Source organism: Frondihabitans sp. PhB188 (assembly GCF_003752365.1).
In the GTDB taxonomy this organism is placed as follows: domain Bacteria; phylum Actinomycetota; class Actinomycetes; order Actinomycetales; family Microbacteriaceae; genus Frondihabitans.
Map to the genome: position 1 here is coordinate 456,293 of NZ_RJUO01000001.1, position 115,100 is coordinate 571,392.

Genomic DNA, 115,100 nt, shown 5'->3' on the forward strand with positions numbered 1-115,100 from the left:
GGCGATCCGACCCGACTCCTGCTCCTTGGCCGACGCGAAGCCACGAGCCGTCGGTCTCGACGTCGATCAGGCAGCCCTCGGCCGGCGATGTGTCGCAGGTGGAGAACGCGGAGTCCGCGCCCTCGACCGTGATCGGCGTCCCGGCGTCGCCCTTCCGAGCCAGGCCCTCGAGCTGGCTTGCGCCTCCGACGGAGAGATCGGCGTTCATGGACTCATTCTCATCGACACCCGGCGTGCTCGCCTGCCAAGAGCAGAGCAGGCTCACATGCGAGTTCGAGATGACGTCCCCGCCGTCGGTCCCGGTGGCGAAGGGCTCAGTCACCGAAGCCGTGCCCAGAATCTCGTCGATCGGCGTGGCAGTGGCCATCGCGTCGCAGGTCGTCACGTCGGTCCAGATCGAGGTCGGCGGAGTCCACGGCTCCACGGCTGTGAGCGGGGCGAGCGCGCTCGCCATGTCGCGGATCACCGACGTCAGGGCGGCGGGAACGACGGTCGGGTGGTCGGCGGCCGTGTAGCTGGCAACGACCCAGAAGTCGCCCGCGACGAAGTTGACCGAGCAGTCCTCGTATGGACCCCCGCAGTACTGAGCCGAGACGCTGCCGACATTGGCCGCCGTCTCGCTGCCGCCCGCGATCCAGCCCGCGATCTGCTTGCGGCCCTCGGCCGCGTCGGCGAATGCCGAGATCTGCAGCGACGTCCCCATCCCGGATGCATCGTCGGAGTAGGAGCAGGTCAGCACGCCCTCGCTCTTGATCGTCGCCGTCACTGGCGACGCGGACGTCGGCGCGATCCAGGCGAGCGCCGGAGCGAGCCGCTGGAGGTCGCCGGCCTCGCCGAGTGCGCTGCAGGTGATCGGCACCGTGCTGCGCGGGCCCGCGACCGGCGTGGCCGTCTTGCTGGGCTGGGGAGGCGGAGCTGTGGTGGCCGTCGGCGACGGGGCCGGCGGAGCCGAAGTGACGGGGGCGACGGGGGCCGAGGCCGTGAACGGCGAGGGGACCAGACCGAGGGCGACCCCGCCGGAGGCCGCGCCGAGGCCCAGGAACGCGATGACGCCGAGGGCGATGCCCCAGTTCCGGCGCCGGCGCTTCACCGGGTGCGCGACGGCGCCCTCGAGGACGTTCTGCTTCATGGAGACGAGCATGCGGTTCAGGTCGTCTCCGGTGGGTGGCTCAGTGTTCACGGTCGGTCACCGCCTTCTTCAGTCGTGCTCGGGAGCGGAAGACCCGCTGGGTGACGGCGGTCACGGTGATCCCGAGGGATTCCGCGACCTCGGCGTAGGGCCTGCCCTCGATGAGGCAGAGCTCGCACACGCGCTGGTCGAGCGGCGAGAGGGCGGCGATCTCGTCGCGCACCCAGCGCAGCCGCTCTCGGGCGTCGGCCTCGTCGGCCGGCGCCGCGACCTCGTCGGTCAGCTCGTCGCTCTCGTGGCGTGCCCTCTTGCGTGCCAGGTTGAGCGCGTGGTTGCGGCACACGACCAGGAGCCAGGGCAGCAGCGACGACTCCCCCGCCGTCGTCGCGCCCGATACGGACCCCGCCTTCTGCCAGAACGTCAGGAACGTGTCCTGCACGATCTCCTCGACGTCCATCCGGCTCGATGCCAGTGCCCACGCGTAGCGGGTCACCGTCGGCGCGAACCGGTCGAAGACCAGCGCGAGCGCGTCCCGGTCGCCGGCGATCGTGCGTCGGACCAGGTCTGCGTCTGCCTCATGTGTGAGTTCCACTTCCACCCCCTTCACTAGAGGAGTGTCGCGGGCGCGGCGAACCTTTCACAATTCGTGGAACCTCCTCCGAGGTCGGCCACGCGGGATGGCCTTGCGCGTCGGGTCGCAGGCCACGCGGCGACGCGGGGAGCCATCTCGCCTAAGCGTCCCGGCGCCATCACGCTGAACGCCGAGAAGGACGTCCCCTACTCGGAGCTCTGCGGCTGACACGGCGGACGGGCGGGGCGAGGGGTACCATCGTCGACCAGATGTTCACCCTCACCCTGCCCCCGCTCGTCGCCGACGCGGCGACCGGGCGCGCCCTCGCGGACGGCGTGCCGAGCGACGCCGCCGCGCACGTCGAGATCGATGCCAGCCTGGTGGAGCTCGGTGACCACGGCTTCGTCGGCGAGCTGCTCGACGGGCTTCTCGCCCGCGGCCTCGAGGTGCTGGTCGTGGGCGGCGCCTCGCATGATCTCCGCTCGTCGTTCGCCCGCGGCGCCGAGCATCGCGCCTTCGACGAGATCTGGTTCCAGACCGATACCGCGGCCTGACGACGAACGGCGGCCAGACGACGAACCGCGGCCAGACGACGAAGCGATGCGCCCCATAGCGATAGGTCGCTGACGTATCGTTGGCGTTGACCAGCGCGCTAGACTCGCCGGGTGCCTCCAGCCCGTGTCCTCGTCGCTGTGCTGGGTCCCGTCCGCGTCGCCGGCCGCGAGCCGGGCACGCTCGTCGAGCCGGCGGGCCCGCGCGCGAAGGCGTTCATCGTCGCTCTGTCGGTCGCAGGAGCTTCCGGCGTCACCTCCCCCCGCCTCATCGACGACCTCTGGGGCGACACGCCCCCGCGGCAGGCCAAGGCGGCCCTCCAGACCCTGGTCTCCCGGGTCCGTCACGCCGCTGCCGACGACCTCGTCGTGTCCACTCCGACCGGCTACCGCCTGGGCGACCCGAAGGCGACCGACCTCCACGCGGTGCGCACCCTGCTGGCGCAGGCGGCCGGCGCGGAGCCTGCAGAAGCCGACCACCTCGCGACCACGGCGCTCGCGACCTGGCGCGGCTCCCCCGCGGCCGACCTCGACGGCTTCGAGCTCGTCGACGACCTCGTCGCCGAGGCGGCCGGCCTCCGGGCCGACGCCCTGCGCACCGCCGCGACAGCGCGCTGCTCCGTCGGCGACGGCCAGGGCGCCCTCGCCGCTCTCGACGAGCTCGACTCGCTCCTCGCCGAGCGCGGTCGCCGCACCGACGACGGCGACGTGGCCCTGAGGATGCGGGCGCTGGCCGCGGACGGCCGGCGCACCGCGGCTCTCCGCGTGTTCGCGGCTCACCGCGAGGCTCTCGCCGACGAGCTGGGCTCGTCGCCGTCGGCCCTCCTGATCGCCGCCAACACGGCCCTACTGACCGAGGCCGACGACGGGGCTGAAGCGGCCGGGGCAGCTGCCGAGGCCGTTCCTCCGAGCTCCGCGACACCGACACCTCGCCGCACCCGCATCGCCGTCGGCCTCCGCACGGCGCCCAACGAGCTTCTCGGCCGTGCCGCCGACATCGCCGCCGTCGAGCACGGCCTGACGACGTCGCGCCTCGTGACCATCCTCGGGCCGGGCGGTCTCGGCAAGACGCGTCTCGCCCAGGAGGTGGCCCGCCGCGCCGGCGACAGCACGGCGCGGGTGGTCGTCGTCGAGCTCGCCGCCGTCCGCAGCGACGACGACGTGGTGCTCGCCGTGGCGAGTGCGCTCGGCGTGCGGGAGGTCGGCGCGCCGCGACTGCGCCTGGCCGACCCCGGCGTGCGCCGAGGCGTTCGCGAGCGTCTGGCGGACGCCCTGCTCGAGATGCCCACCCTGCTGGTCCTCGACAACTGCGAGCACGTGATCGGCTCGGCAGCCGAGCTGACCGCCGAGATGCTGGCCGAGACCGCTGACGTGCGCGTACTCGCGACGAGCCGATCGCCGCTGTCGATCGGCGCCGAGGTCGTGCACCCGCTCGAGACCCTGCCGAGCGCGGGCGCCGCCGTGGAGCTGTTCGAGCAGCGCGCCCGATCGGCGCGCCCCGGCGTGGCGCTTCCCCGCGAGGCCGTCCAGCGCCTGTGCGCACGTCTCGACGGCCTGCCGCTCGCCATCGAGCTCGCCGCCGCACGCGTGCGCTCGATGGCCGTCGACGAGATCGAGCGCCGCCTCGGCAACCGGTTCGCGCTGCTCACCTCCGGCGACCGCTCCGCGCCCGAGCGCCACCGCACGCTGACGGCCGTCATCGACTGGTCGTGGAACCTCCTCGCCGACGACGAGCGGGTCCTGCTCGCCCGCCTGTCGCGCTTCCCCGACGGCTTCTCGGCCGACGCCGCCCAGATCGTGGGCAGCCATAGCTCGGCCGACCAGCACGACGTCGCCGACGCCTTGGACGGCCTCGTCCGCCAGTCGCTGGTGGGAGTCTCCGAAGAGCACCGCACCGGCCGCGTCCGCTACCGGATGCTCGAGACGGTCCGCGAGTTCGGCGACGCTCAGCTGATCGCGTCGGGCGAGTCCGACGACGTGCGCGAGGCCATGTTCCGGTGGGCGGAGTGGTTCTCGTCCGACATCCGCTCGCACCTCGACGGCCCGGACCAGGTCCGCCGATTCGCCGTCATGGCGGCCGAGCAGGACGACCTCGTGCACGTGCTGCGCCTCGCCGTCGACGTCGAGCGCCGTGGCACCGTCGCCGACGCGTTCGCAGTGCTCGGCTACTTCTGGTCGCTGAACGGCAGCCACGCCGACGTCACGGCATTCGCGCCCGATGTCGTGCGCGTGCTCCGCACCGGGTGGCCGGCACCCGAGCACCGCGACGCCGAGCTGCTGGCGTGCGCCGTCGCAGGCAGCCAGCACCTGTTCGGCGGCGGGCGAGCGGGCACGTTGGCGCTGGGTCGCCTCCGCCGCCTCCGCCGCGACGGCCCGGCCGCCGACGCCCGCCTCGAGGCCCTGACCGGCCTCTTCCTGGCGACCCTCGTCGGCGTCGAGGCGTTCCAGGGCCACCTGGCGCGGATGGCCGCCTCGAGCGACTCGGTGATCGTCGAGCTCGGCTCCGTGATCACTGCCCAGATCGCCGAGAACGACGGCCGCATCGACGACGCGTTCGTCCACGCGCGGCGGGCCTACGACAGCACGGTTCAGAACGGCCACGCCTGGGCGACGGCGACGAGCGCGGGCTTCCTGTCTCAGCTCCACGCCCAGGAGGCCCAGCCCCGCGAGGCTCTCGAGTGGGCCGAGAAGGCCCGCACCGGCCTGGTCTCGCTCGGCGCCGTCGGCGACCTGGCCGAGGTGGAATGGCGCCAGGCGAGCGCCCGCATCGCTCTGGGCGACGTCGACGGCGCCCGGGCGGGCTTCGCCGCGCTCCTCGACGACGCCGGCCCCACGCCCGAGGGCGATCAGGACGTCCGGGTGTTCGCCCGCTGCGGCCTCGCGGAGATCGCCTTCCTGGAGGGTCGGCACGCCGACGCGCTCCGCATGTACGACGAGGCCGTCCTGGGCATCCGGGACGACCGCAGCCGGTTCCGCTCGCCGATCATCGCGCTCTCGGAGGCCGCCGCCCTGTCGGCCCACCTGCGAGCTCGCACGGGCGGCGCCGAGCACGACAGGCACGTCGGCCGCATGGCCACCCGCCTCCGCACCCGCCTCATCGCGCAGAGCCGCGTGCCTCAGGCGTTCCAGGACGTCCCGATCGCCGGAGCGGCCGTCTTCGCCCTCGCCTCGTGGATCCTCGCCTGCCTCCCGGCCGAGTTCGAGGCGAGAGGCATCCGGCTCGCGCAGCTCGGCATCGCGATGCACGGCCGGCAGGATATCTCGTCGCTCGAGCACGCCCGGCTGCTCGACACCGGCCGCATCCCCGACGTCACGGCCATGACGTCGGCGGACGCCCGCCGCGAGGCCATCGCGCTGCTGAGCGACCGCCGGCTGCGGCGCTGAGTCCGAGCCCCGGCAGGCAGGGCGAAGGGGCGCAGGAACGGGCAGCCCGGAGTCGAGCCGCCCGTTCCTGCGCCCCTCGGCCGTCAGGCCTTGCGCATGTACGACCGCACCGTGAGGGGCGCGAACACCGCGACGATCACGGCCGCCCCGAGGAGCGCGAGCCACAGGTCTCCGGTCACGGTGCCGGTGTTGGCGAGGTCGCGGACCGCGGTGACCAGGTGCGAGACCGGGTTCGCGTTCACGAACGCCTTGAGCCAGTTCGGCAGGGTGTCGGCCGGGACGAACGCGTTCGAGAGGAACGTGAGCGGGAAGAGCACCAGGAACGAGATGCCCTGGACGCTCGACGCGCTGCGGGCGACGACGCCGAAGAAGGCGAAGATCCAGCTGATCGCCCAGGCGCAGACGATCACGAGAACGGCTGCGAGCACGACGTGGCCCAGGCCGCCGCCCGGGCGCCAGCCGAGGATGACGCCCATCACCAGGGTGAGCGTCGTGGCGATCGCGTAGCGGACGGTGTCGGCGAGCAGCGCGCCGGCGAGCGGGGCGATGCGCGCGATCGGCAGCGACTTGAAGCGGTCGAACACGCCCTTGTCCATGTCTTCGCGGAGCTGCGTGCCGGTGACGACGGAGCCGGTGATGACCGTCTGGACGAGGATGCCGGGGATGATCATCGGCAGGTAGTCGGCGATCGAGCCCGCGATCGCGCCGCCGAAGATGTACGTGAACATCAGGGTGAAGATGATCGGCTGGACGGTGACGTCGATGAGCTGCTCGGGGGTGCGGCGGATCTTGAGGATGCCGCGGTAGGCCATGGTGAACGAGTTGCGCACCGACTGGCCGAGGCTGACGTGGTTCTTGAGCGGGCGCCCTTCGAGGGTCGCCGTGGTGATCGCGGTCATGCGTGCACCTCTTCTTTCTGGATCGTCTCGGCTGCCACGGAGTCGGAGTCGACCCCGTGGCCGGTGAGGGTGAGGAAGACCTCGTCGAGCGTGGGCTTCTGCACGCTCATCTCGCTGAGGCGGATGCCCGTCTCGCGGAATCGGATGAACAGGTCGGTCACGCGATCGGGGTCGGCCATGGGGGCCGTGATGCGACCGGCCTCGGGCGAGATGACGGCGTCGACGCCCAGGGTCTCGCGGATGACGCGGCGTGCTTCGTCCACGTCGCCGCCGTCGGCCAGTCGGAGCTGGAGCGACGACTCGCCGACGGAGGCCTTCAGCTCTTCAGCGGTGCCCTCGGCGACGACGCGGCCGGTGTCGATGACGGCGATGCGGTCGGCGAGCTGGTCGGCCTCCTCGAGGTACTGGGTCGTGAGGAGGACGGTGGAGCCCTCGTTCACGAGGCGGCGGATGGTGTCCCACATCTGCGAGCGGGTTCGCGGGTCGAGGCCCGTGGTCGGCTCGTCGAGGAAGATGAGCGGCGGCTGCGCGATGAGGCTGGCCGCGAGGTCGAGCCGGCGGCGCATGCCGCCCGAGAACTTCGCGAGCGGGCGGGTCGCAGCCTCGGTCAGGCCGAACTCGTCGAGCAGGGCGGCGCTCTTGCGACGGGCCTGGCTGCGCGAGAGGCCGAGCAGGCGCGAGAAGATGATGAGGTTCTCGGTGGCCGAGAGCTTCTCGTCGACCGACGCGAACTGCGCGGTGACGCCGATGAGCTGGCGGACGATCTGCGCCTCGCGCTGCACGTCGTGGCCGAAGATCGTGGCCGAGCCGGCGTCGGGGCGGAGCAGGGTGGCGAGCATGCTGATCGTAGTCGACTTCCCGGCGCCGTTCGGGCCGAGCACTCCGTAGACGGTTCCGGCGCGGACGCTGAGGTCGACGCCGTCGACCGCGCGGTTCTCGCCGAAGACCTTGACCAGGCCGTGGGCTTCGACGGCCCAGTCGCTGTTGGTGGCCATGGGGCTGTCCTCTCGTTCGTGGTTCGGTGGCGGCCCTGTGCGGGCCGGATGAGAAGAGCGTGCGCCGGGGCGCTTACACGGCGCTTGCACGCGCTTGCACTCGCTCGCGCCGACCGCTGACCCTAGGGCGGTCGGACTGTCGGGGATCCTGCTGCTGAAGGGCAGCAAGCGGTAGTCGTCCCGACCCGTGATCGCGACATCGCACCAGGCGAATTCCTGGTGCCATGTCGGGATCCCGGGCCGTGATGCCGCCATCCGCGACTAGCGTGGGCCTCGTGACCAACGACGCCCTCACCCGCAGCTCCCCGTCCGCCCACGACATCGACGCCGGAGGGATCGAGGCGCTCATCGACGCCCTCGAGAGCACCGCCGAGGTCGAGCCGCACAGCCTCATGGTGCTGCGCGGCGGCGAGGTCGTCGCCGAGGGCTGGTGGGCCCCGTACGCGCCCGACCGGCAGCACCTGCTCTACTCGCTGAGCAAGAGCTTCACCTCGACGGCCGTGGGCATCGCGACCGCGGAGGGCCTCCTCTCGCTCGACGACACGATCATCAGCCACTTCCCCGAGCTCGACGCCGAGATCACCGACGAGCGCACCCGCCGCATCACGGTCCGCCACCTTCTGGCCATGGCGAGCGGTCACCGCGAGGAGACGGTGGAGCGCGCGAGCACCCTCGACCCCGCCGACCTCGTCCGCGGCTTCCTGCTGATGCCTCCCGACGAAGAGCCCGGCACCCTGTTCTGCTACAACCAGCCCTGCACCTACACGCTCGGCGCGATCATCCAGCGCGCGACCGGCGGCACCCTCGTCGACTACCTGAGGCCCCGTCTCTTCGACCCGCTGGGCATCGGCGAGGTGGGCTGGCTGACGCACCCGAGCGGCGAGCAGCTCGGGTTCAGCGGCTTCCACGCGCCGACCTCGGCCGTGGCCAAGCTCGCCCAGCTCTACCTGAACGGCGGCGTCTGGAACGGCGTGCAGCTCGTCCCGACGGCCTACGTCGACGAGGCGACGCGCCTCCAGGTCGACAATGCGGCCGTCGGCGGCTCCCCCGACTGGTCGCAGGGCTACGGCTTCCAGTTCTGGATGGCCACGCACGGCTTCCGCGGCGACGGCGCCTACGGCCAGTTCGCGGTCGTGCTCCCCGAGCTCGACCTCGTCGTCGCGATGACGGGCCAGAGCATCGACATGCAGGCCGTCCTCGACGCCGTCTGGGCGCACCTCCTCCCTGCCGTGGGCGCAGGAACCGCGTCGCCCTCGTCCGACACGGCCCTCGCGGCGCGTCTGGCCTCGCTGGCCCTCCCCGTGCCGCCGGGCACCGGGGCGACGCTCGAACCGGCCTCCTTCGAGCCCGGCCCCGGCAACCGCCTGCCCACCCTCACGAGCGTCGTGCTCGGCGCCGGCCGTACGGCGACCCTCGTCGACAAGGGCCTCCCCCTCCGCCTCCCCCTCGGCGACGGCGAGTGGCTCGTGTCGGATGCCATCGCGGCGTCGGCGTCGCCCGGGGAGGCCGGCGGGGTCCGCCTCGACGTCGCCTTCATCGAGACGCCCCACCGCCTCGTTGTCGAGCTCGACCAGTCTGCGGGGACGTTCGCCGCCGCCTGGGTCACCGAGCCGCTGCACGGCCTGCCGCTCGCCCGGGTGCGGATGCCGCGGCCCTAGCGGCTCCGGTCGGGCCAGGTCTAAGAAACCGCCCAGGATGGGGGCCGCAGGCTGGTCGGCGGGGATCGCGCGGGTCGATACTCTGAGAACGACAGACGGGAGCGCGCCATGGACGACGGCACGGCGCCCGCGCGGGTGGAATCGGTGGCGGTTCCCGGCGGGGTCCGACCGGTCCGGGTGCCCGGCGCCCTCCGTCGCGCCCCTACCATCTACGACGTCGCGAAGCTCGCCCAGGTCTCGCACCAGACGGTCAGCCGGCTGCTCAAGGGCTACGAGGGGATCCGGCCCGAGACGCGCGAGCGCGTCGAGCGGGCGCTCGAGGAGCTCGACTACCGGCCGAACCTCACGGCCCGTTCCCTGGCCACCAGCCGCTCGCACCGGATCGGCGCGCTGACGCACGAGATCGAGCAGGTCGGCCCGGCCAAGATCCTGCAGGGCGCGAGCCGCGGCGCCCGCGACGCCGGCTACCTCCTCGACATCGTCAGCTTCGACCCCGGCAACGACGCCGACATCCAGCGGGCCCTGCGCATCGCCGACTCGCGCGACCTCGCCGGGATCATCGCGTTCGGCTCGACCGACAGGGTCCTCGACGCGTTCTCGACGGCGGGCTTCAGCGTGCCCTGGTTCATCGCCGGCGAGGACGACGACAGCGTCGGCGAGCACGAGCTCACCCGCAACGGCCAGGGCGTCGCGATGCTCATCGACCACCTCGCCGACCTCGGCCACACGCGCCTGCTGCAGATCGCCGGACCCGGCGCGTGGATCTCGGCCCGCAACCGCCTCTTCGCGTTCGAGTCGGCCACCCGGGCGCGGGGGCTCACCGAGGTCGGCCGCTCGCACGGCGACTGGTCGCCGGCGTCGGGCTACCGGGCGGCGCTCGAGCTCCCCCTCGACCGCGGCGCCACCGCCGTCGTCGTGGCGAACGACCAGATGGCTCTGGGGGCGATGCGCGCCCTCGCCGAGCGCGGGCTGTCCGTTCCGGCCGACATGAGCGTCGTCGGATTCGACGACATCCCCGAGGCGCCGTACTTCCCGGCGCCGCTCACGACCGTCAGCCTCGACTTCGATCTGCAGGGCCGGATCGCCTTCGGCCAGATCCTCACGCTGATCGACGGCTCGACGGCGGGCGGCCAGCGGGTCGACCCGCGGTTCGCGGCGGAGCTCGTGGTGCGGTCGTCGACGGCGGCGCCCCGCCTCTAGTCGCCTGCGGTACCCCGCCTCCAGTCGGCTGCGGTGCTGGGCAGCCGAATCGGTAACAGTTTCGACACGGGGCTTGTGACCGGTAACAAGAACGGGATATGGTCCTTCTCGACAACGATGTTACCGCTAACACCGGCTTGGACGATGGAGTTCCCGCACGATGACGATGCACCCTGCGACCGCGCACACCCCGCAGCCCCTCACTGCCGCTGCCACCCCCGACCGCATCCTCTTCGGGGCCGCCTACTACGCCGAGTACCAGCTCGGCGACCGCCTCGACACCGACCTCGACCTCATGGTCGAGGCGGGCTTCACCGTGATCCGCGTCGGCGAGTCGGTCTGGTCGACCTGGGAGCCGCGCGACGGCGAGTTCGACCTCGACTGGCTCCTGCCCGTGCTCGACGGCGCCCACGCCCGCGGCATCTCGGTGATCCTCGGCACCCCGACCTACGCCGTGCCGCCGTGGCTGCAGCAGAGCCACCCCGAGATCGCCGCGCAGACGAAGACCGGCGAGCCGATGCCCTGGGGCTCCCGCCAAGAGGTCGACTACAGCCACCCCGCGTTCCTCTTCCACGCCGAGCGCGTCATCCGCGCCATCGTCGAGCGCTACGCCGACCACCCCGCCGTGATCGGCTTCCAGGTCGACAACGAGCCCGGCATGCTGCTCTTCCACAACCCGTCCACCTTCCGCCGCTTCGTGCGGCAGCTGAAGGCGAAGTACGGCACGGTCGACGAGCTCAACAAGGCCTGGGGCCTCGTCTACTGGTCGCACCGGATCGCCGACTGGTCGGAGCTCTGGACGCCCGACGGCAACGCGCAGCCCCAGTACGACCTCGCCTGGCGGCAGTTCCAGGCGCAGGTGACCACGGAGTTCATCTCCTGGCAGGCCGACATCGTCCGCGAGTACTCCCGCCCGGAGCAGTTCGTCACCACCTGCATCGCCTACCCGCGCCCGGCGATCGACGACGAGAAGCTCGTCGCGGCCCTCGACATCACCGCCGGCAACCCGTACTACGGCGTGCAGGACCACCTCTCGCTCGACCACGTCAAGCCGGTGCCGACGTCGTGGACCTCAACGGGCGTCGCCGGCCTGTACCGTCAGGCCGATCGCCTCTTCTCATCGAACCAGCGGCGCTTCCTCGTCACCGAGACGAACGCCTGGTCGATCGGCGGCGCCTCGCAGAACTACCCGCCCTACCCCGGGCAGCTCAAGCAGTCGGCCTTCGCACTGATCGCCCGCGGCGCCACCCAGATCGAGTACTGGCACTGGCACACCCTCCACTTCGGCACCGAGACGTACTGGGGCGGCGTCCTGCCGCACAGCCAGAGGCCCGGCCGCGTGTACCGCGAGGTCGCCGAGATCGGGGCCGCGCTGAAGCAGATCGGCACCCGCCTCGACGGGTACGAGCCCGACGCCGACGTGGCGATCCTGTGGTCCACGGCGACGCGATTCGCCTTCGACTTCACGCCGCCCCTCAACGTCGACGGCACGACCGGGCGTCGCGACAGCTACCAGCACATCGTCGACGCCTTCCACGCCGGCGTCATCGGGGCGGGTGCTCAGGCGCGCATCCTGCACGTCGCCCAGGCGGTCGCGATCGGCGCCGCCGAGCTGGTGAGGCGCTTCCCCGTGCTCGTCGCACCGGCCGTGTACATCGCCGACGACGACGAGCTGCAGCTGCTGGCCGACTACGCCCAGGCCGGCGGCCACCTCATCGTCGGGCCGCGCACCGGCTACGCCGACGAGGAGGCCCGTGCCCGCCTGGCGGTCGCCCCCGACAAGCTGCACGACGCGGCCGGCGTCTGGTACGAGGAGTTCACGAACCTCGACGACGAGCTCGCCGTCACCGGCAGCGAGGCCCTCCCGCTCAGCCCCGAGGCTCGAGCGACCGACTGGGCCGACGGACTCGTCGTCGAGGGCGCCGACGTGCTCGCCACCTACGAGCACTCCTCGTTCGGCCGCTTCCCGGCCGTGACGACGAGGGGCGCAGGAACGGGCCGCATCACCTACGTCGGCACCGTCCCGAACGGCGCGCTCTCCGCCGACGTGGTGCGGTACGCCGTTCCGCAGCCCATCGCGGCGGGGTGGACGCGCGGCGACACGGTCACCGTCGCCTCCGGCACCCTCCCCGACGGCGCGCGCGTCTGGTTCGTCCACAACTGGTCGGCCTCAGGCGCGACCGTGACGGTCCCCCACGACGTCTCCGACCTCACCGAAGCAGACCCTGCCCGGCACCTCGCCGGCACCGAGATCTCCCTGGAACCGTGGTCTTCCCTGGCCCTGGTCGACGGGTGAGTTCGTCCATCGCAGCCGATCGACGAACCCGAGAATGAAGGAAGAACCAATGAGGAAGAACGCACCGAGAACAGCAGTGGCGCTGGGCACCGGCCTCCTTGCTGTGACCCTTGTCCTGTCGGGCTGCACCGCTTCCAGCGGCGGCGGCGGAGGCAGCGCGACCAAGACGGTCTCGCAGGCCGACATCGACAAGGCGATGAGCACGCCGACCACCCTGAACTTCTGGACCTGGGTTCCCGACATCAAGAACGAGGTCGCCCTCTTCGAGAAGAAGTACCCGGACATCAAGGTCAACGTCGAGAACGTCGGCCAGGGTGCTCCGCACTACCAGAAGATCCGCACGGCGGTGAAGGCCGGCAAGGGGGCTCCTGACGTCGTCCAGATGGAGTACCAGTACATCTCGTCCTTCAACGTGACCGGCAACCTGCTCGACCTCGCACCGTACGGCGCCTCCAAGCTGTCCGACGAGTACACGCCGTGGGTGTGGAACCAGGTCAAGCGCGGCGACGCCGTCTACGGCATCCCGCAGGACGCCGGCCCCATGGGCAACCTCTACCGCAAGGACATCCTCGCCAAGGCGGGCGTCACCAAGGCGCCCGAGACCTGGGACGAGTACGCCGCCGACGCCAAGCTCGTGAAGGAGAAGACGGGCTCGTACATGTCCGACCTCGCCTCGAGCCAGGCGGGCCAGATGCTGGGTCTGCTCTGGCAGGCCGGCGTCAAGCCGTTCGGCTACGACGGCGACAAGGGCGTCACGGTCGACGTGAACGGCGCGAAGGCCAAGGAGGTCGCCGCGTACTGGCAGAAGCTGATCCAGGCGGGCTACGTCTCGACCGACCCCGACTTCACCGACAGCTGGTACCAGGGCCTGGCGAGCGGCAAGTACGCCGGCTGGCTGACCGCCGCGTGGGGTCCCGTCTTCCTGCAGGGCACCGCGGCCAAGACGTCGGGCAAGTGGGAGGCGGCTCCGCTCCCTCAGTACGAGGCGGGTCAGAGCGTCTCGGGCAACTGGGGCGGGTCGTCCGACGCCGTGCTCAAGACGTCGAAGAACCCCATCGCCGCCTACGAGCTCGCGAAGTTCATCAACAACGACGCCGAGTCGACGCTCGATTTCGCGAACAAGCAGTTCCTGTTCCCGACCTCGACGAAGACCCTCGAGAGCACCGAGTTCACCGACCAGAAGGCGCCGTTCTACGGCGGTCAGCAGGTGAACAAGCTGTTCGCCGGGATCTCCGGAACCGTCGACACGAAGTTCGAGTGGCTGCCCTACATGGACTACGCCTACTCGAGCTACAACGAGACGATGGGCAAGGCGCTGGCGGCCAAGGGCGACCTCTCGGCCGGGCTCGACGCCTGGCAGAAGTCCCTCGTCGACTACGGCACCCAGCAGGGCTTCAGCGTCAACAAATAGCAGTGCCGGCGGGGCGGCCTCCGGGCCGCCCCGCCTCTCCCCCTCTGGACGTGAACGAAGGAGTTCCACATGACCCAGTCCGTCGTCGCCCCTCGCGGGGCGCGCCCGGGCACGAGGAAGCGAGCCAACGCGAACCAGCGTCGCCAGCACCGGGCGGCGTACCTGTTCGTCGCGCCGTTCCTGCTCGTGTTCGTGCTCATGCTGCTCGTGCCGCTGTTCTACTCGGGCTACCTCAGCCTGTTCGCGACCCGCCTCGTCGGCGGCTCGCAGTTCGCCTGGTTCGCCAACTACATCCGCGCGTTCACCGACGCGGACTTCCTGGCCGGCGTCGGGCGCATGGGGCTCTTCCTGATAATCCAGGTGCCGATCATGCTCGTGCTCGCGCTGTTCCTGGCGTTGGCCATCGACTCCGGCCGGGCCCGCGGCGCCGGGGCGATCCGCCTGCTGGTCTTCCTGCCGTACGCGGTCCCGGGCGTCGTCGCGACGCTGATGTGGGGCTATCTCTACGGCCAGGACTTCGGCCCGATCGCGCAGGTCTTCCGGGCCCTCGGCTTCGGCGCCCCCAACCTGCTGAGCGCCTCGTCGATCCTCGGCTCGATCATGAACATCGTGACGTGGGAGTTCGTCGGCTACAACATGATCATCATGTACGCGGCCCTGCGGTCGATCCCGTCGGAGCTGTTCGAAGCCGCCGAGATCGACGGCGCCGGGCAGTTCCGGATCGCCTGGAGCATCAAGATCCCCGCGATCCGCCCGGCCATCATGCTCACGGTGATCTTCTCGATCATCGGCACGTTCCAGCTCTTCAACGAGCCGAGCCTGCTGAAGGGCCTCGCGCCCAACGTGATCGATAACGCCTTCACCCCCAACTACTACGCGTACAACCTCGCGTTCATCAACCAGGACGTCAACTACGCCGCCGCCATCGCGTTCCTCCTCGGAATCGTCATCGCGATCGTGTCGTACGTCGTCCAGCTGTCGACGCAGCGAAGGGAAGCGAAAGCCTCATGACGACCGCAGCCACCGGAAAGCCCGTCGCCGGGGCGGAGCCCGCCCCGGTCCGAGCCCGCGACCTCGCGCCGCGACGCACCACCAGGGCCTACAGCAGCGAGAAGCGGCGCTCGACGCTCCTCACCGTGCTGCTCTGGCTCTGCGCGCTGTACTTCGTGCTGCCGATCGCGTGGCTCGTGATCGCCTCCACGAAAGACAACTCCGACCTGTTCTCGACGTTCGGCTACGCGTTCGGCCACTTCAACCTGTTCCAGAACATCCACGACGTGTTCACGGTCTCGGGCGGCATCTACCTGCAGTGGGCGCTGAACACGGTCATCTACGCCGCGGTCTCGGCGCTCGGCGCCTCGTTCCTGGCGACGATGGCGGGCTACGCCTTCGCGAAGTACCGCTTCCCCGGAGCCAACCTGATGTTCAGCGTCGTGCTCGGCGCCATCATGATCCCTTTGACCGCGCTAGCGTTGCCGACGTACCTGATCTTCAGCCAGTTCGGCATCACGAACACCCCCTGGTCGGTCATCGTGCCGTCGCTCGTCAGCCCGTTCGGCGTCTTCCTGATGCGGGTGTACGCGGCCGACGCGATCCCCGACTCGATGATCGAGGCCGCCCGCGTCGACGGCGCCGGCGAGTGGCGGATCTTCTGGCAGGTGGGCCTGCGCCTGCTCGGCCCCGGCATCGTCACGGTGTTCCTGTTCGCGCTGGTCGCGACCTGGAACAACTACTTCCTGCCCCTGATCATGCTGAACTCGTCGAACCTGTACCCGCTCACCGTGGGCCTCGCCCAGCAGCAGGCGACGAGCGCGGGCGGCGGCGGCTCGCAGGCGATGTTCTCGACGGTCATCACCGGCTCGATGGTCTCGATCATCCCGCTGATCATCGCCTTCCTCTTCCTGCAGCGGTACTGGCAGACCGGTCTCGCCTCGGGCAGCGTGAAGGAGTGAGCGGCGTCCTGGGGGCCGCGTTCGCCTACGGCGGCGACTACAACCCCGAGCAGTGGCCCGAAGACGTCTGGCGCGACGACGTCACTCTCATGAACCGGGCCGGCGTCAACCTCGCCAGCGTCGGCATCTTCTCGTGGGCCCGCCTCGAGCCCCGCGACGGCGAGTTCGACTTCGCCTGGCTCGACGAGGTGCTCGGTCTGCTCCATGCGGGCGGCGTCCGCGTCGACCTGGCCACCGCGACCGCCTCGCCGCCGCCCTGGCTGGCGCTGAAGCACCCCGAGATGCTCCCCGTGACCGAAGAGGGCGTCACCCTCTCGTCGGGCAGCCGCCAGGCGTACTGCCCGTCGTCGCCGGTCTACCGCCGCTACGCGGCCCGCCTGGTGACCGCGATCGTCGAGCGCTACGCCGACCACCCGGCGCTCGAGCTGTGGCATGTGGGCAACGAGTACGGCTGCCACGTCAGCCACTGCTACTGCGATGCGTCGGCCGTGGCGTTCCGCGCCTGGCTCGCCACCCGCTACGGCACGGTCGAGGCGCTCAACGACGCCTGGGGTACGGCGTTCTGGTCGCAGCGATACGACTCGTTCGACGAGATCCTGCCGCCCCGCGCAGCTCCGTCGTTCAAGAACCCGACGCAGCTGCTCGACTTCGACCGCTTCTCGGCCGACGAGCTGCTCGAGTGCTACCGCGTCGAGGTCGCGGTCATCCGCGCGAGCTCCTCGGTGCCGATCACGACCAACTTCATGGGCTTCTTCAAGGGCGCCGACTATTGGGCCTGGGCCCGCGAGGTCGACGTGGTGTCAGACGACTCCTACCCCGACCCCGGAGACCCGCTGTCACCGGTCTACGGCGCGATGCAGCGCGACCTGATCCGCTCGCTGGGCGGCGGCAAGCCGTGGCTCCTGATGGAGCAGTCCCCTTCCGCCGTCAACTGGCGCGAGCGCAACGCCGCCAAGCGTCCCGGCCAGATGCGCGCCTGGTCGTACCAGTGCATCGGTCGCGGCGCCGACGGGATCCTCTTCTTCCAGTGGCGCCAGGCCAAGGCCGGGGCCGAGAAGTTCCACGCCGGCATGGTCCCCCACGCCGGCACCGACACCCGTGTGTTCCGAGAGGTGCAGGAACTCGGCGCCGAGCTCGCCGACCTCTCCGCCACGGGCCTGCTCGGCTCGCGCGTCGAGGCCCGCGTCGCCGTCGTCTTCGACTGGACTTCCTGGTGGGCGATCGAGCAGGAGGCCTCCCCCACGCGGCTCTCGTACGTCGAGGGCGTCTTCGCCTGGTACCGGGCGCTCACGGCCGTCGGCGTCACGATCGACTTCGTGTCGCCCGACAGCGACCTGGCGCCCTACGCCGTGGTCGTGGCTCCGTCGCTCTTCGTCGCGACCGATGCGCAGCTCGCCGCCCTCGACGCCTACACCGCGAACGGCGTCACCCTCGTGGCGTCGTTCCAGACCGGCATCGTGGACGAGAACCTGCACATCCGGCTGGGCGGGTACCTCGGGGCGCTGCGGCAGACCCTCGGGGTGTGGGTCGAGGAGTTCGCGCCGCCGACGGCGCCGGATCTCGCGGCTACGGGGGGCGGAGTTCCTGCGCCGCTGGCCTTGCGAGGGGATGCCGTCGGAGGAGCCGGCGCCGCGAAGCTGTGGGGCGAGTCCGTGCGCGTCGAGGGGGCCACGGTGTCGGCCTCGTTCGACGGCGGGGTGCTCGACGGGCAGCCGGCGATCACGCGGAACGGGCGCGGTGCCGGGACCGGCTGGTACGTCGCCACGCTGCCCGACGACGCCACACTCGCCCGCTTCGCAGCCGGTGTGATCGCCGAGGCCGGTGTCGCGACGCTCCCGCGGGTCGCCGGCGTCGAGTTCGTGCAGCGCGGGTCGGCGACGATCGCGATCAACCACGGCTCGGCCGACGCCGCGCTCGACCTGCTCGGCACGGACGCGCTCACCGGCGCACCCGGCGCCGGCCTGGTGCTGGCGCCGCAGGGCGTGGCCGTGCTGGTGCGGGAGGTTGCCGCCGTCGCGCCCTGACGGGTGTCGGCGCCACGATCGGCACTCGGCACCGTCGGGCCCGGCGTCCCGCCCACGATCGGGACTCCGCACCGTCGGGCCCCGTTTCTGGCCCACGATCGGGACTAGGCACCATGCGATCGCATGGTGCGCAGTCCCGATCGTGGTGCGTCGGGGGGCGCACCGTCGGTCCGCCACAATGAGGCATGGCGATACTGAGCGGTGTGCGCATGTGGCCGAGCACGGGCTGGCCCGACCGGCCGTGGTCGGAGTCGCCCGAGCTCGACGCCTTCCTGCGCGGCGGCCGACGGATCTTCGAGCTCTTCGGCGACGCCCTCGCCGTCGAGCGTCGCACCTACCCCGAGTCGTTCTTCGTGCTCCGGGATCGCGACCCGTCGGAGTCGGCTGACGTCGAGTTCGAGCTCGAGGCAGTGCTGCAGGGCGCCCACGTCGCGGGAGTGCACCTGCCGCCCGGCTTCCATCGCCTGGCGCAGGAACTCCGCGACCTGCTCACCGTCGAACTCGTGTCGGCCGCTCTCGGCGCCGTCGCGCGCACGGGCGCCTTCGACGAGGCGGCTGTCGAGCGCGCCACGGCGTCAGTCCGTGCCGGCGACGGGCGCTACGTGCGGCACGGACGCTAGTGGTCAAGCCCCGACCGGCGACGCCGGATGCGACTTGGGGGCGAGCTCCACAGCGACGGGTTCTTGCGGCACTGGTTCGAGTTCGAGAACAAGCCGGGAGTCGAGGGTCCGGCGCGGTCGGGCGAATTCGTCGGCGGGCGCCGACGGGCCGACGCCTGCCGTCGGCGTGCGCGAGATCGTCGTGCTCTCCCTGCGGCCGCGTGTCGGTTACGGCGGCGGAGGACCGACCAATGCCGTGCCTCAGGAGTACCTCGACGAGACGCACCGTCTCTCCGGCATCGTCGCCGGCCCCGAATGGGCCGAGTGGTGGGCCGGTCTCGGCCTCGACGTGATCACGAGCATCCATCGTTACAACGCGCAGAAGTGCGCGGTGCGGGTGCGGGTGACGGGACGGACGGCGACGATCGGCCTCGATCGGCCTGCCTCGACGATCCCGGCGGGTGCCGCAGCGGCGGCCATGGCGCGCGACGACCTCGAGGCGGTGCTGGCGAAGGTGCAGAGCCGATTCGAGGCGGGGGGGCATCCGGTGGTGGCTGATCCAGCGCCCGAAGGCCGGGAAAGCTAGTTCGTAAGGCTCAGGATCGCCAGCCAGGCCGCGACAAGAGCGACCCGGGTAATAGAAGGGTGAACCATGGACAGTTCTGGTGGGCGATACCGGACTCGAACCGATGACCTCTTCCGTGTGAAGGAAGCGCGCTACCAACTGCGCCAATCGCCCGTGGGACTCGTCGATACTACTGGAAATGGAGACTGAACTCCTACTCGGCACACCCGTATAGACACGAACAAGTCTCAGTTTGTAATTCGTGCGAACCATCGGATAGAGTTCCTGAGGTCGCAGAGATGCGGCGAAAACAACCAGGGGAAGTCAACCTCCCCAATGCGGATGTGGCGCAGTGGTAGCGCATCACCTTGCCAAGGTGAGGGTCGCGAGTTCGAATCTCGTCATCCGCTCGAGTGAAAGCTCACCAGATGGGTGATCCACCTGTGTGGTGGGTTTCCCCTCTTGGAGCTCAACTCACGTCGTTCGAGACGAATGGTGGGGTGGCCGAGAGGCGAGGCACCGGCCTGCAAAGCCGGGCACGCGGGTTCAAATCCCGTCCCCACCTCCACACTCTGCTCGATGAGACACCCTACAAGTAAAGAACCCATGAGCGATTGGCGCAGCGGTAGCGCGCTTCCCTGACACGGAAGAGGTCACTGGTTCGATCCCAGTATCGCTCACTTAGAGAGGCCCGGCCTGACTCCACGAGTCACGTCGGGCCTCTTCCCGTTGCGGCCGCCGCGGTCCGCGTCCTTTGGGCGAGCCTCGGCGCCGGCGGGACGATCGCTGGTGGTGTCGTGGCAGCCCCTGACGCCTCTTCCTGGGAATACCGTGCAAGTCGTTGAATGTGCCACCCTCGCCGAGAAGCCAGGGCGTCTAATCGAAGTCCGATCGGGTATCGGATCAGGCGGACGATTCGGGTCGTTCGTTCCCGGGTGAGGGAGCCACGGGACTTGGCTCCCTCACCTCTCCCGGGGCGTCTGGCGAAGTCGAGCCGGATCGCGATTCACTGGACGGTCGGTACTAGCGGGTGTTGCCTTGCGCCTGTCATTCTTCGTCTACCTTCGCCTGGCGGAGTCAGCCCCCGCCCACCTGATCCGGGTCGGGGGCGTTTCCGTGCGCGCAGGAAATCGCTTATGTCCAGCCCCCGAATGGGGTGGGGCCCGGCAGGGTCGCTCGATGTAGCTTTCTTCTCACCGGCATCCCCTGCCGGTCTCCCTCACCAGGAGAGACGGCTCCACTCGCTGTGATGAATCAGGGTTCTCGGCGACGCTCCACCCCTTATGCGCCACCGAACGCCTCCAGCGCCGGAGTCGTGGGAGGGCCACCGGATTCGGGTTCCGGTGGCCCTCTCCTCAGGTCGGCCTCACTTGCTCCCGGCCTGGTGTTCTGCCCAGATCCCATCAGGCCGGGCTTCACTCGCTGGAGCCCGCCGCTCTCCCACGGACGATTTTGCCGAGGTGTCAGTGCGGCAATAAGCTCCGCGCATGAAGCCGCACTCCGTCCTCAAGTGGGATGTCAGGGGTACCTCGTTCGAACTCGTCGAGACCCAGTCGCATCTCATCGTCGGCTGCGTCATCGGCGACGAGCAGAAGGAGCTCGCCCGACTCGAGCGCGGCGAGATCCGGGCGGTCATCGAGCTGCACGCGGCTCGCGGGTGCGAGTTGCGGGTCATCACGGGCGACGAGGACGAACCCCTCTCGATCTACTGCCCTCACTCGGTCTGCACCGTTCTTCTCGTCAAGCTGCGGAAGTTCCAGGGCGGCAACCTCGAGGTCATCGCGACGGACTCGTCATTCGATCCCGCCGTCGCGGAGGCGCCGCCGAGCCGGGTGTGACGGCATCCGCGCAGGAACGCGGGAGGCGACTCGCGCCCCCCGCGTCTCCCCGACCCTGATCCCATCGAGGAGATCTCATCATCCCACGGCCGAACGTATCTGTTCGGGGATGGACAGAGCCGCGTTCGCGTGGAAGGTTGTGGACACGGCCTGAGCGGCCCCTGACGATCTCGTGTCAACCCACGGCACGAAGCCGTGAACGCGCCTACCGTCTCTCAAGGCGATTCCCTAGTCGCTGTGACGTCTCTTCACGCAGGTCTCCTGCAGGAGGGGCGGCGGGCGCTGCCGTGGCCGGATTCCGCGGCAGCGCCCCACGCTGGGAGTCTCATGTCAGTCGGTCGTCTCCACGGGCTGTGGAAGAGACTGTGGTCATGAGTGAAGACGACGCGAAAAGCACAGACGAGATGAGCTTCGAAGAGAAGCGGCACGATCAGCTGACCCGGGCGGCCAAGTCGGACGAGTCGGACGCCGCCCCGCGGATCGTCACCAGCGAGTCTCCCGACGGCACGACGCGCATCGACGTGGCCGACACGGCGAAGGTCACCCCGGGCAAGGTCACGCGCGACGACTGACCGCAGCAAACCCGAATCGCCTCGGCCCCGAATGGGATCGGGTGCCCAGATCGCCCCGAGTGCCGCCGGACCCTGATCCGGCGGCACTTGTTCGCTCGGCAGGGAGGCCTGCTGAAGCGACTGCTTGTCGGCTCGACCGATCTGATTGCTCATTCTGTTCAACGTGAGTATTGTTCAGCGCACCGGCCCGGCCCTGTCGGTGTAGCTCCGCCCTAGGCGGAGGCGTCTCGCAGTGGGTTGCAGGATCAGGACGGCGAGGCGGGCGCGGAGGCGTTCCCCCAACGCCTCCGCGCGGCTGCACCGCCGGGGCCGTGCCGTTGCCTGCGGCCCAGCGCAGGCCGCCCTCTCTCCTGCCTGACGGCATCTTCCCCGTCACAAAGCGTCACAACCGGTCACATGACGACGCGCTCCCCCGCGCCCGCGCGATGTTCCCTACTGTCGCCGCATGATCCGAATCGACCAGCTCACCAAGGCGTACGAGCACGCCGGCTCCCGCACGGTGGTCCTCGACTCGCTCGACTTCGAGGTGGGCCGCGGTGAGATCGCGGCCGTCGTGGGGCGCTCCGGCGCCGGCAAATCGACGCTCGCCCAGTGCGTCACGCTCCTCGAGCTCCCGACGAGCGGCTCCGTCATCGTCGACGGCGTCGACCTGACCGCGTCGAGCGAGCGCGACCTCCGCACCGCGCGCAGAGCGATCGGAACGATCTTCCAGTCGGACGGCCTGTTCTCGCGCCGCACCGCCGCCGAGAACGTGGCGCTCCCCCTCGAGTTCCTGGGCGTCACCCCGGCCGAGTCGCGGGCGCGCGTCGCCGAGCTTCTCGAGCGCGTGGGGCTGGGCGACAAGGCCCGCCACTACCCGCACCAGCTCTCGGGCGGCCAGCGCCAGCGCGTCGGCGTCGCGCGCGCCCTGGCTCTGCGGCCGCGGGTGCTTCTCTCGGACGAGGCGACCTCGGGCCTCGACCCCGAGTCGACCCAATCCATCCTGGGCCTGCTGCGCGAGCTGCGCGACGACCTCGACCTCTCGATCCTCCTGATCACGCACGAGATGGAGGCCGTCCGCGAGATCGCCGACACCGTGGCGCGCCTCGAGGCCGGTCGCTTCACCGAGCGCGGCCGAGTCGTCGACCTGCTGCAAGACCAGTCGTCGCAGCTGGGCGCCGACCTGCAGCCCCAGCGGGCATCCGCGGCGGCGGCAGACGGCCAGGTGGCACTCCTCGCGACCTACGGCTCCCCCGACGTCCCGGCCGACTGGCTGGCGCGCGTCTCGGCCGAGCTGGGCGAGCCCGTCGGCCTCCTGGGCGCGGCGGTCGAGGTCGTCGACGGAACGACCGTCGGCACCGTCACCGTCGGGGTCCCGGCCTCGCACGCGGACGCCGCTCGCGACGCGCTCGCTCGCCTGGGCATCCAGACGCGACGCGACGCCGACCCGCTCCCCCTCCTGAACGACGACGAGATCGAGACCGCCGCATGAGCGCCGCAGCCGTCAACCCCAACATCGTCCCGCTCGACCAGATCCCCGGCCTCCTGCTGCCCGCCCTCGGCGACACGGCGCTCATGGTCGGCATCACGATGGTGATCGTCGTGCTCTTCGGCGTCCCGATCGGCGCCCTGGTGCACAACACCGGCCGAGGCGGCCTGTACGAGAACCGCGCGCTGCACTTGGCGAGCGGCTGGATCGTGAGCCTCGGCCGCAGCCTCCCCTTTCTGATCCTGATGGCTGCGATCATCCCGTTCACCCGCCTGATCACCGGCACGAACATCGGCATCCCCGCCGCGGTCGTCCCGATGTCGATCGCGGGCATCGCCTTCTTCTCGCGCATCGTCGAGAACGCCCTCCGCTCGGTCCCGGCCGAGTACACGACCATCGCGCGGGCAGCGGGGGCGTCGCGTCTCCAGGTGATCCGCACCGCCCAGCTCGCCGAGGCGATCCCCTCGCTCGTCGGCGGCCTGACCATCAACACCATCGCCATGATCGAGTACTCCGCCATCGCGGGCACGATCGGCGCCGGCGGAATCGGCTACGTCGCGGTCACCTACGGCTACCAGCGCTTCGACACGCGGGTCATGCTCGCGACCATCGTGCTGCTCGTCGTGCTCGTGGCCCTGGTGCAGCTGACCGGCGACAGGATCGCCCGCCGCCTGACCCCGCGACTTCGTTTTCTCCAGGGCGCAGGAACTCGGAGCACCAGCCCCGCACAGACCCCGTCGCCGGTCTCGCTGCCGGCCGCCCCGAGTTCCTGAGCCTTCCCTTTTCGACCCACCACACCTGAAAGCAGCACAGCCATGTCTACCGAGCCCACCAGCACCCCCGACTCGCACGGCTTCACCCTGAGGAAGCGCCGCCGCTGGCCCTTCGTCGTCGGAGGCGCTGTCGCCGTCGTGGCGATCGCCGCCGGGGTCACCGTGCCCCGCCTGATCCCGCAGGCCAGCGCCAACGACACCAAGGGCGCCACGCTGTACGTCGTGACGGCCGAGGGCAACGCCGCCGAGGAGGCGCTGGTCGACTACGTCGCGAAGGACGTCGCGCCCGACTACGGCATCACCGTCAAGTTCAAGGGCCTGTCGGACTCGACGACGCTGAACCGCGCTGTCAGCGACGGCGAGGTCGCCGGCACCGTGTACCAGCACAAGCGCTGGCTCAAGCAGGTGCTCGCAGCCAACCCGGACTTCAAGGAGACCGCGGCGACGCCCGTCTTCCGCTGGAGCTTCGGGCTGTGGAGCGCCAAGTACAAGACCGCGTCGGCGATCCCCGACGGGGCGACCATCTCGCTGTACTCCGACCCGGCCAACGAGGCTCAGGGTCTGTGGATCCTGGAGCGGGCCGGTCTCATCACGCTCAAGGCCGGGATCGACAAGAGCACCGCGACGCAGGACGACATCGCGAGCAACCCGAAGCACCTCAAGTTCACGCTGCTCGACTTCGCCGCGCAGTCGCGGTCGCTGAACGACCTCGATGCCGCCGTCGGCTACACCGAGTACTACCTCGCCGCGGGCATCCCCATCTCGGAGCAGATCTACGCGCCGGCCGCGCCCGACGCGTTCGCCGGGCAGCTGACCGTCGGCACGGACTACCTGAAGAGCGACAACGTCAAGAAGCTCATCAAGGCGTTCCAGGACCCGCGCGTGCAGAGCTTCCTCGAGTCGAACGCCGACGTGAAGAACATCCTGCTGCCGGTCGACGCGAAGTAGACGGCACCGGCCGGATGACCCAGCGTGACGCCCCGTTACGACCCCGAGAGCGTTTCTCGACCCCACGCCGGAGGATGAACCCATGACCCGACAGATCCGCTTCAACGCGTTCGACATGAACTGCGTCGCCCACCAGTCGTCCGGACTGTGGCGGCACCCGAAGGACCGCTCGCGGCACTACAACGACCTCGAGTACTGGACCGACCTCGCGAAGCTGCTCGAATCGGGCACGTTCGACGGCCTGTTCATCGCCGACGTGCTCGGCACCTACGACGTCTACGGCGGCAACAACGTCGCCGCGATCCGCAACGGCGCTCAGGTGCCCGTCAACGACCCGCTGCTGCTCGTGTCGGCGATGGCGGCCGTCACGAAGAACCTCGGCTTCGGCGTGACCGCCGGCACGGCCTACGAGCACCCGTACCCGTTCGCGCGCCGCATGTCGTCGCTCGACCACCTGACCAAGGGGCGTGTCGGCTGGAACGTCGTCACGGGCTACCTGCCGAGCGCCGCCCGCAACATGGGTCACGACGACCAGCTCGAGCACGACGCCCGCTACGACGTCGCCGCCGAGTACCTCGACGTGCTCTACAAGCTGTGGGAGGGGTCGTGGGAGGACGACGCCGTCGTCGAGGACCGAGAGGGCGGCGTCTTCACGGATCCTGCGAAGATCCACGAGATCGGCCACCGCGGCGAGAACTACACCGTGCCGGGCATCCACCTGTCGGAGCCGTCGATCCAGCGCTCCCCTGTGATCTACCAGGCCGGCGCGTCGCCCCGCGGCGTCGCGTTCGCCGCCGACAACGCCGAGGCGATCTTCGTGTCGGCGCCGACGGCAGCCGTGCTCAAGGCGACCGTGTCGCGTATTCGCGACGCCCTCGAGGCGGCCGGCCGCGACCGGTACTCGGCGAAGATCTACACCCTGCTGACGATCATCACCGACGAGACGACCGCCGGCGCCCAGGCCAAGCACGACGAGTACCTCCGCTACGCCAGCGAGGAGGGCGCACTCGTCTTCATGTCGGGATGGACCGGCATCGACCTGTCGCAGTACGACCTCGACCAGCCGATCGGCGACGTGCAGGGCAACGCCATCCAGTCGGTCATCGAGAACTTCAAGGAGTCGGCGAAGCTCGACGGCCGCGAGTGGACCGTGCGCGACATCGCCCGCTTCGGGGCGATCGGCGGGCTCGGGCCGATCTTCGTCGGCTCGGGTTCCGACGTGGCGGATCATCTGCAGGAACTGGTCGCCGAGACCGACGTCGACGGATTCAACCTCGCCTACGCGGTCTCCCCCGGCACCTGGGAGGACGTCATCGAGCACGTGATCCCGGAGCTCCGCAAGCGCGGCGCCTACCCCGACGCCTACGTCGAGGGCTCGCTGCGCGAGAAGCTGTTCGGCCGCGGCGACCGGCTGCCCGAGGAGCACCGCGGCGCGTCGTTCCGCCTCGGCGGCGCGCGCTCGACGTCGACCGGCTCGGTCGCCGACAAGGCCGCTGTCACGGCCTAGTCGCCACGCACCACGCGAAGGGCCCCGCGGCAATCGCCGCGGGGCCCTTCTGCTGCCTACAAGGTCACGCTGGCCGCCTCGTGGCGAGGAATGGTGCAAGTGAGGTATTTGCCCACGAGCTTGACTGATCCCGAGATGGAGGCTTTCAGTTTTCCCTTCCCGTTCACCAGGCGCGACTTCGAGTACGCCAGCCCGGCCATGGGACTCACGTCGGCGAAGGAGCCGCCGGCAGCCGGGCCCCAGTTGATTGCGATGTTGCGGAAGACCATCGTCGAACCTCCCCCGGCGAAGATGCTCCAGCTCACGCGGCCGCGGCCGCTCCCCAGCCTGTCGACGTAGATGGTCGACGTTCCGCAGTTGCCGCTGACAACCCCTCTCGAGCTGCCGCCGACACCGCAGATCTGGATGTCGTTGGCACGAAAATATGCGCGCCCGCGGTCCGTCAGGGTGCTGCAGTCGGCCACGAGTGGCACCGTGACTTCTGCGTGCGTCGCCTCGCTTGCACGGGCAGAGACGGGCCCGGCGACAATCATCGACGTGGCCGCGGCGCCAGTCAGCAGCGACCCCGTGAGTCTTCGCCTGATTCGAGTCGTCATTGACAGTCCTTCCATTCGATGGGTTGACGTGTCAAATCTACATTTCAGATTCTATTGACCGCAAGTCGCACGCGATCGACCCAAGCGGTGACGATTCGAGCGGGGTGGGGTGTCTCGACGATGACGCTGGTTGTAGAGATGACGCCCCCCCGATCGACGACGACGACCGCCGCTCCGTCGGTAGTCCGGCACCAGGCACGGATGCCGGGAGGTGCCTGCAGCGTCTCCATGCGCTGGGGAACACTCCCCCGGAGAACGGGCCCATCTCGCTCGAGATGCACCGATCGCGTCAGATCGAAGACCGACAAGAGGGTTTCCAGGTCATCGCTCGCTGTCGACGCGACGATCATGGCGGGCTCAGGAGACCCGCTGCTGACTGGGTCCGGATACGCCACGTCGACGTACGTCGTTCCGTCGCCGGACAGCCGTGTATCGACGAGACCCCCGCCCTCATCGTCGCGGACGGCGAAGGCTCGAAGGCGAGGTCGGCGGATGAGCTCGGCCGCCGATTGTTCGATCTCGTAGAACCACTGGTCGTGGCTAATATTTTCACTGAACATAGTGAATACGCTAGCGCGCAAAGGCAGAAACGGAAGGGCCCCGCGGCAATCGCCGCGGGGCCCTTCTGCTGATCCGGAGCGGGTGCGGGTCAGACCTTCTCGTCGATGAGGACGTAGCCCTCTTCGCCGTGGACGGCGGTGTCGATGCCGGCCACCTCGTCTTCGTTGGTGACGCGGAAGCCCATCGTCTTCTCGATGATGAGGCCGATCACGTAGGCGAGGACGAACGAGTAGACCATGACGACGACGGCCGCGAGAGCCTGCACGCCGAGCTGGTGGAAGCCGCCGCCGAAGAAGAGGCCCACGTTGTCCTTGGCGAAGAAGCCGATGTACAGGGTTCCGACGAGACCGCCGACGAGGTGGACGCCCACGACGTCGAGCGAGTCGTCGAAGCCGAGCTTGAACTTGAGGTCGATGGCGATGGCGCAGACGGCGCCGGTGATGATGCCGAGCACGATCGCCCAGAACGGGGTCAGGGCGGCGCAGGCCGGCGTGATCGCGACGAGGCCGGCGACGGCACCCGAGGCGGCTCCGACCGAGGTGGCCTTGCCGTCCTTGATCTTCTCGATGATGAGCCAGCCGAGCACTGCCGCTGCAGGAGCCGCGAGCGTGTTGACGAAGGCGAGCGACGCGGTGCCGTCAGCGGCGAGCTCCGAGCCGGCGTTGAAGCCGAACCAGCCGAACCAGAGGAGGCCGGCGCCCAGCATCACGAAGGGAGGGTTGTGCGGCTTGTAGGCGCCCTTGGCGAAGCCGACGCGGCGGCCGAGGACGAGGGCCAGCGCGAGACCGGCCGAGCCGGCGTTGATGTGGACCGCGGTGCCACCGGCGAAGTCGATGAGGCCGAGGCTGGCGAGCCAGCCGCCGTCCACGACCGAGCCGTCTTTGCCGAGAGCGAAGTTGAAGACCCACGAGGCGACCGGGAAGTAGACCACCGTGGCCCAGACGCCGGCGAAGACCATCCACGCACCGAACTTGGCGCGGTCGGCGATCGCGCCCGAGATGAGGGCGACCGTGATGATCGCGAAGGTGGCCTGGAAGGCGGCGAAGGCGAGCTGCGGGTACGCGCCCTCCTGCCCGATCAGCGAGTTGAGGCCGAACATCGCCGGGTCGAAGCCGAGGAAGCCGTCGATTCCGATGAACGTGTCGGTTCCGGCGGAGCCGGTCGGGCCGTTCGAGAAGGCGATGGAGTAGCCGTACAGGACCCAGAGGACGGCGATGAGGCCGATCGCACCGAAGCTGAGCATCATCATGCTGATGACGCTCTTGGCCTTGACGAGTCCACCGTAGAAGAAGGCCAGGCCGGGGGTCATGAGCAGGACCATGGCGGCCGTGACTAGGATGAAGGCGGTATTGCCTTGGTCGAGCATGTGGTGTCACCTCTCAGTTATGCAGTGCAGGGTTCCCGGACTGCGCGACGCTGGGAGTGCAGGGGCGACGCCAGTGCTGACTCGGGATGCAGTCATCCTGGCGGCCACACGTTTCGGTTCGTGCGCGTGCATGTTTCGCCGATGTAACACGATTCGGCCTTTTGTAAACAACACGTTTCGGCAGTCTGGTGATGAGGCCGGAGCGACCCGTGATTTCTACAGCAGAGTGAGCGCCACGAGCCGCGACATCGCCCGGAGGTACTTCTTGCGGTAGCCGCCGGCGAGCATGTCGGCACCGAAGACCTCGTCGAGCGGGATGCCCGAGGCCCGCACGGCGACCTGCGCGTCGTACAGGCGGTCGACGAACGCGACGAACCGCAGGGCCTGCGTCTGGTCGTGCAGCGGCCCCACGTTCCGCAGCACGACGGTGTCGAGGCCGTCGATGAGCTTCACGTACTTGGAGGGGTGCACGGTCGCGAGGTGCTCGATGACGGCGTCGAACTCGTCGGCGGAGACCGGCCCGGTCGCGGCTGCGACAGCTGCAGACAGGTCGTCGGCGACGACCGCATGGGCCTCGACCTCGCGCCTCCGGTAGTCGGTGCCGTCGATGCGCAGGGTGCGGAACCGGCCCGAGAGCGCCTGGATCTCGCGCAGGAAGTCGGACGCCGCGAAGCGGCCCTCCCCCAGTGCGTTCGGCGGGGTGTTCGATGTCGCGGCCATGCGCGAGCCGCCGTCGGCGAGCTCGCCGAGCAGCCGGGTCATGATCATGGTGTCGCCCGGGTCGTCGAGCTCGAACTCGTCGATGCAGATGAGCGCGGCGCCCGACAGCTGCGTGATGGCGCCCTGGTAGCCGACGGCGCCGACGAGGGCGGTGTACTCGATGAAGGTGCCGAAGTACTTCGTTCCGTCGGTGCGGTGCCACAGCGCCGCGAGGAGGTGGGTCTTGCCGACGCCGAAGCCGCCGTCGAGGTAGAGGCCCGGCAGAGGTCGGGCTGCGTTCCTGCGCGTGAACAGTCGACGGGTGGGCGCCGGGGCCGCAGCGAACGACCGGACGGCCTCGACGGCCTCGGCCTGCGAGGGGTAGGCGGGGTCGGGCCGGTAGTTCTCGAGCGACGCCCCGTCGAACTGGCGCGGCGGCACCAGGTGGGCGACGATCTCGGCGGACGTGATGGTCGGGGTGCGCGTGACGAGCGACTCGGTGGTCTGCGTGCTCTCGTCGGCCATGCAGGGGTGCCTCTCGGTGAGTCAGGCGCCGGAGTGCGGGGCGTCCTGTGTGTGTCGCGGTCTTCGGTATGTCAGAGTCGTACGGGCCCGATGCGGCATATCGGCAGCGCGCCTAGCGTTGAGATCCTACGCCGCCAGGCACAGAGAGCACGTGTCGCCGAGAGGCGACGACAGGAGGAGTTTCATGTCAGTCGAAGTCGATCCCGCACCGAAGTTCAGCGAGTACGCGCATCCCGAGCGCCTCGTGTCGACCGAGTGGCTCGCGGAGCACCTCGGCGAACCGGGCCTCGTCGTCGTGGAGTCGGACGAAGACGTCCTGCTCTACGAGACCGGCCACATCCCCGGCAGCGTCAAGCTCGACTGGCACACCGACCTCAACGACCCCGTGCAGCGCGACTACGTCTCGGCCGAGCGCTTCGCCGAGCTGCTCAGCGAGCGGGGCATCGCTCCCGACACGACCATCGTGATCTACGGCGACAAGAACAACTGGTGGGCCGCCTACGCCCTCTGGGTCTTCACCCTGTTCGGCCACGCCGACGTGCGCCTTCTGGACGGCGGCCGCGCGAAGTGGGAGGCCGAGGGCCGCGACTACACGCTCGACCAGCCGGAGGTCGCGGCGGCCGAGTACCCGGTGCCGGTCCGCGACGACTCGGTCGTCCGCGCGTTCAAAGACGATGTGCTCGCCCACTTCGGCAGCCCCCTCATCGACGTCCGCTCGCCCGAGGAGTACGATGGCTCGCGCACGACCGCGCCGGCCTACCCGGAGGAGGGGGCCCTGCGCGCCGGTCACATCCCGAGCGCCCAGAACGTGCCGTGGGGCAAGGCCGCGGCCGACGACGGCACCTTCCGCTCGGTCGCCGAGCTCGACGCCATCTACCGCGACGGCGCCGGCCTGCAGACCGGCGACGACGTCATCGCCTACTGCCGCATCGGCGAGCGGTCGAGTCACACCTGGTTCGTGCTGCACCACCTGCTCGGCTTCGAGAACGTCCGCAACTACGACGGGTCGTGGACCGAGTGGGGCTCCGCCGTGCGCGTGCCGATCGTCACGGGCGCCGAGCCCGGCGAGGCGCCGGCGGCGGTCGGCGTCTCGGCCCGATGAGCGAGGCTGACGCGGTGAGCGACGCGGAACCCGGGGCGGCTCTGCCCGAGGCGCTGGCCGAGATCCAGCGCGACTTCCTCGACCTGGGTGTGAAAGACCGCCTGCAGCTGCTGCTCGAGTTCTCGAACGAGCTGCCCGAGCTCCCGCAGCGCTACGCCGACCATCCCGACCTTCTCGAGCAGGTCGTCGAGTGCCAGTCGCCGGTGTTCATCTTCACCGAGGTGGAGGGGGGCCGCGTGCGCCTGCACGCGACGGCTCCGCGCGAGTCGCCGACCACCCGCGGATTCGCTTCGATCATCGCCCAGGGCCTCGATGGGCTCACGGTCGAGGAGGCCCTCGCGGTGCCCGACGACTATCCGCAGACGATCGGCCTCGTCGAGGCGGTGAGCCCTCTGCGCATCCGCGGCATGACCGCGCTGCTCGGCCGGGCCAAGCGGCAGATCCGCGAGCGGGCCGCGGCCCAGTGATCCTCCGGCTCCTGCACCGGTCGCGCGAGGCCGGCCCCGACGTGCCCACGAGCCTCGAGGTCGGCTGCGACGAGACGCAGGAGATCTTGAAGGAGTGGTACCGCCCGCCGGCCGACACGTGGCTGCGGATCAACCTGATCGCGGCGGTCTCGGGTGACGCGGCCGGCGTCGACGGCACGAGCGACTCGCTCTCCAACCCGGCCGACCGCTCGATCCTGCGGGCGATCCGCGACGTCGCCGACGCGGTCGTCGTCGGCGCGGCCAGCGTCCGCGCCGAGGGCTACCGGGTGCCCCTCACCGCCAAGCTCGTCGTGGTCACGAGCTCAGGAGACCTCAGCGGCCACCGCATCGCCCCCGAGCGCGCCGATCGCGTCGTCGTGATCTGCCCCGCTGCGGCTCTCGATCGCGTGCACGAATCGCTCGGGCGTCCGCTGCGAGAGCTGGCGACCGTGCTGGTGTGCCCGGATGTCGCCGGCCGTCTTGCGCCGGCCGACATCGTCGAGGCGCTCCGGGGCGTCGGGCTCAGGTCGCTCGTCTGCGAGGGCGGCCCGTCGCTGGCCGGGCAGTTCCTGCACGATTCGCTCGTCGACGAGCTCTGCCTCTCGACCTCGCCCATCGTCATCGGCAGCGGCCTGCCGGTGTTCGGGACGGAGCGCTTCGACGCGTCGGCGCTCAGCCTCGATCAGCTGCTGATCGACGACCTCTCGTCGCTGTACGCCCGCTGGAAGGTGCTGCCGAACTCCGCGCCGGGAGAGCCCGCAGCCAGCCTCTGATCCGCTGGTCGAAGCGCTCGGGGTCGACGTTCCACAGCTTGGTGTGCCGGGCGACGGAGTAGCTCTCGATGTCGACGAGGTCGGGTCGGGCTTCGGCCAGCGCCCGGCTCGCGGTCGACGGGACGAAGCCGTCGTCGTCGCTGTGCAGCAGCAGGATCGGCGCGGTCAGCTTCGTCGCGCCGAGCACGAGGTCGAGGGCGTCGAAGTCGATGGGCGTCGACTGGCCGGTGATCGTCGACAGGCGCGCCCCGCCGAGAATCCTGAAGACGGCCCGCTGCACCGACCGCGGCAGGTGCAGGTGGTCGCCCTGGTAGGTGAGCACCGTGCGCCAGTCGACGACCGGCGACTCCAGCACCAGGCCGTCGATCAGGCCGCGGTGCTTCGAGCGGAGCGCGGTCTGCAGCACCAGAGCGCCGCCCATCGACCAGCCCATCAGCACGACGCTCGTCGCCCCGTGCTCGACGGCGTAGTCGACCGCGGCCTCGACATCGGCCCACTCGGTGAGTCCGAGGCCGTACCGGTGGTCGTCGGAATGCGGTGCCTCGCCGTCGTTGCGGTACGAGACGACGAGCGTGGCGTAGCCCTCTTCTCGGAACGCAGGAACTCCGCGCAGCGTCTCCGCCCTCACCACGCCGCGCCCGTGCACGACGACCGCCCACCGGTCGGACATCTCGTCGTGCGTCGGGACGGCGTCGACGGGCGGCACCAGCCAGGCCGGGGCGGGCCCGATCGGCGTGGCGATCTCGACGTCGGTGAAGGGCAGGCCGAGGTCGGCCGGCCGACGGTAGTACCAGCCGAGGAATCCGCCGCGGCGCGCCTTCGACAGGTCTCCCTCGTCGACGGCCTCGATGTGGCGCACCACGATGCGGCCGTCGTCGCTGATGACGTCGCCGAGGCGGGCGTAGCCGCGGCCGTCGTCGAAGTGGAAGCCGTAGCGGCCCGGAAGCCGGGTGTCGGGTGTCGACTCAAGCGAGACCGTCGCCGACCCGCGGTCGACGGCGACGACGCGGAGCCGCTCGTGGTGCGACTTCGCCGGGGTGACGACGAAGCGGGCGACCGCGTAGGCGAGGCCCGCGAAGCCCGCGACGGCGGCGACGGCGGCGCCCCCGGCCGAGATGGCGGCGATGGTGCCGACCAGGCGGGCGACGGGCTTCGGGGCGCGGCGGACGGCTTCGGAGTGGTGGACGTCAGGCGTCATGAGGGTCCCTTGGTCGGTCACGCCATCGGGCACCGCATCGGCGTGCCTCTGGCCGCGGGTTCGCTTGCGAGCCTAGTCTTCCTACGTGTCCGATACTCCCTCAGGTGCTCCGATTCTCAGCGGACCCGTGCCTTTCCGCACGGCCGTCGAGGCCATCCGAGCGCTCGAGTCGCGCGACGACCTGGTCGTCACCGAGATCCCCGCGCCGCAGGGCCTCGCGCCCCACGCGTTCGCGCTGGCCGCCGACGTCGTCGGCGTCCGCGGCGTCGCCGACCCGGAGCTCGGCACCGGCCGGTTCATCGTGCTGTACGACGACGAAGAGCCGGAGCCCTGGGGCGGAACGTGGCGGGTCGTCTCGTTCGCGCAGGCCCCGCTCGAGACCGAGATCGGGCTCGACCCGTTCGTGGCCGACGTCGCATGGAGCTGGCTGATCGACTCGCTCGACGCCAGTGGCGCCGCCTACTCGTCGGCCTCGGGTACCGCCACGAAGATCCTCTCGAGCGGCTACGGCGAGCTCGCCCCTCAGGGCGACGGCGCGCTGCTCGAGCTCCGAGCCTCCTGGTCGCCCGGCGACGACGGCCTCGCGCCGCATGTCGCCGCCTGGGCCGATCTCATCTGCACCCTCGCCGGCCTCCCGCCGACGTCCGAAGGAGTCACCCTGCTCGCCTCACGAAGGGTCGGGCGTGACCAGTAGCAGCGCCGCCGACTCGACCGCACCCACCACTCCCGAGGCCGCCGAGGTCGTGGCCGGGGCGTCGTCGTCGGCCGCCGAGACCCTGGCCGCCGCCGTCCGCTCCGCCGACGACGACCACGCCTTCGTCGACGTCATCGACACCCGCGAGGCCTACCTCGCGGCCGTCGACGCCATCGCCGCCGGCACCGGTCCGATCTCGGTCGACGCCGAGCGGGCTTCGGGCTACCGCTACTCGCAGCGCGCGTACCTGATCCAGGTGTTCCGCCGCGGCTCGGGTGTCTTCCTCTTCGACCCGCCGGCTCTCGGCACGATGAGCGAGCTGGGCGAGGCGATCCGCGACGAGGAGTGGATCTTCCACGCCGCGAGCCAGGATCTGGCGTGCCTCCGCGAGGTCGGGATGGACCCGACCCGCATCTTCGACACCGAGCTCGGCGCGCGTCTGGCGGGTTTCGCGCGCGTCGGCCTGGGTGCTGTCGTCGAGGAGCTTCTCGGAATCCACCTCGCCAAGGAGCACTCGGCGGCCGACTGGTCGACCCGGCCGCTGCCGCAGAGCTGGCTCGTCTACGCCGCGCTCGATGTCGAGCTGCTCGTCGATCTCCGCGACGCCATGTACGCCGTGCTCGAAGAGCAGGAGAAGGTCGAGATCGCCGAGGAGGAGTTCCAGGCGACGCTCGAGCGCGAGGCGAAGCCGCCGCGGCAAGAGCCGTGGCGCCGTACGACGGGTCTCTCGACCCTCCGCGGCCAGCGCGCCCTCGGCCTCGTGCGCGATCTCTGGGAGGCCCGCGACGAGTACGCCCGCGAGGTCGACACCGCGCCGGGCCGCCTGCTTCCCGACTCGTCGATCATCGCCGCCGTCCGGGAGAACCCCGCGACTAAGCGCGAGCTCGGTGCCCTGAAGTCGTTCGTCGGGCGTGCCAGCCGCTCCGAGCTCGCCCGCTGGTGGGACGCGCTCGAGCGCGGCCGCGCCAGCTCCGACCTGCCGTCGCTGCGCGGACCGAGCACCGACACGCTGCCCCCGCCCCGCTCCTGGGCCGATCGCGCGCCCGAGGCCGACGCCCGCTACAAGGCGGCGCGCCCGCGGATGCAGCACATGTCGGACGCCATGTCGATTCCGGTCGAGAACCTGCTGACTCCCGACCACCTGCGCCGTGTCGCGTGGGACGCCCCGGCTGTCGTTGATGTCGCCCACATCTCGGAGGCCCTCCGCCAGGCGGGGGCGCGCGAGTGGCAGATCTCGGCCACCGCCCCGACCATCACTCAGGCGTTTGTCGAGGCTCACCAATCGCTCGCGGACGGCGGCCCAGCGGCTTCGTAGCAACCCGCAAAGGATGCCCAGCCCACAGGTGTCGCTCCTAAGATCCAGAGAGATCGAACTCAGGAGGCAATGTGGCCGAGAGAACAGAAGTCGTCTTCGTCGACGGGGTCCGCACCCCGTTCGGGCGCGCAGGCGACAAGGGCATGTACTGGCAGACGCGAGCGGACGACCTCGTCGTCAAGGCGATGAAGGGGCTGCTGGGTCGCAATCCCGGGCTCGATCCCGCCGACATCGACGACGTGGCCATCGCCGCGACGACGCAGACCGGCGACCAGGGTCTCACCCTGGGCCGGACGACTGCTCTGCTGGCCGGACTCCCCCGCAGCGTGCCCGGCTACGCCATCGACCGCATGTGCGCCGGCGCCATGACCAGCGTCACCTCCGTCGCCGGTGCGATCGCGTTCGGCGCCTATGACTTCGCCCTCGCCGGCGGCGTCGAGCACATGGGCCGGCACCCGATGGGGTTCGACGCCGACCCGAATCCGCGGTTCGTGGCCGAGCGCCTCGTCAGCGGCGAGGCCCTCAACATGGGCAACACGGCCGAGCGCATCCACGACCGGTTCCCGAACCTCACCAAGGAGCGCTCCGACCACTACGCACTCCGGTCGCAGCAGAAGCTCGCGGCCGCCTACGTCGATGAGCACATCCAGCCCGACCTGGTCTCGGTCGCGATCCGCACCGCCGAGGGCTGGGGGCTCGCCGACCGCGATGAAGCGCCGCGCCCCGAGACGACGATGGAGGGTCTCGCCGCGCTCCGTACGCCGTTCCGCCCGCACGGCCGCGTCACAGCGGGCAACTCCTCCGGCCTGAACGATGGAGCCACGGTCTCGCTGATCGCGTCCGAAGACGCCGCAGTGCGCGCCGGGCTTGCACCCAAGATGCGCCTGGTCAGCTTCGCCTTCGCGGGCGTCGAGCCCGAGATCATGGGCATCGGCCCCGTCCCGTCCACCGAGAAGGCCCTCCGCAAGGCCGGCCTCTCCATCGACGACATCGGCCTCTTCGAGCTCAACGAGGCGTTCGCCGTGCAGGTGCTGTCGCTCCTCGACCACTTCGGCATCGACGACGACGACCCGCGGGTGAACCCGTGGGGCGGCGCGATCGCCGTCGGGCACCCGCTGGCCTCGTCGGGCGTGCGCCTGATGATCCAGCTCGCCCGTCAGTTCGAGCTGCACCCCGAGGTCCGCTACGGTCTGACCGCCATGTGCGTCGGCCTCGGCCAGGGCGGCAGCGTCATCTGGGAGAACCCGCACTTTGACGGCCGGAAGGGAACGAAATGAGCGTCGACACCGCACAGCTGCTCGAGATGTCGCAGGACGAGGTGGTGACTCACTCGTACGTGAACGACGTGCGCCTTCCCTCGGGCGGGACCCTCGCCCTGGTGACCCTCGACAACGACCGCGACCACCGTCGCCCGCCGACGCTCGGCCCGGTCACGCTCGTCGAGCTCTCGGTCACGCTCGACCGCCTCCGCGAGCGGGCGGCGGCCGGCGAGATCCAGGCCATCGCGGTCACGGGCAAGCCGTACTTCCTCGCGGCCGGCGCCGACCTGTCGAAGGTCGGCCAGATCCCGTCGCGCGAGGCCGGCCGCCAGATGGCGCAGCTCGGCCACGAGGCGCTGGGCAAGCTGCACGACGCGGGCGTGCCCACGTTCGTCTTCATCAACGGCCTCGCCCTCGGCGGCGGCCTGGAGATCGCCCTCAACGCCGACTACCGCACCGTCGACTCGACCGCTCCGGCCCTCGCGTTCCCCGAGGTGTTCCTGGGGATCATCCCGGGCTGGGGCGGGGCCTGGCTGCTGCCGAACCTCATCGGCATCGAGAACGCGCTGAACGTGATCGTCTCGAACCCGCTGAAGAACAATCGCACGTTGAAGGCCGCGGAGGCCTACGAGCTCGGGATCGCCGACGCGATGTTCGGATCGGCGTCCTTCCTCGAGGACAGCATCGCCTGGGCCGACGGCGTCGTGAGCGGTCGCATCGCGGTGAAGCGCCCGCACGCTCCCGGCAAGGTGGAGCGCGCACTCAAGTGGGACGCCGCGATCAGCATCGCCCGCAAGACGCTCGAGAAGCGCATCGGCACAGTCGCCAAGTCGCCGTACGCCGCTCTCGAGCTGCTCGCCGGGGCCAAGAAGGCGACGCGCGAAGAGGGGTTCCGGGCGGAGGACGAAGCTCTCGCCGACCTCGTGTCGGGCGACCAGTTCCGGGCGTCCATCTACGCCTTCGACCTGGTCCAGAAGCGGGCCAAGCGCCCGGCCGGCGCGCCGTCGCCCGACCTCGCCCGGAAGATCACCAAGGTCGGCATCGTCGGCGCGGGCCTCATGGCCTCGCAGTTCGCCCTGCTGTTCGTCCGCAAGCTGAAAGTGCCGGTGGTCATCACCGACATCGACCAGGAGCGCGTCACCCGCGGCGTCGACGGCATCCGCGCCTCGATCGACGAGATGCAGGCGAAGGGCCGCGTCTCGCCCGACGAGTCGAACCGGCTGAAGGCGCTCATCTCGGGCACCACCGACCTGGCCGACTTCGCCGACTGCGACTGGGTGATCGAGGCCGTCTTCGAAGAGCTCGGCGTCAAGCAGGATGTCTTCTCGCGCGTCGAGAAGGTCGTCGGCGAGGAGTGCGTGCTGGCCACCAACACCTCGTCGCTCTCGGTGACGGCCATCGGCTCGGTTCTCTCGAACCCGTCGCGCCTCGTGGGGTTCCACTTCTTCAACCCGGTGGCCGTGATGCCGCTGGTCGAGGTGGTGAACACCGAAGCGACCGACGACGAGACCCTCGCGACCGCCATGGTCGTGGCGAAGACGCTGGGCAAGAGCGCCGTCATCACGGCCGACGCCCCCGGGTTCGTCGTCAACCGCGTGCTCGCGAAGCTGCTCGGCGAGGCGATGCACGCGGTCGAGACAGGCACCCCGTTCGAGGTCGTCGACCGGGCCACGGCGCCGTTCGGCCTTCCCATGACGCCGTTCGAGCTGCTCGAGCTCGTCGGACTCACCGTCGGCGCCCACGTGCTCGACACGCACCACGCCGCGTTCCCCGATCGGTTCTTCGAGAGCGAGGCGCTGCACCGGCTCGCCGACTACGGTCACATCTTCTCGCGAGACGCCAAGGGCAACCGGACCGGGTTCGACAGGCGCGCGGTCGAGATCGTGGGCGGCTCCGGCACGGCGATGACGCAGGCCGAGCTGCAGCAGCGCATCGAGGACGGCCTCGCCGACGAGATCGGCCGCATGCTCGACGACGGTGTCGTCGCGGCGGCGGAGGACGTCGACCTCTGCCTGATCCTCGGCGCGGGCTGGCCGTTCCAGATGGGCGGTGTGACGCCGTACCTCGACCGGGTCGGGGCATCCGATCGCGTACGCGGCCGCAGGTTCCACGAGCCGGCGATCGTCGGCGTCGCCTAGCCGCCCGCCGGACCCTCCCGCTCGGCCTCTCCGTCAGTCCGCAGACTGTCGGAGAGGCCGACCGGGAGGGTTCTGCCCTGTCAGGAGTCAGGCGCGCCAGACGAGCAGGCCTACCGCCTACTCGCGCGTGCGGCTCGCCGGCTCGCCCTCGCGCCGGGCCACGGGCAGCTTCGAGCCGAGGACCATAGCGGTCACGTCGCGCGCGACGGCCTGAGCCGTGAGCCCGGCGGCCGCGAAGATCTCGGAGCGCGAGGCATGGTCGATGAACTCGTCGGGGAGGCCGAGCTCGGTCACGGCGGTGTCGACGTCGGCAGCCCGCAGGTCTTGCCGCACCCTCGTGCCGATGCCGCCGACGCGCACGCCGTCTTCGATCGTCACGACCAGACGGTGCTCGGCGGCGAGCTCGATGATCGACGCAGGAACGGGCACCACCCACCGCGGGTCGACGACGGTCGCCCCGATGCCCTGATCGGCCAACCGCTCGGCGACGTCGAGGCCGAGTCGCGCCATCGGACCCACCGCCATGATGAGCACGTCGGGCCGGTCGCCGCGGGCCAGCACCTCGACGCCGTCGTGGAGCCGTTCGAGCGCCGGGATGTCCGTGCCCACCTCGCCCTTCGGGAACCGCACCACCGTGGGTCCGTCGTCGACCGTCACGGCCTCCCGCAGCTCCTCCCGGAGGCGGGTGGCGTCGCGGGGTGCGGCGATGCGGATGCCGGGGACGACCTGGAGGATCGCCAGGTCCCAGATGCCGTGGTGGCTCGGTCCGTCGGGGCCGGTGACTCCGGAGCGGTCGAGCACGAACGTGACGCCGGCCTTGTGCAGACCGACGTCCATCAGCACCTGGTCGAAGGCGCGGTTGATGAAGGTGGCGTAGAGCGCCACGACGGGGTGCAGGCCTCCGTAGGCGAGGCCGGCCGCCGAGGCGACCGCGTGCTGCTCGGCGATGCCCACGTCGAGCACGCGCTGGGGGTACTTCTCCGCCATGCGGTGCAGGCCGACGGGGCGGAGCATGGCGGCGGTGATGCCCACGATCCTGCGATCGTGATCTGCGATCGAGACGATCTCGTCGGCGAAGGTGCTGGTCCAGCCGGGCGCGCTCGACGGGTCGAGCGCCTCGCCGGTCTCGGGGTCGATGTGGCCCACGGCGTGGAACTGGTCGGCGGCGTCTTGAAGGGCCGGCTCGAAGCCGCGGCCCTTCTGCGTGATCGCGTGCACGATGACCGGAGCGCCGTAGTTCTTGGCCTGCTCGAGCGCCTCCTCCATCGCGGCCTGGTCGTGCCCGTCGACCGGCCCGATGTACTTGATGTCGAGGTTCGAGTAGAGCGCCTCGTTGTTCGTGAAGCGGCTCAGGAAGCCGTGGAGGCCTCCCCGGACGCCGCGGTAGAACGCGCGGGCCGGCGAGCCCAGGTGGTCGAAGGCGGCACGCGACGTGACGTGCATCTCGCGGTAGGCCTGAGCCGTGCGCACCGAGTTCAGGAACCGCGCCATGCCGCCGATGGTCGGCGCGTACGAGCGCCCGTTGTCGTTGACGACGATGATCAGGCGACGCGTGTTGTCGTCGCTGATGTTGTTCAGGGCCTCCCACGTCATGCCGCCGGTCAGGGCGCCGTCGCCGACGACCGCGACGACGTGGCGGTCGCCGTGGCCGGTGAGGGTGAAACCGCGCGAGAGTCCGTCGGCCCAGGAGAGCGACGACGACGCATGCGACGACTCGACGATGTCGTGCACGGACTCGCTGCGCTGCGGATAGCCGGCGAGGCCGCCCTTGAGGCGCAGGTTCGAGAAGTCCTGTCGCCCGGTGACGAGCTTGTGGACGTACGACTGGTGGCCGGTGTCGAAGACGATCGCGTCTTTCGGGGAGTCGAAGACGCGGTGGAGGGCGAGGGTCAGCTCGACCACTCCGAGGTTCGGGCCGAGGTGGCCGCCCGTCTTCGAGACCTCGGTCACGAGGAACTTCCTGATCTCGGCAGCCAGGGTGAGCATCTGCTCGTGGCTGAGTCCGTCGAGATCGCGGGGACCGTGGATGGTCTCGAGAAGGCTCATGGTGCTCGCTTTCCGTGACCCGGGTACGTCGGCCACGTCTGAAGTTTAGGCGTCGAGGCCTGTTAAAGGACGAACGCCCCGCACCCCGATACGAGGGGTGCAGGGCGATCGCTCGAGAGGACTACACCAGAGAACGCAGGACGTACTGGAGGATCCCGCCGTTGCGGTAGTAGTCGGCCTCACCGGGGGTGTCGATGCGGACGACGGCGTCGAACTCGACGGTCTGCTTGCCCGCAGGCGAGTGCTCCGTCGGCTCGGCGGTCACGTGGACCGTCTTCGGCGTCGTGCCGTCGTTCAGCTCGGTGAGCCCGGCGATGCTGATCGACTCGGTGCCGTCGAGGCCGAGGGAGTCCCAGGTCTCGCCCGCGGGGAACTGCAGCGGGACGACGCCCATGCCGATGAGGTTGGAGCGGTGGATCCGCTCGAAGCTCTCCGTGATGACCGCCTTGACCCCGAGCAGCGAGGTGCCCTTGGCCGCCCAGTCGCGCGACGAGCCGGAGCCGTACTCCTTGCCGGCCAGGACGACGAGCGGGGTGCCCTCGGCCTGGTAGTTGGCGCTGGCGTCGTAGATGAACGACTGCGGGGCGTCGGGCTTCGTGAAGTCGCGCGTGTAGCCGCCCTCGACGCCGTCGAGGAGCTGGTTGCGCAGGCGGATGTTCGCGAACGTTCCGCGGATCATGACCTCGTGGTTGCCTCGGCGCGAGCCGTAGCTGTTGAAGTCCTTGCGCTCGACCCCGTGCTCGGCGAGGTAGCGGCCGGCCGGGCTGTCGACCTTGATGGTCGAGGCGGGGCTGATGTGGTCGGTGGTGACCGAGTCGCCGAGCTTGGCGAGCACGCGGGCGCCCGAGATGTCGGTGACCGGGGTCGTCTCGATCGTCATGCCCTCGAAGTACGGGGGCTTGCGCACGTAGGTCGACTCGTCGCTCCACTCGAAGGTCGAGCCCTCGGGGGTCGGGAGTCCGCGCCAGCGCTCGTCGCCGTCGAAGACGCCGGCGTACTCGTGCGTGAACATGCCGGTGTCGATCGACTCGTCGATCGTCTTCTGCACCTCGGAGGCCTCGGGCCAGATGTCGCGGAGGTAGACGTCGGCGCCCGACTCGTCGACTCCCAGAGCATCGGTCTCGAAGTCGAAGTTCATCGAGCCGGCGAGGGCGTAGGCGATGACCAGCGGCGGAGAGGCCAGGTAGTTCATCTTGACGTCGGGGTTGATGCGGCCCTCGAAGTTGCGGTTGCCCGAGAGGACGGCCGTGACGGCGAGGTCGTTGTCTTGCACCGCGGTCGAGATCTCGTCGAGCAGCGGTCCGGAGTTGCCGATGCAGGTGGTGCAGCCGTAGCCGACCGTGTAGAAGCCCAGGTCTTCGAGGTAGGCGGTGAGCCCGGCCTTCTCGTAGTAGTCGGTGACGACCTTCGAGCCGGGAGCGAGCGTGGTCTTGACCCACGGCTTGGCCTTGAGGCCCTTCTGGCTGGCGTTGCGGGCCAGGAGGCCGGCGGCCAGCATGACCGAGGGGTTGGACGTGTTCGTGCAGCTCGTGATCGCCGCGATGGCGACGGCGCCGTGGTCGAGCGTGAACTCCGAGCCGTCAGACAGGGTGACCGGCGACGGCTTCGACGCGTGCGACGGCGTGGCCGAGGCGGCATGGGTGTGGGAGTGCTCGTGAGCCGAGGTCTCGTCTTGGGCGGTGAGACCGACAGGATCGGACGCCGGGAACGTCGCCTCGACGGCCTCGTCGACGCCCGAGTGCTCCTCGGCGTCGGCGTAGTTGCCGAGGTCGACCTCGAACTGGCTCTTGGCCTGCGAGAGCTCGATCCTGTCCTGGGGGCGCTTCGGCCCGGCGATCGACGGGACGACAGTGGCGAGGTCGAGCTCGAGGTACTCGCTGTAGCTCGGCTCGACAGACGGGTCGTGCCAGAGGCTCTGCGTCTTCGCGTACGCCTCGACGAGGGCGACCTGCTCGTCGCTGCGGCCGGTGAGGCGCAGGTAGTCGAGGGTCACGTCGTCGATAGGGAACATGGCGGCGGTCGAGCCGAACTCGGGGCTCATGTTGCCGATGGTGGCGCGGTTGGCCAGCGGCACCGCGCCGACGCCCTCGCCGTAGAACTCGACGAACTTGCCGACGACGCCGTGCTTGCGCAGCATCTGGGTGATCGTGAGCACGACGTCGGTCGCGGTGACGCCGGTCGGGATCACGCCGGACAGCTTGAATCCGACGACCTTGGGGATCAGCATCGACACGGGCTGGCCGAGCATCGCGGCCTCGGCCTCGATGCCGCCGACGCCCCAGCCGAGCACGCCCAGGCCGTTGACCATCGTGGTGTGCGAGTCGGTGCCGACGAGGGTGTCGGGGTAGGCGCGCAGCACGCCGTCGACTGTGCGCGTGTAGGTCACTTGCGCCAGGTACTCGATGTTGACCTGGTGCACGATGCCCGTTCCGGGCGGCACGACCTTGAAGTCCTCGAACGCGGTCTGGCCCCAGCGCAAGAACTGGTACCGCTCGCCGTTGCGCTCGTACTCGAGCTCGACGTTGCGCTCGAGGGCGTTCTCGGAGCCGAACAGGTCGGCGATGACCGAGTGGTCGATGACCAGCTCGGCCGGCGAGAGCGGGTTGATCTTGGTGGGGTCGCCGCCGAGGTCGGCCATCGCCTCGCGCATGGTGGCGAGGTCGACGATGCACGGCACGCCGGTGAAGTCCTGCATGACCACGCGGGCCGGCGTGAACTGGATCTCGGTGTCGGGCTCGGACTCGGGCACCCACGACCCGAGGGCCTTGATCTGCGACTCGGTCACGTTCGCGCCGTCTTCGGTGCGAAGCAGGTTCTCGAGCAGGACCTTGAGGCTGAAGGGCAGCTTGTCGAAGCCCGGTACCGCGTCGATGCGGTAGACCTCGTACGTCTTCTCACCGACGGTGAGAGTGCTCTTCGAGCCGAAACTGTTTACGTCTGACACGTGCCGTCTCCCTTGCGCTGACTGGCCTCATCATCCCGGCGAAACGAACCGCTTCACCAGCAAGGCCAGCCTAAGTCCGCGGCGCCCAGCAGGGCCGCCCGCGTCGATTTATCTTGATGTCGAGATAAATCTAGCACTGTCGCTGCGGTTCGGGCTCGCGACTCTCCCCGGTCGGGGCTTCTCGGCGGCGAGAACCCCCGACCTGGGCAGATGGCGCAGGAACTGCGCGCCGGCTACGACGCAGCAGCCTCGTCGGCGGCGCGCGCGGCGTAGACCGTCCGCACCAGCAGCCACGTCACCCAGAGCATGGCCGCATAGAACGGCACGCCCAGGATGAGCTTCATGGCGCCGAGCAGCGACACGTCGTTCGCCAGGAAGAGCGGCACCTCGACGGCGAGGCGCACGGCGAAGAGCAGCACCCAGAGCCAGGTCGCCAGCGTGAGCACGCGTCGCTTGGCGCGGTCGGCTCGCCAGGCTCCGCCCTCGTTCGTGAGCAGGCCGACGACGATGCCGATGAGCGGCCAGCGCGCCGCGAGGCTGACGAGCAGCACGAACGCCGACACGGAGTTGATGACGATGCCCGGGAGGAAGTTGTCGACGGCGCGGCCCGAGAGCAGCGCGAGGGCGGCCGAGATGGCGATGCCCAGCAGGCCCGCGAACGCCTGGGGTACCGGACCCCGCTGCACGAGGCGGATCACGACGAACACCACTCCCACGGCGACGGGGAAGAGGACGGAGGGCAGGAGTTCCTGCGTCGCCGTGTAGATGACCAGGAACGCGAGACCGGGGAGGATCGACTCGACCAGGCCGCGGACTCCCCCGATCGCCGAGAGCAGGGCGTGGCCGGTGGGCACCTCGCCCGGAGCGACCTGGCCGATGCCGGCGCGCTGCGCGGCCGCGCGCAGCTGGGCCGAGAGGGAGGTGGCGGGCTCGTCGTCGCGGTGGGGATCGGTCACGGCGTCAGACGGTGGTCGTGCCCGCGTCGCCCGGGGTCGACTTCGGCATGTGCAGCGGAATCAGGTCGCGCGGGGGCATGGGCTCGGTGCCGCGCACGACGACGACGCTGCGGAACAGCTCCTCGATCTTCTCGGCGGCCTCGGGGTCGACGGTGGCGTCGCCGGCGATGACGCCGCGCAGGAACCAGCGCGGACCGTCGACACCGACGAAGCGCGCCAGGCGCGAGGTCTGGCCGGCGGTCGCCTCGGCGCCGGCGGCGACGGGGATCTCAGCCCGGATCTCGGGGCCGAACGGGCCGTCGACCTCGCTGGTCGTGCCGCCCTGCTTGCGGATCTGGTCGGCGATCTGGTCGCGGATCTCGTGCCAGAGGCCGGTCGAGCGCGGCGCGGCGAAGGGCTGCACCTGCAGCGTCGACTTGGCGAAGTCGAGACCGACGGCGACGACGCGCTTGGAGCCCTCTTCGACTTCGAGGCGGAGGTGCAGGCCCTCGCGCGGCACGATCTTGACGCCGCCCAGGTCGACGTAGGGGCGCACCGGGTTGGCCTCGGTCTCGTCGAGCGGGCCCTCTTCGGCACGGTCGGCGGGCGCGGACTTGTCGTCGAAGACGAGAGAGGTCTCGGCCTCTTCGGCCTCGACCAGCTCGACCGCGTCGTCGTCGCTCGCGATCTCGACGGCGTCGACCTCGACCGACTCGACGGCCTCTGCTTCTGCGGCTTCGCGCCGGGACTTTCTGCTCATCAGTTGCCTTCTGTCGGGGCGCCCTCGGCGGGCGCGGTTGTCGAGGTGCCGGTCGATGCGGCTGCTGGAGGGGTGGACGCGGCGAAGGCCGTCGTGCCGGTCGAGCCGAAGCCGCCCGCGCCGCGGTCGCTCTCGGGGAGCGTCTCGACGGGTACGAAGGCGGCGCGCACGACGGGCATCACGATCAGCTGGGCGATGCGGTCGCCGACCCCGACCTCGAACGCGGTGCGGGGATCGGTGTTCAGCAGGGTCACCTTGATCTCGCCGCGGTAGCCCGCATCGACGGTGCCCGGGGAGTTCACGACGGTGATGCCGTGCTTGGCGGCGAGACCCGAGCGCGGCACGACGAATGCGACGTGGCCCTCGGGGAGGGCGATCGAGACGCCGGTCGAGACGAGTGCGCGCTCACCGGGCTCGAGCGTGAGGCTCTCGCGACTGGTCAGGTCGGCGCCGGCGTCGCCGGGGTGCGCGTACGAGGGTGCGTCCGCCTCGCCCAGCGGGGCGAACGGGACATCGAGTGGCTGAGGCACGTGTCGAGGGTAGTGCAGAAGTCTGGTCGAATAGTCCTATGACCTCGTACCGCGAACGCCTCTCTCCCCCGCCGCAAGTCTTCCTCGCCCTGCTGATGGTCGTGCCCGCGAGCGTGCTGGTGTTCCTGCCCATCAATGTGCCGGTCGGCTGGGCTGTCGGCGTCGGGCTGTTCGCCGTCTTCGGCCTGATGCTCTGGTTCGGGTCGCCCGTGCTGACTGTCGACGACGAGGGGTTCCGCGCCGGGCGGGCGATCCTCTACCCGGGAGAGATAGGAGAGGCCGCCGCGTTCTCCGGAGAGGATGCGACGGCCCAACGGGGAACGCGGCTCGATGCCCGCGCCTGGACGCTGTTTCGGGGCTGGGTCAAGCCGGTGCTCAAGATCGATCTGACCGACCCGGACGACCCGGCGCCCTACTGGCTCGTCTCGACTCGCCACCCGACTCGGCTGTCCGCGGCGATCGACGGGATCAGGCCGCGCACTCCAGGCAGATAGGCCCGAGCTTGGTCTCGTGGTCGAGCTGCGAGCGGTGCTTGACCAGGAAGCACTCGACGCAGGTGAACTCGTCGACCTGCGGGGGCAGCACGACGACGTCGAGGTCGAGATCGCTGAGATCCTGCCCGGCGAGTTCGAAGTTTCCGGGATTGTCGGCGTCGTCGACGTCGACCACACCCGACATCGAGTCGGGAACCCGCTCTTTCAGCGCCTCGATCGACTCGGAATCGTCGTCGGTCTTGCGAGGTGCGTCGTAGTCGGTGGCCATGCCACTCCAGTTCTGTCTCAGTCCTGCTGCGAATATCCGGCCGTGTGCCGAAATCGGCGGCCACAGTTTGCATCAGATGAATGTCGATGGCAAACCCGCCGGAGGGCCTCGTCGACCGCCCGAAGCCGCACGACCACAACTTGCGGCACGCCCGCGTTATTCCCCGGATCAGCGCCCCTGCCGTGGCATCCTGAGCGCTAATCGCGAAGGCGAAAGGCGGGACACCATGCAAGATCTGCGAGTCGTCGGAGTCGAGAGCGGCGCACTGCTCGTCGCGACCGATGCCGGGAGCGAATTCCGCCTGCCCGTGACCGGTTCGCTGCAGTCGCAGCTCCGCCAGGCCGACCCCGACCAGACCCCCGTGAAGCACCGGGTGTCCCCGCGCGAGATCCAGGCGAGCATCCGCGCCGGCCGCACCGCTGAACAGGTCTCCGCCGACACCGGCGCCGAGATCGGCTACGTCCGGCGCTTCGAGGGGCCCGTGCTCGACGAGCGCGCGTTCCTGCTCGAGTCGGCGCGTGCCGTCCCGGTCAGCGTCGCCGGAGTCGGCGCCTCCGAGTCGGCTCGGTTCGGAGCCGTCATCGACTCCCGCCTCGACGAGGCCGAGGCGACGGCGCGCGACTGGACCAGCTACAAAGACGCCGAGGGCTGGATCGTCCACGTCAGCTACACGACCAGCGAGGTCGAGCGCGACGCCTCCTGGCGGTTCGACCCGAAGAAGCAGGGGCTCGCCCCGCTCTCCGGCGACGCGCACACCCTCTCGCGCCAGGACGCCGACCACTCCTCCCTCGTGCCGCGGCTCCGAGCCGTGTCCGACTCCCCCGCTTCCCCCGCTTTCCCCGCAGGAACTGCCGCCCCGGCCGGATCGTCGAACCCCGACGACAGCGGTCGCTTCGACAGCGGCGCCTTCGAGGTGCAGCAGGAGCCCGCCCCCGCCGAGCCCGCCCCCACGAGCGCTCACGCCCGCGCCCGCGAGGGCTGGAGCGCCGCGTCGCTCGCAGCGATGAACCGTGCGCCTGAAGCCGAGAGCGCCCACAACCAGACCGCCGACCTCCTCGACGCGCTCCGCCGCCGCCGCGGAGAGCGCGAGGCGGCCCGCTTCGGTGACGACGACCCGCTGGCCGGCGCGAGGGCCGCGCACCCCTCCACCGGCGGCATCCGGGTGATCGACGTGCCGCTCGACGACTTCGACGAGACGCTCGGCGGATCAGCCGACGGCGCGGCCTCGAGCTCAGGTGTCACTCCCGAGGCCGAGGCGCCTCGCGTCACGAAGCCGCTCGCGACGCACCCGACGGCATCGCGCCGACCCGCGTCTGCGCCCGCCGACGAGCCGCGTGCGTCGGAGCCCCGTCCCTCCGAGTCGCGCGTGTCCGAGGCCCGCAAGGTGCCGCGCGCCCGCAAGGGCCGCGCGTCGATGCCGAGCTGGGACGAGATCGTGTTCGGCGCGCGCTCGGACGACGATCCGGCCTGACGCCGCACCACCACACCGGCCTCGGCACCACGATCAGGACTCCACACCACCGGGCCGCTGGCCGCACCACGATCAGGACTCCACACCACGATGATCTGCGGTGCCGAGTCCCGATCGTGGGCCGAAGGTCAGGCGGCCGCGCCGGCCAGCTGGGGCTCGTGGGAGGCGGCGCAGCGACGCAGGCCGACGCCGATCAGGACGACGACGAGGGACGGGCGGCGACGGGCAGTTCCTGCGCCCGGGGTCGTCATCGGTCGGCCGCCTGGAGGGCCGAGACGAGGGCGGCACCGTCGCGGACGTCGTAGAACCCGAGGGGCGACGGCGTGCCGAACAGGCCGTCCATGCCCGAGTTGACGGGCCACGGTGTGCGGTTGCCGGTGAAGAATCCGCCGGCGATTGGCTGGTTCCAGACGACGGAGACGTGCGCGCGGTCGGACGACCAGGTGACGGTGTGGTCGGGGCCGGGCAGGCGTGTCTGCCGGGTCGAGCGGCCGTCGCTCGACAGGGCGCGTCGGTCGGTGATCGCGTAGGTCGTCGTGCGCTTGCGGTGGGCCTTGACGAAGAAGCGTCCGACGATGAAGAAGAGGCCGATCAGGCAGAAGAGGCCGCCGAACACGAGGAAGAAGGGCGGAGCGCCGGACGCCGCCGCCTGAGCGGTCCAGAAGATCGCGAACCCTCCCCAGAGCAGGCTGAACGGAATCAGGAACACGTCAGAGCGAGCGAAGACTACAGACGGATCGCCGCGTCCCGACCAGAGCAGGCGTTCGCCGGGTTGGAGCTCGCCGCTGAGCCTGTCTTCGGGGATCACTGTCATCACGACACGCTAACGGAGGGGTCGTGAGCCGGGTTCAGGTTCGTACCCCCGGTGCTCACCGGTACTGTCGTCGAGAGGGGGATCTCATGGACTACACAGACTCGGGCCTAGCGCCCATCGGCTGGCTGACGCTCGCGTTGATCAACGCCGGGCTCGCCGAGAGCAAGAGCAGGTCGCGGTGGCGCTGGTTCGTGGCGTCGCTCTTCATCGGGCCCCTGGCGACGGCGCTCATCGTGGTGTGGCCGCGCGGCGCGGTCTCGCAGCGCAGCGAGTCGCGGCGGGGCGAGTAAGAGCAGTCCGTCGCGCGCTGGTGAGGACTCGGCACAGAGTCCTTCTCCTCTGTGGAGTCCCGAACGTGGTGCCGACCGCGCGACCGCCCTCAGCAGAGGCGCGCGCAGCAGGCCCGCTGCCTCCGTAGGGTCGACCCATGGAACTCCTCTTCGTGCACGGCGCCCTCGTCCGCGACGGCGACTGGTGGTGGCACCGCACCGCCGAGCTTCTCGCCGCCCGCACCGGAATCCGCAGCCGCGCGGTGGCCCTGCCGTCCTGTGGCGAGATCCCTGCCCGCGACGACGCGACCGGCCTGGCCGCTGACGCGGCGTCACTGACGCAGGAACTCGACGCCACCGCCGACACCGCCATCGTGGTGGGTCACTCCTACGGCGGCACCGTCATCGCCGAGGCCGGCGCGCATCCCGCCGTGGCGCACCTCCTCTACGTGTCGTCGTACCTCCCCGACGTCGGGATGTCTCAGGGCGCGATCATGGGCGGCGAGACCGACCCGGTGCAGATCCGCGACGCCGGCGACGGACGCCTGGCCGTCGACGGCTACGACGCCCGGTCGTTCGGGGCGCGCTTTCTTCAGGATGCCGACGCAGCGACTCAGGAGGACGGCTGGAGCCGGGTCACCGCTCAGGACGCCGGCGCGTTCCTGACTCCGACGACCGCAGCGGGCTGGCAGGGCGTCGACTCGACGTACCTCGTGTGCGCTGACGACCGCAGCACGTCCGTCGAGCTGCAGCGATTCCACGCCGCGCGGGCGACCCGGTCGGTCGAGCTCGCGACCGGGCACCACCCTTTCGTGACGCGGCCCGACCTGGTGGTGGCGCAGATCGAGGCGCTGCTGGGGTGAGGCGGGCGCGGGCTCCCGGTCGCATGTGCGGCGCGCGCCGCGTCTGCTGAGAGCGGACTGCCCGGCGCCCCGCGCCCTGCACCTGATTTACTCGCGACATGACGCCTCAGGACGACGCCCCCACCACCCGCAAGCCCGCCCTCTGGCGCGAGCTCGTCGGAGAGCAGCTCCGCGGCCGACGGGAGTCGCGCGACGAGTCGTTGCGATCGGTTGCCAAGCGCGCGGGCGTGTCGCCGCAGTACCTCTCGGAGGTGGAGCGCGGCATCAAAGAGCCGTCGAGCGAGATCCTGGCCGCCATCGGCGCATCGCTCGACGCCTCGCTGCTCGACCTGACGGCAGGCGTGGCGCGGCGGCTGCACGGCGACGCGGTGGCGGCGCGGCGCGGCGAGTACCGTCTGGCGGCGTGATCCTCACCTAAGGACGCAGTGCGCGCTCGCAAGGAACCACACCCTCTCGTGCACGCCCCGCAAGGATCGACCCCCGCCCAGCGCACGTTCGCGAGGACTCCCCGCCCGAACATCCTCGGCTAGCAATCACCGCTGATTGACTCGACCCATGCACCACGACCTCCCGCCCATCGAGTTCGCCTTCCCCGGTCCCCTCCGCGACAGCCTCCTCGCCGCGATCGCGTCGGGCGATAAGACGAGCACGAGCTCCCTGCTGCTTGAGTACGAGGTCGAGGGCGAGCCAGTTCCGGTCGCAGGAACTCGCGGCACCGCCATCGACTCCGACGGCCTCCCGCGCTTCGTGCTCGAAACGACCCGCGTCGATGTCGTGCGGCTCGGCGACGTGACGCTGGACCACGCGATCGCCGAGGGCGAGGGCTACGCATCGGTCGCCCAGTGGCGCGCCGGGCACGAGCGCTTCTGGACCTCCGAGCCGCTCCGAGCCGAGCTCGGCAGCGACTTCACCCTCGACGATTCGACGATGGTCGTGCTGGAGCGGTTCCACGTCATCGAGGCATCCTCAATGCTGAAGTCGTAGGGTCGAGCCATGCCCTCCCTGATCCAGCAGCGCATGGCGATCGACCGGCGTCGCAACTACGGTCTGTTCGCGCTGATCGGAGGCTTCGTCTTCCTGGTCCTGAGCCTCGGGGAGCTGATCGCGTCGGGTTCGTCACGGTGGTTCGCCTGGGCCTACCTGGCCATGGCCGTGTTCTGGATCGTGGTGGGCCTCCGCGAGCGGATCGTCGGCACGCGCCGTCTCGCCGCCTTCGAGGCCGAGCACGGCGTGGGCGCCGGCGTCCAGCAGTCTGTCCGCCGTCGCTGAGGCAGGCCCTCGCGACGACGAAGCGATGAGAGGGCCTCAGCGAACGACGCCGAACCTCACGCGAACGCCCCGAACCGCGCCAGCGGCACCTGCGTCTCCTCCGCCGTCCACGAGCCGTGCTGCCCGATCATCCCGCGGCCGCGCTCGTCGGCGGAGCGGTAGTAGGCGATGCCCTTCCGGGCTGCGACGAGCAGGTCGCCGATCCGCGGTGCCACCTCGGGTGCGACGTCGCCGAACCAGCCGGCGGCGATCGCGTCGTCGCGGGTGACGACCCACGAGCGGTCGTCCTCCGACTCATGCCAGGCCCCGACGAGCGTCGCCCGGTCGGACGGCGACAGGTCGGGCTCGAAGTGCAGCTGCAGGCACCGCGGCTCCCCCGCGACGTGGCGCACGCCGTCGACGAGCTCGGGCGAGCCGCCGAAGACGACGTGCTTGGACGGCTTCACGTCGAGCACGCCGTGGTCGGCCGTGACGACGACGGCCTGGTCTCGGCGCAGGCCCGCCACGAGCGTGCGCAGCTGCGAGTCGACGAGCTCGAGGGCGGCCGACCACTCCGGAGACTCCCACCCCGACCGGTGACCCGCCACGTCGAGTTCCGGCACGTAGAGATACGTCACAGAGGGCGCAGGAACTCCGAGCACCCGCGCCGCGGCGTCGAACCTCGCCTCCACCGAGTCGGCCGACGTGTACGTGGCACCGCGCAGCACCGCGTGCGTGAGTCCGGTGCGGGCGTACCGCGCCGGGCCCACCGCGTACGAGGCGACGCCCTCCGCCTTCAGCGTCTCGAAGACCGTCGGCACGCGCTGCCAGGTGAGGGGGTCGAGCCTGTCGTCCCAGCCCGAGAGCTGCTTGACGACCCGGTCGTGGGCGCCGTCGAGCACGCTGTAGCCGACGAGGCCGTGCTGGCCGGGGAGCGTGCCGGTGGTGATGGTCGCCAGCGACGCCGCGGTCGTCGTCGGGAAGCCCGAGAAGAACGGGGTGGACGCGGCGGCCAGCGTCCGCGCGTAGGCGGCTCGCTGCTTGAGTGCGGCGGCGCCGAGCCCGTCGACGATCACCACCACGATCTGCGTCGCCGCCGGGAAGCCGAGGGCGTTCGCCTCGCCGCGGAGCGCCGCGACACAGCTTGGGAGCACGTCGGCCAGGCTCCGGGTCGCGGGGTCTCGCGCCGGTACCATGGTCGTCATCCGGCCCAGTCTGGCACAGCCGCGGCGGCCGGGTTTCGTGGCAACAGTAGAAGGACTGAATGACGACGACCGACAGCACCGGCGGAGCCTACGAGGGCGAGCGCATCGAGGAGGTCGACGTCTCGACCGAGATGCAGGGGTCGTTCCTCGAGTACGCCTACTCGGTCATCTACTCCCGCGCCCTGCCCGACGCTCGCGACGGCCTGAAGCCAGTGCAGCGCCGCATCCTGTACCAGATGTCCGAGATGGGCCTGCGCCCCGACCGCGGCCATGTGAAGAGCGCGCGCGTCACCGGCGAAGTCATGGGCAAGCTCCACCCGCACGGCGACTCCGCGATCTACGACGCCCTCGTGCGCCTGGCGCAGGACTTCACCATGCGCCTCCCGACCATCGACGGCCACGGCAACTTCGGCTCGCTCGACGACCCGCCCGCCGCCGCTCGGTACACCGAGGTCCGCCTCGCCCCGGCCGCCATGGCGATGAACGAGGGCCTCGGCGAAGACGTCGTCGACTTCGTGCCCAACTACGACAACCAGCTGATGCAGCCCGAGGTCCTCCCCTCGGCCTTTCCCAACCTCCTGGTCAACGGCGGCTCCGGCATCGCCGTCGGCATGGCGACGAACATGGCGCCCCACAACCTCGTCGAGATCGTCGGGGCGGCTCGCCACCTGATCGATCACCCCGACGCCACGCTCGACGAGCTCATGGCCTTCGTGCCCGGCCCCGACCTCCCGACCGGCGGCACGATCGCCGGCCTGGCCGGCGTGCGCGACGCCTACGCGACCGGCCGAGGGAGCTTCAAGGTCCGGGCCAAGGTCTCGATCGAGAACCTCACCGCCCGCAAGAAGGGCCTCGTCTTCACCGAGCTGCCCTACCTGATCGGGCCCGAGAAGGTCATCGAGAAGGTCAAGGACGGCGTCAACGCGAAGAAGCTCACGGGCATCTCCGACATCAACGACTTCAGCGACCGCCACCACGGCATGCGCCTCATCGTCGAGATCAAGACGGGCTTCAGCCCCGAGGCCGTGCTCGAGCAGCTCTACCGGCACACGCCGCTCGAAGACGGCTTCAGCATCAACAATGTCGCCCTCGTGGAGGGCCAGCCCCGCACGCTCGGCCTGAAGGAGCTGCTCGAGGTCTTCGTCGCGCACCGCCTCGAGGTCGTCACCCGGCGCAGCCGCTACCGCCTGCAGAAGCGCGAAGACCGCCTGCACCTGGTCGAGGGCCTCCTGATCGCGATCCTCGACATCGACGAGGTCATCCAGGTGATCCGCACGAGCGACGACTCCGACGCGGCCAAGACGCGTCTGCGCGAGGTCTTCGACCTGAGCGACCTGCAGGCCGAGTACATCCTCGAGCTGCGCCTCCGCCGTCTCACGAAGTTCAGCCGCATGGAGCTCGAGACCGAGCGAGACGAGCTGCGGGCGGCGATCCAGGAACTCCGCGACCTCCTCGGCGACCCCGCCAAGCTGCGCGCCCTCGTGTCGAGCGAGCTCGCCGACATCGCCGACCAGTTCGGCACGCCGCGTCGCACCCTGCTCACCGAGGCCGCGCCGTCCATCGCCTCGTCGGCGCGGAAGAACGCGCCCGTGCTCGAGGTGGCCGACGTGCCCACGAAGGTGTACCTGTCGACGACCGGGCGGATCCTGCGCGTGGATCTCGCCGAGACCGACGGCGCAGCACCCGTGCCGCCATCGCGCCGCACCAGGCACGATGCGATCCGGTCGAGCGTCGTCACCACGACCCGGGCAGAGATCGGGGCGGTCACCTCGACCGGGCGGCTGATCCGCTTCACGCCGGTCGACGTTCCTGCGGCGCCGCCGTCGTCGGTGCAGCTCGGAGCCGGAGTGCCCATCAAGGACTACCTGGCGCTGCCGTCGTGGGCGAAGGGCGAGACCGTGCTCGGCCTCGTGTCGCTCGACCTCGACCAGCCGCTGGCGCTCGGGACGGCGCAGGGCATCGTCAAGCGCGTGACCCCGGGCGCCTGGCCGTCGAAGCCGGAGTTCCCGGTGATCGCGCTCAAGGCCGGCGACTCGGTCGTCGGGGTCGCGCAGGGGCCCGACAGCGACGAGATGGTGTTCGTGACGGCGAAGACGCAGCTGCTCCGCTACTCGGCCTCGCTGGTGCGCCCGCAGGGGCCGGCGGGCGGCGGCGTCGCCGGCATCTCGCTCGGCGCCGGCGACACCGCGCTCTTCTTCGGGGTCGTGCCCGGCGGCTCGGACGCCGTGGTCGCCACGATCTCGACCTCGGCGGCGACCATCGCCGGGGCCGATCCCGGGCGCGCGAAGGTCAGCGACTTCGTCGACTACCCCGCCAAGGGCCGCGCCACCGGCGGTGTGCGCGCCCACGCCCTGCTCAAGGGCGAGGACGGCCTCGCGGTCGCCTGGGTCGGCGTCGCCCCGGCGCTTGCCGTCGGAGCCGACGGCGGCGTGAGGCAGCTTCCGGCGACGCTCACCCGGCGCGACGCGTCGGGCACGCCGCTCGACTCGGTGGTCGGGTCGATCGGTGGCGCTGTCGCGTGAGCCGGCTGCGGCGCTGAGCCCGCCGAATCGGGACACCCCCGCCGACGCGACGGCGGGCGCGAGCCGATTCGGCGGGGCGGTGGCGCTGCCCGGGGCTCTTCCGCGGCCTCGCTCAGGTCCACCCCGCCGTTTCGGCACGGTCCCGCCGACGCGACGGCGGGCGCGAGCCGATTCGGCGGGGACGGCGGCGTTGTCGCGACCCCTCCGCGCGAACCCTCCAGAACGGCTCGAACCCTCCAGAACGGCTCGGACCCCTCAATACGCGGTCTAGGTGTCGATGCGCTCGCGTGCCAGGCCGGCCCCGTCGATGATGAACTCCTTACGCGGCGCCACATCGTTGCCCATCAGCAGCTCGAACACCCGGCCGGCGTTCTCGGCGTCTTCGACCTTCACGCGGCGGAGCATGCGGTTGGTGCGGTCCATCGTGGTCGTGGCCAGTTGCTCGGCGTCCATCTCGCCGAGGCCCTTGTAGCGCTGGATCGGATCCTGGTACTTCTTGCCCGACTTCTTCAGCCCGGCGAGAACACCGTGCAGCTCGGCCTCGGAGTACGTGTAGATGGTCTCGTTCGGCTTCGATCCGGGGTTGATCACGACGACGCGGTGCAATGGCGGCACGGCGGCGAAGACGCGGCCGGCCTCGATCATCGGCCTCATGTAGCGGAAGAACAGCGTGAGCAGCAGCGTGCGGATATGCGCGCCGTCGACGTCGGCGTCGCTCATGATGATGACCTTGCCGTAGCGGGCGACGTCGAGGTCGAACGACCGACCCGATCCGGCGCCGATCACCTGGATGATCGACGCGCACTCGAGGTTCGACAGCATGTCGCTGACGGACGCCTTCTGCACATTCAGGATCTTGCCGCGGATCGGCAGCAGCGCCTGGTACTCGCTGTTGCGGGCCGCCCGTGCGGTGCCCAGCGCCGAGTCGCCTTCGACGATGAACAGCTCGCTCGACGACACGTCGCTCGAACGGCAGTCGACGAGCTTCGACGGGAGCGACGACGACTCGAGCGCGTTCTTGCGGCGCTGCGTCTCTTTGTGAGCGCGGGCGGCGATGCGCGACTTCATCTCGGTGACGATCTTGTCGAGCACCGCGGCGGCCTGCGTCTTGTCGTCGCGCTTGGGCGACGCGTAGATCGCGGCCATCTCTCTGGCGACGACGTTCGAGACGATCTGGCGGACGGCGGGGGTTCCGAGCACCTCCTTGGTCTGGCCCTCGAACTGCGGCTCGGGCAGGCGCACCGTGAGCACGGCGGTGAGACCGGCGAGGATGTCGTCCTTCTCGAGCTTGTCGTTGCCGACCTTCAAGCGGCGGGCGTTCGACGTGACCTGGTCTTTCAAGAACTTCAGCAGCCCGGCGTCGAAGCCGGTCTGGTGCGAGCCGCCCTTGGGCGTCGAGATGATGTTGACGAAGCTGCGCGTGACAGTCTCGTAGCCCTCGCCCCAGCGCAGGGCGATGTCGACCTCGCACTCGCGCTTGACGTCGGTCGAGACCATCTGCCCGTGGTCGTTCAGCACGGGGACGGTCTCGGTGTAGTGCCCGGTGCCCTGCAGGCGCCAGGTGTCGGTGACGGCCTTGTCGGGAGCGAGGAAGTCGACGAACTCCGAGATGCCGCCCTCGTACGAAAAGACGGACTCGAGGGGCTGATTGCCCTCGGTGTCGGCGGTGGTGACCGGGCGCTCGTCGCGCACGCGAATCGTGAGGCCGGGAACGAGGAACGCGGTCTGCTGGGCGCGCTTGACGAGGTCGTCGGTGACGAACGCGGCGCCCCTGGTGAAGATCTGCCGGTCGGCCCAGTAGCGGATGCGCGTGCCGGTGGCGGCTTTCGGCGCCTTGCCGACGACCCGGAGCACGCTGCCGTTCTCGAACGGCGTGAAGGTCGCGTCGGGTGTGGGCCCGTCGGGGCCGTCGGCGAAGGTGCCGGGCTCGCCGCGGTGGAACGACATGGCGTGCGTCTTGCCTCCGCGGTCGACCTCGACGTCGAGGCGCTCCGAGAGGGCGTTCACGACCGAGGCGCCGACGCCGTGCAGGCCGCCGGATGCCGCGTAGGAGCCGCCGCCGAACTTGCCGCCCGCGTGGAGCTTCGTGAAGACGACCTCGACGCCCGTGAGGCCGGTCTTCGGCTCGATGTCGACGGGGATCCCGCGGGCGGTGTCGCGGACCTCGACGCTGTCGTCGGCGTGCAGGACCACGTCGATCGACGTTCCGAAGCCGCCGAGGGCCTCGTCGACCGAGTTGTCGATGATCTCCCACAGACAGTGCATGAGGCCGCGCGAATCGGTCGAGCCGATGTACATGCCCGGGCGCTTGCGCACCGCCTCCAGACCCTCGAGCACCGACAGGTGACGTGCTTCGTACTGGGACGGCGGGGTGGTTGCCACGGAACTCCATTCAGGTGCTTCTTCGTCGTTGCCCAGGAATGAATCCGCACAAGCGACGCGTTAAGAATACGTGCGTCACCGGGCCATTCCGTGCCCGACACCCGCACGGGAGGGCTCCCCGGACTGGGGTCGTCCAATCCCGTACGCGAACAGCGAAATCCGGCGAAATGTCGCACGGACGAAACGTTCCCGTGTTTTGATGAGTGTCACGAACCCGCGCACCACCGTATTGGAGGAGCATCACATGACTCAGATGGCCACCGACCACACAGCCGTCGACGAGCTCGGCTCCCGCTACCAGCTCTCGGCAGCAGACCGCTGCGACAGCTGCGGAGCCCAGGCGTACATCCGAGCGACCATGGCGAGCGGTGAGCTCCTGTTCTGCGCCCACCACGGCGCCAAGTTCAAGGAGAAGCTGCAGCCGAACGCCATCGAATGGCTCGACGAGACGGCCAAGCTCCACTAAGAGCCCGGCTCCTCACCTACAGACTTTCCAAGAAGGCCCGCTCCCCCACCGGGGTGCGGGTCTTCTGCCGTTCTCCCCTACCTACCTCGGCGACGACCGGAGAGGCAACCGCACGACCTCGACATCGCGAACACGGCCGTCGTCGAGCACCAGGGTCATGAACGTGCATGCCGGCTGGCGGCGCCGGTCGGTCGGCGACCCCGGGTTGAGCATCCGCGTACCCGCCGCTGTCACGGAGTCCCACGGGATGTGGCTGTGGCCGAAGACGATCACGTCGGCCTCGGGGTACTCCGCGTCGGCGCGCTCCTCCCGGCGGAGCGCGGGGCCGGTCTCGTGGACCACGACAATGCGCGCGCCTTCGATGTCGGCCGTCGCCACCAGCGGAAGGCGCGGCTCGAACTCCGGCCCATCGTTGTTGCCGCGGACGGCGAGGAGGCGCCTCGATCGCCGCTCGAAGTCGTCGAGCATCGACAGCTCGACCCAGTCTCCGGCGTGGATCACGACGTCGGCGCTCTCGACGGCCCGCCAGACGGTCTCCGGCAGCTGCTTGGCGCGCTTGGGAACGTGAGTGTCTGACACGAGGGTCACGCGGGTGGGCATGGTGCCACGCTAGCGAGAAGCGGGCGCAGGAACTGCCACCCGCCGCCGTCACATCGCCTTGAAGACGTGCTCCAGGTTCGCCGAGATGACCTCGCGCGACTTCGTCGCGTACTCGTCGAGCGTCGCGTGGGCGTCGGCCACGGCGTACGCGCCGCCCGTGCGAGCGACCGCCGCCGTGAGCACTCGGTCGGTGAGCGCCGGATTGAGGGGCAGCGCCGGCCCCTTCATCTGCGTGCCGAAGGAGGCTCCGCGGATGACGCCCTCGCGTCCGTCTCCGTTGCCACCGCCGCTGACGACGGCGCCGAACGGGCTCGCGCCGGCGCCGAGCTCGAAGCGCGTCGCGTGGTCCTCGAAGCCGAGCAGGTAGAGCGAGCCACCTCCGTAGGGCGTGCTCACCTTGAAGTAGTTGGCACGGCGCTGGGCGCCCCGGTGCGCGCTCGCGTCGAAGAAGCCGAGGCCCTCGAGGTCGGCGCCCTCTCCGCTGATTCCGCGCGAGAGGATCTCCATGCCGCCGCCGATGGCGACGACAGGGATCCCGGCGTCCGACCAGTCCGAGAGGAGCTCGCGGAACCGCAGCACATCGGAGTGGATGGCGCGGAGAGTGGACAGCGGGCCGCTGCCGATGAGCACGACGTCGGCCGCCGCGGGAAGCGCGTCTCCGGGGCGGTGCTCGGTCACGGCCACGTCGAGGCCGCCGCGCCGGGCGCGCTCGGCGAGCGTCACGACGTTGCCGCCGTCGCCCGAGACGCCGAGCTGCTCGGGATAGAGCTGGAGGATGGTCAGGTCGGTCATGCTCGCTTCTCCAGGTCGGGGTAGCCGAGCATCTTGCGCGCGATCATCATCTGCTCGTAGTTCACGATGAAGTTCTTCGTCTTGCCCGACGGCGACGGCAGGGCCTTCATCAGGTCGATGGCCTTCTCGATCTGCGGCTCGACGGTGCCGATCGGGATGCCTGCATGCTCCAGGCGCAGCGCGATCTGCCAGGCCTTCGCGCCCGAGACCACGTCGACGTGGTCGAGCGACGAGAAGTCGACGTCGTAGATCCACGAGATGTCGGGGGTGCCCTCGTCGATTGCGAGGAGCACCTGCTCGGGCGCCGTCGCCAGGGCGTCGAGGTTCAGCTGCAGGCTCGCCGCGTTCTTGAACATGACGAACTCGGCCTCGTCGCTGCCGATCTTCAGGCGCTCACCACGGCCGTAGGCCGGCTTCATCGCGGCGAAGGCCGCGACGGCCTTATGGGAGTCGAACTCGGGGCCGAGCGCGACGCGGGCGGTCTGGATCGCGGCGGCCGCGTCGACCGCGTAGTGGAGCCCCTTGGCGGGGAGCCGGACGTCGACGGCCTGGTCTCCGAGCGCGATGGTGGCGCCGGTGGCGGTCAGCGCGGTGACCTCGGCCTCGGCGGTGAGAGCGCGCGTTCCTGCGCCCTTGTCGTACGCGCTGGCGTTCTGCAGCCCGTGAGGCGCCGCGGCGACCAGGGCCGGGGACGCGCCGAAGCGGGTGACGTCGAGCGTGGCGCTCTCGAACGGGCCGAGGTACTCGTCGTCGCGGTTGGTGACGACGTGCGTGCCCGCGGTGGCGGCCGTGTCGGTCATCATGTCGGCGACGCGCGAGGTCTCGTAGAAGCGGTAGAGCTGGTCGACCTGCACGTTGAGCATGAGGACCGTCGAGGGGTGCAGATGACCGGAGAGCTCGACGGCGAACGCCTCGTCGACCTCGAGCACGCCGACGTCGGCCTTGAGTCGCCCGAACAGGCTCACCTCGGAGAGGAGCGCCGACGCGATGCCCTGCGGCAGGTTGGCCCCGGTCGGGTTCGTGAAGACGCGCAGGCCGTGCGAGCGCATGATGTCGGACAGCATGTGCGTCGTCGTCGACTTGCCGTTCGAGCCGAGCACGAACAGGACGCCCCGGTCGAACTGCTTGGTGACATCCGTGAGGAAGGTCGGGAGCAGCTTGAGGACGAGGTAGCCGGGGTACGCCGACCCACCCCCTCGGGCCCTTGCGAGAACGCGGACGAGACGCCCGAGGAGGATGGGGAGAACGTACTTCAAAGGATTCCTAGCGTCGGCTGCGTCGGCGATGGGTGCTTCTTATTCGAGGTAGTCGCGGAGGGACTGCGACCGCGACGGGTGGCGCAGCTTGGCCATCGTCTTCGACTCGATCTGGCGGATGCGCTCGCGCGTCACTCCGAACGTGTCGCCGATCTGGTCGAGGGTCTTGGGCATCCCGTCGCCGAGCCCGAAGCGCATGCGGATCACGCCGGCCTCACGCTCGGAGAGGCTGTCGAGCAGCGACTCGAGCTGCTTCTGCAGCATCGTGAAGCCCACGGCGTCGGCGGGCACGACGGCCTCGGTGTCTTCGATGAGGTCGCCGAATTCGCTGTCGCCGTCTTCACCGAGCGGGGTGTGCAGCGAGATGGGCTCGCGGCCGTACTTCTGGACCTCGACGACCTTCTCGGGCGTCATGTCCAGCTCGCGTGACAGCTCTTCGGGGGTGGGCTCGCGGCCGAGGTCCTGCAGCATCTGGCGCTGCACGCGGGCGAGCTTGTTGATGACCTCGACCATGTGCACGGGGATGCGGATGGTGCGGGCCTGGTCGGCCATCGCGCGGGTGATGGCCTGGCGGATCCACCACGTGGCGTACGTCGAGAACTTGAAGCCCTTGGTGTAGTCGAACTTCTCGACCGCGCGGATGAGGCCCAGGTTTCCTTCCTGGATGAGGTCGAGGAACTGCATGCCGCGGCCGGTGTACCGCTTGGCCAGGCTCACCACGAGTCGGAGGTTGGCGCCGAGCAGGTGGCTCTTGGCGCGCTGGCCGTCGCGGGAGACCCAGCGCAGCTCGCGCTCGAGCTCCTTCGAGAGGCCCGTCGAGTTGGCCAGCTTGTCGTCGGCGAACAGGCCCGCCTCGATGCGCATGGCGAGCTCGACCTCTTCGGCCGCGTTCAGGAGCGCGACCTTTCCGATCTGCTTGAGGTAGTCCTTGACCGGATCGGCGGTGGCGCCGGTGATGGTCGACGAGTAGACGGGGATCTCGTCGTCGTCGTCCTGCGAGATGACGAGGGCGCCGGTGGGGAGGACCTCGTCGGCGGCCTTCTCGGCGTCGGTGGTCTCCTCGCCGTCGGCCGTCTCGGTGCCGTCCGCGGTCTCGGTCGTCTCGGCGGTGTCGTCGGCGACGACGACCTCGGGCTCGTCGTCCTCCTCGTCGTCGTCAGCCGACTTGCCGGCAGCCTTGGCCTTGGCGGGCGATGCCTTCGCCTTGGCCGGTGCCTTCTTGGCAGGAGCCTTCTTCGCAGCGGGCTTCTTGGCGGCGGGGGCGGCGACAGCCGCGTCCTCGGTGGTGATGTCGTCGGTGTCGGTCACGGCGGCGGCGACGGGGGCTTTGGTGCGAGTAGCCATTGGGTGCACCTTTCACTCGGGCTTCGAAAAGTCGGTGGAGGCCCTGCGCCGTCGGTGGTTCTGCGACTGCAAGGCGGGGAGGACGACGACGCTGATCCTGCTTGTCGTCGGCCAGAGAGTTCGGTTTCGGGCAGTTCGGTTCGGGTGACTGTGCCTGCCAAAGCGGCACAGCAAGGACCCATGTCAAGCCCCGAGGCATTTCACCAAGGGACAAGAAAGGGTCCGTGAGTAATTATTGCACGCCCGAGAGCGACCCGTTTACAAAAGGGGGCATTCACTGCTAGTGGCGACGTAACTTCCTGGAGAGTGCAACCCAGAGCGGGCCCACTTCTATTCCTTCCTCGAGGTGCATGCGCCGCCTCGTGCCTCGCCTGTCGACGACCAGCCCGACCACTCCCGCTCCGACGATCACATACTGCACGCAGAAGGCGACGCGGAAGCTCGACCAGGCGAAGAGAGGCTGCGGATCCCCCGCCGCGACCCCGGCGCGGTGGAGGGCGTCGAGCACGATGCCGATCAGGAACATCATCACGAAGCTCGCCAGGAACCCGCCGACGTTCACGATGCCGTTGGCTACGCCGAGGCTGCGGAGCGGATTGAAGGTGCGTGCGAAGTCGAAGCCGATGAGCGAGCCCGGCCCGCCGACCCCGAGGGCGACGACGAGCGCGACGACGAGCCAGTGCGGCGGCCGGTCGGGCCACGCGAGCACGAGGGTCCACATCAGCCCGAGCACGGACACGATGCCGAGCACGAGGTTCGACCGGCGGAGCGGGAACCGGGCGGTGAGCAGACCCAGGAGGGGGCCAGCGACGACCCCTGTGACGACGAGCAGCGCGAGCAGCCCGGACGCCTCGCCGCGGCTGAATCCGAGGCCGCCCACGAGCGCGGGAACTCCCCAGAGCAGGCTGAACACGGTGCCCGACGACTGGGTCACGTAGTGCGACCAGAAGCCGAGCCGGGTTCCGGGGCGCTTGACGCTCTCGGCGAGCTGACGTCCGGCGGCGGCCCACGAGGCGACGACGGGCAGCTCGGTGCGGCCGACGGGAGAGTCGCGCACGACCAGCATCAGCACGACGACCGATACGCCGGCGACACCGGCGGCGACCGCGAATGCCGTGCTCCAGCCGGCCGTGTGCAGCACGGCGGCGAACGGGATCGCCGAGAGGATCTGCCCGATCTGCCCGAGGTTGCCTGTCCACTGCGAGACCTGCGGCAGCACCGGCCCGCGGAACCACGACGGCAGCAGGCGGATCACCGAGATGAAGGTCATCGCGTCACCCGCTCCGACGAGCATGCGGCCCGCGATGGCCACGCCGATGTGCGGCGGCGAGACGGCGACGACCGCTTGGCCGAGACCGAGCACGACCGCCCCCAGCACGAGCAGGAACTTCGGCCCGACCCGGTCGAGCATGACGCCCACGGGCACCTGGAGCCCGGCGTACACCACGATCTGGGTCACCGCGAGCGTCGAGAGCGTCGCCGCCGAGATGGAGTAGACGTCTTGGGCGTCGACGCCCGCGACGCCGAGCGACGAGCGCTGCAGGACGGCGACGACGTAGGCGAAGACCGCGGCGCCCCAGACGAGCCAGGCGCGAGCGGAATTCACCCCGCAACCCTAGCGGGGCCGGGGCTCTAGCCCAGCGAGGGGCCGCCGTCGTCGTCCACCTGGCGGGTCGAGAGGAACTTCTCGAGCTCGGCCGCGATCGAGTCGGCGCTCGGGACCTGTCCGTCGAGGCCGATCAGCGGCGAGGGCAGGGGGTTGCCCTCCATGTAGGTGTCGTGACGCTCTTCGAGGGTCTGCACGAGGCGTGTCAGTTCCTGGTTTCCCGTGACCTGCTCGTCGACCTTGCTCAAGAACTCGCGCCCCTCCTCGCGCAGCCTGTCGCTCGGGAAGATGAGCCCCGTCGCGGCACTGATGCTCGACAGCGCGGTGACCGCGGCGTCGGGGAACTCCGTGTCGGCGAGGTAATGAGGCACCAGGAGCACGAAGCCGGCGGTGGGGTGGCCCGTCGCCGAGAGGCGGAGCTCGACCAGGTGGAGCGCGTTCGCGGGGGCCTGCGTCGTGGGGCGCCAGACCGAGAGCGACTCGATGAGGTCGACCCGGTTGCCCGAGACGGTGACGCCGAGGGGGCGCGTGTGCGGTACCGGCATCGGGATCGCCTGCACCCACGTCGTGGTCGACACCCCGTACCGCTCGACGAGCTGCATCACGGCCGAGGTGAACGCCTCCCAGCGGAAGTCGGGCTCGAAGCCCGACAGGAGGAGGAACTGCTGGCCGATCTCGTCCTTCATGAGCGACAGGGTCAGCGTCGAGGCCTGGAAGTCGGCGATGTGGTCTTGATCGAAGGTGATGATGGGGCGGCGTGCGCGGTAGTCGAGGAGGATGTCGGCGTCGAACGTCGCGACGACGTCGCCGTCGAGCGTGTCGCCGAGGTACTGGGTGATCTGCGCCACGGTCGAGCCGGCGTCGGCGAACCCGGTGAGTGCCGCGACGAGCGGGAGCCCGGCTGGCACGCCGGACGAGTCGGGCGACAGCTGGTACAGGTCTGCAGGATCGGACATGCTGTCAATGCTAGGCACGCGCACCCTCGCGAACGTCCGCCGGAGGCAAGCTGACAGCGAACACCTCGATACGATCGACGGCATGACAGTCGCCGCTCTCACCGTGTCCGCAGAAGCCACCGATGCCGAGGTCTTCGTCATCGGAGTCACCCCCGGCAAGGGAGACGAGCCGCCCACTCTGCTCTGGGACGCCCCGGTGCTGGCAGGCTCCCTGCAGGAACTCGGGGTGGTCGCCGGCAAGGACGAGCTCACGCGCCTTCCCGCCTCGGCCCTCGGCGAGGGTGCGGCGCCGATCGGCAGCGCACCCGTGGTCGCCCTCGTCGGCCTCGGCGGCGCCGTCTCGATCGAGACTCTCCGCTACGCCGCCGGATCCGCCGCGCGCCAGCTCACCGGAAAGGACCGCATCGCTCTCGGCCTCCCCGTCGCCGACGAGGCCGAGGCTCTCGCCGTGCTCGAGGGCGCAGCTGTCGGCGCCTACGTCTTCGACACCTACAAGCACACCTCGGCCAGCCCGACCCGTCGCGTCGCGTCGTCGATCGAGCTCGTCACGGCCGCCGCCGTCGACGCCGCGACAGTCGAGAAGGCCGCAGCCGTCGCCACCGCCGTCCACACCGTCCGCGACCTCGTCGCCACGCCCCCGATCGACCTGCCGCCCGCTGCTCTCGCCGACGAGGCCGTCCGCCTCGCCGCAGAGTCGCCGTCCGGCGACCTCACCGTGACCGTGCTCGCGGGCGACGAGCTGCGCGACGCAGGATTCGGCGGCATCGTCGGCGTGGGCCAGGGCTCGGCACGCCCGCCCCGCCTGGTCAAGGTCGCCTACTCCCCCGCCGGCGCCGCCAAGCACCTCGCACTGGTCGGCAAGGGGATCACCTACGACACCGGCGGGCTCTCGCTGAAGCCGGCCGGCGCCATGCTCGGCATGAAGTACGACATGACCGGCGCCGCGACGGTTCTCGCCGTGACGATCGCCGCCGCGCGTCTCGCCCTGCCCGTTCGCCTGACCGCGTGGCTCTGCATCTCCGAGAACATGCTCGGCGCCGACCCCATCCGCCCCGACGACGTCCTCACCATCAAGAACGGCACCACCGTCGAGGTGACCAACACCGACGCCGAAGGCCGGCTCGTGCTCGCCGACGGCATCTCGGCTGCGAGCGAGGAGCAGCCCGACGCCATCGTCGACGTCGCCACCCTCACCGGTGCGCAGGTCGTCGCCCTCGGCATGCGCTACGTCGGAGTCATGGGCACCGACGACTTCGCGCCTCGGGTCGTCGAGGTCGCCGACGGGGCGTCCGAGCCGTTCTGGCGGGTTCCGCTCGCCCCGGAGCTGCGCGCCCGGCTCAACTCCGACGTCGCCGACCTCGTCAACGCGACTCCGGGCAACACGGCTGCGGGCATGCTGCTCGCGGGGGTGTTCCTCAAGGAGTTCGTCGGGAAGCGCGAGGGCACCGACGAGCTGATCCCGTGGGCTCACCTCGACATCGCCGGCCCGAGCGAGAACAAGGCGGGCGGCTACGGCTTCACGACCAAGGGCGCCACGGGGATCGCCGTCAGGACTCTGATCGACCTGGCAGTCTCGTTCTGAGCGGCGTACTAGGGTAGTTGAGGGCGGGAGAAACCCGCCGTTTTGCAAGGCGTGCGGCCGTGGTCGACATCCGCGACCACGGCCGCCTCCTTGGCCAATGCACGAAGGAGTTGCTGGGTGTCGGAACAGAATTTTGACGTGGTGGTCCTCGGTGGCGGCAGCGGCGGCTACGCCGCGGCCCTCCGCGCCTCCGAACTGGGCTTCTCCGTCGCCCTCGTCGAGAAAGACAAGGTCGGCGGCACCTGCCTCCACCGCGGCTGCATCCCCACCAAGGCGCTCCTGCACGCGGCCGAGGTCGCCGACGTGTCGCGCGAGTCGGCCAAGTACGGCGTCCACACGCAGCTGAACGGCATCGACATCGCCGGCGTCACGACGTACCGCCGCGACATCGTCGAGCACAAGTACAAGGGCCTGCAGGGCCTCGTCAAGTCGCGCGGAATCACCACGATCGCCGGTTCCGGCCGCCTCACGTCGCCGAGCACGATCCAGGTCGGCGACGACACCATCACCGGCAAGCACATCGTGCTGGCCACCGGCTCCTACTCGCGCAGCCTGCCCGGTCTCGAGATCGGCGGCCGCGTCATCACGAGCGAGCACGCCCTCGAGCTCGACTACATCCCGAAGCGCGTCGCCATCCTCGGCGGCGGTGTGATCGGCGTCGAGTTCGCCAGCGTCTGGAAGTCCTTCGGCTCGGAGGTGCAGATCATCGAGGCTCTCCCCCACCTCGTCCCCAACGAGGAGGAGTCGATCTCCAAGTCGTTCGAGCGGGCGTTCCGCAAGCGCGGCATCGCCTTCAGTCTCGGTATCCGCTTCCAGAGCGTGACCCAGGACGACCAGGGCGTCGTCGTCACGCTCGAAGACGGCAAGACGTTCGAGGCCGACATCCTCCTGGTCGCTGTCGGTCGCGGCCCGGTGACCGCCGACCTCGGCTACGAGGAGGTCGGCGTCACCATGGACCGCGGCTTCGTCCTCACCGACGAGCGCCTCGCGACCAGCGTCCCCGGCGTCTACGCCATCGGCGACATCGTCCCCGGCCTCCAGCTCGCCCACCGCAGCTTCCAGCAGGGCATCTTCGTCGCCGAGGAGATCGCCGGCCTCAAGCCGGTCGTCATCGAAGACGCGAACATCCCGAAGGTCACGTACTCCGACCCCGAGGTCGCCTCGGTCGGCCTCACGACCGCCAAGGCCACCGAGAAGTACGGCGCCGACAAGATCGCCGCCTACGACTACAACCTCGCTGGCAACGGCAAGAGCTCGATCCTCGGCACTGCCGGGTCGATCAAGGTCATCCGCGTCGTCGACGGCCCCGTCATCGGAGTCCACATGATCGGCGCCCGCGTCGGCGAGCTCATCGGCGAAGCGCAGCTCACCGTCAACTGGGAGGCCTACCCCGAAGACGTCGCGAGCCTGATCCACGCGCACCCGACCCAGAACGAGGCCCTGGGCGAGGCGATGCTGGCGCTTGCCGGCAAGCCGCTCCACGCGATGTAGCTTCACAGCACCATCCCCGCCGAGGCGCTGTCCCACAATTCATAGTTAGAACCGCAGAAGGAGTTCCCCTGATGAGCGAATCCGTCAACCTCCCGGCACTCGGTGAGAGTGTCACCGAGGGCACGGTCACCCGCTGGTTGAAGAATGTCGGCGACCGGGTCGAGGTCGACGAGCCTCTGCTCGAAGTCTCGACCGACAAGGTCGACACCGAGATCCCGTCGCCGATCGCGGGCGTGATCGAGGAGATCCTCGTCGCCGAGGACGAGACCGTCGAGGTCGGCACCGCCCTCGTCAAGATCGGCGACGGCAGCAATACCGGAAGCACGGGCGATGCCCCTGAGGCCGAGGCTCCGGGCACCGGTCCGGCATCGACCGATGACACCCCCGCCGCGGACTCCGAGACCGAGGAGTCGTCCGAAGGGTACGAGTCGCCGTCGCCCGCCACCGAGGCTCCCGCCGAGGTCCCCTCCGATGCAGCGCCCGCCCCCGGCGAGGACGCCCCGGCCGAGGCTCCCGAGCCCGCTCCGGCCGTCGACCCGGCTCCGGCCGCCGCGGCACCCGCATCGCCGGCTCCGGTCGCCGCCGCACCGGCACCTGCAGCGCCCGCTGCTCCCGCGCCTGCCACGCCCGCACCCGCTGCTCCGGCGCCCGCTGCGCCCGCAGCCCCGGCTTCGGCCGGCGGGCCCGTCGGCTACGTCACCCCTCTCGTCCGCAAGCTCGCCAACGAGAAGGGCATCGACCTGTCGACGCTCTCCGGCAGCGGCGTCGGCGGCCGTATCCGCAAGGAAGACGTCCTGGCCGCGGCCGAGGCCGCTGCGAAGGCCGCTCCTTCCTCCGCTGCTCCCGCCGCCTCGGCCCCCGCCGCTTCGTCGGCCTACGAGCCGCTGCCGGTGTCCGACCTGCGCGGCACCACAGTGCCGATGACCCGCCTCCGCAAGGTCGTCGCCCAGCGCGCCGTCGAGTCGATGCAGTCCACCGCGCAGCTCACCAGCGTCGTCGAGGTCGACGTCACCAAGGTCGCGAAGTTCCGCGATGCGGTCAAGGGCGACTTCCAGGCCAAGACCGGCAACAAGCTGTCGTTCCTGCCGTTCTTCACGCTCGCAGCGGCGGAGGCCCTGCAGGCCTACCCGAAGCTGAACGCCACCGTCGAGGGCGACTCGATCGTCTACCCCGACACCGAGAACATCAGCATGGCCGTCGACACCGAGCGCGGCCTGCTCACCCCGGTGATCAAGAACGCCGCGTCGCTCGACCTGGCCGGCCTGGCCGCGTCGATCGCCGATCTCGCCGGTCGCACCCGCGACAACAAGCTGACCCCCGACGAGCTGTCCGGCGGCACCTTCACGGTGACCAACACCGGCTCGCGCGGCGCGCTGTTCGACACCCCCGTGGTGTTCCTGCCGCAGGTGGCCATCCTCGGCACCGGCATCGTCGTCAAGAAGCCGGTCGTCGTCACGGCCGACGGCTCCGAGTCGATCGCGATCCGCTCGATGGTCTACCTGGCGCTCTCGTACGACCACCGGATCGTCGACGGCGCCGACGCCGCCCGCTTCCTCGTCGCGGTCAAGAACCGCCTCGAGGGAGGCGACTTCGCCGGGAAGCTCGGCATCTAGCTCCACCCGCAAGCCTCAGCCTAGGCTTCGCAGTCGCCAACCGGCCTCCGTCCTCGTCACGAGGAGGGAGGCCGGTTCGTCGTCCGGGCCGGTGCCGAGCTCGAAGAGGACGGCCCCGCCGTACTCCCCCGCCATCCCGGCGATGCTCGGAAAACGCGCCTCCGCCAGACGCGCAGGATCAGCCACCACCGCCAGGTCGTCGGCCAGCAGCGGCGAGTCGGCCTGGTCGACACCCGCGACGCATGCGGCGTCGAGCGCCGTGAGGCAGTCCTCGCGGAGGCGCAGCAGCACTCGGGCGGCCGCGGTCGCGTCGTCGCCGCGGAGGAGAGCGTCGGCTGTCGTGCCTCCGGTGGAGACCGGCGGTGATGAGCGGCCGGCCGCCTCGGGGGGATCAGTGCGCCGTGCGTCGGCTCGTGCCGGGGCAGGACCGGACCGGGTGCCGGGCTCGGCGGGCGGACCCTCCGTCGCGGTCAGGACGAGGCCGCCCAAGGCGGATGCCGCCACGACCCCGGCACCGAGCCAGACCTTCGGGCGGACATCGCGCGCCGCGGCCACGGCGCGGCCGATGACGTGCGCAGCCAGGCCGAATGCGTCAGCGGCCAGGCCGCCGGGCTCGCCGACGGCGGCGCGCGCCAGGTCGAGGCCCGGGACGACGCCGTCGAGGTGATGCGCGGGCGGCGCAGGGGGCGGCGCGTCGGTCGACGCTGCGGGCGGCGGTGCGGGCCGCGCCAGCGGCTCCTCCAGCGGCGCAGGATCGTCGAGGTCGAAGAGCAGCTCGATGAGAGAGTCGATGCCGGAGCCTCCGGGTCGGGTCGCGTCGCCGAGCGCCGTCCGGACGGTGCTGCGACCGCCCGGGGTCGACGCCAGCACCTCGGCTACGATGCGGCGGGCCGCCCCGGCGGCACCGGCGTCCCGCGTGAGGCTGACGGCACCCCGCGGTGGTGCGGCCGAGAGGCTGACGAGCACGGGCGCCCCGCTGGCGTCCAGCAGGACGTCATCGAGCGTCAGGCTCGAGGCGAGATCGACGCGGTCGTCGAGGCCGCGCCGCTCGACGTGCAGGAGCGCGAGCAGCAGCGGGACCAGCAGCGTCACCGCCTCGCCCGCCGACAGGCGCCCGCGCGCAGCGATGAGCTCGGACATGGGCCGCGTCTCGAGGCGCGGGAGAAGCACGGCCGGACGGCCGTCGACCTCGACGACTCCGAGGAGGGGCGCGATATGGCGGTGGTCGACCGCAGCCAGCGCAGCGGCGGCGGCCAGCGCCCGGCGGCGGCCGTCGGGACCGAGGAAGACCTTCGCGACGGTCTGTGGGGCGGACGGCCAGACGAGGAGGCGGGCGCGGGGCGACTCGGCGAGCACGTGGGCCGCGACGGCCGCGGCGACGGAGGAGGACATGCCGTCGAGCCTGGCGGAGCGGGAGGGGGGCCGGACGGAAGTTCCTGCGCCTGTGGATCATCGGGGACCCTGTGGACCGATCCCCGCGGGGAGGAACGCGGGCCGCGCGCAACCCGAAGCCGGACCGCCACCCGGCGCGGGACCACGTATCCTAGTCAGCATGGCACGCAGCAAGTCTTCGGAGAACGCATCTTCGACCCCTGAAAAAGAGCCCGGTCGCATCAAGCAGATGTACCAGGTCTTCACCATGACCCGGCGTCACGACCCCAAGTCGATCTGGCTCATGCTGGCGTCGTTCGTGGTGCCCGTCATCGCGTTCGTCGTGCTCGCTCTCGTCGCCGGGGGCAACATCCTCGGCACGATCCTCTACATCGTCGTCGGCGTCATGCTCGGCGTGCTGCTGTTCATGCTCGTGCTCGGACGCCTCGCCGAGCGCGCCGCCTACTCGCAGATCGCCGGCCAGCCCGGAGCGGTCGGCGCCGTCTTCAAGAGCGGCCTCCGTCGCCAGTGGCGGGCGAGCGAGATGCCGGTCGCCGTCAACGGCCGCAGCCAGGCCGCCGTCTACCGCGCCATCGGCCGACCCGGCGTCGTCCTCGTGACCGAAGGCACCCGGGGCCAGACCCAGAAGATCGTCGACGAAGAGAAGCGCAAGGTCGCGCGGATCACGCCCGGCGTCCCGATCACCGTCCTCAGTGTCGGCACCGACGCCGACTCGATCCCGCTGCACAAGCTGGCTCGTCGCATGAACAAGGTCAAGAAGGCCATCGATCGCAACGAGGTGCTCGCCGTGTCGAACCGCCTCGAGTCGCTCGGCCAGAACAAGCTGCCGATCCCCAAGGGCGTCGACCCGATGCGCATGCGCTCGGGGCGTCCGCGCTGATCGCGAGTCGCGCTCGAGGCTAGATCCTGACCAGGACAGCGCCGACGGCGCGATCGTGCAGGCCCCGCTGGTCGCGGTCGTAGATGACGGCGGGGATCACCAGGCAGAGCAGGATCGTGCGGACGATGGGCCGCCACACGCCGATGTACCCGGTCGGCAGCGGCACGACCCGCATGCGGCAGGCGATATGGCCGAGACTGCCGCCGAGGGTGATGATGAACAGCATCTGCATGAGCGCGAAGACGCCGAGCGTCGCAAGCGAGTTGTAGTGGAAGAACAGCACCGAGACCAGCACGGCGATCCCCCAGTCGATCACCAGGGCGATCAGGCGTCGGCCGAACCGGCCGATCGAGCGCGGACCCGACTCGGGGAGCCCGAGGTCGTGCCCCGGATACGGCGGGCGGTCGTCGCTCGGCGGGAGTGGGGGCGGGGCGCTGCTCGACATGGGGATGAGCCTATCGATGCCCTGCGGGAGCACTCTGAGCATGGCACCCGTAACATCCCGGAAACATTCTGGTCACCGCACCGAAACCCCCCGTCAATAGCCTCATGACTGGAGGCGTCCAGCTTTCGCCCACGTTCCACGCCATTGGAGAGACTTCGCGTATGTTCAAAGATTCTTCCGAGGTGCTGAGCTTCATCAAGGACACCGACGTCAAGTTCCTTGACATCCGGTTCACCGACCTTCCCGGTGTCCAGCAGCACTTCAACATCCCCGCATCCACGGTCGACGAGGAGTTCTTCTCCGTCGGTCAGCTGTTCGATGGCTCGTCGATCCGCGGCTTCGCGTCGATCCACGAGTCCGACATGCAGCTCATCCCCGACGTGACCACGGGCTACGTCGACCCGTTCCGCGCCGAGCGCACGCTCATCCTGGTGTTCGACATCTTCAACCCGCGCAACGGCGAGCTCTACTCGCGCGACCCCCGTCAGGTCGCGAAGAAGGCCGAGCGCTACCTCGCCTCCACCGGCATCGCCGACACCGCCTTCTTCGCTCCCGAGGCCGAGTTCTACGTCTTCGACGACGTGCGCTACGACGTCAAGCAGAACGGCTCGTTCTACTCCGTCGACTCCGAAGAGGGCGCCTGGAACACCGGACGCGCCGAAGAGGGCGGAAACCTCGCGAACAAGACCGCCTACAAGGGCGGCTACTTCCCGGTCTCGCCCGTCGACAAGACGGCCGACCTCCGCGACGACATCAGCCTCAAGCTGATCGACTCCGGCCTCGAGCTCGAGCGTGCGCACCACGAGGTGGGCACCGGCGGCCAGCAGGAGATCAACTACAAGTTCGACACGATGGTCCACGCGGCCGACGACATCCTGAAGTTCAAGTACATCGTCAAGAACACCGCGGAGCAGTGGGGCAAGGTCGCGACCTTCATGCCGAAGCCGCTCTTCGGCGACAACGGGTCGGGCATGCACACGCACCAGTCGCTCTGGTCGGACGGCAAGCCGCTCTTCTACGACGAGAACGGCTACGGCGGACTCAGCGACCTCGCCCGCTGGTACATCGGCGGCCTGCTCAAGCACGCCCCCGCCGTGCTCGCGTTCACGAACCCGGCGATCAACTCGTACCACCGCCTGATCCCGGGCTTCGAGGCCCCCGTCAACCTGGTCTACTCGGCCGGCAACCGCTCGGCTGCGATCCGCATCCCGATCACGGGCACCAACCCGAAGGCCAAGCGCATCGAGTTCCGCGTCCCCGACGCCGCCTCGAACCCGTACCTCGCGTTCGCCGCCCAGCTCATGGCCGGCCTCGACGGCATCCAGAACCGCATCGAGCCGCACGAGCCCGTCGACAAGGACCTCTACGAGCTCCCCCCGGAGGAGGCCAAGAACATTCCCCAGGTCCCCGCCTCGCTCGACGCCGCTCTGCTCGCTCTCGAGGAGGACCACGAGTTCCTCACCAAGGGCAACGTGTTCACCGAAGACCTCATCGAGACCTGGATCGCGTACAAGCGCGAGAAGGAGATCCTGCCGATGGCGCAGCGTCCTCACCCGTTCGAGTTCGAGATGTACTTCGGCGTGTAGCACGCCGTCGTCTCCCCCGGAGCCCCGCCCCCGCGTTCGCGCGGGAGGCGGGGCTCCGTCGTGCGGACGGGCGGGGCTCCGTCGTGCGGAGGGGCGGGCCGGAGACGACGGCCGCTGCGGACACGCGAACGGCCCCGCCCCCGGAGGGGCGAGGCCGACGCTCGAGAGGACGGGACTGGCTACGCGGGAAGCGCGGCTCCCTCGAGCACGCGGCGCTGGCGAGCGACGATGCGCCCACCGAGGGGGCGCACCTCCCAGCCGGCGGCCGACCACACCTCGGAGTCGAGGGCGTTGCGGGCGTCGAGCACGACCGGGTTGGCGGCGAGCTCGGCGAGGTGCTCCGGGTCGGCGTTGACGAAGACGGGCCACTCGGTGAGCAGCAGCACGGCGTCGGCGTCGGTGACGGCCTCGTCGAGGCTGTCGGCGAACGACAGCGTCGGGAACGAGCGCTGGGCCGTCTGCGAGGCCTCCGGGTCGACCACGAGCACCTGGGCGCCGCGCAGGTGCAGTGCGGCGGCCACGTTGAGGGCGGGCGAGTCCCTGACGTCGTCGGTGTCGGGCTTGAAGGCCGCGCCGAGAATGGCGAGCTTGCGGTTGAGCACCGATCCGCCGCAGGCGTCGATCGCCTGGTCGATGACGCGCTGGCGCTGCTGCATGTTGATCTCGTCGACCTCCTGCATCAGGCCGACGACGCGGCCCGCACCGAGCTCGTTGGCGCGCGACATCAGGGCGCGGATGTCTTTCGGGAGGCAGCCGCCGCCGAAGCCGAGACCGGCGTTCAGGAACTTGCGGCCGATGCGGTCGTCGTGGCCGAGCGCATCGGCGAGGACGCGGACATCGGCGCCGGCGACCTCGCACAGCTCGGAGATGGCGTTGATGAACGAGATCTTAGTGGCGAGGAACGCGTTGGCGCTCACCTTGACGAGCTCGGCGGTGGCGAGGTCGCACGAGATGACCGGCGTTCCGGTCGCGATCGGGGCCGCGTAGACCTCGCGGAGGATCGCCTCGCTCTTGGCGTCCGTGCCGCCGAAGACGATGCGGTCGGGGCGCAGGGTGTCTTCCACTGCGTGGGCCTCGCGCAGGAACTCCGGATTCCACACGACCTGGGTGTCGATGCCGGCCGGCTTGGCGTCGGCCACCAGCTTGCGGAGCCGTGCCGCGGTTCCGACCGGCACGGTGCTCTTGCCGACGATGATGCCGTCGTGGCTGAGCGACTCGGCGACGGCCTTCGTGGCGGCCTCCACGTAGGTGAGGTTCGCGGCGTGGCTGCCCCGACGCTGCGGGGTGCCCACGCAGATGAAATGGACGTCGGCGAGCGACACGGCGTCGGCGAGGTCGCTGGTGAAGCGGAGGCGGCCCGTGCCGACGTGCTTGACGATGAGCTCGGGCAGGCCGGGCTCGAAGAACGGGACGCGGCCGGCGCTGAGCGCTTCGACCTTCGCGGGGTCGGTGTCGACGCCGATGACGTCGAATCCCATCTCGGCCATGGCGGCCGCGTGGGTGGCGCCGAGGTAGCCGGTGCCGATGACGGAGATGACGGGCTTGGGGGCGCTGTCCGCCGAGGCGGAGGGCTTCTTCGATGCGGTCATGATGGTCTCCCTGATGCGGGTACGCCGAACGTACCTGTGGTTGTGGAGCAGATGAGGGGGTGGCTGCCGCGGTGCGAGACACCGCGGCAGCCGGGTGGGGAGGCGTGGTGGGCGCCTACCCCGTGGGCTTCAGCTTGTACTGGTCCTGGACGGTGGCTATGCCGTTCGTGAAGGCCGTGATGGAGCTGCCCGAGGAGTCGATGCGCCAGTCGTTGGTGTACTGGGTGCCGTTCGTCGTCGACGTGACCGTGTGGTTGAACCAGCCGAAGCCGATGATGTCGGAGTTGACGGGGGCGTCCAGGTTCGTGAACAGGTCGGTGATCCACTTGGCCTTCTGGCCGCCGTTCTCGCTGGCTCCGATCTCGGAGAGCACGATCGGCTTGTCCGGGGCTATCGCCCGGAGCTGCGTCAGCGTGTTCTGGAACGTGTGCTGGAACGAGTAGGTCTCGGAGTTCGAGTACGGCGGGCGGAGGTACCCCGACATCCCGACCCAGTCCACCTCGTCGGGACCGGGGTAGTAGTTCGCCAGGTACGCCTGCTGCGACCGAGTGGAGTTCAGGTTGTCGACCCGGTTGGGCGACCAGACCCAGACGACGTAGTCGTTGGCTCCGTTGTCGGCGAAGATCTGGTGCACGTGGTCCCACATCTGCACGAACTGGCCCTTGGAGTTGCCGTTGGTGTTCTCGCCCCAGGGGTACCAGTCGGCGTTCATCTCCTGGTCGAGGCGGATGGCGAGCGGCTGCTTGTTGGCGGCCACGGCCTTCGCGTACTTGGTCAGGTAGGCGTCGTAGTCGCCGCCGATGATCTTGGAGAGCGCGTAGTCGGGCTGCGTGTTGAGGTTGTTGGCGGCCTTGAGCGGCTGGGTCTCCCAGGTCAGGAACGGCAGCTGGCCCTTGGCCCACGAGCGCTGCACGGCATCGGCGCGGAAGTCGGAGTCGAAGCCCTGGAAGTAGCCCGACATGTTCGGGCTGACGCCGACCTTCGACGACACGTCGTCGTTCTCAGCCCAGTTGAAGGGCGACTGCTGCGTGTAGAGGCCGAAGTACTTCGAGGTGGGCTTCTTGATCGACGCGAGGCTGGGCGTGGTCGGAATGGTCGGTCCGGTCACGATGGGGCTGGTCGGCGTCGTGGTGGTGCCGCCGCTCGGCGCTCCCGGAGTCTCGCCCGTCGTCGTCGTCGGAGTCGTCGAACCCGACGAGGCCGCGTTCGACGTGCCGGAGCCCGCGGTGCCGGAGGCCGAGGATCCCGACGAGGCCATCTGCGACTTGAGGTCCTTCACCTGGCCGGCCGACTTGGAGGACGTCGCCATGGCCTTCGAGAGCTTCGTCTCGAGGGCGGTCGACTTGCCGGTCGCTGCCGCGAGCTCCGTCTTGAGCTTCGCGAGCTCGGCCGACTGGTCGTTGATCCGCGACTTCGTCGAGACGAGCTGCGTCAGCAGGTCGGCGCGGTCGTTCTTCAGCTCCATGTTCGTCGAGATGGGCTTGACGACATCGCCGACGACCTTGCGCACGACGTTGTCGGTGGGCGACATCCAGACCAGCCACGTGATGAGGGCGAGCGCGACCACGATGATCGTGGCGCCCAGCGCGCTCATCCGCGAGTTCTTCTTGCCGGTGGTCCACCAGGCGCTGCCGGCGGGCCGGCTGAGCGGGGTGATCACGGACTCTCGGTACTCAGACAATGAAGAGTGCCTCCAGGACGAGGATCGCGGTACCGATGAGGTACGGCCATCCGGCTTTCATGTTGAAGCGGCGGCGGGGTGCGGCCTTGGGGGTCGGTGCGTCCACGACCGCGGTCGTGGCGGCGCGACGGCTCTTGATCAGGACCGTGCCCGACTCGGGGTCGGCCTGCGTGCCGAAGTCGAACAGGGTGTCGACCGAGGGCTGACCGGGCACGTCGTCGAACTGGGCCTCGAGGGCGTCGATGGGCGTGACCATGGTCTCCTCGCGACGCTCCACCTCGGCGGCCACCTCCTCGGTGACCTCGCCGCCGCTGTAGGCACCGGCTCGGGTCCCCCAGCCGGCCGAGTGGCCCATGCGGAAGAAGCCGATGATGCGGATGGGCATCAGGAAGAACGTCGACACGATGATGAAGACCGGAAGCCGGATGAAGTCGCCCGGCTTCTCGCTGAGGTGGCGCATCTGGCGGATCGCCATGCTGAGGACCGACGAGAGGACCATCAGGGCGACGATCGCCAGGATGCCTGCCCGGAAGCCGTACTCGTGCAGGATCCCCGTGTAGAGGTTGATTCCCTGACCGGTGATGCCGTTGTAGATCCAGCCGCCGACGACGCCGAGGAGCACGAACGGGAGCACGATGTCCATCGCGAAGAAGAACGCGAGCATCGGCGCGTGGCCGAGCATCCAGGGCATCATGCGCAGCGTGTTGTACTGGCTGCCGCGAGCCCAGCGGAGCTGCTGCTTGAAGAGCTTCTTGATCTTCAGCGGGGCGTCCGTGTAGACGAGGCTCGTGTACTGGTACACGGTGCGGTAGCCCTCTTTGAGAGTGAGGTTCGTGAGCGTGCGGTCGTCGCTGACCTCGAGGAAGACGCCCATGAACTTCTCGGTCATGAACTTGTCCATGACGCGGACGAGGATGTCGCGACGGAACGCGATCGTGCGGCCCGGGAGGCAGCCGATCTGGCCGAGCACGCTCTGAGCGGGCATGGAGTACAGCGCGCGGCTGTTCTCGAGCCAGTCGGCCCAGCGGGTGATCCAGCTGCGCTCGGGCTCCAGGATGCGCTGACGCGTCGTGACGCCGCCGATGTTCGCCTCGGCGAACGGCTTGAGGAGCTCCTCGAGCGTGCCGGGAGTCCAGACGGTGTCGGAGTCGACCAGCACCGTGATGTCGCCCTTGGACAGCTCCGTGCCGATCATGACGGCGTTGCGCTTGCCCGGGATCGGCGTGTGCGTCCAGGTGACGAGGGGCGCGAACTCCTCGCAGATGGCCTGCAGCGTCGGGTTGGGCTTGCCGTTGATGACGACGATGATCTCGTCAGGACCCTGCTCGACCATGCGGCCGATGACGTCCCTGAAGAGGTCCTCTGGCTCGTCCACCACGGGGACCACGACACTGGCGGTGCCGGTGAAGTGCCCGGTGAACGGACGGTAGTTCCGGGAGATCACCACTTTGATGATCCACATGACCCAGATCATGATCGAGTAGACCGAGAACAGGTACACCTCGGGGTGTCCCTGGATCTCGTGTCGGATTTGAAGAATGAACGTCAGCACGGTGCCGCCTGCATGTACTCGGTGGGGGTGGCTTCCGCGTCATCGGGGAATCGGTCGTTCGGGTGACTCAATTTCTAGCCCAATCGATACGGGGCTACAAGCGGTCCGCACGGAGCGAGCGGCCCTCGCCGATCGGGGTACGTCGGAGTCCCCGGTTTCGTGTCGTGCGAAATGCCGACACGAGACACGCCCGGCACTCTCTGCCTATTCGTGTCCCCCGTTTGAGAGGTCCGCGGTGTCTCCGAGCCATGCTCAGCATCGCGTGCAGGCCAGCAGGCGCTTGGGCGGGGGCCTCGTCTCGACAGCGGCTCCGCCATGACCCCCATTCGGTTGGCCCCCGTCGGCGGCACTCGTCCCGCCGATGATCGGGGGACACGCCCTCGTAACCTGGCCGTCACATTCTGCGGGGTACAACGCTCGATTCCGGGGTACAGCTCAAGTTTTTCGCCGGGCTGTCGCCGAGCAGCGCATCCCGGGCGTGTCGCAGAGACGCCCGGGCCTGCGGGAGCGTGTCAGACGCTCGGCTCAGGCGACTTCTCGAGCCCGTAGAAACCGGCCTCGAACACGTGGCGCGCACGACGGGTCACGGCGAGGTAGTCCTCTTCGAGCTGGCTGGCCGAGTTCGGCGGGTACTCCAGGAGGCGGGCGACGGCCTCGAGCTGGCGGCGGTCGGCCGGGAGGCTGTCGCTCGTGCGCCCCGTCCACAGCATGACCGCCGAGCGGGCCCGCGAGGCGATGACCCAGGCGTCGCGGAGCCGGTCGGCATCGCGCACCGTCACGAGCCCCGCCTCCACCGAGGCCGCGAGGGCGTCGAGCGTGGACGGCGTGCGGAGGCCTGGCGTGGTGGCGGCGTTCTGCAGCTGCAGCAGCTGCACGAACCACTCGACGTCGCTGAGCGAGCCGCGCCCGAGCTTGAGGTGACGGGTCGGGTCGGCCGCCTTGGGAAGGCGCTCCGACTCGACGCGGGCCTTGAGGCGCTTCACCTCGCGGACGTCCTGCTCGGACAGCCGCGCCGGGTACCGCACCGTGTCGGCGAGCGACTCGAAGTCGGCCAGCAGCCCGGCGTCGCCGACGGCGCCGCGCGCCCGCAGCAGCGCCTGGGCCTCCCACGTGAGCGCCCAACGGCCGTAGTAGGCGGCGTACGAGTCGAGGGAGCGCACGACGGGGCCGTTCTTGCCCTCGGGGCGGAGCCCGGCGTCGAGGTCGAGGGGCATCTGCGGGTCGCCGGTGCGGCGGTGGAGGTCGGCCACGATGGCCACCGCCCGCGCCTGAGCGGTCGTGTCGGCGGGGTCGAGGCTGCGGTAGACGTAGAGCACGTCGGCGTCGCTGCCGAACCCGAGTTCCTGCCCCCCGTAGCGGCCCAGGGCGATGACGGCGAACTCGAGACCGTCGGCCCGGCCGCCGCGGCGCGCCAGGTCGAGGGCTCCCCCGATGGCGGCCGTCATGATGTCCGACAGGCCGCGGCCGATCTCGTCGATGGAGATCACGCCGACGATGCCCCCGAGGGCCAGGCGCAGGATCTCGCGGCGCCGTGCCATCCGAAGCACCTGGGCGGCCTGGTCGTCGCCCTCGTGCCGTGCGACCGTCGCGTTCGCCTCGGCCCGGAGCTCGTCGAGGGTGCGCGGACGCAGGTCGTCGTCGGACTCCAGCCAGCCCGCAGCCTCCGGGATGCGCTCGAGGTGGTCGGCGACGAAGCGCGAGCTCGACAGCACGGTCGTGAGCCGCTGGGCGGCGCCCGACGAGTCGCGGAGCATGCGCAGGAACCAGTAGGTCTCACCCAGCCCGTCGCTCAGGCGGCGGAAGGCCAGCAGGCCGAGGTCGGGGTCGGTGCCGTCGGCGAACCACTGCAGCATGGCCGGGAGCAGATGCTGCTGGATGCTCGCGCGGCGCGAGACGCCAGCCGTCATCGCGGCGATGTGGGCGAGCGCGCCCTTGGGGTCGCGGAAGCCGATCGCCTGCAGGCGGGCGACGGCCGAGCCGGTGCTCAGCGAGAGCTCCTCCTCGGGGCGGCGGGCCACGGCTGACAGCAGCGGCCGGTAGAACAGGCGCTCGTGGAGCCGGCGCACCCGGCGGCGGATGCCGTGCCAGTGCTCGCGGAGCTCCTCGGCGCTCGGGGCGAGCCCGGTCGCCCGGGCCAGCACGCGCAGGGCGTCTTCACCGCGCGGCATCAGGTGGGTGCGGCGCATGCGCGACAGCTGGATCCGGTGCTCGAGCAGACGCAGCTCGCGGTAGTCGCGGTCGAACTCGGCCGCCTCGGCGCGGCCGACGTACCCCGCGATCGCCAGGGCGCCGAGCGCCCCGAGCGTGGAGCGCTGGCGGATGTCGGGGTCGCCCTGGCCGTGCACGAGCTGCAGCAGCTGGATCGTGAACTCGATGTCGCGGAGGCCCCCGGGCCCGAGCTTCAGCTGCACGTCGACCTCCGCGGGCGGGATGTGCGACAGCACACGCTCCCGCATCCGCTGCGTGGACTCGACGAAGTTCTCGGTCGAGGCCACGCGCCACACCATCGGCGCGAGCTTCTCGACGTACTCGCCGCCGAGGGCGAGGTCTCCGGCGATCGGACGGGCCTTCAGGAGGGCCTGGAACTCCCACGGCTTCGCCCAGCGCTCGTAGTAGGCGACGTGCGAGGCGAGCGTGCGCACCAGCGCGCCGTTCTTGCCCTCGGGGCGCAGGTTGGCGTCGACCTCCCAGAGCGGCTCCTCCGGCGCGAGGTCGGAGAGCGTGCGCGTCGTGTGCACGGCCAGCCGCGTCGCGATCTGCACGGCTCGCTCGGCGTCGAGGCCGTCGGCGGCGTCGGCGACGAAGATGACGTCGACGTCGCTGATGTAGTTCAGCTCGCGGGCGCCCGCCTTGCCCATGGCGATGATGGCCAGCCGTGTGCGTCCGATCTCGTGCTCGGGAAACGACACCTCACGGCGCGCGACATCGAGAGCCGCCTCGAGAGCGGCCCCCGCCAGGTCGGCCAGCGCGGCCGCCACGACGTCGAGGCCGGCGACCGGGTCGTAGAGCGACAGGTCGAACGCGGTCAGCGAGACCAGGTGCTCGCGGTAGGCCACGCGCAGGGCCGTCCGGGCGTCGTCGCCGGTCAGGCCGGCGACGGCCGCCAGGAGGTCGCGCTCGTAGTCGTCCTGGTGCGGGACCGTCCAGGTCTTGCGCAGCAGGCTCCGCAGCGAGGCGGGGCGCCGGCACAGGAAGTCGGCCAGCCCCTCCGAGGCGCCCAGCACGAGCATCAGCCGGTCGCCGGGGCGCTCCTCGCTCGCCGTCGGGCTCGGCAGGGATTCCGCGCGCAGGAACTCGCCCACCGCCTCCGGAGCCCGCTCGATCAGGCGGCTGAGTCTCTGCAGCCCGCCGTCGGGGTCGGGGCTCTGCGACAGCGCGCGCACGAACTCGGCGACCTGCGGCTCGACGTCGATGAGAGCGTCGAGCAGGTCGCGGCTCACCCGGAGGTCGGCGAACCCCGCCCGTGCCAGATCGGTGAGGGCGGTCGCAGATCGGGGCACGGGAGGTCTCGCAGGGGTGCGGCTGCTAGAGCATCTCGAGGTTGGAGCGGAGCTCGAACGGCGTCACCTGAGCTCGGTAGTCTTTCCACTCCTGGCGCTTGTTCTTGAGCACGTAGTTGAAGACGTGCTCGCCCAGCGTCTCAGCGACGAGCTCGCTGTCTTCCATGAGCGACAGGGCGTGGTCGAGGCTGGCGGGCAGCTGGTTGTAGCCCAGGGCGCGGCGCTCGGCGTCGGTGAGGCTCCACACGTTGTCCTCCGCCTCGGCGGGGAGCTCGTAGCCCTCCTCGATACCCTTGAGGCCGGCGGCCAGGAGCAGCGAGAAGGCGAGGTACGGGTTGGCCGCGGAGTCGATCGCGCGGTATTCGACCCGGCTCGACTGGCCCTTGTTGGGCTTGTACAGCGGAACGCGCACGAGGGCGGACCGGTTGTTGTGACCCCAGGTGACGAAGCTCGGAGCCTCGTCGCCGCCCCAGAGGCGCTTGTAGCTGTTCACGAACTGGTTCGTGACGGCGGTGATCTCGGGCGCGTGGCGCAGGAGCCCCGCGATGAACTGGCGGCCGATCTTCGACAGCTGGTACTCGGCGCCGGCCTCGTAGAACGCGTTGGCGTCGCCCTCGAAGAGCGAGAGGTGCGTGTGCATGCCGGAGCCCGGGTGGCCCTGGAGGGGCTTGGGCATGAAGGTCGCGTACACGCCCTGCTCGATCGCCACCTCCTTCACCACGGTGCGGAAGGTCATGATGTTGTCGGCCATCGTCAGCGCATCGGCGTACCGCAGGTCGATCTCGTTCTGGCCGGGGCCCGCCTCGTGGTGGCTGAACTCGACCGAGATGCCGAGGTCTTCGAGCATGCGGACCGAGCGGCGGCGGAAGTCGTGGGCGGTGCCGCCGGGGACGTTGTCGAAGTAGCCGGCCTGGTCAACGGGCTCGGGGCCCTCGGGGCCGACCTTCGACGACTTGAGCAGGTAGAACTCGACCTCGGGGTGCGTGTAGAACGTGAAGCCGCGGTCGCCGGCGCGGGCCAGCGTGCGCTTGAGGACGTTGCGCGGGTCGGACACGCCGGGCGCGCCGTCGGGCGTCGCGATGTCGCAGAACATCCGGGCGGTGGGGTCTTCGGTACCGCGCCACGGGAGGATCTGGAACGTGGTGGGGTCGGGGTGCACCAGCACGTCGGCCTCGTAGGAGCGGGTGAGGCCCTCGATGGCCGAGCCGTCGATGCCGACGCCCTCGGCGAATGCGCCCTCGACCTCGGCGGGCGCGATGGCCACCGATTTCAGGGTCCCGATCACGTCGGTGAACCAGAGTCGGATGAACTTGATGCCCCGCTCTTCGATGGTGCGAAGAACGAAGTCCGTCTGCTTGTCCATTCAGGCCTTTCTGCGTGTGCCGACCGGGCGGCGAAGCGCCATCAGTAGGCTAGTGGACATGCCCCGACTCCGCTTGGCGCTCGCTCAGACAAACCCCACCGTGGGCGATCTGGCGGGCAACGCAGACCAGATCGTCGCCGCCGCGAAAGCAGCCCGAGAGGCCGGCGCCGACCTCGTCGCCGCCGGCGAGATGAGCCTCACCGGCTATCCGATCGAGGACCTCGCCTCCCGCCCCAGCTTCCTCCAGGCCTCGCGTCACGCGGTCGAGAAGCTCGCGGAGCGTCTCGAGGCCGAGGGCCTCGGCGATCTCGCCGTGATCGTCGGGCACCCCGACGGGCCGTTCGAGCCGAGGCTGCTCGACACCTCCAACGCGCCGACCGCCATCGCGAAGAACTGCGCGAGCGTGCTGCAGGGCGGGCGTGTCGTGACCACCACGGCGAAGTACCACCTGCCCAACTACTCGGTCTTCGACGAGTACCGCGTCTTCATCCCTGGCGACGAGCTGCTCGTCGTGCGGGTCAAGGGCATCGACGTCGCGCTCATCATCTGCGAAGACCTCTGGCGCGACGGCGGCCCGGTCGCCCGCGTCATGGAGGCGGGCGCGGGCGTTCTGCTCGTCGTCAACGCCAGCCCGTGGATCGCCGACAAAGACGAGGTGCGCCTGCCCCTGGTCCAGCACCGCGCGACCGAGAACGACACGTTCGTCGCCTACGTGAACATCGTCGGAGGCCAGGACGACCTCCTGTTCGACGGCGACAGCGTCGTCGTCGACGGTGCCGGCACGATCGTGGCGCGGGCCCCGCAGTGGCGCGAGCACCTGCTCGTCGTCGACCTCGATCCCGAGCACTCGACCGGCCGCACCATGCCCGCCGGCATCCGTCGCGTCGACGTCGAGACCCCGGCCTTCGGCCAGCTCGAGCCCATCGCTCCCGACGTCGCCGAGCTGCCCGACGACCGCCAGCAGCTCTGGGACGGCCTGGTCACCGGCCTCCGCGACTACGTGCAGAAGAACGGCTTCACATCGGTCATCCTCGGACTCTCGGGTGGCATCGACTCGGCCGTCTGCGCCGCCATCGCGGCCGATGCGCTCGGCGGCGACCGGGTCTACGGCGTGTCCATGCCCTCGCAGTGGTCGTCCGACCACTCGCGCAGCGACGCCGACGATGTGGCCGAGCGCATCGGCGTGAAGTACTCGGTCGAGCCGATCAGAGACCTGGTCGAGCCGTTCGAGCGTCAACTGAAGCTGACGGGACTCGCCGCCGAGAACGTGCAGGCGCGGGCCCGGGCCCTCATCTTGATGGGGCTGTCCAACCTCGACGGCCACCTGGTGCTCACGACGGGAAACAAGACCGAGCTGTCGGTCGGCTACTCGACCATCTACGGCGACTCGGTCGGCGGGTTCGCTCCGATCAAGGACGTCCCGAAGACCATGGTCTGGGAGCTCGCCCGCTGGCGCAACGAGTTCGCCGAGGCGCAGGGCCTGCGCGGCCCGATCCCCGAGAACTCGATCACGAAGCCGCCGTCGGCCGAGCTGCGCCCCGGCCAGGTCGACCAGGACACCCTGCCGCCGTACGAGATCCTCGACGGGATCCTCGACGCGTACATCACGAAGGCGCTCGGTGCCGCCGACGTCGTGGCCCTCGGCTACGACGCCGAGGTGGTGGCCGAGGTGACCAAGCTCGTCGACCGCTCGGAGTGGAAGCGCCGCCAGGGCGCGATCGGGCCGAAGATCTCGGGCATGGCGTTCGGTCGCGACCGGCGCCTGCCGATCACGTACCGCCCGACCGTCCTCTAGCGGTCTTCGGCCTCTTCGGCGGCCCATCGGTCGCTGTTCGCCTTGATCTGGGCGAGGGCGTGCTCAGCTTCTTCGCGGGTCGCGTACGGGCCGGCGCGGTCGACGGCGGGAGACACCATGCCCTCCTCGACCTGGTGCGTCTTCGTGTTGAACCAGAATTCTTCAGCCATGAGCTGGAGCCTACTGCGGCACGCTCGCGCTCGACTGCAGGCCCGACTCCGTGATGATGCTTCCGACCACGACGAACGACGCCCGCGACCAGAGGCCCGTGTCGCTCGAGTCCTGGTCGATCGCCGGCGTCCCCCAGAGCACCTCGAGGCGGCCGTCGTCGGCGGTGATCTTGATGACGTGGGCGTTCGCCTGCTTCGCCGCGCCCAGATCGAAGGTGGTGACGAGCTTGAGGCTCGTTCCTGCGCTCTGGTAGATCGCGAGCTGCTCGGTCGAGGAGGTTCCCCCGGTGCACCAGAGGGGCGTGGCGATCAGGGTCGCGCTTCCGGGGCCGAACGTGCCGAGCGCGATGAGGTCCTGCTTGAGGCGGCCGCGCGCGTCGGTCACCCAGGGCAGGCCCACCTCCTGACCGGCCTGACCGGTGAACGCCGGCAGCCGGCCCGCCTCGAGGGTGCCGGCCGGGGCGGTGCACAGCGTAGGAACCGGCGCGCTGTCGAGCCACTGCACCATCTGGGCATCGGTGACCGCCGGCGAGGTCTTCGCCTTCGTGGACGGCGCCGACGTGACGGTGGGCAGGGGCGTGCTGCCGCCGCCGGGCGCGCCGGGGATCAGCGCGCATCCGGTCAGCGCGACGCACAGCGCCACGACCACGGAGGCCGTCGCCGTTCGCATCGGAGAGATCGGGAAGGACATTCGGGTGTCGCATTCTTCTCACGTCGGCTCAGCGAAAAAGTCGACAGATATTCAGTTAGCCGGAGCTTAGACGGGTTCCCCGCTGAGCGACAGTGGACAGCCTTGATGCGTCCCTGCGGTCACCCGCCGCACGGCCGAGACCCTAAGCTGGATCGCATGCCCCGGGATTCACGCGGTCACCTGACCCCCGGCCGGATCTCGCCGCAGCGTCCGGTCCCGCCGTCGATCGACCGTCCCGAGTACGTCGGCCACGCCGAGCCCCACGAGACCGGTCTGGGCGACCTCTACTCCCCCGACGAGATCGAGGCCATCCGCCGCAGCAGCCGCATCGCCGCCGACGCCATCACGGCCGTCGGCGAGGCGATCCGCCCCGGAGTCACGACCGACGAGCTCGACCGCGTCGGCCACGACTACGTCGTCTCGCACGGGGCGTACCCGTCCACGCTCGGCTACCGCGGCTACCCCAAGTCGGTCTGCACGTCGGTCAACGAGGTCATCTGCCACGGCATCCCCGACGACACCGTCCTGGAGGACGGCGACCTGATCAACATCGACATCACGGCCTACCTCGACGGCATGCACGGCGACACGAACCGCACCTTCGTCGTCGGGGAGGGCACCCCGGAGGTCGTCGACCTCGTCGAGCGCACCCGCCTCGCCCTCGAGCGCGGCATCAAGGCCGTCGCGCCGGGTCGCGAGGTCAATGTCGTCGGCCGCGCCATCGAGATGTACGCCAAGCGCTTCGGCTACGGCGTCGTCCGCGACTACACCGGGCACGGCGTCGGCCGGGCGTTCCACTCGGGGCTGATCATCCCTCACTACGACGCTCCGCAGTTCGACGACGTCATGGAGGTCGGCATGGTCTTCACGATCGAGCCGATGCTGACCCTCGGCGGCATCGACGCCGACATCTGGGGCGACGACTGGACCGTCGCGACCCGCGACCACTCGCTCACCGCGCAGTTCGAGCACACGCTCGTCGTCACCGAGCGCGGCGCAGAAGTTCTCACCACCTATTAGCGTTCAAACGAGAGGCACGACCGTGGCAAACAAGGCTGTGGGCATCGACATCGGCGGCACCGGCATCAAGGGCGCGATCGTCGACGTCGAGACCGGCGAGCTGGTCACCGACCGCATCAAGAAGTCGACCCCGAAGGGCGGCGAGCCCGACGACATCGTCGGCGTCGTCAAGGAGATCCTCGACGAGCTGGGCGACGATGCGAGAGACCTGCACGTCGGCGTCTGCTTCCCGGCGGCGATCATGGACGGCAAGACGCTGTCGGCTGCGAACGTGTCGAAGAAGTGGATCGACTTCGAGGCCGAGAAGCTCTTCGAGAGCACGCTCGGTCGCGCTATCCACTTCGTGAACGACGCCGATGCGGCCGGCTACGCCGAAGCGCGCTACGGCGCCGCGAAGGGCGTCGACGGCCTCGTCATCATGACGACGCTGGGCACGGGCATCGGCACGGCGCTGATCAACGACGGCGTGCTGATCGTGAACGCCGAGCTCGGCCACCTCGAGATCGACGGCAAGGACTACGAGACGAAGGCGTCGTTCGCCGCCAAGGAGCGCGACGAGCTGTCGTGGAAGCACTGGGCCAAGCGCCTGCAGAAGTACTACTCGCGCCTCGAGGCGCTGCTGTACCCGAAGCTGATCGTCGTCGGCGGCGGAGTGTCGAAGCAGTACCACGAGTTCCTGCCCCTGCTCAGCCTGCGGGCCGAGATCGTGCCGGCGAAGCTGCGCAACAACGCGGGCATCATGGGTGCCGCCGCTCTGGCCGCGGAGTCGCAGCCGGAGTTCTGATCGCTCGAAGGGACTTATCTCCCAGAGAGACTGATTTCCCAGGGAGACTGATCTCCCAGGGAGACTGATCTCCCAGAGAGATCCGGGGGCGAATGGGCCGGCTGCTACGCCGGGTTCTGTCTTGCCGTGCAGCGCCTCTCGGCGCTGCACGGCATGGACGGTCATCTATCTCGGCGCTACGTTGCCGCAGCGCTCCAGCGGTCTACCCGAGAACTCGGCGAGCCGCCTGAATCGTTCTCTGTCTGACCTTGCTCCGGGCGAGGTTTACCGAGCCGGCCGGTCACCCGAACCGCTGGTGGTCTCTTACACCACCGTTTCACCCTTACCCCGGCGACCTCCGAAGAGGTGCGCCGTGGCGGTCTGCTTTCTGTTGCACTGTCTCGCGGGTTGCCCCGGGTGGGTGTTACCCACCGCCCTGCTCTGTGGAGCCCGGACGTTCCTCGGCGCCGCACCCGGAGGTGAGGCGACGCGACCGTCTTGCCGACCCATTCGCGTCACCCAGTCTAGAGGGGTTCAGATGCCCGACTCGTCGGTGCGCACCAGGATCGCCTCGCTGTCGGGGCAGAGCACGACGTCGTCAGGGGCGGCGGCGCGCACCATGGCCAGGTCGCTGCCGGTCAGCTCCACACCGCTCGCGCTCGACACGCGGGCGCGCAGGTGCGAGGCGCCGACTCCGTAGCGCTCGCGCTGGCGTTCGTAAAGGGCCAGGAGGTCCGCAGGAACTCGGCCCGCGAGCGTCGCACGATCGGCCGTGGCCTGCACGCGCTCGCCCTCCACGACCTCGAGCGACGCATCGCGCGCAGCCTCGAGTGCGGCGCGGGCAGCACCGAGCTCGTCGAGCTCGCCCCGCGTGCCGGCGACGACGCCGTTCGCCCCTTCGAGCCGCTCCATGACCTCGAGCTCCGTGTCTTCGAGGTCGCTCTTGCGGCCGGCGAGGGCGGCGAGCTCCTGCTCGAGGGCCTGGATGTCTTTCTGCGACGAGGAGGTCTGCAGGCGCGCGTTGTCGCGCTCGACGCGGGCGTCGACGACGGCGACGTCGGACTCGACGCGGGTCAGCTCGCGCTGGGCCGCCTCCGAGACGGCCTCCTCGGAGGTGAGGCGGACCCGCAGGGACGCGACCTGCTTCTCGATGTCGGCCAGCTTCGCGTTCTCGGGAAGGGCGCGAGCGCGGTGCGCGAGCTGCTGCAGAGACGTGTCGAGTCGCTGCAGGTCGAGCAGGAGGGCCTGGTCGGCGGGGCTGGCTGTCAATGGCATGGGGTTCTCACTCGGATCGTGTGTCGAAAAAGGGGGCGGGTCAGCGGACGACCGCGAAGTCCCAGGGGTCGGTGCGGAGCTCGCTCACGGTGATCTCGACGCCGGGCAGCTCGGCGCGGAGCTCGACGGCCGCCTGCTCGAGCCACAGCCACTCGCTCGCCCAGTGCGAGATGTCGATGAGGGCGGGGCCTCGGCCGAGCAGCATGCGGTCGCGGGCGTCGGAGGCGGGGTGGTGGCGCAGGTCGCTCGTGATGTACACGTCGGAGGCGACGACCGACGGGTCGTCGAGGAGGGAGTCGCCGGCCCCTCCGCAGAGGGCGATCGTCTCGACCACGCGGTCGTGGTCGCCGGCGACGCGGACTCCCCCGGCCGTCGGCGGGAGGAAGTCCGAGAGGGCGCGCGCGAGGGCCATGAGGGTGATCGGCTGCGCGGCGCGACCGACGATCCCGATGCCCGTGTCAGGCGTACTCGCCTCGATGGGACGCTGTCCGGTCAGCCCGAGGCGCGAGGCGATGGCGCGAGATGTGCCCGTGACGACCACGTCGGCGTTCGTGTGGGCCGCCAGGAGGGCGCAGGATCCCCGGATCAGCCGAGCGATCACGGCGCCCTTCGTCGTCGACTCCGCCACCGTCGTCACACCGCGGAACAGCAGCGGGTGGTGCACGAGCAGCAGGTCGGCCCCGAGCTCGACGGCCTCGTCGGCGGTGTCGAGCACGGCGTCGACGGCGAGGTGGATGCGCCGGACCTCCGAAGCGGGATCGCCGACGGCGAGCCCCGGGGAGTCCCAGGAGGAGGCGCCGCTGAGGGGCCAGAGGCGTTCGACGGCTGCGCCGACGGCATCGAGTGTGACCACGCCTCCCAGCGTAGTCTGCGCGGACCTCGCGCCCAGGACGCCTACGACGCCAGCGCGGATTCGCTCGTGCGGTCCACGACGACGACCACGACGAACGCGAGCACCAGGGCCGCGACGCAGCCGGCGACGACCGACAGGAGCGTGTCGACGCCCTGCACGTTCGCGAGCGAGAGCAGGTATCCCTGCCACGCGAACTCGGGTGCGGGCGAGGTGACGAGGCCCTCGCCGACGGCCGTGCCGAGGACGAGCCCCGCGACCAGCGCGGCGCCGGTGCGGCCGGTCGCCGCCCCCGAGGAGCGGAGACGGAGAGCCTGACGGCCCGCGACGATGCCGAGCCAGGCGGCGGCGAGGACGGAGACCGCCGCCAGGGCGCCGGACACCGCGAGGGGTGCTCCGACGGCGGTGGTGACGATGCCGGCGATCACGACCAGCGCCGCGAGGACGGAGAGGGCGAGAATCGCCGTGCGCGTCAGCGTGAGCGACGACGGGGCGGGCTTCGCGGCGGCCCGAGAGGCCGGGGCTGCCTCGCCGGGGGTGTCGAGCAGCTCCTCGTCCGAGATGCGTGCGCGCTCGACGTGCGCGTTAGTGCTCACCGCGGGGTCGGGCACCGTGCCGGCGGGGATGATCGGGGACGACTCGACAACCGGCAGGACGCGCTCGGGCACGAGGGCCTCGCCGGTCGGGGCCTGGTCGATCGTGATGAGCACGGGCGGCGGGGACTGCACGATCGAGATGACGGTGGGGCCGGTCTGGATCGGGATGACGCCTGTGAAGTGCAGTCGGGTCCGCTCCAGCTCTTCGAGTGCCTCGTCGGTGCCGATCCGCTGGATCTGCGCCTCCCACTCGGCGAAGCGGCGCGCCTCGGCGAGTCGGAGCTTCATCTGAGCCTGCACGATGCCGATGAGGTCGATGGTCGCGGTGTCGGTGGTGTGGCGCTCGACCAGGGGCACGAGGACGTCGTCGTCGAGGGACCCGCGCTGAGGCGGAATCGGGTATCCGCGCTCCTCGTCGGTCAGCCCGTCGTCGATCGGCTCGGGGACATCGCCGGGAGCGTACGGAACGGTCTCTTCGGGGAACGCCTCGTCGGGCGTGGTCTCGTCGGGCTCGGTCTCGCTGGGCCTGGTCTCGCTGGGCCTGGTCTCGTCGGGCTCGGGCGCGACCGGAGTCGCCGGCGCGGCGTCGTACGCGGACCGCGGCGACCGGGGCACCGTGTCTTCGATGAAGGCGGGATCGTCGTCCGCACGGACGATCGGGACGCCGTCGGCGGGAGTGTAGATCGCGTGTCGGATCGGGTGCTCGTCAGCGTCCATGATGGCCGTCACCGTCCCCGCCACACTCGATTCCCGCTGGTACTTCATGGCGGAATGATATGTGCTCCCTGCCGCCGTCGGCGGGGGGACGCGCCGGGGAGCGGGTTAACCCGCTCGGCTCCGGCGTCAGGCGGTGGCGCGAGGGACTGCCTCGGGCAGGTCATCCTGCAGACGGGTGGGAACGGAGTGATCCGCGACGTACGCTGAAGACGACCATCGCACCAACGGGGGGGAATCGCTCCATGCACCGTTCCATTCGTCGCGTCGCCATCGTCGGCCTCGCGAGTCTCGTCGTGTCCGGGTTCGTCGCCGTCGCGGGGGTCGCGCCGGCCGATGCCGCCACCACCGCACCGACCGGCATCCGCGGCTTCGACGTCAGCCAGTACCAGGGTGCGATCTCGGACGCCAAGTGGTCGTCGCTCTACAACGGCGCGTACAAGGCGCGGTTCGTGTACATCAAGGCCAGCGGCGGCGTCAAGGTCGTCAACGACAACTTCGCTGCGCAGTGGAACGGCTCTCTTAAGGCCGGCTACGTCCGCGGCGCCTATCACCTTGCCGCCCCGAATGTGGGGACCGCCTCGACGAACGCCGGCCGCGCCGTGCAGCAGGCCGACTACTTCAACTCGCAGAGGTCGAAGACGCCGCAGGGGGCGCTCTGGTCTCCCGGCGGATCGACTCTGCCGCCGATGCTCGACCTCGAGGTCAACACGAAGGCCCAGCAGCCGGACATCGGTGCCTGCTATGACATGTCGCAGTCGGAGATGCGATCGTGGATCTCCGCCTTCTCGGCTCAGGTCGCCAAGAACACGACCCGCATCCCAGTCATCTACACCAACGCCGACTTCTGGGCCAGGTGCGTCGGCAGCTCGACCACCAGCTTCACCGCGAACCCGCTGTTCTTCGCGAAGTACACGTCGAACGCCGCCGCGGGCCCCGGAGCGGTCCCGAAGAACTGGGCGGCGTGGTCCCTCTGGCAGTACTCCGACAAGGAATCGCCCTTCCCCGGCGACCAGGACGCCTACAACGGCACGATGACGTCGCTCCGCCTGCTGGCCGACCCGACGTACCAGTTCACCAACACCCCGACGACGCGCCTCCACGACTACAACGCCGACGGCAAGACCGACATCCTGGCGATCACGTCGACCGGCACGCTGTACAACTACCGGGGTGACGGCAAGGGCGCCTTCCTCTCCCCCGCCAACGTGTCGCTCGGCACCGGCATGAACTCGTACAACGCGTTCGCCGCCGTAGGCAAGGCGACGTCGAGCGGCAACCCGGGCCTCTACGCGCGCGGCACCTCGGGCTCGCTGTACTACTTCCCCGTCAGTCCGAAGGGCTCGCTCGGCACGCGCGTGACCGCGGCGTCGGGCTGGTCGACCATGACGAAGATCGCGTCGGCGGGTGACTTCAACGGCGACGGCTACGCCGACATCACCGCGGTCGACAAGGTCGGCGTGCTGTGGCTCTACCTCGGTGACAAGACCGGGAGGTTCAGCGGCCGCGTGCAGCTGGCCTCCGGCTGGAACTCCAAGAACCTGGTCGTCGGCGGCTCCGACTTCAACGGCGACGGGTACTCCGACCTGCTGGCTCGCGACTCGTCGGGCGGCCTCGCCCTCTACACGCACATTCCGACCGTCGCCGGCCTCGTCAAGACGACCGTGCCCCAGACCGGCTGGAGCAACTACACGAAGATCTTCACGCCCGGCGACTTCACCGGCGACGGAAATGCCGATCTGATGGCCATCGGCAAGTCGGGCCAGATGTACGTCTTCCCGGGAAATGGCAGCGTAGAGACCCCGTTCGACGGCCGCAAGGCCGTCGGCACGACGACGAGCTGGGGCTCGCGCACGTTCATCGGCTGACCCCGACGGCTCAGGGCCTCGCCCACAGCGAGTTGTCGTAGCGGGCGTCGTTGGCGATGAGCCTCCAGCCGGCGGCTATGCCCGCCGGCCAGTTCCTGCGCGTGATGACGAGGTCGGTCGTCGGCATCGCGTCGCCGGTGTCGATGACCGGCACGACGGTCGGCGCGAGGAAGAACTGGTACGCGTTCTGGCTGATCGCGGTGTCGGTGTTGGGGCGAAGAGGATTCCGCCGGACGTCGAACGAGACGGTGGCGCCGGGCTCCTCCTCGACGCGCGGCGCCAGCACGAACGCGCTCGCGTAAGAGGAGTAGGCGGGCACGACGGTGCGCGCCTGGCCGACGATCGACCCCGCGAGGGCGAGAGCGACTGCGGCGATCAGCATCCAGGTCGGGCCGCGCGGGATCCTTCGGAGCACGAGCAGCAGAGCGAGGGCCGCTGCGGCGACGAGCGAGGCCTGCACCGCGGGCACAGTGACCTCGCGGCCGTGGTGCCAGGTGAACGGCGACAGTCCGAGCACGTTCATGGCGTTCCAGCCGGCCCGGGTCTCGCGCGCGGCGGGCACGGCGGCGGCCGCGAGCAGGCAGTAGGCCGCGGCGGCGGCGATCAGGGACGCGAGGACCAGGGCCGAGTTCCTGAACCGGTGCCGGGGTCTCAGCCGCACGAGCTGCACGAGCCCCAGGAGGGCGACCAGGTCGGTCGCCGGCTGCAGGTACCGGCCGTAGACGAACAGGTCGAGGCGCTCGCTCCGGCCGACGGCGTGGCTCACGTAGGTGACGCCGATGGCGACGAGGCCCAGGAACGCGACCGCGCCCCACGACGCCCACCCGAACCGGCGCGCCCGCACCTCGGCGACCACGGCCCGCACGCCGAGCAGCACGCCCGGGATCGCCAGGCCCGCCGTCGCCACCAGCGCGTACCAGGCCTGGCCGCTGCCGCCGAGCGCCGTCGGGCCGGCTTCGCTGCCGAGCAGGCGGGCGATCCCCGTCGACTCGCGGGCCGTCGATCCGTAGACCGTGAGCTCGAGATGGCGGTAGACGGCGTAGCCCGCCCCTGCGACGAGCAGGGCGGGGAGGGCGAGGGCGGCGGCGGCACGCCGGTCCTTGCGGCAGAGGAGGAGGGCTGCCCAGACGAGAGTGGCCGCGACAAGCGGCGCCAGGCGGCCGTGGGTGACGAACGCGGCGCCGGCAAGGGCACCGGCGGCCGCGAACCAGCGGCGGTCGCCGGTCTTTGCGGCGGCGACGACGGCGAGGGCGGTCGCGGCGACGAGGAGGCCGGCGAAGCTCTCGGCGAGGGCGAATCCCGCCAGGAGGGCGTGCGCCGGAAGGGCGACGACGGCGCACGCGGCGAGGAGCGACTGCCCGGTCGTGAGACCGAGGCGTCGGCCGAGGAGCGCGAGCACGGGGATCGTCGCGACCTGCGACAGCGCCGAGAGCACGACCGCGCCCTGGTACATCGCCAGCGGGTCGCGGAACGCCCACCACAGCGGCACCAGCACGAACGACCAGCCCGGGTAGTACGAGCCGGCGTCGAGCTGGAGGTGCGGCCCCCCGGCCAGCGCGATGGCGTTGGCGAGGTAGCCGATCTCGTCGCCGAAGAACACCGGCGAGCTGCGCGTCGCCCCGAGGAACAGCAGGAGCGCGACCGTCACCGTCACGGCCGACACGGCCGCCGTCGTCTCGAGGCGCAGTCGACGTCGGCGCGGCGCGGCGGCCTCCGCCGGCGTGCTGCTCTCGACGGTGGTCACGTGCGGCACCCTAGCGGGTGCGGGTGGCGGGGCGTGGCACTGACGGGTGCGGGGGTGGGCCCTACCGGGCTCGAACCGATGACATCCACGGTGTAAACGTGGCGCTCTACCAACTGAGCTAAAGGCCCGCAGCACTCCGTCGGGAGCGCGCGCAGGGTCCATGGTAGCCAAGACCGGCCGAGAGGATGATGCGCTTTCGGGGCGCGGCGGGTTAGCGTGCCGTCATGAACGCTGCTGCTCAGGGTTCGCGCGGGGGCGGCGCGGATCTGTCGGGTCGAGACCTCACTGTCGACCTCGCCCGGGTCGCCTGCGTGCTCCTCGTCGTCGTCATCCACGTGCTGATGGTCGGCGTGGGCGTCGATGCGTCGGGCGCAATCGTCACCACCAGGCCCCTCGAGGGCGAGTCGTGGTTCGACGCGGCCACCTGGTTCGGGCAGATCATGCCGCTGTTCTTCGTGGTCGGCGGGTTCGCCAGCGCCACGGCGTGGGCGTCGACGAGACGCCGCGGCGGCGACGCCGGCGACTACGTCCGCGGACGACTGCAGCGCCTGGGACGCCCGGCGGCGGGGATCTACGTGTTCCTGGCGGTCGGCCTCGTCGTGGCGACCGCGCTCGGCGTCGACGCCGGGGTCCTCGACGAGACGGCCGCAGGCATCGGCTCCCCGCTCTGGTTCCTCGCCGCCTACGGCATCACGCAGCTGTTCGTGCCCGCGATGGCGCATCTTCAGGCGACACGCCCGGTCGTCACGCTCATCGTCCTGTTCGTCGGCGGTTTCGCGGTCGACGTCGTCCGCTACCAGACCCACGTGACGAACATCGGGCTGCTCAACCTTGTCTTCGTGTGGCTCTTCGCGCAGCAGCTCGGCTTCGCCTACGCGGCGGGCTGGCTGGAGCGCGCCCGGCCGGTCGTCCTCATCGTCGTGGCGGCGGCTGCGTACCTCGCGATGCTCCCCCTCACCGGATCGCACCGCTGGTCGGCCAACATGCTCGTCGACCTGAACCCGCCGATGACGCCGCTCATGCTGCTGGCCGTCGCTCAGCTCTGCCTGCTGCGGCTGCTCCGCCCGGCTCTGGCGCGGCTCATGCAGACGAAGGCGGCGCGGGCCGTCGTCTTTCTGGTCGGCAGCCGCGGCATGACCGTCTACCTGTGGCACCTGCCGCTGCTGATCATCGTCAACGGCGCCCTGCTCGTGGTCGGCGCGCCCTTCCCCGACCCGGGATCGAGGGTCTGGTGGCTGACCCGCATCCCGATGTACCTCGCGGTCATCGGCCTGGCCTTCGCCGTCTCGCTGGTGGTCGGCCGGCTCGAGAAGCCGCCGGCGGCGCTGCCAGCGGGGCGTCGGGGTCCTGCGGCGTGGGTCATCGCGGTGGCGGCCGTCCTGCTGATCGCCCCGCCGTTCGCCGTCATGCTCGACGGCCTCGACCTGAGGCTGGCCGTCATCGGCGCGCTCGCCCTGCCGCTCGGACTCTGGCTGCTCGGGCGTGGGCGACCGGGCGCGGACGCGCCGGCGAGGCCGAGCGAGGCGGTCGTCAGCGAGTTCCTGCGCTAGAACCGCTCTGCTCGCAAGGACGCTCGAGGGGGTCGTCCTTGTGAGGGGGCGCAGGAACTCCGCGTTTCCTCGTGGGGCTCGCACTCACGGGGCGAGATCCTCGCGAAGCGCGCCCTCGTCCTTAGGTAAGGATGACGCTCAGTTCAGGAAGCGGCTCAGTTCAGGAAGAGGCTCAGACGCCCACGGGCACGAGCGCGTCGAGCGCAGCCCGGTAGTCGGCCATGTCGCGCGCCTGGCCCGGCGCGGTGACGAAGTGCTCCTGGATCACGCCGTCGATGTCGATCAGGAACGTCGCACGGTTGGCGAAGCCCTTGTGCTCGAGGAAGACGCCGTACTCCTTCGCGACCTCGCCGTGCGGCCAGAAGTCGGCGAGAAGCGTGAAGTCGTAGCCTTCGGTCTCGGCGAACGATCGGAGCGTCGCCTTCGAGTCGACGGAGATGCCGATGAGCTCGATCCGGTGGTCTTTGAAGAGGGCGATGTTGTCGCGGAGCTGGCACAGCTCGGTGGTGCAGGTGCTCGAGAAGGCGAGCGGGAAGAACACGAGGGCGACGGGCTTGACGCCGCGGAAGTCGGCCAGACGGACGTGCTCGCCGTACTGGTTCGGCAGGTCGAAGTCGGGAGCCCGGACGTCGTTCTCCAGAGCCATGCTGTGTTGTCCTCTCAGATCGTGGCTCGCAGAGGTGGCGCGAGGCACGGCTGGCAATGCTACGCCTGCGCACCGGGAATGCAAGGACTGCGACTGAGAGGCGCTCCCTGCCGGAGTCAGTAGAGTGTTGTCGTCGGGCCCGACCCGTCCCCACCCCCGGACGATGATGTGCTCGACACGACTGTGTCTGCCTACAAAACGAACGAGGTCAAGGGTGTCGGTAAACGATCAGGATCCGTATTCGGTCGACGATTTCGACAGGGATCCCGAAGAGACCGCGGAGTGGAGAGAGTCGCTCGACGCCCTCGTCGCGACTCACGGCCACGAGCGCGCTCGCGAGATCATGCTCAGTCTCCTGTCGCGGTCGCGCGATCTGCACGTCAACGTGCCGATGGTGCCGACCACCGACTACATCAACACGATCGCCCCCGAGAACGAGCCCCAGTTCCCGGGCGACGAAGACCTCGAGCGCCGCTACCGCAAGTGGATCCGCTGGAACGCGGCCATCACCGTGCACCGCGCGCAGCGACCCGGCATCTCGGTCGGCGGCCACATCTCGACCTACGCCTCGTCGGCCGCTCTCTACGAGGTCGGCTACAACCACTTCTTCCGTGCGCAGGGCGCTCCCGGCGGCGGCGACCAGATCTTCTTCCAGGGCCACGCCTCCCCCGGCATGTACGCCCGGTCCTTCCTCGAGGGCCGCCTCGACGAGCACGCGCTCGACGGATTCCGCCAGGAGAAGTCGCACGGCGTCGACGGCCTGTCGTCGTACCCGCACCCGCGGCTCATGCCCGACTACTGGCAGTTCCCGACCGTGTCGATGGGCCTCGGACCGATCAACGCGATCTACCAGGCGCAGCAGGCCAAGTACCTCACCAACCGCGGCATCAAGGACGCCTCCGACCAGCAGGTCTGGGCGTTTCTTGGCGACGGCGAGCTCGACGAGGTCGAGAGCCGCGGCCAGCTCCAGGTGGCGGCCAACGACGGCCTCGACAACCTGAACTTTGTCATCAACTGCAACCTGCAGCGCCTCGACGGCCCGGTCCGCGGCAACGGCAAGATCATCCAGGAGCTCGAGAGCTTCTTCCGCGGAGCCGGCTGGAACGTCATCAAGGTCGTCTGGGGTCGCGAGTGGGACGAACTGCTGTCCCGCGACGACGACGGCGCGCTCGTCAACCTGATGAACCGCACCCCCGACGGCGACTACCAGACGTACAAGGCCGAGTCGGGCGCCTACGTGCGCGAGAACTTCTTCGGCCGCGACCCGCGCACCCTCGAGCTCGTGAAGAACTACTCCGACGACGACGTGTGGAACCTCAAGCGCGGCGGCCACGACTACCGCAAGGTCTACGCGGCCTACAAGGCGGCGGTCGAGCACAAGGGCCAGCCCACGGTCATCCTGGCGAAGACGGTCAAGGGCTACGGCCTGGGCCCGTCGTTCGAGGGCCGCAACGCGACCCACCAGATGAAGAAGCTGACCCTCGACAACCTCAAGAAGTTCCGCGACGAGATGAGCATCCCCATCACCGACGCGACTCTCGATGAGAACCCGTACCTGCCGCCGTACTACCACCCCGGTCAGAACGACGAGGCGATCGAGTACCTCCAGGCGCGCCGTCGCGAGCTCGGCGGGTACATCCCCGAGCGCCGATCGAAGTTCACGCAGATCCCCGTGCCCGACGAGGCCGCCTACGGCGTCGTCAAGAAGGGCTCGGGAAAGCAGGAGGTCGCCACGACCATGGCGTTCGCGCGCCTCCTGAAAGACCTGCTGCGCGCACCCGACTTCGGCCACCGCATTGTCCCGATCATCCCCGACGAGGCGCGCACGTTCGGCATGGACGCGTACTTCCCGACCTCGAAGATCTACAACCCCAAGGGCCAGACCTACACGTCGGTCGACCGCGAGCAGCTCCTGGCCTACAAGGAGAGCCCGCAGGGCCAGATCATCCACGTCGGGATCAACGAGGCCGGCGCCTTCGCGGCCTTCACCGCTGCGGGCACCAGCTACTCGACGCAGGGCGAGCCGCTGATCCCGGTCTACGTCTTCTACTCGATGTTCGGCTTCCAGCGCACCGGCGACGCCATGTGGGCCGCGGGCGACCAGATGGCACGCGGCTTCATCATCGGCGCCACCGCCGGCCGCACCACGCTCACCGGCGAGGGCCTGCAGCACGCCGACGGACACTCGCACCTGCTCTCCTCGACCAACCCGGCCGTCGTCAGCTACGACCCGGCGTACGGCTATGAGATCGGCCAGATCGTCAAGGCCGGAGTCGAGCGCATGTACGGCACCGACGACCAGGGCAACGCGAGCCACCCCGACCCCAACGTCATGTACTACATCACGGTGTACAACGAGCCGATGCAGCAGCCTGTGGAGCCCGAGGGCGTCGACGTCGAGGGCATCGTCAAGGGCATCCACCGCATCTCCGAGGCGCAGAACCTGGGGCCGCGCGCGCAGCTCCTCGCCTCGGGCGTCGGCGTCCCGTGGGCGCTCGAGGCGCAGCAGCTCCTGGCCGAGGACTGGAACGTCGCGGCCGACGTCTGGAGCGTCACGAGCTGGACCGAGCTGCGCCGCGACGGCCTCGCCGCCGACGAGCACAACTTCCTCTACCCGAACGACGAGCCGAAGGTCCCGTACCTGACGCAGAAGCTGCAGGGTGCCGAGGGGCCGGTCGTCGCGGTCTCCGACTTCATGCACGCCGTCCAGGACCAGATCCGCCAGTTCGTCCCGAGCGACTACTACACGCTCGGCGCCGACGGCTTCGGGTTCTCCGACACGCGTCCGGCCGCCCGACGCTTCTTCAAGATCGACGGCCCGTCGATGGTGGTCCGCACGCTGCAGGCCCTCGCCAAGCGCGGCGAGGTCGACCCGAGCGTCGTGCAGCAGGCCATCGACCGCTACCAGCTGCACGAGGTGACGGCCGGGACCTCGGGGTCGGCCGGCGGGGAGAGCTGATCCGGTCGTGAGCGCCCCGCGCACTCAAGACCCGGCGGCCAAGAAGAAGACGCTGGCGTGGCTTCGGGCCGTCTCGGGCGAGTTCGCCACCGCGACGATCAAGAAGCTCGACGAGACGCTGCCCTGGTACGGCTCCATGCCACCAGGGCGGCGCTCGGCCGTGGGCCTCGTCGCCCAGGCCGGAATCTCGTCGTTCATCAGCTGGTTCGAAGACCCCAAGGCGACGCCGTGGATCGCGGCGGACGTGTTCGGAGCGGCTCCTCGCGAGCTGCTCCGGAGCGTCAGCCTCCAGCAGACCCTGCAGCTGATCCGCGTCACCTGCGAGGTGGTCGAAGACCGCGTGCAAGACCGCGACAGCTACCTCCGCGAGGCGATCCTGCTCTACTCGCGCGAGATCGCATTCGCCGCGGCCGACGTGTACGCCCGCGCCGCCGAAGCGCGCGGCCTGTGGGACGCCAGGCTCGAGGCCCTGGTCGTCGACTCGATCCTCTCGGGCGAGTACGACGACGAGCTGCCGTCGCGCATCGCGGCCCTCGGCTGGCACGGCCACGGCGAGGTCGCCGTGCTCGTGGGCACGGCCCCGCGCATGCTCGACGTCGACGTGCTGCGCCGCACCGCCCGGCACCTCGACGCCGACGTGCTCATCGGCGTTCAGGGGTCGCGGCTGGTCCTCGTGATCGGCCGCGCCGAGTCCGACGCCGAAGACGAGCTCAGCACGACGGCCGCCGACGGTGGTCATCCGGCAGGACGAGTCGCCTCGTCTCCGATCACCGCCGCGCCGGCGACCGCCAAGCTGCATCCGTCGTTCACCGAGATCGCGCAGGCACTCGAGCCCGGCTTCGGCGACGGGCCGCTCGTCCTCGGCCACGAGGTGCCCGGGCTCGTCGACGCGTCCGGCAGCGCCAAGGCCGCCCTCGCCGGATTCGCCGTGGCGCGTGCCTGGCGCAACGCACCCCGCCCGGCTCAGGCCGACGACCTCCTGCCGGAACGCGCCCTTGCCGGCGATCCCGTCGCCCGGACCACGCTCGTGAACCGCATCTACCGGCCGCTCAAGACGCATTCGTCCGAGCTGCTGACCACGCTCTGGTGCTACCTCGACAACGGCCGCTCCCTCGAGGCGACGGCCCGAGAGCTCTTCGTCCACCCCAACACGGTGAGGTACCGCCTCAAGCGCGTGACCGACGTGATCGGGTGGGACGCCACCGGCGCCCGCGAGGCGCTGATCCTGCAGGCCGCCCTGATCCTGGGCTCGATCGCCGATCCCGACACCCCGACGCGTCGAAATAAGCGCGGAGGCGCCGCCAAGTGAGCGACTCATACAACGCTCGGCCGGATTCTTGGTCGAGTCGCCACAGGGCCGTGGCTCGATTGGTTGGCAGGATGGTCCGGTGATCGTTCTCGTAGCTCCCGGCCAGGGATCGCAGACCCCCGGCTTCCTCACTCCCTGGATCGACGACCCCGCGGCGCGTGCCCAGCTCGAAGAGCTGTCGGACGCATCGGGTGTCGACCTCGTCGCGCACGGCACCTCGTCTGACGCCGACACGATCCGCGACACCGCGGTTGCACAGCCGCTCATCGTGGCCGCCGGCCTCGTGACGGCCCGCGCGCTGTTCGATCGCGTCGACCGCTCCGCCGTCACCGGAGTCGCCGGCCACTCGGTGGGCGAGCTCACCGCCGCCGCTCTCGCCGGCGTGGTGTCGGAGGCCGACGCGGTCTCCCTCGTCACCGTCCGGGCGTCCGGCATGGCGGACGCTGCGGCCGCGGAGCCCACCGGAATGAGCGCCGTCCTCGGCGGCGACGAGACCGAGGTCCTGCCGAAGCTCGCCGAGCTGGGCCTCGAGCCCGCCAACTTCAACGGCGGCGGCCAGATCGTCGTGGCCGGTGCGCTCGACGCCCTCGCCCGCCTGGCCGAGGAGCCTCCGGCCAAGGCCCGCGTCATCGCCCTCCAGGTGGCCGGCGCCTTCCACACCCGCTACATGGGCTCGGCCGTCGACCCCCTGCGCACGGCCGCAGCCGCCATCGCCACGTCCGACCCGACGACGCGCCTCTGGACCAACTTCGACGGGTCCGAGATCGCCGACGGCCGCCGGTTCGTCGACCTGCTCGTCGACCAGGTCGCCTCGCCCGTCCGCTGGGACCGCACGATGGAGTCGTTCACCGCCGCCGGCGTGACCGGGCTCATCGAGCTGGCCCCCGCCGGAGCCCTCGTCGGCCTCGCCAAGCGCGGTCTGAAGAGCCCGTCGGGCGAGAAGCTTCCGACCGTCGCCATCAAGACCCCCGACGACCTCCAGGCCGCCGTCGACCTCCTGCAGGGAGCAGCCTCATGACCCCGATCCTCCTCCAGAACCCCACCCGCGAGTTCACGCGCATCTACTCGTTCGGCGCCGCGCGCGGCGACGTGGTGGTGCCTAACGCCGACATCATCGAGCCGATCAACTCGTCTGACGAGTGGATCCGCCAGCGCACCGGCGTCATCACCCGCATGCGCGCCAGCCGCGACGTCGAGGCCATCGACCTCGCCGAGACCGCGTCGCGCGAGGCCATCGAGAAGGCCGGCATCGACCCGTCGCGGATCGGCGCCGTGCTCGTCGCCACGATCAGCAACACCGTGCCGACCCCGTCGATGGCCGCGCTCCTCGCCGAGCGCGTCGGGGCCAACCCCGCCGCGGCCTACGACATCAGCGCCGCCTGCGCCGGGTACGCCTACGGAATCGCCCAGGCCGACGCCCTCATCAAGTCGGGTATCGCCGAGTACGTCCTCGTCGTCGGCGCCGAGAAGCTCAGCGACATCATCGAGCCGACCGACCGCTCCATCTCGTTCCTCCTCGCCGACGGCGCGGGCGCGGCGATCGTCGGCCCCAGCGACACCCCCGGCATCTCGCCCACCGTGTGGGGCTCCGACGGGTCGAAGTGGGACACCATCGGCATGACCGCCACGACCCGCGCCTACCGCGAGGGAGCCGGCGACATCGCCTGGCCGACCATCCGCCAGGAGGGCCAGACGGTCTTCCGCTGGGCCGTATGGGAGATGGCAAAGGCCGCAAAGCTCGCCCTCGAGAAGGCCGGCATCCAGGCCGCCGATCTCGCCGCCTTCGTGCCGCACCAGGCCAACATGCGCATCATCGACGAGTTCGCGAAGCAGCTCGGCCTGCCCGACACGGTCGTGATCGGGCGCGACATCGAGACCACCGGCAACACCTCGGCGGCGAGCATCCCGCTCGCCACGCACCGCCTGCTCGCGGAGCACCCGGAGCTCTCGGGCGGACTCGCGCTCCAGATCGGGTTCGGGGCCGGCCTGGTGTTCGGGGCCCAGGTGGTCGTGCTGCCGTAGGGGCCCGAGTTCCTGCGCCCTCGAAGCCGAGCGGAGCCCTTCGAAAACCACCGGTCCAGCGTGCCGTGCACCCGCGCTGACACCGTGCAATAGGATTTACCCCGGTCACAACGACACCTCAAGGAGAGAACAACAATGGCACAGTCCACCGAAGAAGTCCTGGCCGGCCTGGCCGAGCTCATCAACGACGAGACCGGTATCGCCACCGACACCGTCGAGATGGACAAGTCGTTCACCGACGACCTCGACATCGACTCGATCTCGATGATGACGATCGTCGTCAACGCCGAAGAGAAGTTCGACGTCAAGATCCCCGACGACGAGGTCAAGAACCTCAAGACCGTCGGCGACGCCGTGACCTTCATCACCAAGGCTCAGGGCTAATCGTCCCGCAGCTCGGCCCGCGTCGTCTCGGCGCGGGCCGAGCGCTGTTTCCGGGGCCTGACGCCCCGATCGTTTAGGAGACCATTGTGACCAAGAAGATCGTCGTCACCGGCATCGGTGCGACCACCCCCCTCGGCGGAACGTTCGCCGACACCTGGACCGCGCTGCTCGCTAAAGAGAGCGGCATCCGCACCGTCGACGAGCCGTGGGTCGAGACGTACGACCTCCCCATCCGCTTCGCGGGCAGCGTCAAGGTCTCGCCCGACGAGGTGCTGACCCGTCAAGAGACGAAGCGCCTCGACCCCTCCAGCCAGTACGCGCTCATCGCTGCGCGCGAGGCCTGGGCGGACGCAGGATCACCCGAGGTCGTGCCCGAGCGCTTCCTGGTCGACTGGGCCACCGGCATCGGGGGCATCTGGACCCTGACGGACGGCATGGACACCCTCCGCGAGAAGGGCGCCCGCCGCGTCCTCCCGATGACGATCCCCATGCTCATGCCGAACGGCCCGGCCGCCGCCGTCTCGATGGCGCTGGGTGCCCGTGCCGGTGCCCGGACCGTCGTGTCGGCCTGCGCCTCCAGCACCGAGTCGATCGCCAACGCCTACGACCACCTGCAGAACGGCGATGCCGACATCGTCATCGCCGGCGGGTCGGAGGCCTCGATCCACCCGCTCCCCCTCGCCGCCTTCGCGGCGATGCACGCTCTCTCCTCGCGCAGCGACGACCCGGCCACTGCATCGCGCCCGTACGACGTCACCCGCGACGGCTTCGTCCTGGGCGCAGGCGGTGCCGCCCTGGTCATCGAGACCGAGGAGCACGCCCTCGCCCGCGGTGCCCGGATCTACGCCGAGCTGCTCGGCGGCGCCGTCACCAGCGACGCCTTCCACATCACCGCTCCCGACCCGGAGGGCACCGGTGGTGCCCGCGCTGTGATCAACGCCCTGGAGCGCGCCGGAGTGGAGCGCACCGACGTCGCGCACATCAACGCGCACGCGACCTCGACGCCCGTCGGCGACATCGCCGAGATCCGCGCCCTCGAGCGCGTGTTCGGCGACCACCTCGGCAGCATCGCGATCTCGGCCACCAAGTCGTCGACCGGTCACCTGCTCGGCGGTGCCGGGGCGATCGAGGCCGCGTTCACGGTCAAGGCCCTCGCCGAGAAGACTCTGCCGCCGACGATCAACACGACCCAGATGGACGACAGCATCCACATCGACCTCGTCACCGAGCCCCGCCCCATCGGCGACGAGCCGATCGTGGCGATCTCGACGTCGTTCGGGTTCGGCGGGCACAACGCGGTCGTCGCCCTCAGGTCCGTCTGAGCGGCGGCCGCCTGCGGCGCCGGACCTTCGACAGGCTCCGGTCGTCCGGCGTCTCCGGTGACCACCACCGCCGTCTGAGCGGCGGCCGCCTGCGGCCGATCCGTGGTCTGGCGGACGCACGAAGGCCCGGTCTCGCGACCGGGCCTTCGTCTTGCACGTCCCCGTGTCGATGGGGCCGCACGTGGTGCAGTCTGACGCGTCTAGCCGACCTTGTGGAGCCACACGACGGGGTTGCCCTCGCCGGCGTGGCGGAACGCCTCCAGCTCGTCGTCCCACGCCTGGCCGAGGGCGAGACGCAGCTCGCGGTGGAGCTCCAGGGTGTTCGATCCTGCGATCTCCATCGCGTAGCGGATCCGGTCTTCGGGCACGACCGTGTTGCCCACGGAGTCGGTCTGCGCGAAGAAGACGCCGAGGTCGGGCGTGTGCATCCAGCGCCCGCCGTCAGCCCCGTCAGACGGGTCTTCGGTCACCTCGTAGCGCAGGTGCTCCCACCCGCGCAACGCGGACGCGATAGCCGCGCCGGTGCCGGCAGGGCCCTCCCAGTGGAACTCAGCGCGAAGCGAGCCCTTCAGGACAGGCTGATCAGCCCACAAGAAGTTGACCGCACGGCCGAGGGCACGACCAGCAGCCCACTCGACATGCGGGCTCAAAGCACGTGGGGACGAGTGGACGAAAAGGACGCCCTGCGCCACCGACGCAGTGTTGGTTATTGCAGCCACGATTCCTCCGTTCGATTAGGTGCGACTTCCCCATCGACCTGGTGAACGGATCCTTCGTGGTGGTTCTGTGTGAATTATGGCCGATCAAGCCTGGAAATCACAACTGTGTAATCCCCGGGAACCCGGAATCGCCCTCTACTTGGCATCGGCGTAGGAGCGCACGGTCGCCACCGTGACAGGGAACAGCACCGGAGCCGACCCGAACAGCAGGCGCCCGGCCTCCGCCGCGGCCTCCTCGACCAGGCCCGCGACCTCGGCCGCGCTCTGCTCGGGCGCGTGCACGACGACCTCGTCATGCAGGAAGAACACTAGGTGCGGCGCGTCGTCGTCGGTGCCGAAGCGCTCGGCCAGACGGCGCCGCAACGACCCCATCCAGCACAGGGCCCACTCGGCGGCGGTGCCCTGCACGACGAAGTTGCGCGTGAAACGGCCCCAGGCACGCTCAGCGGTGCCCACGTCTCCGGTGCCCATCTCCGGCGGGAGCGCCTCGCCACCCGGCTTGGGCGACGTCCGGCCGAGGAGGGTGTGCACCACTCCCCCGTGCTCTCCCTCGCGCGCCGCCTTCTCGACGAACGCGATCGCGTCGGGGAACGCTCTCGTGAGGCGGGGCATGAGGCGGCCGCCGTCGCCCGAGGTCGCGCCGTACATCGCGCCCAGCATGGCGACCTTCGCCTCGGCGCGCGTGGCCACGGCCCCGGTCGCGACGATCCCCTCGTAGAGGTCTCCGGCGCCGGCCCGGGCCATGGCCCGGTCGCGCGAGAGGGCGGTCAGGATCCGCGGCTCGAGCTGCGACGCGTCGGCCACGACGAGCGTCCAGCCGTCGTCGGCGACCACCGCGCCGCGTACGGCCTTCGGCAGCTGCAGCGCTCCGCCGCCCGAGGTGCCCCACCGGCCCGTCGCGGCGGCGGCCGGGACGTACTCCGGCCTGAACCGCCCGCCGACGATCCACTCGTCGACCCACGCCCAGCCGTTCGCGGCGAACAGGCGCTGCTTCTTCTTGTAGGCGAGCAGGGGCTCGATGACGGGATGCTCCAGCTCCCGGAGCTCCCACTGGCGGGTGGTCCGCACGTCGAGACCGGCGCCACGAAGGGCCTTCAGCAGCTCGCCGGGCGAGTCGGGGTTGAGGTCGGGTGATGCGAGGGCCACGCGGATCTCGGCGAGGTCGCGCTGCATCGCGGCCGGCCGTGCGCCGATCGACGGCCGAGGCCCCAGCAGGGTCGTGAGCAGGTCGTCGTGGCGCTCAGACGACCACGGGATGCCCCGGTGCCGCATCTCGGCGGCGATCAGCGCGCCCGTCGACTCGGCCACCGCCAGCAGCTCCAGTCGCGGTCGCTCGACGCTGGCCTCGATCGCGGCCCTCTGGCGCAGGAACTCGCCCACGGGATCGGGCAGCGACTCCGGCTCGACGACGAACAGCACGCCGGAGTCGTGCGGAGCGGCCTGAGGGGCGTCCCACACGCCCGGGGCCTCCCCGTGGATCTCAGCGCCGACGGCGAAGGCGGAGCGCCGCAGGATCGCATGCAGCAGCCGGAGGTCGACGCAGCGCTCGACCCGGAGGCCGCGCTCCAGCAGCCGCGGGTACCAGCGCGCCGTGTCGTCCCACACCCAGCGCGTCGCCGCGTGCTCGCCCTCGACGATCACGTCATCGATCTCGGACGGCAGGAACTCGCGCCCCTCGCCGACCTCCAGTGCGCCGCCGCGTCCCCGCGTCACCGGCGTCGCCCGAACCCCCTCGCCGGGCAGGCGGGCGAGCACGGTGAACATACGTTCGACTCTACCGGCGCGCGGGATGTCGTCAGCCTAGGCGTGAAGCAGCGAGCCGTCTTTCGCGAGCACGTTCTTCTCGCCGGCCTCGATCGGGATCGCAAAGCGGTTTTGCTTCGGCGGTATCGGGCAGTTGAAGTTGTACGAGAAGGCGCAGGGCGGAAGGACCGCGCGGTTGAAGTCGAGCATGATCGTGCCGTCGTCGGATGGCGTCGGGAAGAGGAAGCGGCCGACCGAGTAGGTGCTGTCGCCGTTTGTCGCATCGCCGAACACGAGCTGCAGGCGGTCGCCGTCGCCGGACGGGAAGGCGGCGAGCTCGTAGTCGACGCCGTCGCGACTGAAGCGGATCAGGCCGGGCAACGGCTGCGGGCGGCTCAGCTCGAGGTCTTTCTGGTGGCGGATGTCGACCTGCGCGCCCTCTTCGGTAGGGACGAAGTCGGCGGTGACCACCCACGACGGGTCGAAGTCGAACGAGTCGACGCTGCCGAACGCCTGCGCGGCGTCGGACGAGGTGTCCCACACCCGGAGGGCGTACGACGAGCGGTCGTCGTTGGCGATGACGGTGCCGGTCGCCCCCGACGCGAAGCGGAGCGTCGACGGCACCATGGCGTCGTCGCCGGCGACGTAGACCGTGCCGTCGACCACGTCGCCGTCGACGACGATGCCGTCGGCCTCCGTCGCCGTCAGGGCGAGGCCGCCGAGGCCCTTCGGCGCCGGAGCCCAGGTGCCCGGCACGCCCCACACCGGCTGCGCCGAGTCGACCCACTGCGTGTTCGTCAGGGCCAGGAAGCCCTGCGGGCCGGTGGCTCGCTCACGGCGGCGCTGGCGGTAGCGGTCGAGTTCGGCGGTGGCGGAGGCGATGGCGGTGTCGTTCATGGTGGGCCCAACGTACGGGAGTCCTCCGACATTTCCTGCTGCCCCCGCCGAGACGGCACGGCCCCTCCCGGGATCGGGAGGGGCCGAGCCGATCCGACGGGGGCGGGCCTGCTATTCGGCCGATAGGCGCCGGAGCTGCTCCTCGAACGGCACGACGGCGTCGGCGTCGAACGCACCCGGGCGGCGCGTCGTGTGACCGGCGACGAGGTCGGCGAGCTGCTCGCCGGCGCGGGCGACACGGTCGGGGAGGGTCGTGGTGGTCTCGTCGCCCGAGCCCCAGTCCTCCGATGCGGCGAAGACGCCGAGGGGCACGACGACCGAGCGCAGATACGCGAACAGGGGCCGGAGGGCGAGGTCGAGCACGAGGGAGTGGCGCGGGGAGCCGGCCGTGGCGCCGATGAGGACCGGAGTTCCTGCGAGCGAATCCTTGTCGACGACATCGAAGAACGACTTGAACAGGCCGCTGTACGACGCCGTGAACACCGGGCTGACGGCGATGACGCCGTCAGCGCTCGTGACGGCCGCGATGGCCGCCTCGAGGGCCGGCGACGGGAAGCCCGTCAGCAGGTTGTCGGTGATGTCGTGCGCCAGATCGCGCAGCTCGATCACCTCGACGTCGGCCGACTCCCCGAGCGACGCCAGGCCGCGGGTCGTGGCCTCGGCGAGGCGGTCGGCGAGCAGACGGGTCGACGAGGGCTGGCTGAGCCCGGCCGAGACGACGGCGATGCGCTTGGCCGGCAGGCCCGAGGGTGCGGCGCTCATCGGAGCGCCGGGACAGCTGCGGGGTCGGCCGAGGAGACAGCCGGAGTCGCCTCGGCGGCGCGAGCCACCTGGTTCGCGTGCGTGGGTGCATCCGGCACGTCGGCTGGACGCCCGATGGCGAACTCGCGGCGGAGCACCGGCACCACCTCGGAGCCGAGCAGGTCGAGCTGCTCGAGCACGGTCTTGAGGGGCAGGCCGGCGTGGTCCATCAGGAAGAGCTGACGCTGGTAGTCGCCGACGTAGCCGCGGAAGCCGAGCGTGCGGTCGATGACCTCCTGCGGGCTGCCGACCGTGAGGGGCGTCTGCGCGGTGAAGTCCTCGAGCGAGGGTCCGTGGCCGTAGACCGGGGCGTTGTCGAAGTACGGACGGAACTGCCTGACCGCGTCCTGCGAGTTCTTGGCCATAAAGACCTGGCCGCCGAGGCCGACGTAGGCCTGGTGGGCCTTGCCGTGTCCGTAGTGCTCGAACCGCTCGCGGTAGAGCTGCACCATCTGAGCGGTGTGCGAGGCGGGCCAGAAGATGTGGTTGGCGAAGAACCCGTCGCCGTAGTACGCGGCCTGCTCGGCGATCTCGGTCGACCGGATCGAGCCGTGCCAGACGAACGGCGCGATGCCGTCGAGGGGGCGCGGCGTGGCTGTGAAGCCCTGCAGCGGGGTGCGGAAGTGGCCCTTCCAGTCGACGACCTCCTCCGTCCAGAGGCGGTGCAGCAGGGCGTAGTTCTCGATGGCGAGGTTGATGCCCTGGCGGATGTCCTTGCCGAACCACGGGTAGACCGGGCCGGTGTTGCCGCGTCCCAGCGTCAAGTCGACGCGCCCGTCGGTGATGTTCTGCAGGAGTGCGAAGTCCTCGGCGATCTTCACCGGGTCGTTCGTGGTGATCAGCGTGGTAGCCGTGCTCAGGATGATCTTCTCGGTCTGTGCCGCGATCATCGCGAGGAGCGTCGTGGGGCTCGAGTTCGCGAACGGCGGGTTGTGGTGCTCGCCGGCGGCGTACACGTCGAGGCCGACCTCCTCCGCGTGCTTGGCGATGGTGATCATCGCCTTCAGGCGCTCGTGCTCGGTCGGCGTGACGCCGGTCGTGGGGTCGGTGGTGATATCGCCGACGCTGAAGATTCCGAACTGCATGCCGCTCTCGTTGCTCATGACCTCTACCCTACCTCCGTTTGTATGCGTCTGCATACAGTTCGGTTCAACGCGGCCCGGACGCAGAAATTCCCGGCCTCTCGGGAGAGGTCGGGAATCGCGCGCCGGCGGAGGAGAGAACGGGTCGCCTAAGACTTCTCGCAGGCGATGCCGTCCTTGTCGGCGTCCGACTTCTTGTTCGCGTTGTAGAGAGCAGTGTCGTGCTTGACCGTGCCCTTGAGCGCCCGGTGGTAGGTCTTGCCCTTGGAGTGCGTCGTGTTGGTGGTGACGCCCTTCTTGGCGATGCCACCCGACCAGTGCTTGTGGATCTCGGTGCAGTTCTTGTACGTGGTCGACTTGGGGGTCACCTTGTTCACGGACGAGGTGTGAACGGTGCTGGCCGACGAGGCTTCGGCCGCGACGACGACCGACGGCACGGCGATGGCGACCGTGAGGACGGTGGCGGCGATGGCCAGGCGCGGAGAGATCATGCGACGACCGTACGGGCCGGTTCCTGCGCCCTGGAAGTCCCATAACGAGCGCCCCTCGAACGGGTGACCCGCCTGCGGCTCAGCGATCGACGGGCGGTGCGAGGCGGAGCTGGCGCTCGGGAAGCTGGCACATCGCGATCGGCCCCTCGAGGTCGGGTGTGTACTGCGGGGTGTCGAACTGGATGGTCCAGACGCGCGACGACCCGCCGATGACCGAGACCGGCTGCCAGGCCGAGCCGCCGGCGCGCACGACTATGCCGGTGGGTCCGTCGGGGAACGGCGAGGCGGGGTCTTCGAGCGAGTCCACCACATGCACCTGCGCCCCGATGCCGAATCCCGTGTCACGGGTGATGGGCGAGTCGGTGCCTCGCAGTCGTCTGCCGAACATGGGCTCATTCTCGCACCGCCGGCACGCCGCGGAGGGGTTCCATCGGATACTGCAACACACCTGAAACGCGTTTGCGCGCTCGTGCACGCCGATCGCGCCGGCATTCGACCCCTCTCAGCCGGCCGGAGTGCCGCCCGTGGCCCCACCCCCGCCTGAGGCGCCCTCGCGCGTCTCGCTGGTGATGCGGTCGCTGACCGGCCGCGACTGGATCGTCGCGGCCGTCACAGGCGTGGCCGGGTTCTTGGCGGCCTACGTCGTGGCGGTGCTGTCGCTCCTGCTGACGGCACTCGTGCTCGCTGCGTCGGCGTCCGGATCGGGAGCAGGATCGACCTCGACGGGCGGCGCATCACCCATGCCCGGAACGTCGTCGCTTCCGCAGGTCGACGCCTCGAGCATCTTCACGATCCTCGCCGGTGCGCCGGCCCAGCTGGTGCTGCTGGCCGACCTCGGCCGTCTCCGCATAGCGGGCAGCCTCGAGTACCTCACGACGGTGTCCGGCTCGGCCCACCTCGGCTCCGTCCCGGTGATGATCGCGCTCGCCCAGATCGCCGCGATCGTGCTGCTCGCCCGTACGCGCGTCGACGTGGGCTCGATCGCGGCCAGACGCTGGTCACCTCGGCCGTCACCGGCCTGGCCCTGGCACTGACGACCCTGCTGATCGGCCTGGCGCTCGGAATCCGCGGAGGATCCTGCTTCGATCTCTCATCGCGGCGGGCATCGTCATCGTGCTGGTCGTCGGCGGCGCCATCACCGCGACGACGCTCCGCACCAGCGTCTACGGCCCCGGGCCGGTGGCCGAGGCCTACCTCGGAGACCTGTCGCGCGGCGACGCAACTGCCGCGGCGAAGCTCGAAGGCAGCGCGAAAGCGTCGGGCGGCATGATGACGGACGCCGTCCTGTCGAAGGCGTCGGCGCGCATCACCGACGTCGCCATCGGAAAGGTGACCACGTCGGGCGACATCGCCACCGTGGCGGCGGCCTTCTCGGTGGGCGGGAAGCAGCAGGACGCCATCCTGCAGCTCACGCGCACCGGGACGAGCTGGTTCTTCAAGGACGAGTGGAAGGTCAAGCCCCTGACGTCTACCGTCGACGTGCGGGCCGACACGATCTTCGCGACCTCGGACGTGACCGCCGGCGGGACCGCGGTGGGCGCGCTGTCGGACAGCGGACTCGAGCTGACGGCCTACCCGGGCGTCTACGACCTGTCGATCGCGGGAACGGACTACTTCGGATCGACCGTCCAGAAGATCGCGGTGGGCGCCGGCTCGTCGTCGTACGGGGCCTCGGCGCAGTTCGAGGCGAAGCCCACGGATCGGCTGACGACCGACGCCGAGAAGATCGTCACCGACCTGATCGATACGTGCGAGAAGTCGACTCGCGGCGACCTCGACTCGGACTGCCCCTTCTACGGACCGGGCTCGGGCTACACGAAGGTCTCGTACAAGGTCACGAAGCAGCCGACGCTGGCGGTGTCGCTGAACGGCGACTCGATCTCCGTGACGAGCGAGGGCGGCTCGGGCTCGGTCACGGAGAAGTACACCGACGAGTTCCTCGGTACCTCCTACCCCTACTCGTACGACACCACCTTCAACGTCTACGTCTCGCTCAAGGTCGTCGACGGCAAGCTCGTCGTGGACGACAGCTACTGACCCGATCTCAGCTGCTGACCCGATCTCAGCTGCAGACCCGATCTCAGCTACAGACCCAACCGCAGCTGACGGGGCGGCTCCCCCCGGGGTTCTCGCTGGGACGCTTTCCCTGGGCGTGAATTCACGCCCAGGGAAAGCGTCCCGAGACCGAACCCCCGCGGCTCGCGGACACAGTCTTCGTCTCGATCGCTTCAGGTCGGACGGGCGGATGCCCGGGGCGCGGCGTCAGCCGCCGTGGCCCGGCACGGTGCGGATCGCGGCCGTGTGCGTCTGAATGGTGCGGATCGATGACGTGATCACGGTCGGGATCGACGTCGTGATGGCCTGGATCGATGTCGTGATGACGGGGATCGACGTCGTCGACAGGGTCGCCTGCGAGTGACCGTGGACCGGGAAGCCGCGGCGGGCTGCGAGGACGACGCCGAAGCTCACGACGAGCACGGCAGCGGCCGCGAGCGGAAGCACGCCCAGGCCGGCTCCGCTGTAGACGGCGCCGCCGACTGCGGCACCGCCGGCGATGCCGATGTTCGAGGCGCCGTTGATGATCGCGCCGGCGATGTCGGGGCTGACGCCGCCGGTGCGGATCGCCGCCGCCATGAACAGGGTGCCCGTCGTGCCGTTGGCGGCCATCCAGAGGCCCGCGACGACGAACGTGCCGACGAGCGAGCCGTGGACGAGCGGCAGGGCCGCGATCGAGGCGACCATGACGGCGACGGCCACCAGGAGCGTCTGCCGCGGCGCCCGGTCGACGAACGAGCCGGCCGCGACGAGCCCGATGATTCCGGTGCCGCCCAGGACGAGCAGCGCGCCGCCGATGTAGTCGTGACCGAGGCCCGCGCCCTCGAGGTACGGGCCGATGTAGGTGTAGACGACGTAGTGGCCGGCGAAGAGGAGCAGGTCGGCGATCGCGACCGCGATGAGGCCGGATCGCGCCCATGACTTCACGGAGCCCAGGTGAGGCTGGGACTCGCCGCGGACCGACGGCAGGAACAGCAGTGCGACGACGGCCAGGAGCGCGCTCGCCACTGCGACGCCGCCGACGGCAAGGCGCCATCCTGCGTGCTCTCCGACTGTCGTGGCGATGGGGACGCCGATCACGAAGCCGAGGGACGAGCCGGAGTAGACGAACGCGATCGCCCGGCCGGCCAGACGCGGCGGGACGATCTTCGTGGCGTACGCGGATGCGACCGAGAAGAACAGGGCGTGGGCTACGCCGCCGATCACACGGCCCGCGCAGACCACGGCGAAGCTCGGCGCGAGCGCGATCAGCAGGTTCGAGAGCGCGTAGCCGCCCAGGGTGGCCACCAGGATCGCCCGACGCGGGAAGCGCGTGGTGGCGAGTGTGAGGGGCAGTGCGAGCACCGCGACGGCGACCGCATAGACCGTGATGACGAGGCCCATCGACGAGACCGAGACGCCGAGGCTCGAGCTCATCGAACCGAGGAGCCCTACGGGCATGAGCTCGGTCGTGATGGCGAAGAACGTGGCGAGGCCGAGCACGGCGATGCCGACGACGGCGCGGGGTGTCAGCTCGTGCGGCTGCCCGACGGCGGGCGCTGCGCCGGCGCGAGGCGTGCGCAGTGTGCGGGGTGCTGTGGAGGTGTCGGTCACGGGACTCCCGGGAGCGCGCGACGAAGCCGGGCGTCGGGGAACGCCGGAACCGCAGACCTGAATGCGGCCTGGCGGGGCAGTCTCGTCGTGGACTCGGATTGATGGTGGACGGTGGTGAGTGCGTTCCACTCCACGACGAGTGATGCCCTACCAGTGTTGCACGCACCCCTCCCCCGTGCGCAAGGCACCAGTCCTGGGGACTCCCCTAGAATTTCTTATATTGCTTCGATGACTACTGGGCGTCGAGGCGCGAGGTGTTCTCGCGAGCACCGCCGCGCAGGATCCTGCGGACGCGCGGGACGGCGAGCCCGAGGATGTCGCCGATGTCGCGCTTGGTCACGCCGGCCGCATCGAGCTGGTCGGCGGCGCGGCCGAGGGCGTTCCACTCGGCGTCGAGCGCCTCGTCGGACGCAGTGCGGAGCTGGGCGGCACGGTCGAGCTGAGCCTCGACGTCTCCCGGGTACTCGACGACGATGTCGAGCTCGATCGTGTCGGGCTCGACATCTTCGAAGTCGGCGATGAAGGCACGTGCGACGTCGTCGGCCTCGCCCAGCCAGCGGGCT

The 115,100-nt window shown here is 70.1% G+C and carries 99 protein-coding genes, 5 tRNA genes and 1 other RNA gene (2 of these 105 running past the window's edge); 54 read left to right on the top strand and 51 right to left on the bottom strand.

What is annotated here, in order from left to right:
• Both EDF46_RS02145 and EDF46_RS02150 read right to left on the bottom strand, forming a co-directional pair.
• A protein-coding gene (locus EDF46_RS02145) for a hypothetical protein (protein ID WP_123504627.1) crosses the window boundary here: on the bottom strand, positions 1–1,180 show its 5' portion. It extends 56 nt beyond the left edge of the window; the window shows 1,180 of its 1,236 coding nt (coding positions 1–1,180); it begins with the start codon at positions 1,178–1,180; its stop codon lies off the left edge, out of view.
• Positions 1,170–1,721, bottom strand: coding sequence for an RNA polymerase sigma factor (locus EDF46_RS02150; RefSeq protein WP_123504628.1), 552 nt, complete (start codon positions 1,719–1,721; stop codon positions 1,170–1,172). Before EDF46_RS02150 ends, EDF46_RS02145 begins: the two co-directional genes overlap by 11 nt.
• Before the next feature lie 248 nt (positions 1,722–1,969).
• Between EDF46_RS02150 and EDF46_RS02155 the strand changes: the two genes are divergently transcribed.
• Both EDF46_RS02155 and EDF46_RS02160 read left to right on the top strand, forming a co-directional pair.
• On the top strand, positions 1,970–2,254 hold the full coding sequence (locus tag EDF46_RS02155) for a hypothetical protein (protein ID WP_123504629.1): 285 nt from the start codon (positions 1,970–1,972) through the stop codon (positions 2,252–2,254).
• Between the two features lie 111 nt (positions 2,255–2,365).
• Positions 2,366–5,635: a BTAD domain-containing putative transcriptional regulator gene (locus tag EDF46_RS02160; RefSeq protein ID WP_123504630.1), complete on the top strand. Its 3,270-nt coding sequence runs from the start codon at positions 2,366–2,368 to the stop codon at positions 5,633–5,635.
• Between the two features lie 83 nt (positions 5,636–5,718).
• Here the strand turns inward: EDF46_RS02160 and EDF46_RS02165 are convergent, their stop codons facing one another.
• A complete protein-coding gene (locus EDF46_RS02165; protein WP_123504631.1) occupies positions 5,719–6,534 on the bottom strand; it encodes an ABC transporter permease in 816 nt (271 codons plus the stop codon).
• Positions 6,531–7,529, bottom strand: coding sequence for an ATP-binding cassette domain-containing protein (locus EDF46_RS02170; protein WP_123504632.1), 999 nt, complete (start codon positions 7,527–7,529; stop codon positions 6,531–6,533). The genes EDF46_RS02165 and EDF46_RS02170 overlap by 4 nt, the downstream gene beginning before the upstream one ends.
• Before the next feature lie 275 nt (positions 7,530–7,804).
• On the opposite strand from EDF46_RS02170, the gene EDF46_RS02175 reads away from it, so the two are divergent.
• From EDF46_RS02175 to EDF46_RS02215, 9 genes are all read left to right on the top strand, one after another.
• Entirely contained in the window at positions 7,805–9,187 is a 1,383-nt protein-coding gene (locus EDF46_RS02175) for a serine hydrolase (RefSeq protein WP_233579755.1), read from the top strand.
• A 108-nt stretch (positions 9,188–9,295) separates the two neighbouring features.
• Complete coding sequence (locus EDF46_RS02180) at positions 9,296–10,387, top strand: LacI family DNA-binding transcriptional regulator (protein ID WP_123504633.1); 1,092 nt, start codon at positions 9,296–9,298, stop codon at positions 10,385–10,387.
• Between the two features lie 160 nt (positions 10,388–10,547).
• Complete coding sequence (locus tag EDF46_RS02185; RefSeq protein WP_233579757.1) at positions 10,548–12,683, top strand: beta-galactosidase; 2,136 nt, start codon at positions 10,548–10,550, stop codon at positions 12,681–12,683.
• 49 nt (positions 12,684–12,732) lie between these two features.
• Positions 12,733–14,094 carry a sugar ABC transporter substrate-binding protein gene (locus EDF46_RS02190; RefSeq protein ID WP_233579759.1) on the top strand — a complete coding sequence of 454 codons (1,362 nt, stop codon included), beginning with the start codon at positions 12,733–12,735 and terminating at the stop codon, positions 14,092–14,094.
• A 69-nt stretch (positions 14,095–14,163) separates the two neighbouring features.
• Positions 14,164–15,105 carry a carbohydrate ABC transporter permease gene (locus tag EDF46_RS02195; RefSeq protein ID WP_123504635.1) on the top strand — a complete coding sequence of 314 codons (942 nt, stop codon included), beginning with the start codon at positions 14,164–14,166 and terminating at the stop codon, positions 15,103–15,105.
• Positions 15,102–16,046, top strand: coding sequence for a carbohydrate ABC transporter permease (locus EDF46_RS02200; protein WP_123504636.1), 945 nt, complete (start codon positions 15,102–15,104; stop codon positions 16,044–16,046). Before EDF46_RS02195 ends, EDF46_RS02200 begins: the two co-directional genes overlap by 4 nt.
• A complete protein-coding gene (locus EDF46_RS02205; protein WP_233579760.1) occupies positions 16,043–18,070 on the top strand; it encodes a beta-galactosidase in 2,028 nt (675 codons plus the stop codon). The genes EDF46_RS02200 and EDF46_RS02205 overlap by 4 nt, the downstream gene beginning before the upstream one ends.
• A 209-nt stretch (positions 18,071–18,279) precedes the next feature.
• Positions 18,280–18,690 (top strand): hypothetical protein, encoded by a 411-nt coding sequence (locus EDF46_RS02210; RefSeq protein WP_123504637.1) that lies wholly within the window; start codon positions 18,280–18,282, stop codon positions 18,688–18,690.
• A gap of 166 nt (positions 18,691–18,856) precedes the next feature.
• On the top strand, positions 18,857–19,255 hold the full coding sequence (locus EDF46_RS02215; RefSeq protein ID WP_123504638.1) for a hypothetical protein: 399 nt from the start codon (positions 18,857–18,859) through the stop codon (positions 19,253–19,255).
• 77 nt (positions 19,256–19,332) lie between these two features.
• Here the strand turns inward: EDF46_RS02215 and EDF46_RS02220 are convergent.
• A tRNA-Val gene (locus tag EDF46_RS02220) sits at positions 19,333–19,408 on the bottom strand.
• Positions 19,409–19,572: 164 nt separating this feature from the next.
• Here EDF46_RS02220 and EDF46_RS02225 point away from each other — a divergent pair.
• From EDF46_RS02225 to EDF46_RS02265, 9 genes are all read left to right on the top strand, one after another.
• Positions 19,573–19,644, top strand: a tRNA-Gly gene (locus tag EDF46_RS02225).
• An 84-nt stretch (positions 19,645–19,728) separates the two neighbouring features.
• A tRNA-Cys gene (locus tag EDF46_RS02230) sits at positions 19,729–19,802 on the top strand.
• 40 nt (positions 19,803–19,842) lie between these two features.
• Positions 19,843–19,914, top strand: a tRNA-Val gene (locus EDF46_RS02235).
• Positions 19,915–20,721: 807 nt separating this feature from the next.
• Positions 20,722–21,072, top strand: coding sequence for a hypothetical protein (locus EDF46_RS02240; RefSeq protein ID WP_123504639.1), 351 nt, complete (start codon positions 20,722–20,724; stop codon positions 21,070–21,072).
• Positions 21,073–21,443: 371 nt separating this feature from the next.
• Complete coding sequence (locus EDF46_RS02245; RefSeq protein WP_123504640.1) at positions 21,444–21,644, top strand: multidrug transporter; 201 nt, start codon at positions 21,444–21,446, stop codon at positions 21,642–21,644.
• Between the two features lie 445 nt (positions 21,645–22,089).
• Complete coding sequence (locus EDF46_RS02250) at positions 22,090–23,115, top strand: methionine ABC transporter ATP-binding protein (RefSeq protein ID WP_123504641.1); 1,026 nt, start codon at positions 22,090–22,092, stop codon at positions 23,113–23,115.
• Positions 23,112–23,885 (top strand): methionine ABC transporter permease, encoded by a 774-nt coding sequence (locus EDF46_RS02255; protein ID WP_123504642.1) that lies wholly within the window; start codon positions 23,112–23,114, stop codon positions 23,883–23,885. The genes EDF46_RS02250 and EDF46_RS02255 overlap by 4 nt, the downstream gene beginning before the upstream one ends.
• Positions 23,886–23,927: 42 nt before the next feature.
• Positions 23,928–24,833 (top strand): MetQ/NlpA family ABC transporter substrate-binding protein, encoded by a 906-nt coding sequence (locus EDF46_RS02260; RefSeq protein ID WP_123504643.1) that lies wholly within the window; start codon positions 23,928–23,930, stop codon positions 24,831–24,833.
• Between the two features lie 82 nt (positions 24,834–24,915).
• Positions 24,916–26,340, top strand: a complete 1,425-nt coding sequence (locus tag EDF46_RS02265) for an LLM class flavin-dependent oxidoreductase (protein ID WP_123504644.1) — start codon at positions 24,916–24,918, stop codon at positions 26,338–26,340.
• A 56-nt stretch (positions 26,341–26,396) separates the two neighbouring features.
• On the opposite strand, the gene EDF46_RS17935 is transcribed toward EDF46_RS02265, so the two are convergent.
• The 4 genes from EDF46_RS17935 to zapE all read right to left on the bottom strand — a co-directional run bounded on the left by EDF46_RS17935 (position 26,397) and on the right by zapE (position 30,087).
• Complete coding sequence (locus EDF46_RS17935) at positions 26,397–26,936, bottom strand: hypothetical protein (protein WP_148061121.1); 540 nt, start codon at positions 26,934–26,936, stop codon at positions 26,397–26,399.
• A gap of 44 nt (positions 26,937–26,980) precedes the next feature.
• Positions 26,981–27,496, bottom strand: a complete 516-nt coding sequence (locus tag EDF46_RS02275) for a hypothetical protein (RefSeq protein WP_123504646.1) — start codon at positions 27,494–27,496, stop codon at positions 26,981–26,983.
• Positions 27,497–27,585: 89 nt separating this feature from the next.
• Positions 27,586–28,863, bottom strand: coding sequence for an ammonium transporter (locus tag EDF46_RS02280; RefSeq protein WP_123504647.1), 1,278 nt, complete (start codon positions 28,861–28,863; stop codon positions 27,586–27,588).
• Between the two features lie 216 nt (positions 28,864–29,079).
• Positions 29,080–30,087, bottom strand: coding sequence for a cell division protein ZapE (gene zapE / locus EDF46_RS02285; RefSeq protein WP_123504648.1), 1,008 nt, complete (start codon positions 30,085–30,087; stop codon positions 29,080–29,082).
• A gap of 184 nt (positions 30,088–30,271) precedes the next feature.
• Here zapE and EDF46_RS02290 point away from each other — a divergent pair, with 184 nt between their 5' ends.
• The 3 genes from EDF46_RS02290 to EDF46_RS02300 are packed head-to-tail and all read left to right on the top strand — an operon-like array spanning position 30,272 to position 32,429.
• Positions 30,272–31,189: a sulfurtransferase gene (locus tag EDF46_RS02290; RefSeq protein ID WP_123504649.1), complete on the top strand. Its 918-nt coding sequence runs from the start codon at positions 30,272–30,274 to the stop codon at positions 31,187–31,189.
• Between the two features lie 14 nt (positions 31,190–31,203).
• The gene (locus EDF46_RS02295) at positions 31,204–31,656 is read left to right on the top strand and encodes a SufE family protein (protein WP_233579762.1); all 453 of its coding nucleotides are present in this window, start codon (positions 31,204–31,206) and stop codon (positions 31,654–31,656) included.
• Positions 31,653–32,429 carry a dihydrofolate reductase family protein gene (locus EDF46_RS02300; RefSeq protein WP_123504651.1) on the top strand — a complete coding sequence of 259 codons (777 nt, stop codon included), beginning with the start codon at positions 31,653–31,655 and terminating at the stop codon, positions 32,427–32,429. The genes EDF46_RS02295 and EDF46_RS02300 overlap by 4 nt, the downstream gene beginning before the upstream one ends.
• On the opposite strand, the gene EDF46_RS02305 is transcribed toward EDF46_RS02300, so the two are convergent.
• Positions 32,329–33,627: a S9 family peptidase gene (locus EDF46_RS02305; RefSeq protein WP_123504652.1), complete on the bottom strand. Its 1,299-nt coding sequence runs from the start codon at positions 33,625–33,627 to the stop codon at positions 32,329–32,331. The two genes, EDF46_RS02300 and EDF46_RS02305, sit on opposite strands and share 101 nt — an antisense overlap.
• A gap of 127 nt (positions 33,628–33,754) precedes the next feature.
• On the opposite strand from EDF46_RS02305, the gene EDF46_RS02310 reads away from it, so the two are divergent.
• The 4 genes from EDF46_RS02310 (at position 33,755) to EDF46_RS02325 (ending at position 39,033) form a co-directional block, all read left to right on the top strand.
• The gene (locus tag EDF46_RS02310) at positions 33,755–34,321 is read left to right on the top strand and encodes a DUF3000 domain-containing protein (RefSeq protein ID WP_233579763.1); all 567 of its coding nucleotides are present in this window, start codon (positions 33,755–33,757) and stop codon (positions 34,319–34,321) included.
• Positions 34,311–35,636 carry an HRDC domain-containing protein gene (locus EDF46_RS02315; protein ID WP_370454036.1) on the top strand — a complete coding sequence of 442 codons (1,326 nt, stop codon included), beginning with the start codon at positions 34,311–34,313 and terminating at the stop codon, positions 35,634–35,636. The genes EDF46_RS02310 and EDF46_RS02315 overlap by 11 nt, the downstream gene beginning before the upstream one ends.
• Before the next feature lie 71 nt (positions 35,637–35,707).
• Entirely contained in the window at positions 35,708–36,913 is a 1,206-nt protein-coding gene (locus EDF46_RS02320) for a thiolase family protein (protein ID WP_123504654.1), read from the top strand.
• A complete protein-coding gene (locus EDF46_RS02325) occupies positions 36,910–39,033 on the top strand; it encodes a 3-hydroxyacyl-CoA dehydrogenase NAD-binding domain-containing protein (RefSeq protein ID WP_123504655.1) in 2,124 nt (707 codons plus the stop codon). Before EDF46_RS02320 ends, EDF46_RS02325 begins: the two co-directional genes overlap by 4 nt.
• A gap of 117 nt (positions 39,034–39,150) precedes the next feature.
• On the opposite strand, the gene dxs is transcribed toward EDF46_RS02325, so the two are convergent.
• From dxs to dut, 5 genes are all read right to left on the bottom strand, one after another.
• Entirely contained in the window at positions 39,151–41,079 is a 1,929-nt protein-coding gene (dxs, locus tag EDF46_RS02330) for a 1-deoxy-D-xylulose-5-phosphate synthase (RefSeq protein WP_123504656.1), read from the bottom strand.
• Positions 41,080–41,200: 121 nt separating this feature from the next.
• Entirely contained in the window at positions 41,201–44,023 is a 2,823-nt protein-coding gene (acnA, locus tag EDF46_RS02335; protein ID WP_123504657.1) for an aconitate hydratase AcnA, read from the bottom strand.
• Positions 44,024–44,256: 233 nt separating this feature from the next.
• Complete coding sequence (locus EDF46_RS02340; protein ID WP_123504658.1) at positions 44,257–44,979, bottom strand: DUF3159 domain-containing protein; 723 nt, start codon at positions 44,977–44,979, stop codon at positions 44,257–44,259.
• A gap of 4 nt (positions 44,980–44,983) precedes the next feature.
• Positions 44,984–45,718 carry a DUF3710 domain-containing protein gene (locus EDF46_RS02345; RefSeq protein WP_123504659.1) on the bottom strand — a complete coding sequence of 245 codons (735 nt, stop codon included), beginning with the start codon at positions 45,716–45,718 and terminating at the stop codon, positions 44,984–44,986.
• On the bottom strand, positions 45,718–46,248 hold the full coding sequence (dut, locus tag EDF46_RS02350; RefSeq protein ID WP_123504660.1) for a dUTP diphosphatase: 531 nt from the start codon (positions 46,246–46,248) through the stop codon (positions 45,718–45,720). Before dut ends, EDF46_RS02345 begins: the two co-directional genes overlap by 1 nt.
• A 38-nt stretch (positions 46,249–46,286) precedes the next feature.
• Here dut and EDF46_RS02355 point away from each other — a divergent pair, with 38 nt between their 5' ends.
• Entirely contained in the window at positions 46,287–46,742 is a 456-nt protein-coding gene (locus tag EDF46_RS02355) for a DUF3093 domain-containing protein (RefSeq protein WP_123504661.1), read from the top strand.
• Here EDF46_RS02355 and EDF46_RS02360 read toward each other — a convergent pair.
• On the bottom strand, positions 46,717–47,010 hold the full coding sequence (locus EDF46_RS02360; protein WP_123504662.1) for a DUF4193 domain-containing protein: 294 nt from the start codon (positions 47,008–47,010) through the stop codon (positions 46,717–46,719). The two genes, EDF46_RS02355 and EDF46_RS02360, sit on opposite strands and share 26 nt — an antisense overlap.
• Before the next feature lie 226 nt (positions 47,011–47,236).
• On the opposite strand from EDF46_RS02360, the gene sepH reads away from it, so the two are divergent.
• Complete coding sequence (sepH, locus tag EDF46_RS02365) at positions 47,237–48,481, top strand: septation protein SepH (protein WP_158614134.1); 1,245 nt, start codon at positions 47,237–47,239, stop codon at positions 48,479–48,481.
• Positions 48,482–48,609: 128 nt separating this feature from the next.
• Here the strand turns inward: sepH and EDF46_RS18820 are convergent, their stop codons facing one another.
• The gene (locus EDF46_RS18820) at positions 48,610–48,732 is read right to left on the bottom strand and encodes a hypothetical protein (protein ID WP_255410930.1); all 123 of its coding nucleotides are present in this window, start codon (positions 48,730–48,732) and stop codon (positions 48,610–48,612) included.
• Positions 48,729–49,295: a hypothetical protein gene (locus tag EDF46_RS02370; RefSeq protein WP_123504664.1), complete on the bottom strand. Its 567-nt coding sequence runs from the start codon at positions 49,293–49,295 to the stop codon at positions 48,729–48,731. The genes EDF46_RS18820 and EDF46_RS02370 overlap by 4 nt, the downstream gene beginning before the upstream one ends.
• A gap of 86 nt (positions 49,296–49,381) precedes the next feature.
• On the opposite strand from EDF46_RS02370, the gene EDF46_RS02375 reads away from it, so the two are divergent.
• The 5 genes from EDF46_RS02375 to EDF46_RS02395 all read left to right on the top strand — a co-directional run bounded on the left by EDF46_RS02375 (position 49,382) and on the right by EDF46_RS02395 (position 51,696).
• Entirely contained in the window at positions 49,382–49,585 is a 204-nt protein-coding gene (locus tag EDF46_RS02375; protein ID WP_123504665.1) for a hypothetical protein, read from the top strand.
• 137 nt (positions 49,586–49,722) lie between these two features.
• Entirely contained in the window at positions 49,723–50,427 is a 705-nt protein-coding gene (locus EDF46_RS02380; RefSeq protein WP_123504666.1) for an alpha/beta hydrolase, read from the top strand.
• 98 nt (positions 50,428–50,525) lie between these two features.
• Positions 50,526–50,834 (top strand): helix-turn-helix domain-containing protein, encoded by a 309-nt coding sequence (locus EDF46_RS02385; protein WP_123504667.1) that lies wholly within the window; start codon positions 50,526–50,528, stop codon positions 50,832–50,834.
• 148 nt (positions 50,835–50,982) lie between these two features.
• Positions 50,983–51,411 carry an ASCH domain-containing protein gene (locus tag EDF46_RS02390; RefSeq protein ID WP_123504668.1) on the top strand — a complete coding sequence of 143 codons (429 nt, stop codon included), beginning with the start codon at positions 50,983–50,985 and terminating at the stop codon, positions 51,409–51,411.
• A 9-nt stretch (positions 51,412–51,420) separates the two neighbouring features.
• Positions 51,421–51,696 carry a hypothetical protein gene (locus EDF46_RS02395; RefSeq protein ID WP_123504669.1) on the top strand — a complete coding sequence of 92 codons (276 nt, stop codon included), beginning with the start codon at positions 51,421–51,423 and terminating at the stop codon, positions 51,694–51,696.
• Between the two features lie 56 nt (positions 51,697–51,752).
• On the opposite strand, the gene EDF46_RS02400 is transcribed toward EDF46_RS02395, so the two are convergent.
• Entirely contained in the window at positions 51,753–52,880 is a 1,128-nt protein-coding gene (locus EDF46_RS02400; RefSeq protein WP_199738175.1) for an alkaline phosphatase family protein, read from the bottom strand.
• Positions 52,881–52,939: 59 nt separating this feature from the next.
• On the opposite strand from EDF46_RS02400, the gene EDF46_RS02405 reads away from it, so the two are divergent.
• Positions 52,940–55,402, top strand: a complete 2,463-nt coding sequence (locus EDF46_RS02405; protein ID WP_123504670.1) for a DNA topoisomerase (ATP-hydrolyzing) subunit A — start codon at positions 52,940–52,942, stop codon at positions 55,400–55,402.
• Positions 55,403–55,669: 267 nt separating this feature from the next.
• Here the strand turns inward: EDF46_RS02405 and EDF46_RS02410 are convergent, their stop codons facing one another.
• The gene (locus EDF46_RS02410) at positions 55,670–57,784 is read right to left on the bottom strand and encodes a type IIA DNA topoisomerase subunit B (protein ID WP_123504671.1); all 2,115 of its coding nucleotides are present in this window, start codon (positions 57,782–57,784) and stop codon (positions 55,670–55,672) included.
• Positions 57,785–58,028: 244 nt separating this feature from the next.
• On the opposite strand from EDF46_RS02410, the gene EDF46_RS02415 reads away from it, so the two are divergent.
• Positions 58,029–58,250 (top strand): hypothetical protein, encoded by a 222-nt coding sequence (locus EDF46_RS02415; RefSeq protein WP_123504672.1) that lies wholly within the window; start codon positions 58,029–58,031, stop codon positions 58,248–58,250.
• 81 nt (positions 58,251–58,331) lie between these two features.
• Here the strand turns inward: EDF46_RS02415 and EDF46_RS02420 are convergent, their stop codons facing one another.
• From EDF46_RS02420 to EDF46_RS02445, 6 genes are all read right to left on the bottom strand, one after another.
• Positions 58,332–58,850 carry a metallophosphoesterase gene (locus EDF46_RS02420; RefSeq protein ID WP_123504673.1) on the bottom strand — a complete coding sequence of 173 codons (519 nt, stop codon included), beginning with the start codon at positions 58,848–58,850 and terminating at the stop codon, positions 58,332–58,334.
• A 48-nt stretch (positions 58,851–58,898) separates the two neighbouring features.
• Positions 58,899–59,642: a type 1 glutamine amidotransferase gene (locus tag EDF46_RS02425; protein ID WP_123504674.1), complete on the bottom strand. Its 744-nt coding sequence runs from the start codon at positions 59,640–59,642 to the stop codon at positions 58,899–58,901.
• Positions 59,639–60,898, bottom strand: a complete 1,260-nt coding sequence (locus tag EDF46_RS02430) for a MurT ligase domain-containing protein (protein ID WP_123504675.1) — start codon at positions 60,896–60,898, stop codon at positions 59,639–59,641. The genes EDF46_RS02425 and EDF46_RS02430 overlap by 4 nt, the downstream gene beginning before the upstream one ends.
• A gap of 39 nt (positions 60,899–60,937) precedes the next feature.
• Complete coding sequence (locus EDF46_RS02435; protein ID WP_123504676.1) at positions 60,938–62,242, bottom strand: RNA polymerase sigma factor; 1,305 nt, start codon at positions 62,240–62,242, stop codon at positions 60,938–60,940.
• A gap of 280 nt (positions 62,243–62,522) precedes the next feature.
• Positions 62,523–63,848, bottom strand: coding sequence for a nitrate/nitrite transporter (locus tag EDF46_RS02440; RefSeq protein ID WP_123504677.1), 1,326 nt, complete (start codon positions 63,846–63,848; stop codon positions 62,523–62,525).
• 26 nt (positions 63,849–63,874) lie between these two features.
• A complete protein-coding gene (locus tag EDF46_RS02445; protein ID WP_123504678.1) occupies positions 63,875–64,804 on the bottom strand; it encodes a proteasome assembly chaperone family protein in 930 nt (309 codons plus the stop codon).
• Positions 64,805–64,886: 82 nt separating this feature from the next.
• Between EDF46_RS02445 and EDF46_RS02450 the strand changes: the two genes are divergently transcribed.
• From EDF46_RS02450 to sucB, 3 genes are all read left to right on the top strand, one after another.
• Entirely contained in the window at positions 64,887–66,386 is a 1,500-nt protein-coding gene (locus EDF46_RS02450; RefSeq protein ID WP_123505162.1) for a leucyl aminopeptidase, read from the top strand.
• Between the two features lie 117 nt (positions 66,387–66,503).
• Positions 66,504–67,877 carry a dihydrolipoyl dehydrogenase gene (gene lpdA / locus EDF46_RS02455; RefSeq protein WP_123504679.1) on the top strand — a complete coding sequence of 458 codons (1,374 nt, stop codon included), beginning with the start codon at positions 66,504–66,506 and terminating at the stop codon, positions 67,875–67,877.
• 71 nt (positions 67,878–67,948) lie between these two features.
• Complete coding sequence (gene sucB / locus EDF46_RS02460) at positions 67,949–69,490, top strand: 2-oxoglutarate dehydrogenase, E2 component, dihydrolipoamide succinyltransferase (protein ID WP_123504680.1); 1,542 nt, start codon at positions 67,949–67,951, stop codon at positions 69,488–69,490.
• 15 nt (positions 69,491–69,505) lie between these two features.
• Here the strand turns inward: sucB and EDF46_RS02465 are convergent, their stop codons facing one another.
• On the bottom strand, positions 69,506–70,882 hold the full coding sequence (locus EDF46_RS02465; protein ID WP_123504681.1) for a hypothetical protein: 1,377 nt from the start codon (positions 70,880–70,882) through the stop codon (positions 69,506–69,508).
• Between the two features lie 160 nt (positions 70,883–71,042).
• Here EDF46_RS02465 and EDF46_RS02470 point away from each other — a divergent pair, with 160 nt between their 5' ends.
• On the top strand, positions 71,043–71,762 hold the full coding sequence (locus EDF46_RS02470) for a DUF4191 domain-containing protein (RefSeq protein WP_123504682.1): 720 nt from the start codon (positions 71,043–71,045) through the stop codon (positions 71,760–71,762).
• A gap of 19 nt (positions 71,763–71,781) precedes the next feature.
• Here the strand turns inward: EDF46_RS02470 and EDF46_RS02475 are convergent, their stop codons facing one another.
• Positions 71,782–72,207 (bottom strand): RDD family protein, encoded by a 426-nt coding sequence (locus EDF46_RS02475; RefSeq protein WP_123505163.1) that lies wholly within the window; start codon positions 72,205–72,207, stop codon positions 71,782–71,784.
• Between the two features lie 161 nt (positions 72,208–72,368).
• On the opposite strand from EDF46_RS02475, the gene glnA reads away from it, so the two are divergent.
• Complete coding sequence (glnA, locus tag EDF46_RS02480; RefSeq protein WP_123504683.1) at positions 72,369–73,793, top strand: type I glutamate--ammonia ligase; 1,425 nt, start codon at positions 72,369–72,371, stop codon at positions 73,791–73,793.
• 179 nt (positions 73,794–73,972) lie between these two features.
• Here the strand turns inward: glnA and EDF46_RS02485 are convergent, their stop codons facing one another.
• The 5 genes from EDF46_RS02485 to EDF46_RS02505 all read right to left on the bottom strand — a co-directional run bounded on the left by EDF46_RS02485 (position 73,973) and on the right by EDF46_RS02505 (position 83,478).
• Positions 73,973–75,382 (bottom strand): UDP-glucose/GDP-mannose dehydrogenase family protein, encoded by a 1,410-nt coding sequence (locus tag EDF46_RS02485; RefSeq protein ID WP_123504684.1) that lies wholly within the window; start codon positions 75,380–75,382, stop codon positions 73,973–73,975.
• A 115-nt stretch (positions 75,383–75,497) separates the two neighbouring features.
• Positions 75,498–77,042: a glycosyl hydrolase gene (locus EDF46_RS02490; protein ID WP_123504685.1), complete on the bottom strand. Its 1,545-nt coding sequence runs from the start codon at positions 77,040–77,042 to the stop codon at positions 75,498–75,500.
• A gap of 13 nt (positions 77,043–77,055) precedes the next feature.
• Entirely contained in the window at positions 77,056–78,615 is a 1,560-nt protein-coding gene (locus EDF46_RS02495; protein ID WP_123504686.1) for a glycosyltransferase, read from the bottom strand.
• A gap of 512 nt (positions 78,616–79,127) precedes the next feature.
• A complete protein-coding gene (locus tag EDF46_RS02500) occupies positions 79,128–82,115 on the bottom strand; it encodes a bifunctional [glutamine synthetase] adenylyltransferase/[glutamine synthetase]-adenylyl-L-tyrosine phosphorylase (protein WP_123504687.1) in 2,988 nt (995 codons plus the stop codon).
• Between the two features lie 25 nt (positions 82,116–82,140).
• Positions 82,141–83,478 (bottom strand): glutamine synthetase family protein, encoded by a 1,338-nt coding sequence (locus EDF46_RS02505; RefSeq protein ID WP_123504688.1) that lies wholly within the window; start codon positions 83,476–83,478, stop codon positions 82,141–82,143.
• Between the two features lie 58 nt (positions 83,479–83,536).
• Here EDF46_RS02505 and EDF46_RS02510 point away from each other — a divergent pair, with 58 nt between their 5' ends.
• On the top strand, positions 83,537–85,273 hold the full coding sequence (locus EDF46_RS02510; RefSeq protein WP_123504689.1) for an NAD+ synthase: 1,737 nt from the start codon (positions 83,537–83,539) through the stop codon (positions 85,271–85,273).
• Here EDF46_RS02510 and EDF46_RS02515 read toward each other — a convergent pair.
• On the bottom strand, positions 85,270–85,443 hold the full coding sequence (locus EDF46_RS02515) for an SPOR domain-containing protein (RefSeq protein ID WP_123504690.1): 174 nt from the start codon (positions 85,441–85,443) through the stop codon (positions 85,270–85,272). The genes EDF46_RS02510 and EDF46_RS02515 overlap by 4 nt on opposite strands.
• 10 nt (positions 85,444–85,453) lie before the next feature.
• The gene (locus tag EDF46_RS17940; RefSeq protein WP_158614135.1) at positions 85,454–86,113 is read right to left on the bottom strand and encodes a hypothetical protein; all 660 of its coding nucleotides are present in this window, start codon (positions 86,111–86,113) and stop codon (positions 85,454–85,456) included.
• Positions 86,114–86,290: 177 nt separating this feature from the next.
• Here EDF46_RS17940 and map point away from each other — a divergent pair, with 177 nt between their 5' ends.
• Together map and ppgK are read left to right on the top strand one after the other, a co-directional pair.
• Positions 86,291–87,154 carry a type I methionyl aminopeptidase gene (gene map / locus EDF46_RS02530; protein ID WP_123504693.1) on the top strand — a complete coding sequence of 288 codons (864 nt, stop codon included), beginning with the start codon at positions 86,291–86,293 and terminating at the stop codon, positions 87,152–87,154.
• A gap of 22 nt (positions 87,155–87,176) precedes the next feature.
• Complete coding sequence (ppgK, locus tag EDF46_RS02535; RefSeq protein ID WP_123504694.1) at positions 87,177–87,938, top strand: polyphosphate--glucose phosphotransferase; 762 nt, start codon at positions 87,177–87,179, stop codon at positions 87,936–87,938.
• A gap of 89 nt (positions 87,939–88,027) precedes the next feature.
• Here ppgK and rnpB read toward each other — a convergent pair.
• The 4 genes from rnpB to EDF46_RS02555 all read right to left on the bottom strand — a co-directional run bounded on the left by rnpB (position 88,028) and on the right by EDF46_RS02555 (position 91,403).
• Positions 88,028–88,426: RNase P RNA component class A (rnpB, locus tag EDF46_RS02540), an RNA gene on the bottom strand.
• Between the two features lie 25 nt (positions 88,427–88,451).
• A complete protein-coding gene (locus EDF46_RS02545; RefSeq protein ID WP_148061123.1) occupies positions 88,452–89,192 on the bottom strand; it encodes a zinc ribbon domain-containing protein in 741 nt (246 codons plus the stop codon).
• Positions 89,193–89,232: 40 nt separating this feature from the next.
• Positions 89,233–90,045, bottom strand: a complete 813-nt coding sequence (locus EDF46_RS02550; protein WP_123504696.1) for a Nif3-like dinuclear metal center hexameric protein — start codon at positions 90,043–90,045, stop codon at positions 89,233–89,235.
• 41 nt (positions 90,046–90,086) lie between these two features.
• Positions 90,087–91,403, bottom strand: a complete 1,317-nt coding sequence (locus EDF46_RS02555) for a hypothetical protein (protein ID WP_148061124.1) — start codon at positions 91,401–91,403, stop codon at positions 90,087–90,089.
• A gap of 194 nt (positions 91,404–91,597) precedes the next feature.
• Between EDF46_RS02555 and EDF46_RS02560 the strand changes: the two genes are divergently transcribed.
• Positions 91,598–93,220, top strand: a complete 1,623-nt coding sequence (locus EDF46_RS02560) for a GH25 family lysozyme (protein ID WP_158614136.1) — start codon at positions 91,598–91,600, stop codon at positions 93,218–93,220.
• Between the two features lie 10 nt (positions 93,221–93,230).
• Here EDF46_RS02560 and EDF46_RS02565 read toward each other — a convergent pair whose 3' ends face one another.
• A complete protein-coding gene (locus EDF46_RS02565) occupies positions 93,231–94,964 on the bottom strand; it encodes a hypothetical protein (RefSeq protein WP_123504699.1) in 1,734 nt (577 codons plus the stop codon).
• Between the two features lie 55 nt (positions 94,965–95,019).
• Positions 95,020–95,092 (bottom strand) — tRNA-Val (locus tag EDF46_RS02570).
• Between the two features lie 96 nt (positions 95,093–95,188).
• Between EDF46_RS02570 and EDF46_RS02575 the strand changes: the two genes are divergently transcribed.
• Positions 95,189–96,514: an acyltransferase gene (locus tag EDF46_RS02575; RefSeq protein WP_123504700.1), complete on the top strand. Its 1,326-nt coding sequence runs from the start codon at positions 95,189–95,191 to the stop codon at positions 96,512–96,514.
• 172 nt (positions 96,515–96,686) lie between these two features.
• Here EDF46_RS02575 and EDF46_RS02580 read toward each other — a convergent pair whose 3' ends face one another.
• Positions 96,687–97,160, bottom strand: coding sequence for a peroxiredoxin (locus EDF46_RS02580; RefSeq protein ID WP_123504701.1), 474 nt, complete (start codon positions 97,158–97,160; stop codon positions 96,687–96,689).
• 214 nt (positions 97,161–97,374) lie between these two features.
• On the opposite strand from EDF46_RS02580, the gene aceE reads away from it, so the two are divergent.
• The 6 genes from aceE to EDF46_RS02610 all read left to right on the top strand — a co-directional run bounded on the left by aceE (position 97,375) and on the right by EDF46_RS02610 (position 105,156).
• A complete protein-coding gene (aceE, locus tag EDF46_RS02585) occupies positions 97,375–100,119 on the top strand; it encodes a pyruvate dehydrogenase (acetyl-transferring), homodimeric type (protein ID WP_123504702.1) in 2,745 nt (914 codons plus the stop codon).
• A gap of 7 nt (positions 100,120–100,126) precedes the next feature.
• Positions 100,127–101,428: a CdaR family transcriptional regulator gene (locus tag EDF46_RS02590; protein WP_123504703.1), complete on the top strand. Its 1,302-nt coding sequence runs from the start codon at positions 100,127–100,129 to the stop codon at positions 101,426–101,428.
• A 79-nt stretch (positions 101,429–101,507) separates the two neighbouring features.
• Positions 101,508–102,446 (top strand): ACP S-malonyltransferase, encoded by a 939-nt coding sequence (locus tag EDF46_RS02595; RefSeq protein WP_123504704.1) that lies wholly within the window; start codon positions 101,508–101,510, stop codon positions 102,444–102,446.
• Positions 102,443–103,450, top strand: coding sequence for a beta-ketoacyl-ACP synthase III (locus tag EDF46_RS02600; protein ID WP_123504705.1), 1,008 nt, complete (start codon positions 102,443–102,445; stop codon positions 103,448–103,450). The genes EDF46_RS02595 and EDF46_RS02600 overlap by 4 nt, the downstream gene beginning before the upstream one ends.
• A gap of 135 nt (positions 103,451–103,585) precedes the next feature.
• Positions 103,586–103,834, top strand: a complete 249-nt coding sequence (locus EDF46_RS02605; protein ID WP_123504706.1) for an acyl carrier protein — start codon at positions 103,586–103,588, stop codon at positions 103,832–103,834.
• An 86-nt stretch (positions 103,835–103,920) separates the two neighbouring features.
• The gene (locus EDF46_RS02610; protein WP_123504707.1) at positions 103,921–105,156 is read left to right on the top strand and encodes a beta-ketoacyl synthase; all 1,236 of its coding nucleotides are present in this window, start codon (positions 103,921–103,923) and stop codon (positions 105,154–105,156) included.
• Between the two features lie 200 nt (positions 105,157–105,356).
• Here EDF46_RS02610 and EDF46_RS02615 read toward each other — a convergent pair whose 3' ends face one another.
• From EDF46_RS02615 to EDF46_RS02645, 7 genes are all read right to left on the bottom strand, one after another.
• The gene (locus EDF46_RS02615; protein ID WP_123505164.1) at positions 105,357–105,866 is read right to left on the bottom strand and encodes a DUF3145 domain-containing protein; all 510 of its coding nucleotides are present in this window, start codon (positions 105,864–105,866) and stop codon (positions 105,357–105,359) included.
• A 144-nt stretch (positions 105,867–106,010) separates the two neighbouring features.
• Positions 106,011–107,639, bottom strand: coding sequence for a bifunctional 3'-5' exonuclease/DNA polymerase (locus EDF46_RS02620; RefSeq protein WP_123504708.1), 1,629 nt, complete (start codon positions 107,637–107,639; stop codon positions 106,011–106,013).
• 36 nt (positions 107,640–107,675) lie between these two features.
• A complete protein-coding gene (locus EDF46_RS02625) occupies positions 107,676–108,515 on the bottom strand; it encodes a DUF1684 domain-containing protein (RefSeq protein ID WP_123504709.1) in 840 nt (279 codons plus the stop codon).
• Positions 108,516–108,626: 111 nt separating this feature from the next.
• Entirely contained in the window at positions 108,627–109,277 is a 651-nt protein-coding gene (locus tag EDF46_RS02630) for an FMN reductase (protein ID WP_123504710.1), read from the bottom strand.
• Entirely contained in the window at positions 109,274–110,401 is a 1,128-nt protein-coding gene (locus tag EDF46_RS02635) for an LLM class flavin-dependent oxidoreductase (RefSeq protein ID WP_123505165.1), read from the bottom strand. The genes EDF46_RS02630 and EDF46_RS02635 overlap by 4 nt, the downstream gene beginning before the upstream one ends.
• Positions 110,402–110,547: 146 nt before the next feature.
• Positions 110,548–110,889: an excalibur calcium-binding domain-containing protein gene (locus EDF46_RS02640; protein WP_123504711.1), complete on the bottom strand. Its 342-nt coding sequence runs from the start codon at positions 110,887–110,889 to the stop codon at positions 110,548–110,550.
• Positions 110,890–110,968: 79 nt separating this feature from the next.
• Positions 110,969–111,277 carry a hypothetical protein gene (locus tag EDF46_RS02645; RefSeq protein ID WP_123504712.1) on the bottom strand — a complete coding sequence of 103 codons (309 nt, stop codon included), beginning with the start codon at positions 111,275–111,277 and terminating at the stop codon, positions 110,969–110,971.
• Positions 111,278–111,413: 136 nt separating this feature from the next.
• On the opposite strand from EDF46_RS02645, the gene EDF46_RS02650 reads away from it, so the two are divergent.
• Together EDF46_RS02650 and EDF46_RS02655 are read left to right on the top strand one after the other, a co-directional pair.
• Complete coding sequence (locus EDF46_RS02650; protein WP_148061125.1) at positions 111,414–111,923, top strand: hypothetical protein; 510 nt, start codon at positions 111,414–111,416, stop codon at positions 111,921–111,923.
• 79 nt (positions 111,924–112,002) lie between these two features.
• Positions 112,003–112,926, top strand: coding sequence for a hypothetical protein (locus tag EDF46_RS02655; protein WP_123504714.1), 924 nt, complete (start codon positions 112,003–112,005; stop codon positions 112,924–112,926).
• 225 nt (positions 112,927–113,151) lie between these two features.
• On the opposite strand, the gene EDF46_RS02660 is transcribed toward EDF46_RS02655, so the two are convergent.
• Both EDF46_RS02660 and EDF46_RS02665 read right to left on the bottom strand, forming a co-directional pair.
• A complete protein-coding gene (locus EDF46_RS02660) occupies positions 113,152–114,537 on the bottom strand; it encodes an MFS transporter (RefSeq protein WP_123504715.1) in 1,386 nt (461 codons plus the stop codon).
• Positions 114,538–114,769: 232 nt separating this feature from the next.
• Positions 114,770–115,100 carry the 3' portion of a hypothetical protein gene (locus tag EDF46_RS02665; RefSeq protein ID WP_123504716.1) on the bottom strand. 86 nt of this gene lie beyond the right edge of the window, so 331 of the gene's 417 nt are visible here — the last part of the coding sequence; the start codon falls outside the window, past its right edge; the stop codon is at positions 114,770–114,772.

Excerpts from the sequence above, each read along its gene's own strand:
- glnA (WP_123504683.1), top strand. The coding sequence starts at position 72,369 with ATGTTCAAAGATTCTTCCGAGGTGCTGAGCTTCATCAAGGACACCGAC.
- EDF46_RS02155 (WP_123504629.1), top strand. The coding sequence starts at position 1,970 with ATGTTCACCCTCACCCTGCCCCCGCTCGTCGCCGACGCGGCGACCGGG.
- map (WP_123504693.1), top strand. The coding sequence starts at position 86,291 with ATGCCCCGGGATTCACGCGGTCACCTGACCCCCGGCCGGATCTCGCCG.
- EDF46_RS17935 (WP_148061121.1), bottom strand. The coding sequence starts at position 26,936 with ATGACGACTCGAATCAGGCGAAGACTCACGGGGTCGCTGCTGACTGGC.
- EDF46_RS02450 (WP_123505162.1), top strand. The coding sequence starts at position 64,887 with ATGACAGTCGCCGCTCTCACCGTGTCCGCAGAAGCCACCGATGCCGAG.
- EDF46_RS02280 (WP_123504647.1), bottom strand. The coding sequence starts at position 28,863 with ATGCTCGACCAAGGCAATACCGCCTTCATCCTAGTCACGGCCGCCATG.
- EDF46_RS02555 (WP_148061124.1), bottom strand. The coding sequence starts at position 91,403 with ATGAAGTACCAGCGGGAATCGAGTGTGGCGGGGACGGTGACGGCCATC.
- EDF46_RS02370 (WP_123504664.1), bottom strand. The coding sequence starts at position 49,295 with ATGACAGTGATCCCCGAAGACAGGCTCAGCGGCGAGCTCCAACCCGGC.
- EDF46_RS02390 (WP_123504668.1), top strand. The coding sequence starts at position 50,983 with ATGCACCACGACCTCCCGCCCATCGAGTTCGCCTTCCCCGGTCCCCTC.
- EDF46_RS02475 (WP_123505163.1), bottom strand. The coding sequence starts at position 72,207 with ATGTCGAGCAGCGCCCCGCCCCCACTCCCGCCGAGCGACGACCGCCCG.
- EDF46_RS02405 (WP_123504670.1), top strand. The coding sequence starts at position 52,940 with ATGACGACGACCGACAGCACCGGCGGAGCCTACGAGGGCGAGCGCATC.
- EDF46_RS02200 (WP_123504636.1), top strand. The coding sequence starts at position 15,102 with ATGACGACCGCAGCCACCGGAAAGCCCGTCGCCGGGGCGGAGCCCGCC.
- EDF46_RS02250 (WP_123504641.1), top strand. The coding sequence starts at position 22,090 with ATGATCCGAATCGACCAGCTCACCAAGGCGTACGAGCACGCCGGCTCC.
- EDF46_RS02605 (WP_123504706.1), top strand. The coding sequence starts at position 103,586 with ATGGCACAGTCCACCGAAGAAGTCCTGGCCGGCCTGGCCGAGCTCATC.
- EDF46_RS17940 (WP_158614135.1), bottom strand. The coding sequence starts at position 86,113 with ATGCGAACGGCGACGGCCTCCGTGGTCGTGGCGCTGTGCGTCGCGCTG.
- EDF46_RS02305 (WP_123504652.1), bottom strand. The coding sequence starts at position 33,627 with ATGACGCCTGACGTCCACCACTCCGAAGCCGTCCGCCGCGCCCCGAAG.
- EDF46_RS02170 (WP_123504632.1), bottom strand. The coding sequence starts at position 7,529 with ATGGCCACCAACAGCGACTGGGCCGTCGAAGCCCACGGCCTGGTCAAG.
- EDF46_RS02465 (WP_123504681.1), bottom strand. The coding sequence starts at position 70,882 with ATGTCCTCCTCCGTCGCCGCGGCCGTCGCGGCCCACGTGCTCGCCGAG.
- EDF46_RS02645 (WP_123504712.1), bottom strand. The coding sequence starts at position 111,277 with ATGTTCGGCAGACGACTGCGAGGCACCGACTCGCCCATCACCCGTGAC.
- sepH (WP_158614134.1), top strand. The coding sequence starts at position 47,237 with ATGCAAGATCTGCGAGTCGTCGGAGTCGAGAGCGGCGCACTGCTCGTC.
- EDF46_RS02575 (WP_123504700.1), top strand. The coding sequence starts at position 95,189 with ATGAACGCTGCTGCTCAGGGTTCGCGCGGGGGCGGCGCGGATCTGTCG.
- EDF46_RS02325 (WP_123504655.1), top strand. The coding sequence starts at position 36,910 with ATGAGCGTCGACACCGCACAGCTGCTCGAGATGTCGCAGGACGAGGTG.
- EDF46_RS02515 (WP_123504690.1), bottom strand. The coding sequence starts at position 85,443 with ATGGCTGAAGAATTCTGGTTCAACACGAAGACGCACCAGGTCGAGGAG.
- EDF46_RS02445 (WP_123504678.1), bottom strand. The coding sequence starts at position 64,804 with ATGTCCGATCCTGCAGACCTGTACCAGCTGTCGCCCGACTCGTCCGGC.
- EDF46_RS02360 (WP_123504662.1), bottom strand. The coding sequence starts at position 47,010 with ATGGCCACCGACTACGACGCACCTCGCAAGACCGACGACGATTCCGAG.
- EDF46_RS02505 (WP_123504688.1), bottom strand. The coding sequence starts at position 83,478 with ATGGACAAGCAGACGGACTTCGTTCTTCGCACCATCGAAGAGCGGGGC.
- EDF46_RS02245 (WP_123504640.1), top strand. The coding sequence starts at position 21,444 with ATGAGTGAAGACGACGCGAAAAGCACAGACGAGATGAGCTTCGAAGAG.
- EDF46_RS02435 (WP_123504676.1), bottom strand. The coding sequence starts at position 62,242 with ATGGCTACTCGCACCAAAGCCCCCGTCGCCGCCGCCGTGACCGACACC.
- EDF46_RS02510 (WP_123504689.1), top strand. The coding sequence starts at position 83,537 with ATGCCCCGACTCCGCTTGGCGCTCGCTCAGACAAACCCCACCGTGGGC.
- EDF46_RS02625 (WP_123504709.1), bottom strand. The coding sequence starts at position 108,515 with ATGAACGACACCGCCATCGCCTCCGCCACCGCCGAACTCGACCGCTAC.
- EDF46_RS02255 (WP_123504642.1), top strand. The coding sequence starts at position 23,112 with ATGAGCGCCGCAGCCGTCAACCCCAACATCGTCCCGCTCGACCAGATC.
- EDF46_RS02400 (WP_199738175.1), bottom strand. The coding sequence starts at position 52,880 with ATGACGACCATGGTACCGGCGCGAGACCCCGCGACCCGGAGCCTGGCC.
- dxs (WP_123504656.1), bottom strand. The coding sequence starts at position 41,079 with ATGAGCCTTCTCGAGACCATCCACGGTCCCCGCGATCTCGACGGACTC.
- EDF46_RS02545 (WP_148061123.1), bottom strand. The coding sequence starts at position 89,192 with ATGCCATTGACAGCCAGCCCCGCCGACCAGGCCCTCCTGCTCGACCTG.
- EDF46_RS02240 (WP_123504639.1), top strand. The coding sequence starts at position 20,722 with ATGAAGCCGCACTCCGTCCTCAAGTGGGATGTCAGGGGTACCTCGTTC.
- EDF46_RS02165 (WP_123504631.1), bottom strand. The coding sequence starts at position 6,534 with ATGACCGCGATCACCACGGCGACCCTCGAAGGGCGCCCGCTCAAGAAC.
- EDF46_RS02345 (WP_123504659.1), bottom strand. The coding sequence starts at position 45,718 with ATGAGCAGAAAGTCCCGGCGCGAAGCCGCAGAAGCAGAGGCCGTCGAG.
- EDF46_RS02560 (WP_158614136.1), top strand. The coding sequence starts at position 91,598 with ATGCACCGTTCCATTCGTCGCGTCGCCATCGTCGGCCTCGCGAGTCTC.
- EDF46_RS02420 (WP_123504673.1), bottom strand. The coding sequence starts at position 58,850 with ATGCCCACCCGCGTGACCCTCGTGTCAGACACTCACGTTCCCAAGCGC.
- sucB (WP_123504680.1), top strand. The coding sequence starts at position 67,949 with ATGAGCGAATCCGTCAACCTCCCGGCACTCGGTGAGAGTGTCACCGAG.
- EDF46_RS02620 (WP_123504708.1), bottom strand. The coding sequence starts at position 107,639 with ATGTTCACCGTGCTCGCCCGCCTGCCCGGCGAGGGGGTTCGGGCGACG.
- EDF46_RS02190 (WP_233579759.1), top strand. The coding sequence starts at position 12,733 with ATGAGGAAGAACGCACCGAGAACAGCAGTGGCGCTGGGCACCGGCCTC.
- EDF46_RS18820 (WP_255410930.1), bottom strand. The coding sequence starts at position 48,732 with ATGACGACCCCGGGCGCAGGAACTGCCCGTCGCCGCCCGTCCCTCGTC.
- EDF46_RS02580 (WP_123504701.1), bottom strand. The coding sequence starts at position 97,160 with ATGGCTCTGGAGAACGACGTCCGGGCTCCCGACTTCGACCTGCCGAAC.
- EDF46_RS02640 (WP_123504711.1), bottom strand. The coding sequence starts at position 110,889 with ATGATCTCTCCGCGCCTGGCCATCGCCGCCACCGTCCTCACGGTCGCC.
- EDF46_RS02415 (WP_123504672.1), top strand. The coding sequence starts at position 58,029 with ATGACTCAGATGGCCACCGACCACACAGCCGTCGACGAGCTCGGCTCC.
- EDF46_RS02210 (WP_123504637.1), top strand. The coding sequence starts at position 18,280 with ATGTGGCCGAGCACGGGCTGGCCCGACCGGCCGTGGTCGGAGTCGCCC.
- EDF46_RS02195 (WP_123504635.1), top strand. The coding sequence starts at position 14,164 with ATGACCCAGTCCGTCGTCGCCCCTCGCGGGGCGCGCCCGGGCACGAGG.
- EDF46_RS02185 (WP_233579757.1), top strand. The coding sequence starts at position 10,548 with ATGACGATGCACCCTGCGACCGCGCACACCCCGCAGCCCCTCACTGCC.
- EDF46_RS02385 (WP_123504667.1), top strand. The coding sequence starts at position 50,526 with ATGACGCCTCAGGACGACGCCCCCACCACCCGCAAGCCCGCCCTCTGG.
- EDF46_RS02425 (WP_123504674.1), bottom strand. The coding sequence starts at position 59,642 with ATGACCGACCTGACCATCCTCCAGCTCTATCCCGAGCAGCTCGGCGTC.
- EDF46_RS02485 (WP_123504684.1), bottom strand. The coding sequence starts at position 75,382 with ATGACCGCATCGAAGAAGCCCTCCGCCTCGGCGGACAGCGCCCCCAAG.
- EDF46_RS02600 (WP_123504705.1), top strand. The coding sequence starts at position 102,443 with ATGACCCCGATCCTCCTCCAGAACCCCACCCGCGAGTTCACGCGCATC.
- zapE (WP_123504648.1), bottom strand. The coding sequence starts at position 30,087 with ATGGCCGACGAGAGCACGCAGACCACCGAGTCGCTCGTCACGCGCACC.
- EDF46_RS02395 (WP_123504669.1), top strand. The coding sequence starts at position 51,421 with ATGCCCTCCCTGATCCAGCAGCGCATGGCGATCGACCGGCGTCGCAAC.
- EDF46_RS02630 (WP_123504710.1), bottom strand. The coding sequence starts at position 109,277 with ATGAGCGCCGCACCCTCGGGCCTGCCGGCCAAGCGCATCGCCGTCGTC.
- EDF46_RS02260 (WP_123504643.1), top strand. The coding sequence starts at position 23,928 with ATGTCTACCGAGCCCACCAGCACCCCCGACTCGCACGGCTTCACCCTG.
- EDF46_RS02355 (WP_123504661.1), top strand. The coding sequence starts at position 46,287 with ATGACCTCGTACCGCGAACGCCTCTCTCCCCCGCCGCAAGTCTTCCTC.
- EDF46_RS02380 (WP_123504666.1), top strand. The coding sequence starts at position 49,723 with ATGGAACTCCTCTTCGTGCACGGCGCCCTCGTCCGCGACGGCGACTGG.
- EDF46_RS02275 (WP_123504646.1), bottom strand. The coding sequence starts at position 27,496 with ATGTTCAGTGAAAATATTAGCCACGACCAGTGGTTCTACGAGATCGAA.
- EDF46_RS02375 (WP_123504665.1), top strand. The coding sequence starts at position 49,382 with ATGGACTACACAGACTCGGGCCTAGCGCCCATCGGCTGGCTGACGCTC.
- EDF46_RS02265 (WP_123504644.1), top strand. The coding sequence starts at position 24,916 with ATGACCCGACAGATCCGCTTCAACGCGTTCGACATGAACTGCGTCGCC.
- EDF46_RS02290 (WP_123504649.1), top strand. The coding sequence starts at position 30,272 with ATGTCAGTCGAAGTCGATCCCGCACCGAAGTTCAGCGAGTACGCGCAT.
- EDF46_RS02635 (WP_123505165.1), bottom strand. The coding sequence starts at position 110,401 with ATGCAGTTCGGAATCTTCAGCGTCGGCGATATCACCACCGACCCCACG.
- EDF46_RS02180 (WP_123504633.1), top strand. The coding sequence starts at position 9,296 with ATGGACGACGGCACGGCGCCCGCGCGGGTGGAATCGGTGGCGGTTCCC.
- EDF46_RS02470 (WP_123504682.1), top strand. The coding sequence starts at position 71,043 with ATGGCACGCAGCAAGTCTTCGGAGAACGCATCTTCGACCCCTGAAAAA.